Origin of the sequence: Thermanaerovibrio acidaminovorans DSM 6589 (assembly GCF_000024905.1) — a bacterium.
Lineage (GTDB): Bacteria > Synergistota > Synergistia > Synergistales > Synergistaceae > Thermanaerovibrio > Thermanaerovibrio acidaminovorans.
Genome location: NC_013522.1, coordinates 346030 through 460771, shown reverse-complemented (window position 1 = coordinate 460771; position 114742 = coordinate 346030). Strand labels below are relative to the sequence as shown.

The window sequence follows — 114742 nt, the reverse complement described above, 5'->3', positions numbered from 1 at the left end:
CCCCAGCACCTTGTCCTTGGCGTCAACCCGGGGCATGGCCTCACCAACCTTCCAGGCCCTGTCCTCCTCCACCGGCACGTAGTTCTCCCGGAAGGCCCAGGCGGCCTTCTCGATGGCGTCCTCGATCTTAACGTAGCCGGTGCAGCGGCATATGTTGCCCCTTATGGCCTCCTTGATATCCTTCCTGGTGGGGTTCAGGTTCTGATCCAGCAGGGCCTTGGCGCTTATCACCATGCCGGGGATGCAGAAGCCGCACTGGACCGCCCCGGTGCTGGCGAAGGCCCAGGTATAGACCTGCTTCTCCCGCTCGGACAGGCCCTCCACGGTGATTACCTCCTTGCCGTCCAGCTGGGAGAGCTTGAGGAGGCACGCCCGGTGCTTCTTCCCGTCCACCAACACCATGCAGGTTCCGCAGGCCCCCTCGCCGCAGCCCTCCTTGGCGGAGGTTATCTGAAGCTCCTTCCTCAGATACTCCAAGAGGTTCCTGTCCCGCTCCTCCTGATGCTCCACTCCGTTGACCTTGAACACGTACATCTACGCTTCCTCCTTCCGCCCGCGGCGCCTGAGGTAACGGCCCGCGGGTTCCTGACCCAAGATCCGACCATCCCGGAAGACCTCAGCTCCCCTAAGGAAAACCGACTCCACCGATCCGGTCACCTCCCAACCCTCGTAGGGGTTGTAGTCCACGTTCTGAAGCTGCCTTGCGGCCCTCACGGTCCAACGGTACCGGGGGTTGAACACCACCACGTCCCCGTGGCTGCCGGGAACCAGTGTACCCTTCATGGGGTAGAGGCCGAAAATCTTGGCGGGGTTGCAAGCCGTGACCTTCACGAACGTCTCAAGGGATATGCGCCCCTTGGCGACCCCCTCGGAGTAGAGCAACGGCAGCCGGTTCTCCACCCCCGGAAGCCCGTTGGGGATCCTTCTGAAATCGTTCATGCCCCTGTCCTTGTGCCCCATTAGATTGAACGAGCAGTGATCCGTGGCCACCACGTCCACGTTGCCCCTGCGGAGCTCCTCCCAGAGGCGATCCGAATCCGCCTGGGACCTCAGGGGGGGAGAACAAACGTAGGCCATTGCGTCCCCCTGGGGCAGGGAGTAGCGTCCCTCGTTGAGCAACAGATACTGTATGCAGGTCTCCGCGAAGACCGTGGAGCCCCTTTGCCGGAAGAGGTTCACGTGGTCCATGGACTCTCCGGCGCTCAAGTGGACCAGGTAGAGCGGGGCCTGGACCGCCCTGGCCATGGTGAGGGCCCGGAAGACCGCCTCGGACTCCACGAAGCCGGGGCGGCTAGCCGGGTGGTACCGGGCGGAGAGCTTGCCTTCCTGGGCCAGCTGCTGACTGAGCCAGTGAACCAGATCCCCATTCTCGCAGTGCAGGCACAGGAGCCCCCCCAGGTCCCGCAGGATCTCCATCATCCGCATTATGGAGCCGTCGTCCAGCTGCAACAGCCCCTTGTAGGCCATGTACATCTTGAACGAGGGGATGCCCTCCGCCACGATCTGGGGGACCTCCGCCTCTATCCCGTCGTTCCAGTCGGTCACCGCCAGGTGGAAAGCGTAGTCGCAGTGGCACTTGCCAATGGAGAGCCTATGCCACTCCTCCACCCCCTGCCTCAAGCTCTGGCCCCTGAACTGGGTGGCGTAGTCCACTATGGTGGTGGTGCCCCCCGCCAGGGCCGCGGCGGTGCCGGTGGCGAAGTCGTCGGCGGTCCTGAACTCCCCGGCGGGGAGGTCAAAGTGGGTATGGGGATCCACCCCACCGGGCAGGAGGATCCGGTCCTGACAAGGGACGACCATATCCCCGTCCCTTTCCAGGTCCTCCCCTATGGAGTGGACCAGCTCCCCCTCTATCCTTAGGTCGGCCCTCACAGGCCCATCGGGCAGGGCTATGACGCCCCCCTTGAAGACGGTTCCCATCGCTTTCATACCTCCCGGGGCGGGGCCACTAGGGCCCCGCCGGCAGAAAAGAGATCTGGACTAGTGAATTCCGAAGACCCGGGCAACCACGAAGAGCAGCGCCAGGCCTATCATCACCGGGTTAACGTCCTTGGCCTTGCCGGTGATCAGCTTGAGCACCACGTAGGAGACGATGCCCGCCTCGATGCCCACCGAGATGCTGTAGGAAAGGGGCATCATGAAGAAGGCCAGCATTGCAGGTGCAAACTCGGTCCAGTCGTCGGTCTTGAGCTCCTTGAGTCCCATCATCATGTAGATGCCCACCAGGATCAGCGCCGGCGCGGTGGCGCAGGCGGGGACTATGGAGACCAGGGGGCTAAAGAAGGTGGCCAACAGGAAGAGCACCGCCACCACAAGGGCGGTTAACCCCGTGCGCCCCCCCTGCTCCACACCGCTCGCACTCTCCACGTAGGTGGTAACCGTGCTGGTTCCCAGGATGGCCCCTGCGGTGGTACCTATTGCATCCGCGAGAAGAGCCTCTCTGGCCTTAGGCAAACGGCCCTCCGAGTCGAGCATGCCGCCCCGGCTGGCAACACCCACCAGGGTGCCCACCGTGTCGAAAAAGTCCACGAAGAAGAAGGTGAACATGATCACCCAGAAGGTGGAGCTGGTTATCTGGGAGAAGTCCATCTGCATGAATATCGGGGATAGGGAAGGCGGCATGGAGACTATGCCATCGGGCATCTTGGCCACCCCTAGGGGTATGGCGGCTACGGTGACCGCTATTATGCCCCAGAGAACCCCGCCCTTGACGTGGTAGTGCTCCATCACCACCATGAAGATTAGGCCCCCAAGGGCCAGAAGGGCCGGCAAATTGCCCTTGAGTCCCGCCAGCTGGACCAGCACCGCGTCGTTGTTGACGATTATCCCCGCCCCCTGGAGTCCTATGAAGGCGATGAAGAGGCCTATGCCGGCGGCTATGCCCATCTTGAGGGTAACCGGGATGGTGTTCACCACCGCTTCCCGAATGCGGGTCAACGTGAGAAGGATGAAGATGACGCCCTCGACTAGAACCGCCGCCAGGGCCACCTTCCAGCTTATCCCCATGCCCAGCACCACGGAGAAGGTGAAGAAGGCATTGAGACCCATTCCCGGGGCAAGGGCAAAGGGGTAGTTGGCCAGAAAGGCCATTAGCACCGTGGCCAGCGCAGCGGACAGACAGGTGGCAACCAGCAGGGGCCCGAAGGGCATACCGGTCTTGGATAGGATGCCGGGGTTCACGAAGATTATGTAACCCATGGTCATGAAGGTGGTGATGCCCGCCAGTATCTCGGTCTTTACATCGGTGCCTCGTTCCCTTAGCTTGAAGGTCCTCTCTAACCACTCCATAAAGACACCTCCCATTCTAGGCTGCGGCAACGTACCCTAACTATTCTACCATCAAACCAAACGTCAGCACCTGACATGTTCTTTGTTAACTAAACCCATATAGGCACGATACCCCCCCTCGCTAGGTTAATGTAGCCCCTGTCGGTGAGCTTCAGCTCCGGGATGACCGAAAGGGACAGGAAAGACAGGGCCATGCAGGGGTGGGGTCCCGATACCCCAAGGGAAGCCACCGTAAGGTCCACCTCCTCCTGAAGCCGGGCGAGATCCCGGGCTGGCAGGTCCGCCATGAGCCCCCCGAAGGGGAGCGCCAGCTCCGCCAACACCCGATCCCCCTTCGCCACCACCACGCCGCCGCCTAGATGGTTGAGCCGGTCCAGGACGGTCTTTATGGACCGGTCGTCCATGCCGGCCACGATGGCGTTGTGGGCGTCGTGGGACACGGTGCCGCCAAAGGCCCCCTCCTTGAGGCCCAGCCCCTTGACAAAGCCCAGGCCCATTCTACTAGTTCCCCGGTGCCTCTCGCGACAGACCAGCTTGGCCAGATCCGGCTCCCGGGAGGGGACCACCTGCCCATCCAGGACCGGAGGGGCCATCTCCAGCTCCCGGGTCAGCAGGGAGCCGGGAGTGAAGCCGATCACCCGGATCCTATCCCCCTCCGCAGGCACCGAGAGGGAACCCAGGTCCACCTCCCCCAGGTCCGGCCCCCTCTCGGCCAGCCGGGGACTCACCGGATGACCTGACAGGTCCTCCACCATCTCCCCCTCCCGGGCCACCAGGCGCCCGTCCTTGAACACCATGACCACGTTCATGTCCGGTATGGAGTCCACCAGCACCAGGTCCGCCCGGTAGCCGGGGGCCAGGGCCCCGAGCCGGGGGATCCGGAAGTACTCCGCCGGCGAGAGGGTAACCATCCGGACCGCCACCAGCGGATCCACCCCCAGGGCGCACAGCTTGCGCACCTTGTGGTCCATGTGCCCCCTCTCCATCAAGGTCCTGGCATCCAGGTCGTCGCTCACCACCATGCACCGGGAGCATCGGGAGGGCACGTCCTTGACCAACGGGACCAAGGCCTCCAGGTCCGGCGCGGCGGATCCCTCCCTCATCATGACCCACATGCCCCGGCGGAGCTTCTCCAGCCCCTCCTCAAGGGTGGTGGCCTCGTGGTCCCCGTCGCACCCGCTGAGGATGTAGGCACAGAGCTCCCGGCCGCTGAGGCCCGGGGCGTGGGCGGTGAGGGGCATGCCCCGGAAGGCCTCCAGCTTGCCCCACACCTCCAGGTCCCCGGAGAGAACCCCGGGGTAGTTCATCATCTCCCCCAGGTGCTGACAGTAACCTCCGTCCCGAAGCCCCTCCAGCTCCTCCACCCCCATGGGCACCTTGCAGGACTCGAAGGGGGAGGCGGGCACGCAGGAGGGGCAGCCCAGGTAGACGTCCAGCGGCAGCCCCCGGGAAGACTCGTACATGCCTATCACCCCCTGGGGCCCCAGGACGTTGGCTATCTCGTGGGGGTCCGCGAAGACCCCGGTGGTGCCCCGGGGCACCACCGCCTGGGCGAACCGGGAGGGGACCATCCAGGAGCTCTCGATGTGCACGTGCCCGTCCAGCATGCCGGGGATGAGCACCAGCCCCCGGGCATCCACCTGGGAGACCGCCTCGTAGCCGTCCCCCAATCCGACGATCACACCGTCCTTGACCGCCACGTCAACCCGCTCCATCTCCATGGACAGCACGTTGGCCACCAGGGCGCCCCTTATGAGCAGGTCGCAAGGCCGCTCCCCCAGGGCGTGGGGCAGCAGGTGCCTCAAGGACATGGCTAGAGCACCACCGGCAACGCCTTGTACTTGGACTTAAGCGCCTCGATGCGGGCCATGAGGGCCTCCGCATCAGAGGAGAGCTTGGCAGCCTCTTTAACACTGTAAAGATTAAGATAAGAGTTATTACGCCGGATGTCCTGGCTGCCGAAGAGCTCCCTCAGCATGATGAGGTCGTCGGGCATGTTGAAGTCCTTGTCGGTCTCGGTGTAGTCGAAGAGGTACCAGGCCTCCTTGAAGCCGCACCAGGCCAGGGCGGAGAAACACATGCAGCAGGGCTCGTGGGTGGCCAGGAACACCAGGTCCTCCGCCTTGGGGCGGTCCTTGAGCTGGTAGAACCTGAGCAGGGTCTCCACCTCCCCGTGGAAGACCGGGTTGTCGGACCTGCGGTTGCTGCCCACCACGATGGGCTCCAACGTCACAGGATCGAGAACCGCCCCTCCGAACAGGTTGTGCCCCTTGCGGACGAACTCTTCGGTGAGAGGCAGTATCCGGCCCTCCACCACGTCCAGCATCTTGTGGATCTCCTCGGGCTTGATGGTGCTCGGGGTCCTGAACTTCACTGGTATCATCCTCCCCATGGACTTTATGGTGTCACCCGGGGCCCACAGGGGGCCCCGGGGCCTACTCCACCTCTATCACGAACTTCTTGTCCTTTGAATCCTCATCGGGGAACAGTATGTTGGCGACGATTGACACAATGCACACCGACGTGACCGTGTCCCTGAAGAGGTACTGAAGGACCTTGGGCAGGTGCTCCAACAGCTGGGGCACCATGCTGAAGCCCATGCCTATGCCGAAGGTTACGCCCAGGACTAACAGGTTCCTGTCGCTGAAGCCGCTCTTGGAGAGCATCTTCACCCCGTTGATGAGGATCATGGCGAAGACGGTGATGACCGCGCCGCCCAGGACCGAGCTGGGCATGACGGATATCACCGCCCCTATCTTGGGGAACAGGCCCGCCGCTATTAGCACCATGGCGCCGGTGGCGATGCACCACTTGTTGACCACCTTGGTCATGGCCACCAACCCGGCGTTCTGGCCAAAGGCGGTGTTCGGAAGGGCGCTGAAGACCGCCGCCAGAGCGGAACCGAAGCTATCCCCCATTATGGCCCCCGATGTCTCCTCCGCGGTGGCCTCCCGGTTGAAGGCCGCTATGGTTATGCCTGAGGTGTTCCCTATGGTCTCCAGTCCGGAGACTATGTAGACCGCGGCGAAGCTTAGCACCGCATCCAGGTGGAAGCTGAAACCGAAGTGGAATGGCTTGGGCACGCTGAACCAGGCGGCGCTGGCCACGGGGGAGAAGTCTATCCGGCCCATTGCGACCGCTGCCGCGTAGCCCACCAGGATGGCTATGAGGAGGCTGGAAACCTTCAGCATCCCCCTACCAAACCGCTGGAGCAATAGCACCGTAACGAGCACTATGGCGCCCAACATCAGGTTCTGGGGAGAGCCGTAGTCCTTGGAACCAACCCCGCCGGCGAAGTAGTTGACCCCCACCGCCAGGAGCTTTATCCCCAAGGCAAGAAGCACACTGCCAACCACTAGCGGAGGAAAAAACCGCTTCAAGGGCCTTATAAAGATCCCCATGAGGAACTCCACCAAGCTGCCCAGGAGGGCCCCACCCAGGATTCCCTGTATCCCGTACATCTGCCCAACCGTTATGGAGGTGGGGACGAAGGCGAAGGAGGTTCCCATCACTATGGGGAGCTCCCCACCTATTCGGGGCAGGACCCAGTTCCTCTTGCCGATGGGGTAGAGCTGAACCAGGGTGGTCAGGCCGGAGACTATCATGGCCCCCTGGATCATCACGATCATGTCCGGTTTGGAGAGGGACAGTATGCCCGCCACCACGAATATGGGTGCCAGGTTTCCGGTGAACATGGCCAACACGTGCTGAAGACCAAGGGGGAGGGCCACCAGGAGGGACGGGCGGCCGTGAAGCTGATAGACCAGATCCTTGCCTCCCCCGACAACGGCGCTTCCTTTTTTGCTAGGCATGACATACCTTACCTTTCTCTCAACCCTGCACATTGATACCGCAGGCACATGATGGAACTTTTAAAAAGGGGAACGGAGCAGCGATGACTCCGTTCCCCTGACCGGCCTACCTGCCTCCCATGAGGAGGGTCATGACCGCCTTGGCGGTGTGGAGACGGTTCTCCGCCTCATCGTAGACTATGGAGTGGGGACCGTCGATGACCGCGTCCTCCACCTCGTTGTTCCGGTCCGCCGGAAGGGCGTGCATGTAGACCACGTCCTTGTCCGCCAGGGCCATCTTCTCCTCGGTGCACTTCCAGGACTTGTGGGCCATGAGCTTCTCGTCCACCACCTTGACGGCGCCGGCAGCGGTGAGCCCCGTCTGGTCAGTCACCCAGTTGCCCCAGTTCTTGGGGATGACGATGTGGGCGTTCCGGTAGGCGTACTCCTCGTCGTCGGTGACGGTTACGGTGCCGCCGTACTTCTCCGCGTTGGCCTTGGCCTGGGCGATGACCCAGTCGGGAAGCTCCCAGCCCTTGGGATGGGCCAGCACCACATCCATGCCGTACCGGGGGAACAGGAGCACCTGGGAGACCGGCACGGATATGGGCTTCTTGTGGCTCTCCGCGTAGGCCCAGATGATGGAGACCTTGAGCCTCTCCAGCTTGCCGAACTTCTCCTTCATGGTCATCAGGTCCGCCAGGGCTTGGAAGGGGTGGTACAGGTCGCACTGCAGGTTCATCACCGGCACCTTGGCCCACTTGGCCATCTCGGTCAGGTACTTGTTACCGTAGCCCCAGTTGCAGTAGCGGCAGGCGATGGCGTGACCGAAGCTGGAGAGGATGATGGCGGTGTCCTTGGCACTCTCCCCGTGGGAGACCTGCATGGTGCTGGAGTCCAGGTAGCCCGCGTGACCGCCCAGCTGGGCAAGCCCCGCCTCCATGGAGTTCCTGGTCCTGGTGGACTGCTCGAAGAAGATGAGGAACATGGTCTTGTTCACCAGGTAGGGAGTGGGCTCCCCCATGGCGAACTTCTTCTTCAGATCGAAGGAGACCTCCAGCATGGTCTCCACTTCTTCCCTGCTGAAGTCCTCCAGGTTGATGAAGTGCCTGCCCCTGAAAAAGCTCTGCATAACGTACTCCTCCTTCACTTACCTTCTTGTATATCCCTAGGGCCTAGCGGCCATAGCGATCCGCGTATATCCTGGGTAGCGCCGCGTAGACCGCCGCGCAGTTCACCAGCTCGGACTTCCAGGTCACCTCGTCGGGGGCGTGGGCCTGGTCCTCGTGACCGGGGCCGAAGCCGATGCAGGGGATCCCAAGGAGGCCCATGATGGCCACCCCGTTGGTGGAGAAGGTCCACTTGTCCACCACCGGCTCCTTCTGGAGGACCCCCTTGAAGGCGTCCACCATGCTCTTGGTCACCGGGTGGTCCTCCTCAAGCACCCAGGAGGGGAAGTAGCACTCGGTGGGGTACACCAGCCCCGTGTAGGAGGGCCGCTCGTAGGTGTACAGGGAAACCTCCGCCCCGGAGGAGGCCACCGAGGGCAGGTTCCTTATCTGCTGAAGGGCCAGCTCCTTGGTTTCCCCAGCGGTGAGACGCCGGTCGATGGAGATCCAACAGCTGTCCGCCACGGCGCACCGGGACGGGCTGGTGAAGAAGATCTCCGACACCGCCAGGGAGCCCTTGCCCAGGAACGGGTCATCCTTGAGGTTGGCGTGAAGGGCCCTGAGCTCCTGGAGGATGGGGGCCATCTTGTAGATGGCGTTGTCCCCCCGCTCGGGGGCGGAACCGTGGCAGCTGACCCCCTTGGTCTTCACCATGATCTCCATCCGACCCCTCTGCCCCCGGTGGATCCGCCCGTCGGTGGGCTCGGTGCTCACCACGAACTCGGGGCGAACCTTGTCCTCCTTGACTATGTACTGCCAGCAGAGGCCGTCACAGTCCTCCTCCTGGACGGTACCCACCATAACCACCCTAAGCCCCTCCAGGAGGCCCAGGTCCTTCATGATCTTGGCGGCGTACACCATGGAGGCCATGCCGCCCTCCTGGTCGCTGGCCCCCCGGCCACCGATCCTCTCCGCATCCTCGAAGCCCTCGTAGGGGTCGAAGGTCCAGTTGTCCCTGTTGCCGATCCCCACGGTGTCTATGTGGGCGTCGAAGGCGATGAGCCTCTCGCCGGTGCCCATGTACCCCAGGATGTTGCCCATGGGGTCGATGACCACCTCATCGAAGCCCACCTTCTCCATCTCCTGCTTGATCCGCTGGATCAGCTTCTCCTCCTGGCAGCTCTCGCTGGGGATGGCGATCATGTCCCGCAGGAACCTGGTCATGTCCGGCTCATACTTCTTGGCCAGCTCCCTTATCTTCCCGTAGTCCAACTCCACTCGAAACATCTCCTTTCTTGATAGGCCCAAGGGCCTCCTGAAACCCCGTCCCCCCTAGGCCAGGAGGAAGGGGGCGCTCTCCTCCATTCCCTCCAACAGGACCTTCATCTGGAACGCCATCTCCAGGCTCCTCTCCCCCTGGAAGTGGCCCTTGGCCTCAAAGGTCACAGGCCTGAACGAGCCGGTCAGCTCCACCCGGATGAAGGGGTCCTCGTAGATCCAGCCGTAGGCGCTTCGAACCAGGGAGCAGCGGATGCCACCCTGCTTCCACACCACCTCCCCCTCCGCGGCCCAGAGGGCGTTCTCCTCCTCCCGGACCACTCCCTCCTCGCAGAAGAAGAGCCGGGGCTTCTGCTCGAAGGGCTTGCCATCCTGGTGGACGCAGAAGGTCTCGCAATTGCCGCATCGGTTGCACAGGTCCTCCACGTGGACTATCTGCCTGTCCTGCCGGACCTGGACCGGCACCGACCGGACCCAGGCCACCCGGTCACCGTCGCACCGGAAGGCGGGGGCCAGCCCCGCTCCAGGGGTCACCAGCACCGACACGTTGGCCCGGTTGGGGCACACGTCCACGCACTTGTCGCACACCACGTCGCAGGAGAGGCACCGCTTGGCCTCCTCCACCGCCTCCTCCCGGCTCAAGGGCAGCTCGAAGAGGTCGAAATCCCGCTGGGTCCGCCGGGGCTCCCGAGCGGAGGGGACCTTGGCTATGCGGCGGAGCTTTATCTGCCCTATCTCCTCCTCGGTGAGGGACTCGGGCACCTCCTGACAGGGCACCTGGACCCCGAAGGCCCGGGCTATGGACCGGGCGGCGGAGATGCCGTCCGCGCAGGCGGCTATGACCGTCTTGGGTCCCCTCACCAGGTCGCCCCCCGCGTAGACCCCGGGCACCTGGGTGCTGAGGTTGTCGAAGACCCTCACCTTTCCGCCCTCGATCCGCAGGGCGCTGGCGTCGAAGATCACGTTGGCCTGGGCCTGGCCTATGGCGGCTATCACCGAGTCCGCCTCCAGGGTGAAGGTCTCGTCGGTGGGCACCGGCCGGGGACGACCGTCGGGGCCCGGATCTCCCAGGCGGTTGCGCCGGCACACCAGCCCCTTAACGGTCCCGTCGGACACCACCAACCCCTCCGGGGAGGCCAGCTCCAGGATTGTGCCCCCCTCGGACAGGAAGGCCTCCACCTCCTCGGGCTCCGCGGGCATCTGGTCCCTGGTCCTCCGGTAGACCACCTTGACCGAGGCGCCTAGCCTCATGGCGGTCCTGGCGGCATCCATGGCGGTGTTGCCGCCCCCCACCACCAGCACCCGGTCTCCCAGGTCCACCCTCTCGCCCCTGGCCACCGAGTCCAGGAAGCCCAGGGCGCCGAAGACCCCCTTGGCGCCCTCCCCCTCGAGCCCCAGGGGGGAGTCCACCGGGAAGCCGGTGGCCACGTAGACCGCCCCGTACTCCCCCAGCAACGACTCCGGCGACTGGGTCACCGGGTGGTTGAAGAGGAACTGGACCCCCAGGGCCTGGACCCTCTCCACGTCCCCCGCCAGGGCGTCCGCCGGGAGGCGGAAGCTGGGGGCCAGGCTCATCATCCCCCCGGGGCGGTCCTTGGCCTCCATCACGGTCACCTTGAAGCCCACCTGGGCCAGCTCCCGGGCGGCGGCGAGCCCCGAGGGACCGGCGCCTATCACCGCCACCTTGATGTCCCCGGGCTCAACCCGGGTGGGCTCGAAGGACCCGTACCGCTCCGCCGCCCTCTTGAGGGCCCGTATGGCCACCGGCTCGTCTATCTGGCTCCTGGTGCACCGGTCCTGGCAACCGTGGGGGCACACGTGTCCCGTAACTCCCGGCATGGGGTTGCGCCGCAGGACCGCCTCCAGGGCTCCGTCGAAGTCACCCTTGGCTATGCGCCTTGCGTATAGGGGAACCTCCTGGTTCACCGGGCAGGCGGCGCTGCAGGGGGCCTCCACGCAGTCGAACATCCCAAGGGGCGTTGGGGACTTGGGGGGTGTGACCGGCACGTACCGGTACCTGGGGTTGGTGAGGCTGTCCGCCGCCAGGTCCTTGAGAGCCATGGCCCCGTCCTTGGCGAACTCCTCCAGGGAGGAGCAGCCCCGCTCCCTCATGGCCCGCTCAAGGCTGTTGACGCAGGAGAGAAGCCGGCCGTAGCCTCCGGGCTTGAGAAGCTCCGAGGCGATAGTTACGGTCTTTACGCCGCAGGCGAAGAGCCTGGCCACGTTCTCCTGGTCCGCCCCGGCGGAGAAGGAGACCGGCAGGTCCGGGAAATCGGACCGGATCTTGTTGAAGAGGTTGACCGCCAGGGGGAAGAGGGGGCGACCCGACATGTACATCTCGCCGCCGGGCATCCGGCCCTTCCAGTTCTCCATGGCCAGGGTGTTGGTGAGCTTCACCCCGAAGGTGACCCCCTTGCGGCGCGCCAGGTCCGACAGGTTCCGCAGGATCTCCACCGCCTGGGGGTACTTCAGGTCGTGCTCGAAGGCGGAGTCGGGGACGTGAAGCCGTTTGAATCCCAGCTTGTCGTTCAGGATGGACCTGACCGTCTCCGCCCCCAGCAGGGTGGGGTTCAGCTTGACGAACACGTGGAGCCCCCGGTTTATCAGGTAGGAGGCTATCTTCTCTATCTCGTCCGGGGGGCAGCCGTGCATGGTGGACAGGGTGCAACCGGCGGATATCCGGGAGGGCACCGTAAGGTCCTCCATCTCCGGCAGCCGGTCCGCCAGCACCTCCAGGCAGCGGCCTATCTCATCCGATGCGTCCTCCATGGAGGCCATGAACTGCTGCATCCTGGGGGTCAGGATGCCCTCCATGTTGTAGCCCACGCTCATGTTGAATATGGTGCCCTCGGTGACGTCATCCCAGCCCAGAAGCCGGGGCATCGCGTGGACCAGCACCCAGGCCCGGGCGTACTCTGCGGCGGACCTCTCCAGCTTAAGCTCCTGGGACCACTCCACGTTGTAGCCCTCGTCCTCCATGTCTATGCAGGGCCGCTCGATGACCAGCTCGTCCATTATCTGGACCGTCTTGAGCTCCATGTACCTAGCCCCGCAGAGCCAGGCGGAGAGGATGTTCTGAACCAGCTGGGTGTGGGGTCCCGCCGCGGGGCCTATGGGGGTGTGCAACGAGTCGCCGAAGAGGCGGCTCACCATGGGGGAGGAGGGGTCGGGCCGGTAGAACATGGCCTCCGGTATGCCGTATATGGACCTCCTGGTCCCGTACTCCCCCAGTATCCAATCCAGATGCTCCTCGAAGGTCAAGGGCCTCATGTAGTCTCTCATGGCTAACCTCCCGCCTGTTTAGAACCTCTCCCAGACCTTGACCGCCAGCTCCCTGGCCCGGGCCATGATGGCCTTGGGGTCCACGGAGGTGAAGGCCCTGTCCTTGTACAGCACCTTGCCGTCCGCCACGGTATGGACCACGTGCCCGGTGAGGGGGCCGAAGAGCAGGTGCCCGTTCACGTTGGCGTCGCTCAGGGGGGTGGGGGGATCGTAGTCGAACACCACCAGGTCCGCCGCCCAACCCTCCTTGAGCATCCCACGGTTCACCGAGAAGTAGCGGTTGGCGATCTCGTAGTTGCGCTGGAACAGCATGGTGGGGATCTCCCCCCAGCCCACGTTGGGGTGTCCCGCCGAGTGCTTCACCAGGGCGTTGGCCATGGCGTAGGACCTGAGCATGTCGCACACGTAGCCGTCGGTTCCCAGCCCCATGAGGATCCCCATCCGGTTCATCTCCAGCACCTTGGCGGCCCCCACCGCGTTGCCCATGTTGGACTCCGGGTTGTGGACCACCGCGGTCCTGGTGTCCTTGAGGATCTCCATCTCCTCCTGGTCCACGTGGATGCAGTGGATCGCCATGGACTTGGGGCCCAGGAGGCCGAAGCGGCGGAACCGGTCCACGATGGAGAGCCCGTGCCTCTCCCGGCACAAAGGCTCGTCGGTCTGCCCCTCCGCCACGTGGACGTGGAAGCCCTGGTAGTCCCCAGAGGAGGCGCACATGTCAAGGGTCTTGTCCGACAGGGTGAGGGAGGCGTGGAGGCCGAAGGTGCCGGCCATGCGCCGCCCGTCCCCCTTGCTGGCGTGCTGGATGAAGTCCCGGTTCTCCCTTATGCCCTCCAGGGCCTTGTCCTCCCCGTCCCGGTCGGAGACCTCGTAACAGAGGCAGGCGGAGAGTCCCATCTCCTCCACCGCCTCGGCGATGGCGAAGAGGCTGCCGGTTATGGCGTTGGGGCTGGCGTGGTGGTCCAGCATGCAGGTGCACCCGCAACGGATGGCCTCCAGCAGGCACACCTGGGCGGACACCTTCACGTCCTCCAGGGTGAGGGCCTTGTCCAGCCTCCACCAGAGCCGCTCCAGCACCTGGACGAAGTCCGCAGCGGGCTCACCCCCCTTGCCGCCGAAGCCCCTGACCAGGGCGCTATAGTAGTGCATGTGGGCGTTTATGAGCCCCGGGTGGATGAGCCCCCCCTTGGCGTCCAGGAACTGGGCCTCCGGGTACCGGGCCCCGAGGTCCGCCCAGGTCCCCACCTCCCGGATGAGGCCCCCGTCGCAGAGCACCGCCCCGTCCCTTATGAAGGGCCTGGACGGATCCCGGGTGATCACCGCGCCGTTCCCTACCAGAAGCATCTCCCTCACCCCCAGGTTAGGTGACATTTGGTGACCGCCCTAGGGCCTGGACAGGTGGCCCACGGTGGGGAACTCCCCGTCCCACACCACCGAGCGGTAGCGGTCCGGGTCCGTGTCCCCCTCGGTGCTGAAGAGGAGGACCCGGGAGGACTCGTTGAGATCCAGGGCCTCCCTCAGACCCTTGAGCTCCGGCCGGTCCATCAGGTAGGCCAGAAGGCCGGTGGTGACCGCCCCGGACTCGCCGGAGATCACCTTCTGGTCCCCCTCCAGGGGGTTGCCCAGCACCCTCATCCCCCGGGCGGCCACGTAGTCCGGGCAGGAGACGAAGGCGGCGGCGTAGTCCCTAAGGATCTCGTAGCCGATTATGTTGACCTCCCCGCAGGCCAGGCCCGCCATGAGGGTGAACAGGTCACCGCCCACCGCCCGGGGCTTGCCGTCCCCCGCCACGGCGGACTCGTAGTAGCAGGCGGCGGCGCTGGCCTCCACAACCACCACTTTGGGGGCGTCCTGGCCGAACCGAGCCCTCAGGACCCCCTGGACCGCCCCCGCCAGGGAGCCCACCCCCGCCTGGATGAACACGTGGGTGGGGCGCTCCTCGCCCCGGGCCTTCATCTGCTCCAGGGCCTCCACCACCATGGTGCCGTAGCCCTGCATTATCCAGAGGGGGATGTCCGTGTAGCCCTCCCAGGCGGTGTCCTGGACCACCACCCAGCCGTGCTTCTTGGCCTGCTGGTCCGTGTAGCGCACCGCATCGTCGTAGTTCATGTCCAGTATCTCCGCCTGGGCCCCCTCGCCCCTTATCTTCTCCAGCCGGAACACCGCGGAGCCCTTGGGCATGTAGACCACCGCCTTCTGGCGGAGCATCCGGGCGGTCCAGGCCACGCCCCGGCCATGGTTGCCATCCGTGGTGGTGGCGAAGGTCACGTCCCCCAGTTGTTGCTTAACCTGGTCGCTGGTGAGCACCTGGAAGGGGAGCTCCGATATGTCCTTGCCCAGCTTCTGGGCCAGGTGCATGGCGATGGCGTAGCATCCCCCCAGAACCTTGAAGGCCTTGAGCCCAAACCGGTGGGACTCATCCTTCACGTGGATGGAGCCCAGACCAAGCCGCTTGGCCAGGGAGGGGAGGGAAGCCAACGGGGTTGGGCTGTAGCCCGGCATGGTGGAGTGGAACCCGACCACCTTCCTCATCTCATCCTCGGAGAAGCTCTCCACCGAGGCCCTGCCCTGCATTCCCCTCTCGGGGCCATTAACCACGTAGCGGATCTCTTCCAATTTGAACACCTCCAAGGGGTCAGTTGCCCCTGAGATACCTGTATATGGTCTGCTCCGACACCTCAAGGCGCCGGGCGGCCTCCGCCACGGCCCCCTTGAGGAGGAAGATGCCCTTTCGATCCAGCTCCTCCACCACCGACTTCTTCTCCTCCGGGGTCATCCTGGAGGGGGGCATGCCCCGCATGGCCAGCACCTGGTCCATCTGCTGATGCATCAGCTTCTCTATGGACGTGAAGTGGACCGGGTGGGGAGGGGTGGACTCCTCCCCGTTCTTGCCTATGTTGAGGAAAGATCCCATGACCTTGTAGGCGTCCTGGACCCGGGATATGTCCAGGTTTATAGAGAGCATGGCCACCGGTTCGCCCGAGGGGTCCCGGATGAAGAAGGAGGAGAGCCTGATGGGTCGTCCGTCGTCCAGGAGGCCCTTGTAGTTCACCTTGTAGGGGAGATCCTTGGACTCCCTCAGGATCTCCAGCGCGTAGTCGGTGAGGGAGTCTCCCACGTTGCGGCCCGAGATGTGGCCGTTCCTTATGGCCACGATGGAGTGTTCCGGGTCCCTCAGGTCGTGGAGCACCACCTCCGCCAGGTCCCCCAGGACCTCGGCGAGGAAGTCCACCATAGGCTTCACCATCTTGATGAGCTCTTCGGACCCCATGGGATCACCCCGGTGCGAAAAATTTTTATCGTGATGTTTTTTTCTTTTCGTACACCTTATACCCCATTGCGCCCCGAATGTCAATCTCCCCAAGGCCAACTCCGAAGGGATCCCATCCCAAGGGGGCCAAGGGGGACGAAAACCCAGTCAAAGACCCACTGAATCCTAACTTGATTCGCCCCATCACCCCACAGACCATGGTTTCTAAAGACCATCACCCCGGTAAACCATCCGCTGAGCCTCCCCTTGGGACAACCAGGGCTGGATGGTAAACTTCAAACTCAAGAAGGGCCCCCGCCGGGGACCCCACGAAAGGAAGGTAAATAGATGGCTGGATCCGGCACCGTATCGCTGCTGATTCTCTTCATGTTCCTCTTCCTGCTCTCCGCCTTCTTCTCCGCCGCGGAGATGGCCTTCTCCAGCGTCAACCGAATAAGGATGAAGCGCTTCGCCGAGGAGGGACGCCCGGGGGCCAAGCGTGCGCTGGATCTCCTTCAAGATTTCCAACGCACCATCTCCACCATCCTGGTGGGGGGCAACATAGTGGACATCCTGATGACCTCCATAGCCTCCACCATCTTCGCCCTTCTCTTCGGCCCCATCGGGGTCCTCTACGCAACGGTGCTCATGACGGTGCTAATAATCCTCTTCGGGGAGGTGCTCCCCAAGTCCTACGTGAAGGACGTGTCGGAGCCCTTCGCCCTAGCCTCCGCCCCGGTGGTGGCCCTCCTGGTGAGGCTCCTCAAACCCATCGCCTGGGTCATCTCCTCCATATCGTCCATTTTGGACCGGTGGCGCTCCACCGGGAGACGAATGGAGCCCAGCGTCACCCACGACGAGCTTTTGCACATCTTGGAAACCATGCTTGATGAGCGGGTTCTACCTCAACCGGAGAAGGAGCTGATCGAGAACGCGGTAAACTTCAACGAGCTCCAGGTCTGGGAAATCCAGACCCCCCGGGTGGACCTGTTCGCATTGAACGTCCACGAGGACCCCCGCCGGATCCGGGAGATGCTGCTCAAGAACCAGTACTCCCGGGTGCCCATATACGAGGGGAGCCTGGACAACGTGATAGGCATCCTCCACTTCAAGGACTACATGCGGAGGGCCTTCGAGACCGACAACCCGGACGTGAGGGCCATAATGAAGCGGCCGGTCCTCATAGCCGGCAGCGCCAGCCTCATGGACGCCCTGAAGATCATGAGGGCCAACAGGACCCACATGGCCATCGTCCTGGACGAGTACGGGGGAACCTCGGGGATAATCACCGTGGAGGACCTGCTGGAGGAGCTGGTGGGGGAAATCCTGGACGAACACGACGACGTTAAGGACTACTTCACCCAGCTGGAGGACCGGGTCTACCTGGTTAGCGGCGACGTCTACCTTGAGGACCTGTTCTACTCGCACCTGGAGATGGACCGGATGCCCGATAGCGAGTCCTCCACCCTGAGCGGCTGGCTCTACGAGCAGTTCAAGACCCTGCCGGAGCAGGGGGCGTGGGTTGACTGGGAGGGGATCCGGTTCTCGGTGGCCAAGGTGGCGGGACAGAGGATCCTCAAGGTCCGGATAGAGATGCCCCCCGAGCAGCAGGATCGAAACCCCTCCAAAGACATCTAAAAAGGGGCGGGGACCAAGCCCCGCCCCCTTCATTGCCGGATACCTTACTCCATCCGGACCCCTATGCCTCGCTCCTCCGGCGTGCCGGGTATAATGCTGTCGCAAATGGCGGCGCAGATCCCCGCCACCGCCATGGGGGTCTTCAGGATCGCCCAGATCATGCCCCCAAGGGTGGAGATCAGCTGACCGTAGGCGGGATTCATGAAGAGTTCCTGGTTCTTCTCGATCCAGCCGGGGAGACCCAACGCCATCAGGAACGCGAAACCAACGATGACCACGTTCCGCTGGCTCCCCATATCGGCCCTCATGAGGGTCTGGATGCCCAGTGCCCCGATGACGCCGAAGAGGGAGATGTAGGCACCCCCTATTACCGGCGAGGGCATGGTGGCGATAAGCCCTCCCAGCTTGCCAACGAAGCTGAGAAGGATCAGCAACACCGCACCGGTGCGGACCACGTAACGGCTGGCAACCCCGGTGAGGCCGATGAGACCTATGTTCTCCGTGTAGGAAGTGGTTCCCACCGCGCCGAAGACCCCCGCCAGGGCACAGTTGAGACCCTCTGCCCCAATGCCTCGGCTTATCATTTCCGGCGTGGGATCGTCCAACCCAGCCACGTAGGAGCAGGAGTGGTAGTCCCCGATTGACTCGATCATCACCGCGAAGAAACCCGCCAGAAGGGCCCCGAAGGCCAGAAGGCTGAACTTTGGCATCCCCCAGGGGAACACCACGTTGAACCTAAACCAGGGAGCGTTGGCCACCTTGCTCAGGTCGATGTAGGCCGGGTGCCCGGGACCGAATATCCCCGCCAGGGAGGCTCCAAGACATATGAGGTATGCGATGATGATGGACCCAAGGATGGCGAAGATGTTGGCGTAGCGGTTCTTGCTGATCAGGCTGAAGAACATTATCAGGGCCACCACTAGAAGGGATATGGGCCAATAGTTGGCGGCGTTGAACTGGATGGCCACTGGGGCCAGGGAGAACCCGATGGCCATGATGACCGGCCCTATGACCACCGGGGTTATGACCCTCCGGATCACACCCACTATGCGGCTGTAGCCTATGAAGGAGAGCACCAGGCCTCCGGCTATGAGCCCACCCCCCACATACTGCATGACCACGTTGGGCCCCATGGCCTTATAGGCCCCTATTATGGTCATTATGGAGGGGATGAAGCTGAAGCTGGATCCCTGAACTATGGGAAGGCCAGTCCCCATCCGGGGGTCTGTCTGGATTATGGTGGCCACCCCCATGGCGAAGTACACGCAGGAGATGAAGGCCCCTATCTGAAGGGCGTCCATCCCCATTGCGGGCCCGAATATCAAGGGCACCAGCGTGGTGGCTCCGAAAAGGGTCAACACGTGCTGCGCCCCCGCAAGGATCATTATGGGTAGCGGCGGCTTGTCCGTAAGTCCATAGACTATCTTCTTCCTCGCCATTACCTTTTACCCCCTCTCTCGTCCTCTACCACTATCGACCAAAAGCGCATAAAGCCAACGAAGCCGCACCCCGGTTCATCACCACCCTGAACTTTCAGAATAGATAGGCCCTAAACCTGGGGCGGGGAGACCCCGCCCCGGGCGAACGGGTTGGACTAGAGCCACTCCTTTATGGCCTTGCGGTAGTTCTGCTCCTGCACGTAGGGGTACTCCCAGAGGTCCGTCTCCCCCGCCTTGGCCATCTGGACCGCCTTGTAGACCCGCTCCTTGGAGAAGGGGTAGCTGTGGATCCTGACTCCCAGGGCGTTGTACAGGGCGTTGTCTATGGCGGGGGCGGGGGATATCATGGAGTGCTCCCCTATGCCCCGGTTCCCGTAGGGGGACAGCTCCTCCGGGGTCTCCTCCCAGAAGATCTCCATGTTATCCGGCAGGTCCATGGTGGTGCTCATCTTGTAGTCCGTGAAGTCCGGGGTCAGTAGCTTGCCGTGCTCGTCGTAGTACATCCCCTCCAGGAGCCCGGCGGATATGCCCTGGATGGTGCCCCCCTCTATCTGGCCCCGGACGTTGATGGGGCTTATGGCCTTGCCCACGTCGTAGCCCGCCACCACGTTGTTGACGCACACCTCGCCGGTGGCGGGGTCAACCTCGATGTCGATCCCAACGGCACCCACGGTGAAGTGTACCACGCTCTTGGGGGACTGGCCGGTCTCCGGATCCGGGTAGACCACGTCGGGGGGAACGAAGGTGCCGGTGCCGATAACGGGGCCTCCCACGTGCTCCCCGTCGGGCATGTGGAAGCCGTTCTGGATCCTCTCGTCCAGCTTCTCCGCCTTGCCCAGCTTGCGGCACTTGACCACCCCGTGCTCGATGGTTATCTCCTCCGGCACCACCTGCCAGTAGCGGGAGAACAGGGCCAGGATCTTCTCCCGGGCGTCCACCGCCGCCCGCTTGACCGCCATCCCCATGGACCAGCAGGAGCGGCTGGCCACGGTCTGCCAGTCGTAGGGGTGGCTCTGGGTGTCCGGGAAGTAACACTTCACGCTCTCGATGGGGACCCCCAGCTCCTCGCACACCATCTGGGCGTAGGCGGTGTAGGCCCCCTGCCCCATGTCCATGGTGGCCGCCAGGACCTCCACGTTGCCGTCCCCCAGCACCTTAACTATGGCGCTGCTGGCCGCGTCCGCCGGCATGGCGGGGGCCTTTATGGCCAGGGCGAAGCCCTTGCCCCTCTTCCAGCCGGGCCGCTTGGGCTCCTCCTTCTCCCGGAGCCTTATCTTGTCCACCACCTTGGACACTATCTTGTCCAGCGCGTGGTTGTGCATGGGCATGCCGGTGCAGGTGGGAAGCCCGGGCTTCAGCATGTTCTTGAGCCTGAACTCGATGGGGTCCATGCCTATCTTGTTGGCCGCTATGTCGATCACCACCTCCATGGCCCCCATCAGCTCCGGAAGGCCGAAGCCCCTATAGGCGCCACCGAAGGGCTTGTTGGTGTACACCGCGTAGCTGTCGGTCCACACGTTGGGGACGTAGTAACAGCCCGTGGAGGTGTAGCCCGCGCTCCGGACCGGGTTGGCCCCGTACTCCGCCGACACGCCGGTATCGAAGAAGAAGGTGTTCTTTATGGCTTGGATCTTGCCATCCTTGTCTATCCCCAGCTTTATCTTGGCCACGTAGCCCTGGCGCACCCAGGAGGATATGAGCACCTCCTCCCGGGGGATGTGGAGCTTCACCGGACGGCCCTTGATGTCCGGATCCATGGCGGCGGCCAGACACATGGCCTCGATGGTCATTCCCGCCTTGCCCCCGAAGCCGCCACCGATGGGGGGAGCTATGACCCTTATCTTGTGAAGCGGATAGCCCAACCCCTTGGCTATTATCTCCCGCACCGCGAAGGCGGACTGGGCGGAGCTCCATATGGTCAGGTTGCCCGTGGCGGGGTCCTCCTGGCATATGCAACAGTGGGGCTCAAGGAATCCATGGGCTATCTGGGGGCAGGTTACCGCCTCCTCCACGATGTGCTCGCACTCCGCGAAGGCCTTGTCCACGTCGCCCCGGCGAATCCTGAACCAGTTGGCTATGTTGGTCCCCGGCTGGGGGGTAAGGTAGGGCACGTGGGCGTAGCTGCCCAGCTCCGGATGCACCAGGACCGAGTTGTCCGTGGCGGCCTTCACCGGGTCGAACACCGCAGGAAGCTCCCGGTAGGTGGCCTTCACCTTCAGCATGCCCTCCTCCGCCGCCTCCTCGGTCTCCGCCACCACCAGGGCGATGGGCTCCCCCACATAGCGGACCTTGCCCACCGCCAGGGGCGTCCGATCCTGCAGGTAGAGGCCGAAGTGGTGAACGAACATGTCGCCGGTTATGACCTTCACCACCCCGGGGACCTTCATGGCCTCCGAGACGTCTATGGAAACGATCTCCCCGTGGGCTATGGTGGACCGGGCCGCCCGGGCGTGCAGAAGCTCCGGCCCGAACCTAAGGTCATCCGCGTACCTCAAGGTGCCCGCCGCCTTCTCCTCATCGAACTTCCTGGTTACCCACTTTCCAACCCCATGGTTGGTAACGGTCTGCTTCATGGACGCTCACCCCCTTCATGCCCCAGCGGACATAAGCTTCGCTGCCTTCCGAACCGCCCTGAAGATCCCCTCGTAGCCGGTGCAGCGGCACAGGTTCCCCGACAGGGCCACCTTCATCTCCTCGTCGGTGGGGTTAGGATTGCGCTTCAGAAGGTCATATACCGCCAGGACCATGCCGGGGGTGCAGAACCCGCACTGGATGGCCCCCTCCTCTATGAAAGCCTGCTGGACCGGGTGCAGCTTGCCATCCCGGGAGACCAGCCCCTCGGCGGTGAGCACCTCCCGGCCCTCCGCCTCCTGGGCCAGCACCATGCAGGACTTCTGAAGCTTGCCGTCCAGGATGACGGTGCAGGTGCCGCACTCGCCCTCCTCGCAACCCCTCTTGACGCTGGTCACCCCGTAATCCCTCAAGGCCCGAAGGAGAGTGGTCCTGGGCTCCACGTCCATGCTGACGGGACGACCGTTCAAGGTGAAACTTATGGTCTTCTTGGACATCCAAACAGCCCCCCTAAAGCCTCTCGAGACACTCGGCTATGGCCCTCTTGGTGAGCTCCCCCACCATGGAGAGCCGGTACTCCCGGCTGGCCCTGACGTCCGTTATGGGGTTCACCGAGAGCTTCGCCTCCTCCGCCACCCTCTCCAGCAGGGCCCCATCGGGGGACTTGACCCCCTCCAAGAGCGCCTCCGCCTTGGTGGCCCTCACCGGCACCGGGGAGACCGCCCCGTAGGACAGGCGGTACCTCCTGCCGGAGGGACCGTCGGTTACCACGCAGGCCACACCCACCTGGGCCAGGTCAAGGGCGTTCCGGCGGCCAAGCTTTATGTACCTGCCCGCGGAGGGACCATCGGGCACCGGCAGGGTCACCCGGGTGACCACCTCGCCGGGCTTGAGGACGTTGCGCCGGGGACCCACTATGAACTCCATAATGGGCACCGCCCTCTCACCATGGTGGGACGCCAAGTGAAGCACCCCCTGGTACACCACCGTGGGGGGGATCATGTCCCCCGAGGGGACCGAGGAGCAAAGGTTCCCCACGTAGGTTGCCTTGTTCCTTATGATGTGGTCCGAGTGGGACATGGCGGCCTCCACCAGGGCGGGGTACAGCTCCCGGGCCTCCTTGAAGTTCGCCAGGTCGTTCAGGGTCACGCAGGCCCCCACGGTGAGCCCCTCCTTGGGGTCGAAGTGGATCCGGTGGAGCTCCTCTATGAGGCTAAGGTCCACCACCAGCTTGGGCTGTATGGCGTGCTTCTTCATCCAGACCAGGAGGTCCGTGCCCCCGTTCTTGGCCCAGGCCCCCTCCCTCTCTAGGAGCTTCATGGCCTCCGCCAGCGTGGAGGGCCTCTCCAGCTCAAAGGAAAGCATAAGGTCACACCCCCATCTTCAAAAAATGGGGCGCTCCAAATAAGGAACGCCCCAAGTCAACAGCCCTACTCCTCCGCGAAGGCAACGATGCGGCTTATGCAGGACTCGCCGCCCTCAAAGCGCCAGGGGAAGCAGCCGATGGTGACCCTCTTCCCGGAGAGGAGGTCGATGTCCCCCCCAAGGCACTCGGCGTGGATGATGTTGTGGGGGAACAGGTCGATGTGCATCAGCTGATAGTCCTCGGGGGGGAAGAAGTCGTCCAGCCCCTTGCCGTACTTCTCCCTCAGGTGCTTGTCCGCCATCTTGGCGTGATAGGGCATCCACTCCCGGATCTTGGTGTTCATGGGATGATCCGCGGAGCCGCAGTCCACGCCGATCCACTTTATCTTGCGCTTCTTGCACCACTGGGCGAACTCGTTGGTGGGCCCCGGGTGCATCACCATGTAGCGCACCTCGTCAGCCTCGGGCTGATCCCAGCCGTAGCGGTGGTAGCCGGTGTTGATGATCAGTATGTCCCCGTCGTGGATCTCCGCCCGCTCCTCAATGTCCTTGCTGGTGTAGATCCCGTAGTCCTCCGCTATGTCGCTGATGTCCACCACCACGCCGGGGCCCACCAGGAAGTCCTTCAGCTCCAGGCTGGCGATGTCGCAGCCGTGGGTGCAGAAGTGAAGGGGCCCGTCCAGGTGGGTGCCCACGTGGTTGGAGTGGGTCAGAAGCTGTCCGTTGGCGCCGTTGGGGGCCAACCGCTTGAAGAACTTCACCTGAAGTGGCTCGTAGGTGGGCCAAGCGGGGGTCAGGTGGCTGATGGGTATGGTCAGGTCGTAAACCTTGATGTTGCCCCAGTTCTTAAGCTCCCAGTTGCTGCTCATATGGCGTCTCCTCCTTTTATTTAGAGAGATATCTACCGGTCGCTACTCCGCGTAGCGCTCCACGAAGGCCTCCGCCGCCTTTATGAAGGCCTCGGAGGGCATCCGCACTATACCAGCCCCAACCTGGCCCCGGCCGGGCTCCTTGTGGGCCGCCCCGGTGTCCAGCACGGGGGTTATGCCCGTCTCCGCCACCTTTAGGACGTCGATCCCCGTGGGGGTACCCCGGAAGTTGAGGGACGGGATGGAGTAGACGTTGTTCTCCCCCAGGGTTATCTCGTACATCTCCAGGGTGTACTTGGCCGCGTCCGCCGGCGTGCCGCCGATGAACTGGACGATGGCGGGGGCCGCCGCCAGGGCGAAGCCGCCGATGCCCAGGGTCTCCATTATGGCGCTGTCCCCTATGTCCCGGTTCACGTCGTCCTTGGTGAAGCCCGGGAACAGGAGCACGTCGGGCAGCGCCGCCTCACAGGTGAACCACCGCCTGCCCAGTCCCGACACCTGTATGCCCATCTCGGTGCCGTTCCTGGCCATTATGGTCACCAGAGATGAGCCCTCCACGTCGTGGGCCGCCTCGGTGCTGGCCTTGGCAGCCGCCATGGCCAGGTTCAGGAAGAAGTGATCGTTCTTGTCTATGAACCGGACCACCTCCGCCAGGTCCCTACAGTTGGGGGCCGCCTCGATCATGAAGGGGACGATGGCCCGGAGGAACAGGCTGGTGCCCGCCTTGTTGCGGTTGTGCATCTCGTCCCCCATGTGGAGCGCCTGGGCGATGATGTTCTTGATGTCGATGCCCCCCTGGACCTCGTAGGCCCTACGTACCCCCGCATGAAGGTTGGGGTAAAGGGTGTACCTCATCCACTTGAGGCGCTCTATCACCTCGTCATCGTAGGCACCCATCCTCATCACCTTGCCCAGCCCCTCGTTCATGCTGCAGTACGCCCGGTTCCCCCGGTCCTTGTTCTCAATGACGAAGACCGGCATGTTGGGGCTGGTGACCCCCGCCATGGGCCCCACGGCGCTGTGGTGGTGGCAGGGATCAAAGGTTATCTCACCGCTGGCGGCCAGCTCCACCGCCTCCTCCGGGGTGGAGGCCCACCCCTCGTAGAGGCACGCGGCCATCACCGCCCCCCGCATGGGGCCCGACATCCTCTCCCACGTGATGGGAGGCCCCGCGTGAAGCAGGGTCCTCTCCCCCATCCCGGGCACCACGTCCTTGGCCAGCCCCATGTCCACCAGGACCGGCTGGGCGGACAGAAGCCTCGATAGGGCCTCCTGGTTCGCCTTGTCGATGTCTACCATGACAACCTACCCCTCCCTTTCCTAATCTAGATCAGCTCGATCAAACGCCTACTGCCTCTTCAGCTTTCTCAGCTTGGACAGGAGATCCGACCCCGCCTGGGGGGGCCGCCAGTCCATCTGAACCACCTTAACCCCCTGGGCGGCCAGGTCCTGGGCGAACTGCTCCACCCCAATGTTCACCGCCCGGGGCCCCTCCTTGAGAAGGCTCCTCAGCTTCTGGTTCAAACCCCTCACCCCCTACTCCGACAGCGACAGAAGGAAGGACGCAAGCCGCGAGGCCTTGGCGTTGCTGTCCATCACCACCACACCGGCCTCCTCCAGGATCCTCCTCTGCCTGTCCGCGTCCTGGACGTCGTCGGGGGTCCCGCAGACGGAGGCCACAAAGACCACCCGGTCGCCGCATATCTCCTTGGCCTTCCGGATGCCCTCCACCAGCCCGGTGGCGGGATCCGGGTGGCAGCCGTAACCGATCACCACATCGAAGAGCACCACCCCGACCTCCGGGTCCTTGACCTCCTCCTGGAAACGGGAGGCCCGGAGGGACACGTCTATCATGGGGTGCAGGCGTCCCTGGGTGAACTCGTCCTCGCCGAAGTCCACTATGGTGTGCTCCACCGACCTGAGGCTGTCCTCAAGCTTAAGGTGCTCCTCCAGGGGGGTGTTGCTATGGATGGGGCCCAGTATGTCCCGGGCTATGAGCTGGGCCTCGTAGCAGAGGGTTCCGCCCGAGTAGAGCCCCCTGAGGTACCCCTTCCTGGGGCCTATCCTCTTGGCCAGGGCCTTGAGCTCCTCCACCTGGGCATCCATGGCGGCACGGACCTGGGGCACGTCCTCCCCCTTGGCCAGGGCGGCGGCCACCGCAGCGGTCTCCTCCAGCTCCCGGCAGATGTAGACCGGGTGCTGGTCCCCCTTGGCCTTGCCGCCGACGAAGCCCAGCACCACCGGCTTGGAGCTACCCCTGGCCAGATGGAGGATCCGCTCCTCCACCTCCGGTGCGGGGGGCTTGCCCACTATCACCAGCACCTGGACCTCGTGGTCCTCCAGGAGGAGCCGGGAGGCCATCTCCACCATGATCCCCCCCACCTGGGACTTGACGTCCCGGCCGCCGGTGCCTATGCCGTGGAGGGTGCCGACCCCCCGCCTGGCCAGTTGCACGTGGACCTCCTGAAGGCCCGTGCCGGCGGCGGCCACGATGGACACCGGGCCGGTGGGGCACGAGTTGGCCATGCCTATGGCCACCCCACGGATCACCACCGTGCCGCAGTCAGGGCCCATCACCAGGAGCCCCTTCTCCGCCGCGGCCCGCTTGACCTCTATCTCCTTCTCCAGGGGCACGTTGTCCGAGTAGAGCATCACGTTAAGGTCCTTGGCTATGCAGTCCATGGCCACGTCCCCCGCGTAGCGCCCCGCCACGGAGATCACCGCCAGGTTGGCCTCCGGCATGACCGTGAGGGCCCCGTCCAGGCTCCGGGGCTTGTAGGACTCCCCGCCATCCTGCCCCTGCCTCCAGGGGGGGTTGCTCAGGTACTCCTTGGCCTTTGCCACCGCCAGGTCCAGCACGTCCTGCTCCCCCATGACGGCTATTATCAGATCGTTGGGCGTGGCGCTGAGATTCGACACGTCGAAGCCCGCGGCGGCCAGGATCCTCAAGTTGGCGTCGGTGCCCATGGACAGGGATGCGGAGCTGACCCCCTCCATGCCCCCTATCTCCTTGGCGACCCTCATGAGGGTCACGCTGTCGTAGTACGTCCGTTCCACAACCTCCAAACGCTGCAACCCCATCACCTCCAACCGCATCAAACCTCCATGGCCCCCTCCAACCCCAGGGCCAATCCCACAAGGCAGCTCCTCCCCGAGGTGTGCCCCACCGCCTCCAGCTCCCCCAGGGCATCGAGGATCCCCTCCGGATCGGAGCTGGACAGGGCGGAGAGGAGGCCCTTGAGGGGCGCCCAGGCGAAGCCCCTGGCCGCCCAGGTCATCTGGTCCCCCCCCAGCCAGGTGGTGAGCCCAGGATCGAACCCCTCCAGAAACCGGGACGTGGACTCCAGGTCCCCCAGCGTCCACCGGGCCGCCAGCCAACCGGTTATCAGGTCGTCCCCCGCAGGGGTGTGACCCGGGCCGAGCCCCACCAGGCCCATCAACTCCCCGGACCGGACCGGCCCCCTGAGCACCTCCAGGTCCGGGTCATCCATCAGCTCCAGCCACTCTAGCCACAGGGGCCTCCAACGGCCCCGGGGCCTCAACCCCGCCAGGGAGGGATCGTAGGTGGCATCCCAGCCCCCCTCCAATTTCACCATCTCCCCCTCCGGGAGAACCGGCAGCCGGTCCACCAGGGCGCTCCGGGGCCCCATCATGGACGGGCCGGTCACCAGGCTGTACCTCTCCCCCAGGGGGCCCTCCAGGTTCAGGGCCCTTCGGTGGACCTCCCGGACCCTCAAGGTCGACGATTTCAGGTCGGAGCTGGCCCCAAGGATCCTCAAGCTATGGCGCCCTTCTCCTTGAGCTCGTCGATGGCCTCCTGATCCAGCCCCAGCATCTCCTGGAGGACCGACCGGGTGTGCTGCCCCAAGAGCGGGGCGGGGCCCTTGATCTCCCCCGGGGTCTTGGAGAACTTTATGGGCACCCCGGGCACCTTGAGCTCCCCCGCCACCGGGTGAACCAGGGACACGATCATGTCCCGGGCCAGCACGTGGGGGTCCGCCATGACCCGGTCCACGGTGTTTATGGGGCCGCAGGGGACCTGAGCCTCCCTCAGAACCTTGACCCAGTGGTCCGTGGGCTTGGTCCTGGTGTGCTCGTTTATGATGGCCTTGAGCTCCGGCCAGTTGGCCAGCCGGTCCGAGTTGGTGAGGAACCGGCTGTCCTCCGCCAGCTCGCCGATTCCCAGGGCGTCACACAGCTTCCGCCAGAGGGAGTCGTTGCCCGCCGCTATGTTGACGAACCCGTCGGCGCTCTCGAAGGTGGCGAAGGGGGCTATTGAGGGGTGGTCGTTGCCCGCGGGCCTGGGCACCGATCCGGTCACCACGTAGCGGGCTATGGCGTTCTCCAGGGTGGCCACAAGGCAGTCCAGCATGGCCACGTCCACCATCTGCCCCAAGCCGGTAACTTCCCGGGCCCTCAGGGCCGCAAGGATCCCTATGACGGTGAAGATCCCCGCCAGGATATCCGCCATGGAGGAGCCCACCTTGGTGGGGTGCTCCGGGTCCGGGCCGGTTATGCTCTGAAGGCCCCCCATCCCTTGGATTATCAGGTCGTAGGCGGGCAGGTGGCTGTAGGGGCCGTACTGGCCAAAGCCGGAGCTGGCGGCGTAGATGAGCCGGGGGTTCACCTGGGACAGGACCTCATAGCCCAGCCCCAGCTTGTCCATGGTGCCGGGCTTGAAGTTCTCCACCAGCACGTCCACCTTCTTGACCAGCTCCAGCAGGAGCTCCTTCCCCTTTGGGTCCTTCAGGTTTATGGCCACGCTCTCCTTGCCCCGGTTTATGCTCATGAAGTAGGCGCTCTCCCCGTTGAGCATGGGGGCAAAGGCCCGGGAGTCGTCGCCCCCCGCGGGGTTCTCCACCTTTATCACCCGGGCCCCCATGTCGGACAGCATCATGGTGGCGAAGGGCCCCGCCAGCACCCGGGTCAGATCCAGGATAACCAACCCCTCCAGCGGCATCTTCATACTGCTCACCTCCCGTAGGGGATCCGCCTGGCGGGCTCGAAGGGACACCGGCCCTGATCCAGGAGGCCCTTGTAGCTTCGAAGGTTCCGGTCCTCCACGTGGTCGAACCACTGCTCTGCGGAGCTGTTGGGGAAGACGCGTCTTATGGGATCCGGCTCCAGCCGGGCCCACACGTACTCGTCGCTGGCCCTGGCCTGGGCGAGCTTCATGGCGGAGGGGTGAACTATCATGGACCCGCCGAAGAAATAGGCCCCGGAGGCGTCCCTGCCCACCGAGTTGGTGGCGATCCAGTACACGTGGTTGTCGTAGGCCCTGGCCAGGTTGGTGATGTTCCAGTGGTCGAAGGTCCTCATGAAGGCGGAGGGACGGCAGATCACCTCCGCCCCCATCAGGGTGGTGACCCGGGCCAGCTCCGGGAAGTCCCCGTCGTAGCAGATGACGATGCCTATCTTCCCCAGCTCGGTCTCCACGCAGAAGGGCTCATACCCAGGGGTGGTCCAGCCTCCCCCCTCGAGTCGCTCGGTGGGGAACGGATGGGTCTTGCGATAGACCCCCAAGATCCCTGAGGGGCCTATGAGGGCAGCGGAGTTGTACACCACCCCCCGCTGGCTCCCCCTCTCGTAGGTGGGGAAAACTATGTATATCCCCATCTCCCGGGCCCAACGGACCCCCTGGTCGGTCAAGGGACCGGGGATCTCCGACACCGCATCCCACAGGTCCTCCGCACCCCCCACGGGGGTGAAGCCGGTGGTGAAGCTCTCGGGCAGTACCACCAGATGGGCCCCGGACTCCTTGACGCACCGATCTATCCAACCCTCAGCCCGCGATAGGTTCTCCTTCACGTTCATGGGCTCCACGGCGAACTGGACCGCCGCCGCCACGAATGATCTCATCCCCTCATCCCCCCTGTGAGCCCAACACATAGGCCCCTAGCTCCAAAATCCTATATTATGTAATCGCTAACCAACACCGGACGGAAGGATCCAGCCCATTCCGATCGGACGCTCCCAACTATCCTATAATTCGAACGCCTTCTCTGCCCCACTACAATACTTCCTCCCCAGGGTGTATCATATGGCAACGGGTGACAAGATGGAGCGGTCATGGGAGCAACCTTATCCATATTGATATGCGCTTCACAACTGGCCGTAAGGAATGGGGGATTGCATTGATAGCGGCGGACCTTTTACGGCACCACCTCTTCCCGGACTTCGAGCTTCTGGGGGGCAGCGGGGGTCTGAACCGGGCGCTCACCTCCGTGTCGGTGATCGACGCGCCGGACGTGGACCGGTGGATGAGGGGTGGGGAACTGCTGGTGGGCAGCGGCTACATCTTCCGGGAGGATCCGGGGGCCTTCGTGGACTTCCTGACCCGGGTCAACGAGCGGAACGTGGCGGCGGTGGGGATAAAGCTTGACCGGTATCACCACCAGCTACCCCCCGGGATGGTGAACCTGGCGGACCAGCTGGCCCTGCCGCTCCTGTCGATCCCCATGCACTACCGTTGGACCGACATAATCGAGGGGGTTCAGACCTTCATCCTCCAGGAGCGGCACCGGGCCTCCTGCTCCCTGGACGAGGTGGGGAGCTTCCTGGAGGAGGGGCTGGACATAAAGCGGATACTCTCCACCTTCGCCTCCCGGCTTCAGAGGACCCTCACGGTCCAGTGCAGCCAGCTGGGCATATGCAACAACTTCCTTCCTGACGGCTCAGTGGAGGACTCTGAGGAGGCCATGAGGTTCATAAAGACCCCGGTGGTTCAGGAGAGGGGGCTGCCCAAGAGGGGGCAGGTGTTGGTGAACCTGGAGCTTCGGAACAGCGGGACCCTTCAGTGGAGCGCCTCCTACCGGTTCCTGTCGGACACGCCCCTCACGGTGCACCTGTGGCTCAGCGAGGGGGAGACGGTGCCCTCCGCCAGGCAGGACAGGATGGTCCTTCGGGCCATGACGCTGGTGAGGGCCTCGGCCCTGGAGCTGGCGGCCATAAGCAACCGGTCAGCCATGAAGAAGGAGCGGTTCTTCGAGGCCCTGTGTCTTGACATATACAACGACCCCTCCATCGTGGAGGCCAACATGAGGGAGCTTGGGATAGTGCTCCCCAAGAGGGGATGCGTGGTGATGGTGTCCTCCGCGGACGGGTCGTCCCCCCGGTGGACCCCCCAGAACTCGGTGATGAGCTACCGGCTGGCGGACATGTGGACCGGCCTGGTGCCAGTAGGCGACCTGGAGCAAATGAAGCGGGAGTGGGATCAGAAGGGGCAGGACCTAAGGGTCTATGTGGCCGTGGGCGGCCCGGTCAGGAACATGGAGGACGTGACTCGATCGTACCACGAGGCCAAGAGGACCTTCACCTGGCTTCGGGAGTTCGGCCTGGAACCCGGGGCCTACGCCCACGACGACCTGTCCCTCTACGCCCTGCTGGACAACCTGTTCCGCCTGCCGGAGGCCAAGGGGGTATATCAGCGGTTCTTCGAGCCCCTGCTGGAGGACGGTCCCTCCAGCTCCAGGAGGAGCATGCCCCTCAAGGATCTGGTCCGGAGCCTGGTCAGCTCCGACTTCAACGCCAAACAGTGCGCCAAGGGGCTGCACCTGCACTACAACACGGTGCGGAACCACCTGGACGACCTGGAGGAGATCCTGCAGGTGGACTTGAGCAACCCACACCACCGGCTGGGGCTGACCCTGGCGTTCCACATAGGCAACTCCTACCAGAAGCGGGGGATCAAGCCCTGACCCTCGAAAGGAAAGCCATGCCCAACAGGAAGAACCCCGCCAGCAGCGGCCCCCCCACAGCAAAGGAGCCGGTCAGCTGGGATATTACCCCGAAGGCCATGGGCCCCAGGACCCCGGCGAACTTGCTGGACAGGTCGTAGAAACCGAAGAGCTCCGCGCTCCGCTCCTTGGGGACGATCCGGGAGAAGAGGGATCTGGACAGGGCCTGGGCGCCTCCCTGGACGGACCCTATGGACAGGGCCATGGCCCAGAAGTGCCCCGGGGTCCTCACGAAGGGCACCATGAGGCATATGGCCAGGTACACCCCCAGGGTTACCATCAGGGTTGCCTTGTCTCCAAAGGCCTCCGCCACCTTGGCCCAGATCATGGTCAGCGGGATCCCCACGAACTGGGTGGCCACCAGGGAGAATAGCAGGGTCCGCTGGTCTATGCCCAGGGTGGACCCGTAGAGGACCCCCATCCTCATTATGGTCCCTATGCCGTCGTTGTAGAGCCAGAAGGCGAAGAGGAACCACATGACGTTTGGGGTGCGGGGCAGCTCCCGGAGGGTCCTGAGGGGCCTCTCCCAGGGCCCCAAGCCGCCGTGGGGCTCCACCGGCGGCTCCCCCACCCACAGGGCGAAGGGCACCAGGAGGACCGCCCACCAGAGCCCCACGGACACGAAGGAGAGTCGGAACCCCGCCTCCCCCATCCTGGCCGCCATGATGGCGTTGACCAGCAGCAGCACCCCGCCCCCCAGGTAGCCCATGGCGTAGCCGGCGGACGAGAGGTAGGCCCTGTCCTCCTCCCGGGCCAGGTGGGGCAGGAAGGAATCGTAGAAGACATTGTTGAAGGAGAAGCCCAGGGAGCCCATGACGAAGACCCCAAGTCCAAGCATCCACTGCCCCTCCCCAAGGAACCCCATGGCGATGGAGGACGCCACCCCCACCAGGGAGAAGGCGATGAAGAGCCTCTTCCTGAGGCCCCTCAAGTCCGCCCAGGCCCCAAGTGGTGGCGCCATGAGGGCGGTCAGCAACATGCCCACCGCGGTGCCGTAGCCCCACATGGCCAGCACCAGCTCGTTCGGACCTCCCCTGCCGAGCACCTCCCGATAGAAGAGGGGGTACATGACCGCCATCACGGTGGTGGCGAAGGCGGAGTTCCCCACGTCCTGCAGCACCCAGGACAGCCACCGCCGGTCGGAGCAGAATCGAAGAGTTCTCATGATCAGTCCTCCGGTTCGATTTGTAATGGTTCAAGTTTACCATCCCGCCCGGTGATCGTACCCTTTGGACACGGATCCGGGGGGATTGTAAAATCCCCCTTGGCAAACCAACGACTGGAGGGATCGGATCTGATAATCCTTGAGGGGGTCTCCCTTAGGTACCAGGACCGGGTGATCCTGGACGGGGCCGACTGGGTGGTGCCCGGCGGAGAGAAGGTGGCCCTGGTGGGGCCCAACGGTTGCGGTAAGACCTCCCTCATGAGGCTCATCGCCGGGGAGGAGTCCCCCCACGGGGGCAGCGTCAAGGTGAGGGGTGGGCGCATAGGCTACCTTCCCCAGGACATAGCCCAGGTGGGCCCCGGGACGGTGATGGAGTTCCTGACCGCCCGGTGCGGCCTGTCCCAGGCCATGGAGGAGCTGAAGCGTCTGGAGGGTAGGATGGGGGAAGCGGGATTGGACCAGGGGGAGGCCCTGGCGCTGGCCCGGGAGCACGACCGGCTGCACGGCCTGATCCTTCGGCTGGAGGGCTACTCCTTCGAGGCCCGGGCCCGGCGGGTTCTGTGGGGGCTGGGTTTCCGGGAGGGGGATCACGAGAGGGACTGCGGCCGCTTCTCCGGGGGGTGGAAGATGAGGATCCTCTTGGCGTCCATCCTCCTATCCGAGCCGGACGTGATGCTGCTGGACGAGCCCACCAACCACCTGGACACGGAGAGCATCGAGTGGCTGGAGGGGTATCTTAGGCAGTTCGAGGGCACCATGGTGGCGGTCTCCCACGACCGCCGGTTCATAAACGCCGTCACCTCCGCGGTGGCGGAGATAAGGGGCGGAAGGGTTCGCACCTACCGGGGGAGCTACGAGGACTACCTGGCGGCCCGGAGGTCCGAGGAGGAGGCGGCGCGGCGCAGGGCCCGGGAGGTACAGCGGATCCGGGAGGACACCATGGAGTTCGTCCAGCGGTTCCGCTGCAAGGCCTCCAAGGCCTCCCAGGTGCAGAGCCGGCTGAAGCAGCTGGAGAGGCTGGAGGATGTTCAGCTGGAGGCCTCCCGGCGGGAGGTCCGGATAAGGATCCCCAGCTGTCCCCGGGGACCGGAGCTGGTGTTGGAGGCCAAGGGGCTGGGGGTCCTCTACGACCGGTGGATCCTCCGGGATCTGGATTTCGAGCTCCACCGGGGGGACCGGGTGGCCCTGGTGGGCTACAACGGCTCGGGGAAGTCCACCCTGATGAGGCTCATGGCCTCCCAGCAGGTCCCCACCGAGGGGCAGGTCAGGCTCGGGCAGGGGGTGGTGACGGGCTTCTTCTCCCAGGACAGCTCGGAGAACCTGGACTATCGGGGGACGGTGTTCAAGGAGGCCCGTTCCGGCTCGGACCAGCTCACGGACCAGGAGGTAAAGTCGGTGCTGGGGGCCTTCCTGTTCGGCCCGGACCACTGGGACCTGCCGGTGGAGGTTCTCTCCGGGGGGGAGAAGTCCCGGCTGGCGCTGGCCAAGATACTGATGTCCCCGGTGAACCTTCTCCTGCTGGACGAGCCCACCAACCACCTGGACGAGGACACCCTGGAGATCTTCGCCGAGGCGCTGGACGCCTATCAGGGGACGCTGGTGGTGGTGTCCCACCACCGAGACTTCCTGGACCGGATCTGCAACCGGGTATTTGAGGTGCGGGATGGATGCCTCCACCAGTACGTGGGGAACTACTCCCGGTTCATCGAGAGGCGCCGGGAGCAGGAGAGGGAGAGGGAGAGGGAGAGGGAGCGGGAGCTTGGGTCCTCCCAGGCCCCCCAGCGGAGGGAGGGGAGCTCCCTCCGGGAGGAGAGGCGTAGGGAGGCGGAGGAGAGGAACCGGCTTTACAGGCTTCGCAAGGCGGTGGAGGACCGGATGGCCCCGGTGGAGCGGGCCATCGAGGAGGCGGAGGGCAGGAAGTCCCAGGTGGAGAGCATGCTCTGCGATCCGGAGGTGCTCTCCGACTCCGCCCTGGTTCAGGAGCTGATGGTGGAGCTGTCCGGCCTGAGCTCCTCCCTGGAAGGGCTGTACGCCCGGTGGGAGGAGCTGGCCGCCGAGCTGGACTCCATCGGCTAGTCCCTTCGTCGGAGGAGTATCACCGTCCCCTCATCCGGGGAGGACTCCACCGACAGGACCTCAGTGGCGTTGCCTACCACCTCCAGCTCGGTCCCCTTGTGCTCCCCCCCGGCGAGCCCCCAGTAGTACTCCCCTATCTCCCTCTGCTGGGGGTGGATGAGCCTCCGGCGGAGCCTCGAGAGGTCCTCGTCGGAGAGCACCAGGTCCTTGGAGCGGATCTCCACGTGGAGGACCCCATCCAGGAACCGGTAGTGGTTGTCTATGTCCCGGGCGCCGCGACGGATAAGGTAGGCCACCAGCTCCCCGGAGGCGTGGATGGCCTTGGCCCACTGGCCTTTCACTGGGATCAATCCTCCTCCCGCAAGGACTCCAGAACCGGCAGAAGCATGGCGGCCACGATGCCGCCCGATAGACCGTTATTATACAGGCTGAGCCCCCCGTGGATGCCCCCCACGGTCATGACCACGATGAGGTGAAGGAACCCGGCGGCGAAGCCCGCGGCGGGGCCGAAGGCACCCCCCACGGGGGCGAGGCATCCGCTGAAGAGCACCGCCAGGGTGGCGCCCGGGTTGTTGACCGGCCAGACGGAGATGGCCCCCGCAAACCAGGTCCCCAATGCCACGGGGAGCACGTTCCTCAGGTGTTTGCCGAAGCCGCCGAAGCCCGAGAGGGTCATTAGCCCCCCTATGGTGGGGCCGTTGATGTCCCCCCCGGTGAACTTGAGATATAAGAGCCCAACCAGGCCCAGGGTGCCCATGTTAACCAGCGAGGGGCCGAACCCGGCGTACTGGACGAAGTCCGACACGAGACGTCCTGAGGAGGAGTAGAGCTCCGCCAGGCCCCGCCTGAAATCGGGACATATTATGAACCCCGTTATGATCATCCCGGAGAAGAAGAGCAGGAGAGGAACGAAGAACAGGTCGTGTCCCCCGTGGAACCAGTAGAAGCCCCCCTCCAGGGGTATGCCCAGGGCCCTCAGGGTGCCCAGGGCCACCAGCCCCAGGAAGCCGCAGGAGAAGCCCACGTTGTAGAGGTTGTAACCCTGGTGGACCACCAGGAAGTGCTTGGCCAAGGGGGGCAGGAAGAACCCCACCGCCAGGCCGCCTAGCACCGCCATCACCAGCGAGAAGGGACCGTTGCCCATGGGGGACAGGTGGCCGCCGAAGGCCAGCTCGCTCACCAGTGGTGCCAGGGAGGTTCCGAAGAGGGCTATGAGCAGGTGGTCCTTGAATGGGAGCCCCTTGAACCGACTGTGGAGGGCCACGCCGAATATTATGGGCCACACGTTGAACAGGTTCTTGCCGAAGAACCCGAACCCGCAGACGGTGAAGACCGCCGCTATGGCGGGACCGGTGAGCCCCACCCCCGCCACGGCACAGACCCCCAAGGCAGACAGGCCCAGCATCCCCGCGTTGACGAAGGCGGCGCTGGGGCCCCCAAGCAGCACGTAGTCGGTTATAAGGGTAGACGGGGAGGTGATTATCCGGGTCAGACCCGCCAATAGCTCGTCCACCTGGCCGTCGCAGAGGTACATCCCGTAGATGGCCACGGCGAACATGAAGGATGCCACGATCCAGTATCGACGGAACTCCTTGCGCTGCTCCTCCACCATCAGGAGACACCTCCGGACCCGATGGACTTGGGGGGCGAATGGTTCAGGGATTTCCTCAACATGGGGACCACTCCTTTATAATTTTGTTTAATAAAGCACATGGGTTCTCAATTATTATACCAAGCCATCAACCCATCCGTCCCAGCGCCCAGGCGTATATGGCCATGTACTGGGGGTGGAGCACGAAGGCGGGGAAGAGGCCCATGGGGATCACGGACCTCAGGACGTGGTAGATCTCCCCCGCCCCCTGGGATCGGGCCACCATGGCCAGGGGTACCTGACAGGCCAGGAACCCAAGCCCGTAGGCCGTGGGCTTGCCCAGGACCTCCACGAAGGCCATGGACCTGGAGGCGCAGTAGGCCACCCAGAGGCCCTGTATCAGCACCTCCCCCAGGAGGAAGAAGGGGACGAAGAGCCTGCCCCCCGGTATCTCCCGGGCGGACCCCCTGAGGGACCCCAGGAAGGGGACCCCGTACCTTCCGTATACCATCCAGAGTATGGCCCCCCAGGTCAGGAACCCCACCAGGAACTTGATCAGCACCAAGGAACCCCACCTCCTGTTTTTAATTTAAGTTAGACTCCTCATGTTGTATGTGATATATTGGTTGGGCGGTCCATTCGGTCCAAGGGACTTTACAGGAGGAGTTGGTGATGAACAAGGGGATCTCTCGTCGGGCTGTGCTGTTGGCGGACGGGGCCATACTGATGGCCGCCGCCTTCTGGGGGGTTGGGTTCGCGGTTCTGAAGGACACGCTTGACTACCTCCCTCCGTTCACGGTCCTGGTGGTTCGGTTTCTCATCGGTGGTCTTATGCTTGGCCTGGTGTTCCTCCGGCACTTCAGGGGGCTGAGCCGCACCAGCCTGAAGGACGGGCTGATCACCGGGATCCTTCTCTTCTGCGCCTTCTCACTTCAGACCGTGGGTCTCATGTGGACCACCGCGGGCAAGCAGGCGTTCCTCACCGCTACCTACGTGGTCCTGGCCCCCCTGGTCTCCTGGGGCATAAGCCGGGTCTTCCCCGGTCTCAGGGCCATGGTGGCGTCCCTCACTTGTCTTACGGGCATATGGGCCCTCAGCTCCGCCGATGCGGTGGTTCTAAACCGGGGGGACGTGATGACCCTCATGTCCGCCTTCTTCTACGCCTGTCATCTCATCGCGGTGGATCGGTTCACCAAGCGGACCGACCCGGTGGCGCTGGCGGCCATGCAGATGGTGGTCCTGGGGCTCATAAGCCTGCCCTTCGCCGCCTTCGAGGCCCCTTCTTTCCACATGCCCCTCCGGGGGTGGATGTCGCTCCTGTACATGATCCTCTTCTCTACCGTGGGGGCCTTCACCATCCAGAACGTGGCCCAGAAGTACACCTCCCCCACTCACGCGGCGCTGCTGCTATCCACCGAGGCGGTGTTCGGCGCCGTATCGGGGGTCATGATCCTGGGGGAGCGGTTCACCCTCCAGATGGTCCTGGGGGGCTCCCTGGTGATGTTCGCCATCCTGCTGGTGGAGATGCCCTGGCCCAAGGCGCTGTCGTCCCAGGGAGAGGCTACAGATCCCTGAGGACCAGGGTCCTCAGGTCCACCCGCCTCCACATGAGCCCGCTGTCCAGGAGGAAATCCTGGGTCCTTTCGAGCTCATCCAGATCCGATGCCCTTATGGTGGGATCGAAGTCGTAGAGGGGGAGCGCAGACCTCACCTCCTGGGGGGATAGGCCCGTCTCCTTGGCGGTCATCTCCTCCGCCTCCATGGGGTGTGCCCGGATCCAGGCCAGCGCGTCCCTATGGGTTTTGAGGAACAGCCTGGCCAGCTTGGGCTTCTCCCGGACGAAGGATCCGGACATGGCGATCACGGTGGTCCCCTCCACCAGCCCATTCCCGTCGGTGAGGATCCGGGCCCCCTCCTTGACCGCCCTGGTCACCGAGGGGCCGGCGGCCAGGGCCGCATGGGCCCTTCCGGCCATCAGGGCCGCCACTCCATTAGGGATTCCCATGTCCAGGAACTCCACGTCCCTCTGCTCCAAGCGGTGAACCCTCAAGGCCGCCACCAGCAGCTGGTGAAGCACCGTGCCCTTGGGGCCCACCACCGTCCGCCCCTTCAGGTCCTTTACGGTCCGGATGGATGGATCCTTGACCAGGATGACGAAGGCCTTGGGGGACCTGCTGTAGATACCGACTATCTTGAGGTCCACCCCGCCGGCGGCGGCCAGGAGAGCGGAGGTTCCACCGAGGCAGTGGGCCACCTGGACCGATCCGGCCGCCATGGCCTGGGTCTGTTGAGGCCCGGTGGTTAGCTCCGGGAAGTCCACCCGGTATCCCAGGGGGGCGAAGGCCTTTTCGAAGAGCCCCAGGTGCCGCTCCACTATGGACGGCACGTTGAGGGGGGCCTTCACGTAGGTGATGTTGACCCTATCCCCCGCCATCGAACGGCCCACCGGCCCCCCCACAAGGGCCAGCGCGACGCATAGGGCCCAAAAGATCCTGCTCAACTTAACATTCATATCTCTACACCTCCCCTATGGACATCAAAATCTCCCTCTTGATTTGGGACAGCTCCGCGTGGATCGAATCGTCCAGGAGGTGGGGCACATGGAACGTGCCCGCCACCTCCCCATCCCTCAGCACCACCACCGAGTCCCCCATGGCCAGAGCCTCGTCGATGTCGTGGGTGACCAGGATGAAGGTCTTTCCGGTCCTCTGGCGGATTCGCAGGACCTCCCTCTGCATGACCCTTCTGGTGAAGTAATCCAAGGAAGCGAAGGGCTCGTCCATGAGCACCACGTCGGGATCGTAGGCCAACGCCCGTCCCAAGGCCACCCGCTGAGCCATTCCGCCGGATATCTGGTGGGGCATGGCGGAGCGGAAATCGGTCAACCCGGTCATCTCGAGGGCCCCATCGACCCGGCGGGAGATCTCGGCCCGACCGAACCTGCCCACCAGCGGGAAGGCCACGTTCCCCTCCACCGACAGCCAGGGCATCAGCCGGGGCTCCTGGAAGACCATGCCGAAGCGGACATGGTCTCGGTCCAGCTCCCCGCCATGGCGGGAGGCGAACCGGATGGTTCCGGTGGTGGGACTGTCCAGGCCGGCTATCAGCCGAAGTAACGTGGTCTTTCCACACCCGCTCCGACCCACCACCGCCGTCATGGTACCCCAGGGTATCCCCAACCGAACATCCTTCAGGGCGTCCAAGGCCCCACCGGGGGTGGTGAACCGGCGCCCCACCCCCTCTAATATAAGGTCAATGGGCGTCATCCCCCCACCTCCTCCCCACCAGCAGGCTCGATGTTATGACCCTGAATAGCCCATCGGAGGCTATCCCCACCAGACCTATGACGAATATGCCCACCAGGGCCACGTCGGGCCTGGACATGGCCTGGGCATCCTGGATCATGTACCCAAGCCCCGAGGAGGCCGCCAGGAGCTCCGCCCCTATGAGGGACCGCCAGCTGTAGCCCAGGGCAAGCCTCAAGCCCGCCAACACGTAGGGCAGCGAGTACGGAAGGACTATCCGACCGATGATCTCCCTCTCGGACAACCCGAAGGCGTGTCCCACCTCCACCAGGGACCTGTCGCACCCCATAACCCCCTCCATGGCGTTGATGAAGGCGGGGAAGAAGGACGCCAGGGCTATGACCGCCAGCTTGGACCCCTCCCCTATTCCGAACCAAAGTATCAGGAGGGGAAGCAGGGCAAGGGGCGGCACGTGGCGCATGAACTCCAGGAGGGGGGAGATGGCCCGGCGCAACCGGGGCCTCAACCCCATTAGGATCCCCGCCGGGAGGGCCACCGCGGAGGACATGGTGAAGCCCATCCCTATCCTGGTCAGGCTGGACAAAAGGTGCTCCCTCAGCCTGCCGGAGTAGACCAGGTCCAGGAATGCTGCCCCCACCGCCGAAGGGGAGGGCAGTATGTAGGAAGTCCAGAGCCCCATCCTTGATCCGATCCACCATAGGGCCAGGAGCGCCCCGGCGATCACCGCCCCTGGGCCCCAAAGGACCGGCGAACCGGATGTAGCCCTCCGGGGATCCGGATCATAGTTTTCGTAACCAATCTGATCTCCCTTGGCTCGGTTCATGAAGCCATTATACAACCCCCATTGTCCCCCCCTTGGGCCAACGGTAGTCCGGGGACACGCCTTTACGAGCCGACGGAGCTCAATATAATATCTGATAATCGTTTTCAGGATAGCCAACGCGGGTTGGATCATCCGGCGGGATTGGCTGGGATCCTGGGAGGGGAGATAGAGATGGCTAAGGTGATTGCGGTGTGCACCAGCGGAGAGCGGAGGGAGCCAAAGACGGCACGTCAGCGGGCGGTCTTCGTTGAGGGCAAGGGCACCCAGGAGGACTCCCACTTCGGGCTGGTGGAGAGGCAGGTAAGCCTTCTTAGGCTCGAGGACATCCGGGCGGCGGAGGCGGGCTTCGACTTCCCCCCCGGGAGCCTGGCGGAGAACCTGGTGATAGAGGGGCTTCCGGAGGGGCTGTCCCCCGGTCAGGTGCTGGCCGTGGGCCCCTCCGTTCGCCTCCGGGTGGTGGAGAGGGGCAAGAAGCCTGGGGAGCCTCACACCTACGATTACCGGGGATGGTGTCTTCTGCCCACCAAGGGCTACTTCCTCTCGGTGGAGCGGGGTGGACCGGTCTCCCCCGGCGACCGGGTCACCGTGGAGGATGGGGACCTTGGCTGAGGGGGCACGTGGGGACCTCCGCCAGAGGACCGAGCGGTACCTGGAGGCCCTGGCGCGGAAGGGGTGTCGCAGGACCGGCCCAAGGCGACTGATCATCGAAACCCTGCTGGAGAGCCAAGGGGAGCACCTCAGCGCCCGGGAGATCATGGAGCGGGTCCAGTCCAAGGACCCCTCGGTGGGCTTCGCCACCGTCTACAGGACGCTGATGGTGCTCAGCCAGGTGGGGCTGGTACACGCCGTCGACCGGGGGGAGGGCTTCTCCCGGTTCCACCTGGCCGAGGGGGGCACCCACCTGTACGTCCTCTGCAGCCGTTGTGGAAGGATCCAACACCTGGATGACCAGGAGGCCAAGGTGGAGGCCCTAAGGGACTGGGCCGGGAAGGTGGGGTATCGGCTCATGCCCCAGACCATCCAGATACTGGGGATATGCCCCCAGTGCGGGGATGACCCCCCCCCGGAAGGGATCGACCACCGATACGTCTCCTGCTGCGGACGCCGCCGAAGGAGATGCACCCCATAGGGACGCGAAAACCCCCCTTGACTGGACTCAAGGGGGGTTTAAAATACCCGTGGTTATTGATAATGATAATCTATAGCTATAGGGGGTGCGCGTGATGATAGCCGTAGCAGCGGAGGGGCGGGAGCCAAGCGCAAGGCCCGCGGAACGATTCGCCAGGGCCCCGTGGTTCCTGATCTTCGACCCCAGTGGGTCGTTCGTCCAGGCGATGGACCTGGCGGTTGGGGAGCACGGGGCGGCCGCGGCGGCGGTGGGTTTGCTATCCGCTAAAGGCGTGTCGGTGGTCCTGGCCCCGAGGCTTGGTCCCAACGCCGCATCTGCACTGAAGGCGGCCAATATGAGGGCCTACCTCGCCGAGGGGGCCACCGCAGCGGATTGTGTGGCCCGGTACCTCTCAGGAGAGGCGATCCCCCTGGACTGACTAAGGGGATACGGCGATGCGAAGAGATCGATATTGGGGGGTAATGAACGGTGTCTGAGAACGCCTGTGGCAACTGCGCCCAGAGGGGGGCGTGCGATTCGACCCCCGAGGCATGCGGTGTGAGCAAGGGCCCCAAGAGGTCCATCGGTCGGATAGTGGCAATCGGCAGCGGCAAGGGTGGGGTGGGCAAGAGCTCCGTCTCGGCCCTGATGGCGGTGGCCCTGGCTAGGAAGGGCTTAAAGGTGGGGATCCTGGACGCGGACATCACCGGCCCATCCATCCCAAAGCTTATGGGGATAAGCTCCATGCCCATGGGATCCCCACTGGGGATCATCCCGCCCAAATCTCCCACCCTGGGCATATCGGTCATGTCCATCAACCTTCTGTTGGAGGACGCCACCAAGCCGGTGATATGGAGGGGGCCCATAATAGCCAACACCATCAAGCAGTTCTACGAAGAGGTCCTCTGGGGGGACCTGGACGCCCTGCTGATAGACCTTCCGCCGGGGACCTCGGACGCGCCGCTGACGGTCATGCAGAGCATACCCCTGGACGGGATGGTGGTGGTCACCTCCCCCCAGGAGCTGGCCAACATGGTGGTTGAGAAGGCAATGCACATGGCTACCATGATGAACACCGAGATACTGGGCCTGGTGGAGAACATGGCCTACGCCATATGCCCCCACTGCGGCCAGCGATGGGACGTGTTCGGCCCCAGCAGCCTGGATCAGCTGGCCTCCAAGTGGTCGGTGGAGAGGGTGGCGACCCTTCCGATGGACACCTCCATATCCAAGCTGGGGGACATGGGACGCATCGAGGAGTACCACAACCTGGAGCTGCTGGATCCGATTATCCAGGCCTTCATCGGCCCCCAGGAGACTTAGGGCTTGACTTGCAAGGGGGTAACCGGGGGACACCCGTCATGGGGGCTCGGTTACCCCTCTTTTTTACCCTACCGGTGGACATCTCAAGCCCGATCCCTTGACTTCCAGGGGGACGACAATATAATGATAATCAATATCAATAGTGGAGGTGGGCGACGTGTACGGTCTCAATCGCGTGGCTAGGCGCAACGTAACTCCCCGCCGGGGTTGCGGCATGGGCCCCTGCGGCGGTGGCATGGGGTTCCGCCGGGGACGAAGGTTATCGTGGCATTCCCGCCCTGACCGGGGATGGGTCTGCGCGTCGGAGCTGATCTCCCGGGTAGCCGCCCTGGAGGATCAGGTGAGGCGCCTTGGGGCCCAAGGCGACGAGGCCAAGGGATGACAGCCTAAGGAGGGATGATGAGTTGAAGATAGCGGTTCCGATGGAGGGGGGGCTGGTCTGCCCCCACTTCGGTCACGCCCCTGAGTTCCTGGTGGTTGCCACCGACGAGGACAAACCGGTGGCGCGGGAGGTCTACGAGAACCCGGGACATGAGCCGGGCAGGCTTCCCCGGTGGCTGGCGGACCTGGGGGTCAAGACCATCCTGGCGGGGGGCATGGGAGATAGGGCGGTATCCCTCTTCAAGGCCAACGGCATAAGGGTCTGTCTAGGGGTATCGGGCCCCGCGGAGGAGGTGGTGGACGCGTTCCTCTCCGGCCGGCTAGAGGAGGGGGAGAGCCTCTGCGACCACCAGCCGGGGAGCGTCTGCGGCCACGGAGACGGAGGATGCCATCACTAGGCGATAGGCCCATGGCCATTGCGGTGGTGAGCGGCAAGGGCGGGGCGGGGAAGACGTCTTTCTCCGCCTCCCTCGTCCTGTCCAGGCGGGGGGTTACGGCCGTCGACGCGGACGTGGAGGAACCCAACCTGGCCCTGCTCCTGGGCAACCCGCCCATGGCCACCATGAACGCCACCATCCCTACCCCCCAGGTGGTGGATGACCTTTGCGCCCGTTGCGGCACCTGTTCCAGGACATGCCGTTTCGGCGCCGTGTTCTCCTTTGGACAGGCCCCCCCGGTCTTCAATTCCCTCTGCCACGGATGCGGGGCCTGCGTGCTGGCTTGTCCCCGTGGGGCGCTATACCAGGTGGATAGGCCGGTGGGGGTGATTGGCCGGGGCGTGGCGGGGGACGCGATCCTGGTGGAGGGGCGCCTCCTGGTAGGTAACCCCAATCCGGTCCCGGTGATCCACCGGGCCATTGAGGTTGGGTTAGCGGAGGGAAGGGATGCGGTGATCGACTCCCCCCCGGGGGCCGCCTGTCCAATGATGGCGGCGGTGCGAGAGGCGGACGCGGTCATCCTGGTGACCGAGCCCACCCCCTTCGGGAGGGCGGACGCGGAGGTGGCCGCCCAGGTTTTGGTGGAGCTGGGGAAGCCCACCGCCCTGGTGGTGAACCGCTCCGGGATCCTGGAGGAGGACCCTCCACTTGGGGGGATCCTGGGCACCCTGCCGGAGCTTGCAAGGATATCCTTTTCCAGGAGGGTGGCGGAGGGATACGCGGTGGGGGTACCGCCCTCTGCGGTGGACCCCTCGTGGGCGATGGCGGCCGAGTCCGCCTGGAGATGGGTAATGGAGGTGACCGGATGAACCCCCTGGAGATCGCGGTGGTGAGCGGCAAGGGAGGAACCGGCAAGACCACCGTGTCCTCCGCCCTGGCGGCGGCGCTCAAGGGGGACTGCGTCCTGTGCGATGCGGACGTGAACGTGCCGGACCTTTGGATCCTATTGAGGCCCCGGATCCTGGAGAGGGAGGACTTCATGGGGCAGGAGAAGGCGGAGATGCGCCGCCACCTATGCGAAGGTTGCGGAAGGTGCGCCGCCGCTTGCCGGTTCGACGCCATATGGCTGGAGGATGGAGAGGTTCGGCTGGATCGGCGTCGATGCGAGGGGTGCGGGGCCTGCGCCGTGGTTTGCCCCACGGGGGCCATCTCCCTCTCCCCGTCGATCCAAGGGGACGTCTTTCGTAGCGAGACGGACCTGGGCCCCTTCTGGCACGCCCGGCTGCACCCCGGGGGGGAGAACTCCGGCCGGCTGGTTCAGCTCCTCAGGGATAGGGCCCGGAAGACCGGACGGGAGCTCGGTAAGCGCTGGGTCCTGGTGGACGGGCCCCCGGGGGTCGCCTGCCCCGCCGCCTCGGCCATAACCGGTTGCCAACTGGCCCTGGCGGTCACCGAGCCCTCCAGGAGCGGGCTTCACGACCTGAGGCGTCTTGGGGAGCTGGCAAGCCGCCTCAGGGTCCCCATGGCGGTGGTCCTGAACCGCTCGGACCTCTCGGAGGAGGGGGCCCAGGCGGTGAGACGGACCTGCGATGAGATGGGATGGCCCCTCTTGGCGGAGATACCGTTCGACCAGGAGATCGCAAGGGACTTGGCCATGGCCAGGATACCCAGCGCCCCCTTGGCGAAGGCCATCCAGGCCATCAAAGAGGGCATGGAGGATCTCCTGGGCGAGGATGCCGTCGAGGAGGGAGAATGAAAGGGGGCCCCGCGGGGCCCCCTTCGCTCTGCGGTGTGGGCGGATGGATCAATCCCACTTGGATCCGTCCAGCTCCCCCTCGCCCTTGGCCACCACCACGGTGCCCACCATGTCGCCCGTCACGTTGAGCAGGGTGCGCCCCATGTCCATTATGGAGTCGATACCCAGGATCATGGCGTAGGCGGCGGCAGCGGCGGTCCCCTCCGACACCGATATGCCCACCGAGTTGAGCACCATGAGCAGCATTATGGCCCCCGCTCCCGGCACCCCTGCGGTGCCTATGGAGGCCAGGGTGGCGGTCAGTATCACCGTAAGCTGCTGGCTAAGGGAGAGGGCCTGCCCCATGCAGTTGGCCACGAACATGACGCACACCCCCTGGTATATGGCGGTGCCGTCCATGTTTATGGTTGCCCCCAGCGGCAAGGTGAAGGAAAATATGCCCTTAGAGACCCCGAGCATCTCCTCCGACACCTCCATGGTGACCGGCAGGGTGGCGCTGCTGCTGCGGGTCACGAAGGCGGTTATCATGGCCTCCCTGGCGCGGCGGAAGAAGCCAAGGGGACTCAGGCCGAAGGCCTTGAGGGCCGCCCCGTAGATCACCACCATGTGGGCCCCGAAAGCCAGGTAAACGGTCCCCAACGCCATGGCCAGAGGCCCGGCAACCTTGCTTCCCTGCTGGGAGAATACGGTGGCGATCAGGGCGAAGACCCCGATGGGGGCGTACTCCATGATCCACTTGGTGATCTTGTACATGGCCTCCGCCCCGCCCTCGCAGACCTTGAAGACCGCCTGCCCGGCGGAGCTGAGCCGCGGGTCCTGGGACTCGGAGAGGGTGCTTATGCCTATGCCCAGCAGCAGGGCGAAGAATATTATCTGGAGCATGTTCCCCCCCGCCAGGGCCTCCACCGGGTTGGTGGGCACCACGTTGAGGAGGGTTTCAACCAGGCTCGGCGGGGTGGCCGACAGGGTGGCCCCGCCGGTGCCCTCCAGGACCAGCCCAAGCCCGGGCTTGAGCAGGTTCGCGAAGAGGAGCCCCACCGTCACCGCCAGGGCGGTGGTTATGGTGTAGTAGGCGATGAGCTTGATCCCAACGGAGCCCAGCCTGGAGGGGGAAACGCTGGAGGCCCCAACCACCAGGGAGAAGAAGACCACGGGAACCACTATCATCCTCAGAAGACGAAGCAACAGGTCGCCCAGGGGCTTGACCGCCGCCGCCTGGGGTCCCAGGGCGAGCCCCACCGCCGCCCCCAGCGCGGTGGCGACAAGGATCCTAGCCACCAGGCTGGTGCCGAAGTAAAAACCCAATAAGCCCTTGGAACCGTTGGAACCGCTCAAACACAACACCTCCGATGAATGAAAATTAAGGAATCGGTCGAATTCCCTTAAAGTAATTATACAAAAACCCGACCGCCATGCAATTAAAATCCACTGGAGATATGAAGCGGAGGGACAAATATATTTGACCCTCCGCGCGCCGGGGCCTCAGCGGCTTCTGCGGTCAGCTCTTCCCTGGCGGCCTTCCACGAGGCGGAGCTTGGATCTCCGTTGTCAACATCCGTCATCGGCAGGTCGATCCCCCGGGCCAAGAGCTCCCGGCGGAGCACCTGGATGAAGACCCCGGCACTGCCATAGCGGACAGCGAAGTCCACAACCTTGCGGGTATCGGGGGACATGCGGCCGGTGCAGGTGGCGGTTACGCCGCAGCTGGGGCTCCCCTTAACGCCCACTACCCCCAGGACCTGGACACCGTTCTGTAGGGCATCCTGGATCTGGTCCATGAAGGGCTCCAGTATCCTGGAACAGTGCCGGCGAAAGGCCGGGCTGTCGTACTGCTCCACCCCCATGGGGCATCTCCTCAAGCCAAGGAAGGTGCTCTCCGGACATGGCAGCTGGATGATCCCCGTTCCCTCCGCCACGAGCGGCGCCAGGAACTCCCCCATGGCCCCCGGGTACCGGGCCTCCCCATCAACGATGGCGTTGGCGTTCAGTATGCAGTGGCACAGCACGACCAATCTATAGCTTCGTTCCATCCCAGCCTACTCCCCCTTACCCCTGAAGAAGGGGGTGCCGCTCATGGCGTGGATCCTGGCGGGGAGCTTTGGCAATATGAGGGCCACCAGGACACAGCAGGCAACCTTGTCGACCAGGTTGCCGGTTATCCGGGGGATGAACGCGGCGGTGAAGATGGAGCTCCCACATGGCAAAGGCGGCTTTGGCGATGAGACGAGATGGATGCCGCCTGGTGCGAAGGCGGAGAGCGCAGAGGGAGATCCTTCGGTGAGTCCGATCATCCGCAAGGGAACCGTACCGGGGGATGGGCTCAACCCAAGGGAGGTCCGGCCCGCCACCCGGTCCTCACGCCCAGGCGCTCTCCAACAACGGCAACAACGGCGCAGACCGTGCCGTAGACTCCGGGGCGTCACCTGTGAGCCGGCCGAATCATCCCCATCCCCCCTTCACATGCCATCGCCCAAACACAGGACAACTATACCACCCGATCTAACGTACCTATCCCATGCCCTGCTATGCCGCCATGACTCAAGCCCCTCCCCCACAGCCCAGATCCGGTGAGGCGATCCGCCGGAGGGTGAACGCCGCCACCTCAAGGGGGGAGAAGTTCCCCAAGGGGCCAGGCCCGGGGGCATAAAAATCAAGGGAGGGGCGACATTGCGTCGCCCCTCCCACCTAGGCCTATAAAGACTTAGAGCTTAACCACGTTGGCAGCCTGCTCGCCCTTGGGACCCATCTCCACGTCCAGGGAGACCCGCTGCCCCTCCTCGAGGGTCCTGTAGCCATCCATCTTGATGGCGCTGAAGTGACAGAACACGTCCCTGCCCTCGTCGGTGGTGATGAAGCCATAACCCTTCGTCGCGTTGAACCACTTAACCGTTCCCTGAGTAGCCACTTGTTGCCTCCTGAATTTAGTCCTTTCTAGAGAAGGACGGTTGCGCTGCCGAAACCCGACAACGAGGCCATTATAGATCTTCTAAAAATTTTGTCAACCCAGGGGATCTCGTTAAGTTTTTTTAACTAAACCCCCAGCTCCGCCACCAGGTCCCCTATGGCATGGACGCACTCGTCGGGCAGGCTATCGTAGCCCCCGGTGCACTCCTCCCTCTCTCCCAGGAACCTGATCCGGGCCTCCAGAGACCGCCGGAGAACCTCCCGGTACCCCGGATCGTCCACAGGGGGCTCGAAACCATCGATGGGCAGGTAGTCCATCCCACCCACCAGCCCCTGGAAGCCGCAGCGCCCCTCCACCACGTCCAGTAGGACCTGCAGCGTGAGATCCTTTGGCACCTTCCGACCCATGAAGTGACCGGTGTTGAGCACGAAACACCTGACACCCCTCCCAAAGATCCCCTTGAACTTCTCGTAGTCCTCCCGAAGGGGGTAGGCCCTGAAGGGGTTAGCGAAGGGCTCGAAGACCAAAGCCTCCGGGTCCACCCCGGAGGCCAGCCTCTCGGCGCTGCTCCTCTTGGTGGCCAACGTGGCCCCCATGGCGGCCCCCAGGACCGGGTCCTTCATGATCCAGAAGACCGCGTCCAGCGGGTCGTCGATCCTGTCCACCCGGTCGGGGGACCAGAGCCTGGACTTGATGGCCCTGCCATTGCCGTTGCGCACGTCCTCCATCACCGGCACCCGGCGTCCCGTGGAGTCCAACGTAACACCGCAGTTCTGGATGGACAGGAGGTAGCGGTTGTCCGGGGATCCGCAGGGGTAGTCGGATGTCTTGTCGAAGTAGGAGGGCTCCAATGCCACGCCTGACAAAGCCCCATGAAACAACATCACAAAGGGATTGACAGGTCCAGCCCCTTAAGCCGTTCCCTCCCTTCGGCGTGTGTGACGGCACCAACCGAGGCCGCCGCCAAAGGACACGATAACACCCGGCTCGCCCGGATTAAAAGCCGGAGGGGCCGGGAAAGACATTTAAGATTTGGGCTTCAAAATTAAAAATGTAAACCTATTTGGGGGACGGGACACCCTCCCCCGGGCCCCTGCCGGGGAGGACCAGGAGGGATATGAGCCCCCTTGCGATCCCCATGGCCCTCCTGGGGCCCAGGAAACCGACTCCAGCCCCCAGGGCCAGGGCGCTCAGCCATATGCCCAGCCGGTGCTCCCGGACCCATCGGTCCGCCCCCCGGGAGGACTCGAGCAGCGCCTCCCGGGCACGGGTCAGCTCCCTCTCCTCCGAGACCCCGAAGCCCACAGGCAACACCCCCATCCGCAGAGAGCCAGCGCCAATCCCACCAGGCCGAAGGCCAGGGGCCCCCCAACCCGGGGCCTCAGCCAAAGCGATGCCCCGTAGGCCCCGAAGGCGATGCCCAGCACCAGAAACGAAATGGACAGGAACATCCCCAGGGCCCATCGGGCGGAGAGGGCCAGAAGGAGCCGCATCTCCGCCTCGATGGCATCCAGGACGCCCAGAACGAACTTGGCTATGGGCTCCATCCGCCTAGGATCAGTCCCGGTGGTGCCTCACCAGGGCCCCCAGCAGGAGCCCGGCGCCGAACGCCAGGGCCGCCACCGCCAGGGGAGACTCCCCAACCACCGACGTGGCCCGGTGGATCGCCGCCGAGGCGGGCTCCGATATGGCCCCCGCCCCCTTGGCTATCCGGTCCAGCACCCGCTCCCGCATCTCGTCCACGTAGGCCTTGAACTCCCCCAGGTACTGGCGGATCCGGTCCTCCTGCCTCTCCTCCTCCTCAACCGCCGGCAGCCGGGCCTCCAGCGCCTCCAGACGACGCAGAACCTCCTTCAGATCCTCCTCCATGACGGTCACCCCCTGTCCAATGCTGTGGCTATCGTGATATATAATTTAAATGAAGAATCGGCGGAAGGCAACACCGGGCCGAAGGAAGGGAGTGATCCTAGTGGACGTGCGGGAGGCGATAAGGTCCAGGCGATCGATAAACTTCTTCGATCCTGGAAGGAGGATACCCGAAGGGGTCCTGGAGGAGGTCATAGAGGAGGCCAACCTGGCCCCGTCATCCTTCAACCTCCAGCCCTGGGAGGTGGTGGTGGTCAAGGACCCGGAGGACAAGAGGCGCCTTCGGGAGTGCGCCTTCAACCAGCCCAAGGTGGAAGAGGCCTCGGCGGTCCTGATCGTGGCGTCGGACCCCATGGCGGTGGAGCGGCACATCGACCGGGTGCTCAAGAGCATGGTGGAGCTGGGCTACATGAAGGCGGAGGACGTGGAGCGCACCCGCCCCATGCCCTTCAACCTCTACGGGGAGATGGACTCGGAGAGGCGGCGCCTCTTCGCGGTCAAGAACGCGTCCCTCTTCGCCATGAGCCTAATGATCGCCGCCATGGGACACGGGCTGTCCACCCACCCCATGGACGGGTTCAACGAATCGAAGGTCAAGGAGGCCTTCGGCATACCTGGCAGGTTCGTGATCCCCATGCTGATAGCGGTGGGATACCTGAGGGACGGGGTTACCCTGTTGCCGAGGGGCCTGAGGCGCCCCCTGGAGGAGTTCGTCCACCTCGGCAGGTTCTCCCCCAAGGACTAACCCCCGCCGAGACTGAAACCCGGTTAACCACCTGGCCGCCGGAGGGCACCGAAGCCCACCGGCGGCTATTACTTTTCTTAAAGTTGGCAATCGATTTCTGCCGGTTGACTCAACGACAAATGGGAGCAAATATACAGCGATCCCATTTTGTGGCCATTGGCCGTTAAAATTCGAAGGAGGTTGGTTTCTTTGTCCGACGGAAAGAAGCGGGAGGGTTTCTCATCCGGGCTGGCGGTCTTCTTCGCCACCCTTGGGTCCGCGGTGGGGCTTGGCAACATATGGAAGTTCCCCTACCTCACTGGAGTCAACGGAGGGGGCGCCTTCCTCCTGGTCTACTTCATATGCATAGCCCTGGTGGGGATCCCGGTCATGACCGGAGAGTTCATAATAGGCCGCAGGGGAAGGGGCAACGCGGTGGGCTCCTTCAGGAACGTGACCGGCAACCCCGCAACCCCCTGGAGGTTCGTGGGGGTCCTGGGGGTCCTGTCCGCCTACCTCATCATGTTCTTCTACACCGACGTGGCGGGCTGGGTCTACTTCTACTTCTTCAAGGCCGCCACCGGACAGCTGGCGGGGATAACCAAGGAGCAGGTGGGTCCCCTCTTCAAGGCGGTGGTGGGCGCCGGCGCCACGTCGCTCCGGGGGGCCATGTCCCCGGTCCTGTGGCAGTGGATCGTGCTGGCCCTGGTTGGTAGCGCCATATCTCTGGGGGTCCGCAGCGGCATAGAGCGGATCACCAAGACCCTCATGCCCCTCCTGTTCGTCCTCATCATCCTATGCGACATAAGGGCCCTCACCCTGCCAGGAGCCAAGGATGGCATCCGCTTCCTGTTCAACGTGGACTTCTCAAAGCTGACCCCTTCGGTCATCCTGGCCGCCCTGGGACTGGCGTTCTTCAAGCTCTCCCTTGGGATGAGCACCATGATCACCTACGGATCCTACTTCACCGACGACAACCGGCTGATCAACACCGCCGTCCGGGTTGCCGCCTCGGACACCCTGGTCTCCCTGCTGGCGGGGCTGGCCATCTTCCCCACGGTCTTCAGCTTCGGCATGGAGCCCTCCGCCGGGCCAGGACTCCTGTTCATGACCATCCCCCTGGTCTTCAGCCAGATACCCCTGGGCAACCTGCTCCTGGCCGCCTTCTTCCTCCTCACCTGCTTCGCCGCCACCACCGCCATGCTCTCCATAATGGAGGTCCCCATCGCCTTCATGGTGGAGGAGCTCAAGCTGAAGCGCCCCCTGGCGGCGCTACTCAACTGCATCATCATCGGCTCCATCGGCGCCACCGCCACCCTATCGGCGGACGGGTCCTCCTACCTCGGGGGCATCCATATTCTGGGCAGGACCTTCTTCGACCTCTACGACCACCTGTCCAGCAACATCATGATGCCCATAGGCGGGCTCCTCACCGCGGTCTTCGTGGGCTACGTGCTCAAGAGCGGGATCGTGGAGGAACAGCTCTCCAACGGAGGCACCCTGAACAACCGGGGGCTCATCGCCGCCTACCGGTTCGTCCTCCGGTACATAACCCCGGCGCTGCTACTGCTGGTCTTCCTGAGCACCGCGGGGGTGATAAGGCTCTAGGGAGAAATGATCCCCAGGTCCCGAATGGACCCACCCCCCAGGTCCGATAACTTAGTAGGACTAGGGGGGTGATCCGATTGGACAGGAGGGTGGAAGCCGTAAACGGGGTCAACCCGGTGGAGCCCGTGCGCCCCAAGAGGGGACCCAAGGGGGAACCGGGCAGGGTGCGCCGCCGCTGGGAGGACTTCCTGGAGGAGGAGTCCCGCCAGGGGGGCGGGAACCAGCCCCACCAAGAGGCGAGGGACCGGGAACCCCTCCACCAGGACGAGCCCCCGGAGGACCCAAGGGAGGCCCTGAGGCGCGTAAAGGAACGCCCCACCTCCCTGCTGGAGGCCCACAGCCCGAAGGACACCCGGGGGGTCATAATAGACTCCAAGGGGTAGGGGTGGTTGACACTCATGATAACTGTGAGTTATCATGACCCTGGACAAGATGACCAGGAGGTGTTGATCATGACCAAGTTCATGAGGCTCATAGGCAGAATATACGTTCTCAAGGGAGGCTCCGTGGAGAGGCTCTTCGACGCCGACAGGGCCTCCGCCTTTCACCGCCGGTGCGTGACGCTGGAGGACCTGATGAGCTGCGGAGATCCGTCCAGGGCGGCCTGACCCGGAACATACACCTATCAGAGCAGGGTAAGGAGGGGGGACCCAGGTCCCCCCTCCGGCTTGCGCTATCCCCTCAGGCCCCTAAAGCTCCATCCCCGCCTTCAGGGCCTTCACGTTCAGCTCCAGGAACCTGGGGGGCACCACGTCCGCCAGCACCTGGGACCAGTCTATGGTGTCCAGCCCCATGGACCTTATGAGGGCCCCCAGTAGCACCACGTTCTGAGCCTTCACGTTCCCCAGCTCCTGGGCCACCTTCCCGGCGTCGAAGATCTTCAAGTCCCTCACCTTCCGGCGGAACATCTCGTCCAGCCCCTCCGGGTAGGAGTCCTTGCCCAGGAGAACCGGCACCGGGTAGATCTCGTAGTCGTTCACCACCAGGGTGCCCCCCTCCTTGAGGTAGCTGAGCCACCGGGCGGCCTCCAGCTTCTCGAAGGCCACCAGGATGTCCGCCTCCCCCTCGGAGATGACCGGCGAGTAGACCTTCTCCCCGTACCTCACGTGGGTGGTAACGCTGCCCCCCCTCTGGGACATGCCGTGGATCTCCGACATCTTCACGTCGTAGCCCATCTTCATGAGGCCCTCGGAGAGGACCTTGGAGGCCAGTATGGTGCCCTGCCCCCCGACGCCTACCAGGAGAATGCTATTGGTGGAGTTCCTACTCATTTACCTCGCCCTCCCTAGAGATGGCCCCCTTGGGGCAGAGCTGGAGACACAGGCCGCAACCGTTGCACTGGGCGGTGTCTATCACGATTACCCCATCCTTCATGGCTATAGCGGGACACCCGGGCCTTATGCAGGACTTGCACTTGACGCACTTGGAGTGATCCACCACGCAGTGCACCCCAGCCCTGGCTCGCTGGACCTCCTTTATGAGGGCGCAGGGCCGGCGGGTTATTATCACGAAGGGCTCCTCCGAGGCCTCCGCCGCCTTCACCGCCGCCTCACAGGCCTTGTAATCGTAGGGATCCACCACCACCAGGTTCTCCCTCTTGACCCCGCAGGCCACGCACAGGGCCTCGATGTCCAGGCTCACGGTCTCCTCCCCCATCAGGGTCCGGCCGGTCCCGGGGTTCTCCTGATGTCCCGTCATGGCGGTTATCCGGTTGTCCACGATCACCAGCGCCAGGGGGACCTTGTTGTACACCGAGTCGATGAGCCCCGTTATCCCCGAGTGGAAGAAGGTGGAGTCCCCGATGACCCCGAACACCTTCCCCTTGCGGCCCGCCAGCTGCTGGACCTTCTGGAAGCCCACCCCGGCGGAGACCGACGCCCCCATGCAGATCACCGTGTCCCCCACGTTCAGGGGCTCCATGGCCCCCAAGGTGTAGCAGCCGATGTCGCTGGTCACCACCTTGTCCTTGATCCGGCTCATGGCGTAGAAGATGCCCCTATGGGGACAGCCGGCGCACAGCACTGGCGGACGGCCCGGCACCGGACAGTCGGGCCTGGCCACCTTGGGCTCCTCGGAGGACACGAAGGCCCGCCTCACCACCGCGGGGGACAGCTCGTCCACCGCAGGCAGCAGCTCCCGGCCCACGCAGTCTATCCCCAGCTGCCTCACGAAGTTCTCGATGTAGGGCTCGTTCTCCTCCACCACCACCACCCGGTCCACGCTCCGGGCGAAGACGGATATGAGCCGATCCGGCAGGGGATGGGAGAAGCCTATCTTGAGGTAGCTGGCCTGATCGCCGAAGGCCTCCCGGGCGTGCTGGTAGCCGATGCCGCTGGCTATGACCCCTATCCGCCGGTCAGGCCCCCACTCGATCCGGTTGAAGGGACAGTCGTTGGAGTAGTCCCTCAGGGCCGCCAGCCGCTCCTCCACCACGTAGTGCCTGGCCTTGGCGGAGGAGGGGGCCATGAGGGTCTTACGGATGTCCCGGTGGTACTCCCTGATGGGCACCTCCTGCCGCTCTCCGAGCTCCACCACCCCCTTGCTGTGACAGACCCGGGTGGTGACCCGGAAGAGGACCGGGGTGTCGAACCTCTCGGATATCTCGAAGGCGGCCTTCATGAAGTCCTTGCACTCCTGGCTGTCCGAGGGCTCCAGCATGGGTATCTTGGCGTGCGGGGCGTACCAGCGGTTGTCCTGCTCGTTCTGGGAGCTGAAGAGCCCCGGGTCGTCGGCGGAGACCAGGACCAGGCCCCCGTTGACCCCTATGTAGGCCATGGTGAAGAGCGGGTCCGCCGCCACGTTCACCCCCACGTGCTTCATGGCCGCCAGGGCCCTAGCGCCGCCGATGGAGGCCCCGCTGGCCACCTCCAGAGCCACCTTCTCGTTGGTGGACCACTCGGAGTAGATCTCCCGATACTGGGACATGTTCTCCAATATCTCCGTGCTGGGAGTGCCGGGATATGCGGCCGCCACGTGAAGCCCCGCCTCCCAGGCACCCCTGGCTATCGCCTCGTTGCCCGTAAGTATCGCCTTACCTGCCAAGGCATTCCCCTCCTTCGTCTCCTAGCAACTCGAACGGGACCCCGGTCCCGCAGAAACCTTAACGGGCCCCCTGGGACACCAGGCAGGCCATGGCTATGGAGTACAGCTTGCCCCGGGCGGTCTCCGCCCGGGAGGTGAGCACTATGGGGGCCTTGGCCCCAAGGACCAGGCCCGCCATCTGGGCCTTGGCGTAGTAGATGAGGCTCTTGCCCGCCACGTTGCCGGTCTCTATGTTGGGCATGAGGAACAGGTCCACCTGGCCGGATATGCGGCTCTCTATCCCCTTGTGATGCGCCGCCTCGGGGGATATGGCCACGTCCAGGGCTATGGGCCCCTCCATCACGCAGGATCCGAACTCACCCCGGCCCCACTCCTCCACCAGGGCCGCCGCGTCCACGGTGGCCTGCATCTTGGGGTTCACCTGCTCGTTGGCGCAGAGCACCGCCACGTTGGGCCTCTCGTAGCCCAGGGCCCACAGGGCCGAAAGGGCGTTCCTAAGGATACCCCGCTTGGCCTCCAGGTCCGGGGCTATGTTTATCCCCCCGTCGGTGTGGAAGACCAGCCGATCCTCTCCGGGGATCTGAAACACCGACAGGTGGCTTATGAGGCTGCCGGTCCTCAGCCCCTTGTCGGGGTTGAGCACTCCCCGCATGAAGTCGCTGGTGTTCACCAGCCCCTTCATCAGCACCTGGGCCCTCCCCTCTCGGACCTCGTTGGCGGCGGTCACCGCCGCGGACGCAGGGTCCGGATCCGCTATGACCGGCAGGTCCGATAGACCCAGCTCCTTCGCCATGGGACCTATCTTGGACGGATCCCCCACCAGGAGGGCGTCGCATATGCCCTCCTCCCGGGCCATGGCCACGCACCGCAAGACCTCCATGTCCTCCGCGGATGCCACCGCCAGGGTCACCCGGCCACCGGAACGAACCCTATCCAATACCTGGTCGTAACTCCGCAGCATGCAAACCATACCCCCCAAAGATCGAGTTGAAAACGACGAAATCACCTAAATAACCCGAAAGTTTCCCCCTACGGGTCAAGGTTAATACCCCAGTGGCGGATTGTCCAGAGATAAACCGGCGATATCTCTAAAAAACTAAAGCTGTCTATGTGTTCTGTTAGCCCTTTTATGTTTTTACCCTTTTTGGAGCTATATATCCGCAGAACCCGGTCCCCCGGGCCCGGTTGTAGCCGGGCCCCTTAGAGGGTAAAATTGGGCAGGCTTCATGGAAGCCCATCCCATTCGAAGAGGAGGAACCGAGAATGGCCAAGGCTGTAGTGGACAAGGATACCTGCGTGGGTTGCGAGGCTTGCGTGGGGGTTTGCCCCACCTCCGCCATCTCCATGGTGGACGGCAAGGCGGAGGTTAACCCCGACGCCTGCGTAGAGTGCGGCGCCTGCGTCGCCACCTGCCCGGTGAGCGCCATCTCCCAGTAGTCCCGGGGGAGACCAGGGGGGGCCTTTGGCCCCCCTGTTTTTTACCCCCAGGATGCCACATGGGTGATCAAGTGATATAATTTCGGGATAAAATTAAGAAGGGAGTGATCGTTAATGAGAACGAGAACCTTGACGGCCCTGCTGGCCCTGGGACTGATCCTGGCCATGGGCTCCCCTTCCCTGGCCAAGGCCAGGATAGCGGTGCTCAGCTTCCAGGACAGCTCCGGCGCCGGGGCCCCCGCGGCGGCCATCGCGGACATGATGACCACCGAGCTCTTCAACACCGGCCTCTTCTCCGTGGTGGAGCGCTCCAGGATAGACCAGATCGCCATGGAGCAGAGGATGTCCGCCCAGGGGCTAACCTCCCCCTCCTCGGCGGTCCAGATGGGCCAGTTGCTGGGAGCGGAGTACCTGATGACCGGGTCCATAACCCAGTACCGCTACGAGGCCTCCGGGGGGGTCATACCCCTGCCGTTCGGGGGCCTCAGCGGAGTAGCGGTCGGATCCGAGACCGCCTACGTGACCCTGGACGTGAGGCTCATCAACGCCGCCACCGGAGAGGTTATAACCACCGCCAGGGCGGAGGGGGCGGCCAATCAGACCCAGGGGGGCCTGGCCTACGACTCCGCGGTCTTCGGCACCGGCAAGGCGGGGGGGCTCCTGGGACAGGCCACCTACAAGGCGGTAACCAAGATAGTCGAGCAGGTGAAGGGCAAGGTGGGGTCCTCCATCGGCGTCAAGCCCTTCAACGTGCTCTCCGAGATGGCCAAGGTGGTCACCATAGACGGGGGGTCCAACCACGGGGTCCAGGCGGGACAGCTCTTCATGGTCTACGGTGAGGGGGCCCCGGTGCTGGGCCTCAAGGGGGAGATCCTGGACGTGGAGAAGGTCAACCTGGGGCTCGTAAGGATCACCGAGGTGAACCCCAACTACTCCAAGGGGACCCTGATCAAGGGCATCGACGTGAGACGGGGTGACAAGGTGATACCCTACACCGGGGACGTGGAGTCCTTCCGGGTGGGCATAAGGTAGAGGGGGTGATGGGCTTGAGACGCTTGCTAACCCTGGCGCTCCTCCTGGGGGTGCTGATACCCTGCTCCGCCCAGGGGGCCATGCTCCCACCCCACAAGAGGATCGCGGTGATGATCTTCGAGTCCGCCAGCGGGCTCTTCAGGGACAACCTGGCGGTGGACACCGCCTCCACGGTGATCACCCAGGCGCTTATAGAGAACGGCTACCCGGTGGTCAACGACGCCCAGGTGAAGAAGATCAAGGCGGACAAGCGGTCCGAGCTCCTCAGGTCCGGGGACGCAAAGGCCATAAAGGCCCTGGGCAAGACCTACGACGTGCGGATATTCCTGGTGGGCAAGGCAACCCTGGCGGAGGCGGTGAGAAACGACTTCGGCACCTACACCGCCACCGCCACGGTCACCATCCAGGGCTACTCCACCCAGGACGGGAAGTACCTGCTGAGCCAGATGGCCAGCTCAAAGCAGCTGGGGGGCACCCCCGACGAGGCGTCCCAGAAGGCCCTGGAGGCCGCCTCCCGGGAGCTGGCCCAGCGGCTCATATCGGGCCAGGGGCAGACCATCCACGGCTCCTACCCCACCTCGTACCGCTACAGGGACGTGACGGTCACCATCACCGGCGCCCAGGACTTCCAGCAGGTGAACGCCATCCTCCAAAAGGTCCAGTCCCACCCGGCCACCCGCCAGGCCATGGTGACCTCCTACTCCTCCGGGAACGCCACCATCGGGGCCAGCTTCGGCGGGGACGTGAAGGAGATCCTGTCCCTGATAAGGGACACGGTCCAGCCCCGCAACGTCAGGACCGGACCGAACTCCATCTGGGTGGACCTTTAACGGGCACCTAAAGCGGAGGGGCCCCAGGAGGCCCCTCCGGTCACGCCGGGACGGTCCGCCGGCGGCTCATGATCAGGTGGAGGGCAAAGGCCCCCAGGAAGGCCCCCAGCGACAGGGCCAAGCCAGCCCCCTTGGGGTACACCAGCACCACCCCAGCCACAAGGAAGGCTAGCCTCTCCACCCAGCCCATGTCGGTCAGCCCGGTGCCTATGAAGGCTCCGGACAGGCAGAGGATCCCCAGGGCGGTGAGGCCGAAGACTCCGAGGAAGCTCACCCAAGAGAAGTCGATCAGGAGGAGCACCGGGTTGTAGACGAAGAAGAAGGGCAGTATGAGCCCCGAGGAGGTGAGGAAGAGCCCCGTAAGGGCCACCTTGGTGGGACGCCCCCCCGATAGCCCCGCGGCGGTGAAGCTGGTGAGCGCCACCGGGGGCACCACCCCCGACAGGGTCCCGTAGTAGAAGGCGAAGAAGTGGGCCGCCAGGGAGGGGACCCCCATGCCCTGAAGGGCCGGGGCCGCTATGGTGGCCACCACGATGTAGCAGGCGGTGGATGGGAGCCCCATTCCCAGGACGATTGAAGCCACCATGCAGAGAAGCAGCGACGCCCACAGCATGCCACCGGAGAGGTGCATTATGTTGAGGGCTATCACCTGTCCTAGCCCGGTCATCCCCACGGACCCCACTATGAAGCCCACGATGGCACAGGAGACCGCCACCGGGGCGGAGCTCACCGCCCCATCCTCCAGTGCCCTGAGGGCGTCCTTTAGGCTCATCCGGGTGCTGGGCCTGAGGGAGGAGACCACGATTATGGCCACCAGCCCCGCCATGGCGGAGAACAGCGGGGTGTAGCCCGCCACCAGCATGTAGATGATGAACGCCAGGGGTATCAGCATGTGCCCCCGCTCCGCCATGGTCTTCGAAAGGCTGGGCACCTCCTCGGGGGGCAGCCCCCTCATCCCCTGTCGCTTGGCCTGAAGGTCCACCATGAACATGATCCCCAGGAAGTAGAGGATCGCCGGGGCGAAGCCCGCCAGCATTATCTTCACGTAGGGGATCCCAAGGAAGGAGCTCATGATGAAGGCGGTGGCCCCCATTATGGGGGGCATGAGTATCCCGCCGGTGCTGGCGGAGGCCTCGACAGCCCCGGCGAAGTAGTCCGGGTAGCCTATCTTCTTCATCAGCGGGATGGTGAAGGCCCCGGTGGTGGCCACGTTGGCCTGGGCGCTGCCGGAGATGGTGCCCATCAGGGCGGAGGCTATGACCGACACCTTGGCGGGCCCCCCCCGGTAACGGCCCGCCAGCGCCAGCGCCAGGTCGTTGAAGAACTCGCTGGTCCTGGTGGCGGCCAGGAAGGCACCGAAGAGGATGAACATGAAAACGTAGGTGGCGGACACGGTCAGGGTGGTGCCGTAGATCCCCTCGTCGGTGAAGATCATCCGCACCAGGATCCTCTCCCAGTTGAACCCCCGGTGGGCGAAGAGGCCCGGGAAGTAGGGGCCGAACCGGGTGTAGCCCAGGAAGGCCAGGCTAAGCAACGTAAGGGGGATCCCAACGGACCGGCGGCTTGCCTCCGCCAGGACCGCCACCATCAGGGCCCCAAGCCACAGGTCCATAGCTGAGGGCTCCATGTTGAGGGCCAAGAGCTGATCGTACCGGACGATCATGTAGGCGGCGGAGAAGAGGGAGAACCCCGCCAGGATCAGGTCCAGGACCGACGGCCGGTCCTTGGGGGACCAGGGCATGGCGGGGCACAGGATGAACGTGAGCCCCATGAGGGTCCCCAGGTGAAGGGCGTTCATCTTTATGGTCATCATGACCCCCATGGTGTTCATCCAACAGTGGATCAGCGACACCGCCACCGCGTAGAGGCCCACCGCCAGCTTGAGCCTGCCGGAGAAGGACCGGTTCGGCAGGCTCTCGAAGGGGGATAGGAGCTTAAGGATCTGGTTCAAGGGACAAACCTCCGTTCAAGGCTAAAGTCGAAGGGGGGCCTGGGCCCCCCTTCGAGAGCGGATCCCTAGGGCAGGAGCCTCGGCGGGATCTTGATGCCCCGATCCATGAAGAACTTTATCGCCCCGGGGTGCAGGGGGGCGCCGAAGAGGCCGTCCAGGGGCTTCTCGTAGTCTATCTTGGCGAAGGCCCCGTGCTCCTTGGCCATCCTGTCCTTGTTGTCGTAGATCACCTTGAGCATGTCGTACACCACCTGGTCCGGCACGCTCTTGTCCACGATCAGGGCGGACTTTATCCCCGCCAGGTTGAGGGGCTTGTCCTGCTTAGGGTAGGTCCCCGCGGGCACCACCACCCGGTAGTAGTAGGGGCCCTCCTTCCTAAGGCGCTGCAGGTCCTCGTCGGAGAACTCGAGGAACTTGACCTTGGTCCTGCCCGCCAGGAGCTCCGATACGGCCCCCACGGGAACCCCTGCCTCGGCGTTGAAGGCGTGGATCTGGCCGTTCTGGAGCGCCTGGGAGGCCTCGGTGTAGCCCACCCGCTCGGGGACTATGTCGTCGAAGGTGAGCCCCGCCACCGCCTTGAGGATCACCCGGCTGGAGAACTCGGTCCCCGACGCGGCGGGGCCAACCGCCACCTTCTTGCCCTTAAGGTCCTTCCAGGTGGATATTTTGGCGTCCTCCCGGACCACGAACTGGGTCACGTCGGGCCAAAGGCCCATCACGTAGCGCAGGTTCTCTATCCTCTTGCCCTCGTAGCGGACCGTCCCGGTGTAGGCGAAACCGGTCAGGTTCGCCATGGCGATGGCCATCTCCGCCTCCTTCTTGCGCATCATCTCCAGGTTCTCCGCGGTGCCGCCGCTGCTCTGGGCGGACCACTTGTAGCCCTTGGAGCCCAAGACCGAGTTGAAGTGGTTGGCCAGGATGGTCCCCACCGGATAGTAGGTGCCCCCGGTGGTGCCGGTCACTATGGTAATGAACTTCCCCGCCGCCAGGGCGGACGTGGCCCCCAACAGGCAGACCATGAGCGCCACGGCTACCGCAATGCGTCCTCGCTTCATCGACAACATCCCTCCTCTTCCCTCATCGAGATCGGAACTGCCATGCAAATATATTGCATTATACATCCCTCTGAAGTCAACGAGGGATCGGGAGGGGGCGTACAAATTGAATCGGGCGGAGGCAAGCCTCCGCCCGTCCAGGGGATCCGGTGTGGTGTATATGGGGGTCAGCGGTTGGTAACCTGGCCTATGGAGATGCTCCTGGTGTGTTCGGTCTTCACCCAGACTCCCTGGTCCTTGGCCAGGAAGGCGGCCTTGAAGAGGATGGGGATCCATGATAGGCCGAAGAGGAAGTAGCCGAACACGTCCTTCACGTAGCCCAGGCAGAGGCGGCGGCGGTGCATGGAGGGTCCCACCAGGGCCACGAAGAGGCAGTGGGCCAATATCATGGCCACCGGGAGCCCCACGAAGGCCATCCACTCCAGCGGGGTGGTGGGGGCCTTGCTCTCCAGGGTGGGGAAGAGGATGGCGTTGTTTATCACCGTGTAGGCCATGCCGGCGAACATGGCCAACAGGGATATGCAGGCCTTGGCGGGGGCCAACAGGTACAGGAACAGGTCCAGGTACTGAAGCCGCCGGGTCCGGAAGAACATCTTGAGGGCCTCCATTCCGTACCGCCAGCAGACCCAGTAGTGGCCCTGCATCCACCGGGTCCGCTGCCGGACCGATATGCGGTAGTCCAGGGGCTTCTCGTCGTACACCACCGCGTGCTCGTTCCAGTGGACCCGGCTGCCGGAAAGGATGAGCCGGGTGGACATCTCCAGGTCCTCGGTGAGGCTCTCCAGGTTCCAGCCGATGCGGCGGAGGGTGGAGGACCTTATGACCAGCCCGGTGCCCCCCAGGGTACAGGACAGGCCCCAGTTGGACCTGGCCAGCTGCCAGAACCGGTTGGTGTACCAGTAGGCCAGGGCGTAGGCCTTGGTGAGCCAGTTGTCGTCCGGGTTCTTGACATCAAGAACCCCCTGGACCGCCTCCGCCTCCGGGTGGGCCTCCATGTAGTCGTTCATCCGGGAGAGGAAGTCCCGGGATGCCAGGTTGTCCGCGTCGAACATGACCAGCGCGTCCACCTCGTCCATGGGTATCTGGGTCAGGGCCCAGCGGACGTTCCAGGTCTTGCCGCTCTTGGTGGTGTCGGTCCTTATGAGGGGAACCGCCCCGTGCAGGGCCGCCACCTGGGCGGTGTGGTCGGTGCAGTTGTCGCAGGACACGAAGACCCGGTAGCAATCCTTGGGATAGTCCTGCTCCTTGAGGCTCTCCAGAAGGGGTCCTATGACCCGGGCCTCGTTGTGGGCGGGGATCAGCACCGCGAAGCGCCGGTACCTGGAGGCCTTGGGGGGCGCCTTGGGGGTCCACCAGCCCCGGAAGCTCACCACGAACTGATATATGCCGTCGGCGATCAGCAACCCGAAGAGCAGGTACAGACAGCACTGAACCAGCCACCAGCCCCACCATACGGAAAAGTAGAACATCTCCTCACCACTCATGACTCTATCCCCCGATCAAGGTTTTCAGTTTCAGAAAGCTTATCGGCTTTACCTCCGATCCGGCGGGTCTCTAAATCCAGATCCCGGAGCGGACAAGGTATTTTACACTCAAGGCAGCCTCTCGCAAACCCTCTGGGCCATGTCCTTCTCCAGTAGCAGGTCCGACAGGCGCAGCGCCTCCGACGCCCCCTCCGCCAGGTCCCGGTAGGCGTCGAAGGGCACCTCCGACAAGGTCCCCATGCTCCAGGCCATCCGGGCGGTGGGGTCCACGAAGACCCCGCCCCTTATGAAGGTCCCGTTTCGGAAGACCACGGTGCCCACCCGGGCGGTTAGAAGGTCCTGGCCGAACGCCAGGGGCATGTTCACCCCCATGATGGACGCCACGGTGGGGCCTATGTCCACGTGCCCCCCGGTGGTCTCCACCACCCTGGCACCCCTGCCCTTGGGGAGCCGTATCATCAGCGGCACCTTCTGCAGGGCCCTCCACCTCAACGGGTCCTTTAGATCCTGCTCCAGGAGGACCTCCAGCTCCGACCCGTTGGCGTTGGGTATGGCGGTGTGGTCCCCGTAGACCACCAGCACCGACCTGTCCAGGATCCCCCTCCTCCTGAGATCCTGCAGAAACCTGCCTATCTGAGCATCCGCATAGTGAATGGCGTTGAGGTAATCCCCCAGAAAGGTCCCCTCCAGGGACCCGTCCAGCTTGAGCGTCCTGGGTATCCCCTGGAACGAGAAGGGGTGGTGGCTGCTCAAGGTCACCATGAAGGCGTAGAAGGGCCCCTTCCGCTCCGATAGGATCCGGGCTCCCTGCTCGAAGAAGCTCCGGTCCGACAGGCCCAGGCCTATCTCCTCATCGCTCCTCAGCCTCTCCTTGCTGAAGAACTCCTGGAAACCCAGGGCGGGGTGCATCCGGTGCCTGTTCCAGAAGGAGGCCCTGTTGCCGTGCATGGATAGGGTCTCGTAGCCGTTCCTCTGGAGGATCCGGGGGAGGGACTCGAAGTAGTTGCCCGAGAACCTCACGTAGGCCACCCCGGTGGCGGAGGGGAAGAGGGAGGTCTGGACCATGAACTCCGCGTCGCAGGTGTTGCCCGCACCGGTCTGGTTGTAGACGTTGGGGAAGTAGAGGCTCCGCCGGGCCAGGCGGTTAAGGTTGGGGGTCACCTCCTGGCCCCCCACCTTCAGGTTCATGACGAACCCCTGGAGGGCCTCCACCTGGACCACTATCAGGTTGAGCCCCTTGCCGGCCCCGTGGAGGGAGTCCCGCTGGGAGACCGGCACCTGCTGGCGGCGCTTGACCGCCCAATCCAGGAGGGCCTCCTCGTCCTGGGCGGCCACCGCCCGGGAGGCGAAGAGGTCCGACGAGGCGTTAATGAGGTCCGCCAGGTGGTACCCCACGGGCCCCAGCGTGAACATCACCGCCGGCCGGTCCCACATGGCCCTCACGTAGCCGGGCACCCTGAGCCTGACGATCCCGGTCTGGAAGCCGAAGGGCAAAAGGCCCAACAGGCACAGGCAGGTCCCCGCGGCCCGGAAGCGGAACCTGAGGTCCCTCTCCCTGGATCTCAAGTCCAAGAGGGCCACCGCCAGGAGGACCGGCAGGTCCATGAGGAACAGCAGGTCCCCCATGGAGAAGAGGGACCGGACCGAGTCCCACACGTCCCCCAGCTGTCCCGCCAGGGAGAGGCTGCGAACGGTGAAGAGGTCCGTGTAGTACCTATAGTAGAGCAGGTCCGCCAGACAGAGGGCGGACACCAGGGCGCTCACCGCCACGAACCCCAGGGGCCTCACCCTCCTGGGGAGCAGAAGGGGCAGCCCCGAAAGGGCCAGGGCACCCAGGATGGTGGACCAGAGAACCTGGGGCCACCACTGGGATCCCCCCCTCATGGAGTCGCAGAGGGCCAGGAACTTGAAGGAGCTGACGGTCCAGACCGCCAGGGGCCATATGAGGTGCCCCGCCAACCCCCGGATCCCACCCGGATTACCCCTGAACTTCATGTCTCATATCCTCCCAATTAAACCGCCTTCGAAGATCCGATAGATTATACACCCACCCCCCCGGAAGGCAAGCCGAAACGGAGACCCACCGGGCCGGAATATTCCGCCCCGGTCGCAACTGTGGGCCATCAGCGGGTCACTAAACTAAAATTCGGTAAATAGTTTTGATATTTTTGGCAAATAGACAAATATATCCAATAAACTTAGAATATCCCCTCAAAAAAGGGGGGATATCGATGGTGGCCATGGACAAGCTCTGACCAGGGGCCCGCGTCCCGTGGGGGCAGCGCGACCTCCTGCCTCCCTAGCCGGTCCCTGGCAAAGGCAAAGCGAACCCGCTTGGAGACCGGAAGGGAGGAGATTGAGGATGGATCTACTGCGTTTCGTCCAGGAAGTTAACCGGGTGTTGTGGGGCTATCTGCTCATCTTCCTGCTCTGCGGCACCGGCCTGTTTCTCACCTTCAAGCTTCGCTTCGTCCAGATCCGGCTCTTCGGGAGGGCCTTCAGGAAGGCCTTCGGGGAGCTGAACCTCTTCGGCCAGAGGGCTGGCAGGGAGGGCATGTCCTCCTTCCAGGCCCTGGCCACCGCCATCGCCGCCCAGGTGGGAACCGGCAACCTGGCGGGGGCCGCCACCGCCATCGCCATGGGGGGCCCGGGGGCCATCTTCTGGATGTACCTGGCGGCCTTCTTCGGCATGGCCACCAACCTGGCGGAGGCCACCCTGGGACAGCTCTACAAGACCCAGGACGACAGGGGCAACGTGACCGGGGGCCCCGCATACTACATAAGCCAGGGGCTCCACATGCCCCGCATGGCGGCCTTCTTCTCCATCGCCATAATCGCCGCCCTGGGCTTCATGGGCAACATGGTCCAGTCCAACTCCATCGCCGACGCGTTCAAGACCGCCTTCAACGTACCCCCCCTGGTGACCGGCCTGGCCCTGGGAGCAGTGGGGGCCTTCGTGTTCATCGGCGGCATAGGCCGAATAGCGGCGGTGACCGAGAAGATGGTGCCACTGATGGCGGGGATCTACATCCTGGGCAGCCTCTACATAATAGTCACCTACATACCCCAGCTGCCCCACGTGATCTGGTCCATCCTGCTGGGGGCCTTCGACCCCATGGCGGCCACCGGAGGGGTCGTGGGGGCCACCATCCGGGAGGCGGCCCGGTACGGCATCGCCCGGGGGCTCTTCTCCAACGAGGCGGGGATGGGGTCCACCCCCCACGCCCACGCGGTGGCCAAGGTAAGCCACCCGGCGGAACAGGGCCTCATGGGCATCGTTGGGGTATTCATCGACACCTTCGTGGTGCTCAACATGACCGCCTTTGCAATCCTCTGCACCGGCGTCCTGGACGGCAAGACCACCGGCATAGCCCTCACCCAGCGGGCCTTCACCGCCGCCATGGGCCCCATGGGCAACGCCTTCGTGGCCACCTGCCTCCTCTTCTTCGCCTTCTCCACCATCGTGGGCTGGTACTTCTTCGGGGAGGCCAACGTGAAGTACCTGCTGGGAACCCGGGGGCTCACCCCCTACAAGCTGGCGGTGGTGGGCTTCATCATCTTGGGGTCCACCCTCAAGGTGGACCTGGCGTGGGAGCTGGCGGACACCTTCAACGGCCTCATGGTGCTTCCAAACCTGCTGGCGCTGATCATGCTGGCCCCCCAGGTGATCAAGGCCCTCAAGGACTTCGAGACCCAAGATCCCAACCACAGGGGCTGAAAAAGGGGGGCCGCAGGCCCCCCTCCACTACCTCTCCACCGGGTCCTTCCGGCCCGAGAAGTCCCAGAAGAAGGCCTCAAAGTCCACCAGGCGGAACACCTCGAACCGGGGATTGTCCGGGGTTCCGTACATCTCCCTCAAGGTCTCGTTCCCGTCCAATATCCGCTTCTTCTGCTCAAGGCCCGGGAAGAACTCCGCCTTACCCCGAATCCTTAGCGTAACGGACCAGTCTGGGGTGCAGAAGGCCACTTCGCAGCGGGGATCCGCCTTCAACTGTCCGTAAACCTCCTTGTCGTTGGAAAGACAGAAAAGGGGACAACCCCGATCCTCGAACTGGAACATGAAGGGCCTAACCCGGGGCCCCCCCTCCGACCAGGTGGCCAGGAACCCGAAGGGGTTCTTGGCCAGGAAGTCGTACATGTCCTTCAGCTTGGCCAAAACGATCACTCCTTTCTCGGATTTTAACCTTTATATCCTACACCAACTTCCCCCTGGAGTTTCAAGAGAGGGGTATAATCGTGGCGAGGGGTGATAACGATCTTGTTCAAACCGTACAAGCTCGCGCTCACGATCATGCTGGCCGTAATCCTGCTCGGAGGCCAGGCCTGGGGGGAGGAGGTGCCCTTCGGGGCCTTTAGGGGCTACAACCTGATCTACATCCAGATGGAGTCCATCCAGCAGTTCCTCATAGGCTCCCGGGTGGACGGCCGGGAGGTTACGCCGAACCTGAACAGGCTCCACTCCTCCGGGGTCTCCTTCTCCCGGTGCTACGCCCAGACCGGCATGGGGAACACCTCCGACGCGGAGCTGCTGGCCATGTGCTCCATCCTGCCCCTTCCGGACGGGGCGGCCTTCAAGGACATATCCAAGCCGATGCGATCCCTTCCGAGGGCCCTCAAGGAGGCGGGCTACCACACCTACGCCTTCCACGGCAACTCCCCATCGGTTTGGAACCGGAAGAAGGTCTATCCCCTAATAGGCATCGACCGCTACTACCACCAGGGGGCCCTGGTGAACGACCAGCTGGTGGGGCTGGGCATATCGGACCTGAGCCTCTCAAGGCAGTTGATCCACACCCTCTCCCGGGGTCTCCTAAGGGAGCCCTTCTTCGCCTTGGTGATGACCCTCTCCAGCCACCACCCCTACAAGGTGGACAAGGTGTGGGACTTCGACTCCGGGAAGTTCCAGGGCACCACCCTGGGGGACTACCTCCAGAGCGCCAATTACACGGATCACGCGGTGGGGCTCCTGGTGGACTGGGTGACCCGATCCCCCCTGGGAAGGCGGACCATCATCGCCCTCTACGGGGACCACCGGGCACCGGGGATCGGGGATACGGAGGAGCTGAACCGGTTCCTGGAGATGAACTCCATGGAGAGACTCACCCGGGAGCCGCACCGGCAGAGGGACTTCGGCCGGGTCCCCATGATCCTGCTGATCCCCTCCAGGGAGGGGTACCTCAGGCTCCAGGTGGACCGGCCGGTAGGGCAGCTTGACCTGGCCCCCACGGTGGCCCACCTATTGGGGATCCCCTTCGAGGGGGCGGGGCAAAACGTCCTTGGAGAGGGGACCGATCTGGTCCCCTTCCCCCAGGACGAGATCATATACCGGGATTACTGGAGCGCCTTCGGCGGCAAGCGGGTGGTGGACCTTACCCTCAACGCGAGCGCCCCACCGGTCCTCAACCCCCAGTGGCGGGAGGCGGAGCGGGTGAAGGCCCTCTCCAGACGGATGCTGGGCCTGCCCTGAGCTAGATCTCCAGCTCCTCCCCAAGCCCCATCTTGAGAGCCAGGTCGAGGGCCCGCCGGGCGCACACCACGTCCAGGGCACCGAAGCCCACGCTCTTCATTACGGTTATCTGGGCGCTGGAGCTCCTCCCCTGCTTCAGCCCCAGCAGGATCTCCCCCAGCTCGCCGGTTATCCGCTCGGGACCGAAGGCCCCCTCGGATATGGGGATCAGCAGGTCCCCCGCCTCCTCCATGACCGCCTTCAGGTTGTCCACGAAGACCAGGTCCGCCCGGGTGAGGGTCTCGGTGTCCAGCTCCCGGGCGGAGGGGGTGTAGGCCCCTATGGCGTTCACGTGGGCCCCCATGGGGAGCATGGCCCCGGGAAAGACCGGGGTGCTGGAGGTGGTGACGGTGGTTACCACCATGGCGTTGGCCACCGCTTCCTCCGGATCCTCCGCGGGGACCAGACGGCAACCCCGGGCCTCCGCCATGGGACGGGCGGCCTCGATGAAGGCCATTATCCTCTCCCTGAACTGGTCATAGACCTTCACCTCCTCCAGGGACCGGGCGTGAAGCATCCCCTCCAGCTGGGTCATGGCCTGACCACCGGTGCCGAAGAGGGCGCCGATCCTGGCGTCCTCCCGAGCCAGCAGCTCCGTGCCACAGGCGGTAACCGCCCCGGTCCGGATCCGGGTGAGCTCCGTCCCGTCCAGCAGCGCCTCCACCTCGCCGGTCTCGGAGGAGATGAGCACCATCAGGGACGTTATGGAGGGCTTCCCCTGGGCCAGGTTTCCGGGGAAGACGGATATAACCTTGACCCCCGCGGTCTCCACCACGTGGTCTACCGACGCGGGCATGAAGAGCACGTCCCCGAGCTTCAGCGACAGCCTCTCCCTGACCGGCACCTGACAGCTCCCGGAAGACCAGGCGGACAGGGCCCTCTTTACCCCCTTCACCGCCTCGGACATGGGGAGCACCCGCTTCAGAACACCGCCCCTTATCAGCCTCAAGGGATCCACCTCCCGCTCTGATGTATAAAACACAGCCAGAATATCAGACCCCCATACCCCCATCAACCCCCAAGGAGCCCGTCAAGCTCCACCCTCATGGCCCGGAAGACCCAGTTGCCCTCCCGGGACGAGGGGGTGTTCATCCGGTGTCTGGACCCCAATAGCATCAGGTCCTGCAGGGGCACGATCCTCCACCGGCTGGGGGAGTTCAGCGCCAGGCGCACCATCTCCCTCACCGCCTCCTCCGCCGTGAGGGGCCTCCCCACGTACCGGAAGAGCCCCCTCCTCTCCTCCGCCGAGGCGGATAGCCACCAGCCCAGGGTGGTGTCGTTGTCGTGGGTGCCGGTGTACGCCAATCCCAGCCCCTCGTGGTTGAAAGGCAGGTGGGGATTGTCATCACCCCCGGAGAAAGCGAACTGGAGGACCCGCATCCCCGGTAGCCGGTACCTTAGCCTGAGGCGGGTAACGTCCTGGGTTATCACCCCCAGGTCCTCCGCCACGATGGGCAGGGAGGGTCCCTCCCCGGATGGATCTCCCCCCAGGTCCTCCACCAGGGCATCGAAAAGGGCCTCCCCTGGCCCCGGCCTCCAACGGCCCCTCACCGCGGTCATCTCCTCCGCCGGTATGGCCCAGTACCCCGCAAAACCCCGGAAGTGATCCAGCCGGACCGCGTGGAACCACTCCAGGGCCTTGCGGAGCCTCACCCGCCACCATAGGTACCGGTCCTCCCCCATGGCCTCCCACCGGTACAGGGGGTTGCCCCACCGCTGGCCGGTCTCGCTGAAGTAGTCCGGCGGCACCCCAGCCACCTCTACCGGGTTCCCCTCCCCGTCCAGCTCGAACAGGTACGGGCAGGCCCAGGGGTCCATGCCGTCGTGGGCCACGTAGATGGGCATGTCCCCCAGGAGCCTCACCCCCAGGGCCTCGCAGTGGGCCCTGAACCGGTCCAGCTGTCGCCTGGCCAGGAACTGCTCGAACCGGTACAGCTCCGCCCCCTCCTCCAGCCCTTCGTCCCAGTGGGCCAGGGCCCTCTCAAGGGACCTGAAGCGCTCGGGCCAGTGGACCCAGTGGCTGCCCCCCAGGGAGTCCTTCAGGGCCATGAAGACCCCCCAGCCCTCAAGCCACTCCCACTCCCGCTGGCGAAACTCCAGGTACCGGTCCCTCATGTGCCCCCTCTTGAGGGCCTGGAAGGCCAGGGCAACCCCCGCCCTTCGGGCCCGGAAGGCCCCCTGCAAGTCCGCCCTCCAGGGATCCGGCAGCCGTACTTGGAGGTTGCGGAGCTCCTCCCCGGGTATCCAGCCCTCCTCCGCCAGGTCATCCAGGGATATCACCGTGGGGTTCAGGGGCAGGGCCCCGTAGGAGGCGTAGGGGCTGAAGCCCATGGCGGGGTTAGGGTAGTTGAGGGGCAGCATCTGCCAGATGGTCCACCCCTGAGCGGCCATCCCCTCCGCCACGGACCTGGCCACGGGCCCCAGGTCCCCTGCCCCGTAGGGACCTGGCAGGGACGTGAAGTGAAGCAGCACTCCCCTCCTGCGCTCCAGAAACATGGACATCCCTCCCATCAAGCGGGCTCCAGGAAGATGAACGAGTGGCCCGGCAGGGTCAGCTCCAGGGAGAAGGGCCTGCCGTGGGATCCCTGGTCCCGGGCCCACACCCCACCCAGGTTGCCCTCCCCGGAGCCCCCGTAGCAGGCCCCGTCGGAGTTGAGGGCCTCCCGCCAGAAGCCTCCCCTGGGGACCCCCACCACGTAACCCCGGCGGGTAACCGGGGTGAAGTTGCCTATGCCCAGCACCATTCCCCCGTCCCGGGAGAATCTGATGCACGACAGGACCACGTTGTCCCGGTCGTCGCAGTCAACCCACTGGAACCCCTCCCTCTGGAAGTCCAGCTGGTAGAGGCACGGCCGCTCCCGGAGGAAACGGTTCAGGTCCTTGACCCACTGGAAGACCCCCCGGTGCAGGTCCGACTGGGCTATCAGGTGCCAGTCCAGGCTCCTATCGTGATCCCACTCCGCCTCCTGGCCGAATTCGCCCCCCATGAAGAGCAACTTCTTGCCCGGATGGCAGTACATCCAGCCGTAGAGGAGCCTTAGCGCCGCCGCCCTCTGCCACGGATCCCCCCACATCTTCCCCCACAGGGAGCCCTTTCCGTGGACCACCTCGTCATGGGAGAGGGGTAGGACGAAGTTCTCCGAGTAGTTGTACCAGAGGCCGAAGGTGAGCTCCTCCAGGTGCCACCTCCGGTGGATCGGATCCCGGGACATGTGGCGCAACACGTCGTGCATCCAGCCCATGTTCCACTTCATGCCGAAGCCTAGCCCCCCCAGGAACGCGGGTCGGCTCACCATGGGCCAGGAGGTGGACTCCTCCGCTATGGTCTCCACCCCCGGGAAGCTCCGGTATAGCTCCGCGTTCATGGCCCGGAGGAACTCGATGGCCCCCAGGTTCTCCCTCCCTCCGTACCGGTTGGGGACCCACTCCCCCGGGGGCCGGGAGTAGTCCAGGTAGAGCATGGAAGCCACCGCGTCCACCCGCAGGGCGTCCGCGTGGTACACGTCGCACCAGAAGGCGGCGGAGCTCCCCAGGAAGCTGACCACCTCGGGCCGGTCGTAGTTGAAGATCCCGGACTTCCAGTCCGGGTGGTAACCCTTTCGGGGGTCCTGGTGCTCGAAAAGGCAGGTGCCGTCGAAGAAGCCCAGCCCGTGGCCGTCCTTGGGAAAGTGGGAGGGAACCCAATCCAGGATGACCCCTATCCCCAGCCGGTGTAGGTGGTCCACCAGGCACATGAAGTCCTGGGGGGAGCCGTAGCGGGAGGTGGGGGCGAAGTAGCCCAGGGTCTGGTAGCCCCAGGATCCGTAGAATGGATGCTCCATCACCGGCAACAGCTCCAGGTGGGTGAAGCCCGTCTCCCTCAGGTAGTTGCCAAGCCTCTCCGCCGCCTCCCGGTAGTACAGCGGACGGTTCCCCTCCTCTGGCACCCTCTGCCAGGAACCCAGGTGGGCCTCATATATGGTCCAGGGGGACTCCAGCCAGTTCTTGGCCCCCCGCCCCTCCATCCATTCCCCATCCCCCCAGGAGTACGACAGGTCCCACACCACCGAACCGCTCCTGGGAGGACACTCGAAGAGGAAGCCGAAGGGATCCGTCTTCTCGTAGGTCTCGCCGGTCACCCGGGACCTTATCACGTACTTGTAGACGTCCCCCGCCTTGGCGAAGGGGACGAAACCCTCGAAGATCCCGGACCCGTCCCACCGGGGGTAGAGCCGGTGGGAGTCCGGGTCCCATCCGTTGAAGTCCCCCGCCACCGACACCCATTCCGCGTTGGGGGCCCAAAGGGCGAAGAGGGCCCCGGGCTGGCCGTCCACCTCCATGGGGTGACAACCGAGACACCGGTAGAGTCGGAAGTGCCGCCCCTCCTTGAAAAGGTAAACGTCGTAGTCGCTCATGAGGCTGATCCCCGGTACTGCGCGGGACAACACCACATCCCCCCTCCATCTCTCAAACTTCTCCCTGGCCCATGAGGCCGTCAAGATGTATATTACAATCAACTTATAAAACAGGAAAGCGAGGGATCGAAATGGGGTTGAAGGCCTTGGCATCCGCCCTGGAGGGGGCCCGTAGGATCGTGGTGCTCACCGGGGCCGGGATATCCACCGCGTCGGGCATACCGGACTTCCGGGGGCCCAACGGCATATACCGTCAGCTGGGGGCGGAGGCGGAGAGGATCTTCGACATAGACCACTTCATGGTGAACCCCTCCACCTTCTACGGGTTCCACCGCAGGTTCCTGGAGATGGTGGAGGCCGTACGGCCCTCCTTCGCCCACCGGTTCATCGCCAAGCTGGAGGAGACGAAGGACCTCGCGGTGATAACCCAGAACGTGGACGGGCTACACCAGCGGGCGGGCTCCAGGAACGTGATCGAGATCCACGGCGGCATCGGGGAGAACTCGTGCCTCACCTGCGGACGCACCTACTCGTTGGGGGACCTTAAGGCCATGATGGAGGAGCGGGAGGTGCCCCTCTGCTCCTGCGGAGGGCTCATAAAGCCCCACGTGGTCTTCTTCGGCGAGGGGGTAAGGGACCTTGATCGGTGCATGGAGCTCTCCAGGGACTGCCAGGTCATGCTGGTGGTGGGCTCCTCCCTCACCGTGACCCCCGCGGCGTCGCTCCCAAGCCTGTGCAAGGGCACCCTGGCGGTGGTGAGCCGGGGGGAAATATACACCGGACACGTGAGAAGGCCGATAGATATAATGATAGAGGAGGACATAGACCCCTTCTTCATGAGACTGGCGGCGGAGATGGGGCTGAAACCCTAGACCCATGGGGGTGGTTGATTGACCAGGTACATGGTCCTGGCGGTGGGGGCCAGGAGGCTGGCGGTGCCGTTGGACATGGTCATCCGGGCCCTGCCGGCGGCGGCGCTGAGCCCCGAGGGGCGGTGCGGCACCGTGGCGGGGACCCTGAAGGTGGGCTCCCAGGTGATCCCCGTGGCGGACCCCCGAGGCCCCATGGAACAGGACGCAAAGGAGATGAAGACCTCGGACGCCATAGTGCTGGTCACCACGGACCGGGGAACGGTTGGCCTGTGGGTGGACCAGGTGGAGGGGATATTCGAGCCCCTGTCCCAGGCCCAGTCCCCAGGGGGCCTGGTGATCCAGTACGGCCACGAGAGGGACCAGATGGCCACGGTGCTGAACCCGGGGGACCTCCTGGGATGAACCAAGGATCCGACGGACTGGAGCAACTGGCCCGGCGCCTCTCCCGGTCCATATCCCTCGCGTTCGGGATCCAGATGGAGGGACGGGAGGGGGATCTGACCAAGGCCCTGGAGGACTGGTGCCGGGAGAAGGGGATCCTCCCAGGCCAGCTGGAGCGGCTTGGGATGGACAGGCTGGTGGCCATCGGCGGGGAGCTCATGCGGGTGGGGGAGACGTTCTTCATGAGGCAGAGGGCCTCCACGGAGGACTTCCTGGTGGCCCTCTCGAACCGGCGGAACCTCAAGATCTGGTGCCCCGCCTGCAGCTCCGGGGAGGAACCCTACTCCATGGCGATCCTGCTGATGAACATGGGCAAGGAGGACTTCCACATAATCGGCACCGACATAAGCCCCTCCGCCATAGCCAAGGCCATGAGGGGGGTCTACTCCCGCTGGTCCCTCCGGGGAATGGACGGCACGTCCCCCGTGAGGACCTACTTCGACGAGACCCCTGACGGGCTCTTCCAGCTCAAGGAACGCTACCGGCGGAACGTCACCTTTCACGTGGGCAACGTCTTTCAGCCCCCGGAGGGTGCGTTCCACGGCGTCTCCTGCAGGAACCTGTTCATATACTTCACCGAGGAGGCCATAAGGAGGGCCCTGGAGGTGTTCCACAGAATCCTCCTGGAGGGAGGCCTCCTTACCGTGGGCTACGCGGAGGCCCCATCGGTGGCCTCCCTGGGCAGGGACCTATTCGCCCCGGCGGGACACTCCACCTTTCAGGCAGTCTTGCATTGGCACCCCCAAGCCCCCGGGGGGCACAACCCCAAGGACAGGACAGGTCCCACCCCGGCCAGGCCACCCGCCCCCAGCCCACGGGCCTCGGCCCCCAAGGGAAAGCCGCCGGTGGAAGGCCCCCAAGGGGCTCAGGGGACCCCATCCCCACACCGGACGGTGGAGGAGATAACCAGGATGGCCGACGGGGGGGACCTGGAGGGGGCCCTCGCCGCCTGCCGGGCCGCCCAGGAGACCCACGTCAAGGACCCCAGGTTCCCATTCCTGGAGGGGGTGGTGCTGATGGACATGGGGCTGGACCAGGAGGCCATGAGGGCCCTCTCGAGGGCGGTCTTCATCGACCCCCTCTTCCCCGAGGCCCACTACTGCATCATGATGCTCGCCGCCTCCCGGGGGGACCTATCGCTGGCCAATAGGCACGCCAGGCTACTGCTGAGCTCCATCCAGGGGATGGATGACGATGGCCATACCCTCCTGGGGGAGTCGGTCAGGGTGAGGGACATGAGGCGGGCCGCCCAGGGGGTTATCACCTGATGCCCAAGGGTTTAAAATCCAGTGGGGGAGGTGATGTCCATTGGTATCCCAAGGATCCGGAGTCAACGCCAGGCTGCTGGAGAGGGCCCGAAGGCTGGCGGCGGAGTCACATGAGAGGTCGGACTGGGAGGAGCTCATGGTGTTCAGGAGGGGGTCGTCCCTGCTGGCCTTCCGGCCCGACTCCTGGGGCGAGGTGGTGCGCCTCAAGGGTTACACCCCCATTCCCACCCTTCCCCCCCACGTGGCGGGGGTCTTCAACCTGAGGGGGTCCATAGTGCCCCTCCTGGACCTGTCCTACCCCCTCAAGATCGAGGCCCCGGGCCCCCTAAGGGTAGCCATGGTAACCTTAAACCGGCACGGCCAGTTCGGGATCGGCTTCGACTCCCTGGAGGGCACCATGAGGGTCCCCCGGGAGGACGTGACGGAGACCCCCCCGGACCACCCCCTGGAGGGGATGGCGGGAGACGTGATGATAGTCCGGATGGAGGCCCTGGCCTTGTGACCGGAAACCGGTGTTATCATCAGCTCAACATAATCGTGAAGAATAGGGGGTTGCGCCGTGTCGTTCAGACCTAGCATAAGATCCCGCTTGACCGTCTTCGTCCTGGCCCTTTTGCTGATGCTGGGGGGCCTTGGGGCCTTCGTCTTCCTCCTGAAGGAGCGGATATCCTACTCCATAAGGCACGCCCAGGACCTGGCAAGCATGTCGGTCCTGGCGGACGAGATCAACTACAGGCGGCTCCAGGTGAGGGTCAATTTCCTCAACAGCATGGCGACCCTCTCCACCTCCAGGATGGGGGAGGATGAGGCCCGGCGGCTGGTGTCCGACAAGTCCTCCGCCATAGACCAGGTGGGGCGCCAGGTGGCCCAGCTCTCCCGGATGGCGGGGGCCAAGGGAGGTGACCTGGCCCAGGTGGGGACCCAGCTAGAGGAGTCCTACTCCGTCTGGAGGGAGGGGCACGCCCAGCTGGACCGGGCGTTCCTGGAGGCGGCCCGGGCGCTGGCCACCCGGAGGGGCAGGGAGGAGCTGGCCAGGCTGGATCAGCACATCTCCAGGATGGTGGCGGTCTCGGACGCCTTCGGGGTCCTGTCGGAGAGGACCGCGGACCGGTTCGGACAGGAGGAGACCTCCGCCCTGGAGTCGGTGGACCGGATGTACAACGAGTTCGCCCACAGGTCCCTCCTGGTGATAGGCCTGATAATCCTGCTGACCCTGCTGACCGGCTACTGGGTGACCTCCTCCATCTCCCGGATCGTAGGCCTGGCGTCGGAGGCCATGGCCCGGCTTGAGGCGGGGGAGTTGGACGTCCAGCTGGATCCGGGGCTGCTCCAGGGGGATGACGAGATGGGCGTCATGGCCAGGAGCATAAGGTCCACTGCGGACCGGATAAGGGGGCAGGTGCTGGAGACCCGGGCGGTGGCGAAGGGCATAGAGTCCCTCTCGGTGACCGCCTCGGCGGTGGCGTCCCAGCTGGCGGCCAGTGCGGAGGAGAACTACGCGTCCCTGGCGGAGAGCTCCACGTCCATGGAGGAGATAAAGGCCACCGCCAAGACCACCGCCAAGAAGATGGAGGACGCCAGCGAGCTGACCAAGCGGGGTCTGGAGCTGGTGATCGCCACCCACGAGGCCGCCACGGCCCTGCTGGACGCCATCGAGCGCATCCGGGAGAGGATGGGCTTCCTCTCGGACACCATAGTCACCCTGAACGATAAGACCCGGGAGATCATGGACGTGGCGGACACGGTGGAGGACCTGGCGGAGCAATCGAACCTGCTGGCGGTGAACGCCGCGGTGGAGGCCGCCAAGGCTCAGGAGGCGGGCAGGGGCTTCGCAGTGGTGGCCTCGGAGATAAAGTCCATGGCGGAGCAGTCCAAGGCCCAGGCCAAGGAGGTTAAGCGCAAGCTGGGGGAGGTGCAACGGGCCACATCCGCGGCGGTGATGGCCACCGAGCAGGGGGTGAAGGCCACCAACGAGGCCTCCAGGCACACGGAGCCGGTCAGGTCCGCCATGGACCAGATGGCCCGGCACCTGGGGGAGATAGCCCAGATGTCCACCCAGACCCTCAGGGCCAACCAGGACCTCTTCCTGGGGGTGGATCAGGTGAACCAGGCCATGGAGCAGATCCGCTCCACCAGCAGGGACAACACGGAGGCCATCAAGGAGCTGGAGTCCGCCACCCTGGACCTCAAGGCGGCCAGCTACAACCTGACCAAGGTGCTGGAAGTCTACAGGATCTGAGGTGGCACCATGACCCAGGACTTCATGGAGGAGCTCTGGCAGGACTTCATCCTGGAGGCGGGGGAGTACGTGTCAATGGTCCGGGACGTCCTTGGGGACCCGGCGGCGGTCCGGGATCCCAAGAGGCTTGAGGAGGCCTACCGGGCCCTTCACAACATGAAGGGGGCCTCCCAGGCGGTGGGCTACCTTAAGGTCAGCACCCTGTGCCAGGCCATGGAGTCGGTGGTGTCCGCCGCCAAGAGGGGGGGCCTGTCCTTGGAGACCCCCCACATCCTCACCCTGGGATCCGCCCTGGACTCCCTGTCTCGGCTCATCCAGGGGGAGGAGCTCAATGTGGGAGACCTGCTGAAGGCCCTTAAGGACCTGGCGGAGGGAAGGCAAGTGGACGTGCCCTCCCCCTCCGCCCCAAGGGCTCCCCAGGGGGAGACACCGCCCCCCGGGGAGCCGGTGGCCCCGGCGGACCAGCCGGATCGCCAACCAAGCCCTCCGGCGCCCCAGGGATCCGACACGGTGAGGGTCCGGTTCTCCCAGGTGGAGGAGTTGTCCATGCTCCTGGAGGACCTGATCCCCCTGGTGCTCTACGCGGCCAGGAAGGCGGAGGACCTGAACCAGGCGGCCAAGGGGCAAGCGGGGAACTTGAGGCACCTTCGGGAACTCACCAAGGGCCTCCTGGAGGACGTGGGATCCATAGACCGGTCGGTCAAGAACCTGCTGGACAAGGTGAGGCAACTTAGCATGCTCAGCGCTTCCGGGCTTCTTCGGTACCTCAAGGAGGCCGCGTCATCCCTGGCGATCAAGACCCAGAAGGAGTTATGGGTCTCCGTCAGCGGAGGGGACGTGAGGCTGGACAGGAACGTGATGGAGTCTCTCAAGGAGCCCTTGGTGCATCTGGTCCGGAACTCGGTGGACCACGGCATCGAGCCCCCCCAGGATAGGGAGGCCTCCGGCAAGCCAAGGGTGGGGAACCTGGAGATAGAGATCTCCGCCAGCGGCAGCGTGGGGATCCTGACCGTCCGGGACGACGGCCGGGGCATTGATCCCAGGAGGCTCAAGCAGAGGGCCCTTAAGGACCGGCTGATAACCCCCGAGGAGGCGGAGGCCATGTCGGACCAGGAGGCCACGGAGCTGATCTTCCGCTCCGGGTTCTCCACCGCGGACAGGGTCACCGACGTCTCCGGCCGGGGCATAGGCATGTCCATAGTGAAGGAGACGGTGGAGCGCCTGGGGGGATCCATCCGGGTTGAGAGCCAAGTTGGGCACGGTACCTGCTTCACATTGGAGTTCCCGGTCACCATGCGGACCTACCAGGGGGTCCTGGTGGCCGCGGGGGGGCACCTCTTCTCCCTCCCCTCATCATCCGTGGAGTGCTCCATCAGGATCGAGCGCTCCCCTCACCCAGGAATGATCAGGGTAAAGGATCGCCACCTCCCCCTGGTCCCCCTGGGGGATCTGCTGTCCCTCAAGGACGGCACCTCCTCCAAGGGATCAAGGCCCGTGGCGGTGGTGATCTCCTCCTCCGGGTCCTCGGTGGCCATCCAGGTGGACCAGGTCCTGGGGGTCCACGAGGGGATCCTGAAGCCCCTGGGTGAGTTCCTGGGCAAGGTCAGGTTCTTTCAAGGTGGCGTCCTGCTGGGCAACGGCAGTGTGGTGCCGGTGCTCAACCCGTCGGACCTGGCGGACTCCTCCCCCCACGGCTCATCGGCCGGCCAAGGGGCCCAGGCGGACCAGGGGCCCAAGAGGATCCTGGTGGTGGAGGACTCGGTCACATCCAGGGCCCTCCTGAGGAACCTGATGACCTCCCTGGGCTACCAGGTCACCACCGCGGCGGACGGCCAGGAGGCCTGGGAGGTGATATCCCGGGATCCCCACCACCTGGTGATAACCGACGTGGAGATGCCCCGGATGGACGGGTTCGAGCTCACCCGGCGGATCAAGGGCTCCCCCGCGTTGAGGTCCATCCCGGTCATCCTGGTCACCTCCCTTGAGTCCCCGGAGGACGTCCAGCGGGGCATCGAAGCAGGTGCGGACGCCCACGTACCCAAGGGGAGCTTCGACCAAGGGAGGCTGACTTCCCTGGTATCAGACATGCTGGGATGATTGGAGGTGACCCATGGGCTTGAACGTGCTGGTGGTGGACGACTCCCCCACTTTCCAGAGGTACCTGAAGAGGGGGCTCTCCGCCATGGGGGAGGTCTCGTCGGTGACCCTGGCCTTCTCCGGGGAGGAGGCGGAGGAGATAATCCGCATATCGGGGGATCACTTCCACTTGGTGACCATGGACATAGAGATGCCCGGCATGGGAGGCATCCAGGCCTGCCAGCGGATAAAGGCCCTTCGGCAGCTGGCCATAATCGTCATATCCTCCGTATGGTCCCCATCGGAGCTGGCGCTCACGTTCCGGGCTCTGGAGATGGGGGCGGATGACATCATGGCCAAGCCTGGGCCGGGGACCACCCCTGAGGCCTTTGCAAAGGAGGTCCTCTGGAGGGCCCTCCCGATAATCAACCGCATCCCACACGCGGCCCCACCTAAACCTTCACCTGAGGTACCGCCGCCTTCCATGGTTGAGAGGACGCCACATCCCATTGAGGCGGTGGCCATAGGGGCATCCACCGGGGGGCCCAAGTCCACCCTTGAGCTTCTCAAGTCCATTCCCTCTCCCTGTCCGGTGCCCATCCTGCTGGTACAACACATGTTCAAGGGCTTTGAGGAGGGCTACGCTAGGTGGTTGGGGGACGGATCTGGACATGTGATTTCCATAGCTTCCCGGGGGGAACGCCTCAGTGGAGGCAAGGTTTTTCTGTGCCCATCCGGTTTGCACATGAAGGTGAGGAACGGGTCGGTGGATCTGTCGGAGGAGCCCCCGGAGCACGGGGTGAGGCCCGCCGTATCGGTCCTGTTCAGGTCCATGCTCAAGGAGTACGGCCCACGTTGGGCCGCAGTGCTCCTCTCCGGCATGGGGACCGACGGGTCGCTGGAGATGGCGGAAGCCAGAGGGGCCGGAGCTTTCACCATGGCCCAGGATCAGGCCTCTTCGGTGGTTTGGGGGATGCCCGGTGAGGCTTACATGCTTGGCGGAGTTACCCTGCTGGCTCCTCCGGCGGAGCTTGGATCCCGTCTTGCAAGTTTGGTAACTAGAACTGAAAGAGATGTTAGGGAATAACCATGGGCGTGGCTAACATGTTGGACCCGAACAATCACACCATACTGCTGGCGGAGGACAGCCAAACTCAGGGCAGAGGACTCAAATCCCTCCTCGAGGCGGAGGGCTTCAAAGTCTACTGGTTCAAGAACGGTGAGGACACCCTCAGATGGGCTCTATCGTCGGATGAGATGCCGTCTATCATCATCTCTGATGTGATGATGCCCCGGATGGACGGTTTCGAACTGTGCAGGAGGATCAAGGAGGATCAGAGAACTCATAACATCCCGGTGATCCTGCTCACCGCCCTAACGGACCCTGTGGAGGTGATCAACGGCCTAAAGGCCGGGGCAGACAATTTCATCGTCAAGCCCTCAACGCCGGATAACATAATCAAGCAGGTCCTATCTCTCATAAACTATTACCTTACCAGGCCGTCTGGCAACGAGGCCCAGGTGGTGCTGGAGATAAACGTGGGGGACCAGGTACACAAGATAACCGCCCAGAAGATGCAGATAGTTAACCTCATCTTCTCCCTGGTGGATTCTTCATCCCAGTCCGCCAGGCAATTGAACGATCTGCTGACCCGCCAGGAGGAGCTGGAGAGGGACGCCAGGAACCTACGGGATAACCTTTACAACACCATGGCGATGGTGGACGATGGCATCCTAGTGGCATCAACCTCTGGGGAGGTCCTCTACGTGAACCCGGCCGGGGAGATGATCCTCCGATCCGCCGGATGGACCGGTGGAATGATCCCCTTCGCCACAAACGAGGAGGAGAAGACGGAGTTACACGTTACCCTGCCATCGGGGGATGCCATGGTGTTGGACGTCAAGATCGGAATCACCTCCTGGGGATCGCAGGAGGCCCGCGTGATCACCATGAGAGACGTTACGGAGCTGTGCCTCCTGAGGGATCAGTTGAAGCTACAGGCTATCACCGACCCATTAACCGGGCTGCTAAACCGCCGAGGTTTCATCGGCCAGGCCCGGGAGGTCCTATCCGAGACCCGGAAGTCCGGGGAGACGTGCTTCATGGCCTACATGGATCTGGACGGGCTCAAGAGGATAAACGACACCCATGGCCATTTCGAGGGGGACCGGATCCTGAAGCTGATGGGCAAGATCATGATGCACTCCTTCCGTGGAGCGGACCTCATGTGCCGATGGGGAGGAGACGAGTTCGTCATAATGGTCCACGGCTACGAGGGAATATCCGGCTTTGAGCTATTCGATAACTTCGTAATGAGGTTCCAGTCCACTATGGCCTTCACAGAGGAATACGGCACCCCGGTTGGGTTGAGCTTTGGCTTCGAGGAGCTGAGTCCTACGGACACGAGGGACCTGGAGGAGATAATAGATGAACTGGATCGGAAGATGTACGCCCACAAGCAGGGGAAGGAGGCCCAGAGGTAGGACCCACTGCCCGCTCAAATGTACCTCTTCCTGATCCTATTTCTGCGTCTCCGCCTGGTATCCCATGACCGGGTCAGCCAAAGGGCCAAGACCCCCAGAAGGACCGCCGCCCCTCCCAGTACGCAGATGGTAAGCCTTCCGTCCAGGGGCCATTGAAACGGAAGGCGCACCTTTGGGTCGAGCCTCCTGAGCCAACCACAGAGACCCGCCAGGAGGCTCCGCCTCTGGGGCTCCTCCAGGTCCCAGATCTTGACCCCACCCCCGTCGGAGTAGAAGAACACGTCCCCCGCCAGGTCCCGCTGCGGAGTGTCCATTAGGGCCACCGCGGCCCTTGGAAGCGCCTCCACCGCGGAGGTTACCAGCACCGCCATACCCCCGTCACCGTCCAGGGCCTGCCCCATGAGGCTGAAGGACCGGTCCGACAGGTTCGCCTCCACCCGGGGTGCCTTGACCTTGACCCCCCCGTCGGAGACCAGCACCCGGAGACGGTCCGACATGGTCTCCGGAATCCGGCTGCTCACCGAGATCATGATCCCCTTTGGGGGGGAGAAGGTGGACTCGTAGGTGGTCACCCTGGGGAAGGCGGGATACCCATCCGGCAGGTACGACGCCAGCCAGGCGAAGATCGACCCCGCCCCCTTGACGCCGGTCCACCGCAGGTCCCGGTCCACCAACAGGGAGGCCCCCTCCAGGTAGGCGGGCAGGTCCGCCAGGTCGAAGGGGGACTCCCGCAGGTCCCCTATGGCCACCGAATCGACCCCGACGCTCGGAGGCCCCCCGGCCCCCCTGAAGACCATGGCCACCTTATTCCTGGGGTATATCCTAACCCACTCGGGAACGCTCAGGTCCTTAGAGAAACCCCCTGAGCCCAGCTTGACGGAGCCAACCAGGTCACCGTTGATGTATAGGTCCAGCGCCACCTCCGGATCCCTCACCGAGGCGGGCACAACCCCCCGGAGGGACACCCTGACCCGGCGGGGCACGGCACCCACGAAGCTCAGAATCCCCCGCTCCACCCCCCAGGAGGAGGACCAGCTCCTGGAGATGGGCTCGTAGCGCCAGCTGGGCGCCCCTCCGGTTCCGCCCCCCTGCAGGTTGGTGGCCTCCGCCCCCTGGAGGACCCCCTGGAACTTGGGGTCGAAGAGCCTGGAACAGAGCATCACCAGCGACTCCCTGGAGGAACCGTTTATGAGGATCCACCGGCCCCCACCCCCAACCAGGGCCCCCTCAGCCCTGCCGGGATCCATCTGGATCCGGATCCTGAGGCTGTCCACCGCCGACACCTCCTCGGAGGACCGGATCAGGGACACGTTGCGGTGAGGAAGACGCCGAACCAGCATCCCCAGAACCCCGAACGCGGCGGACAGCTCCTCGTCCTTGGGCTTGTCGGGCACCACCACCGCCACGGAACCGCTGAGGGAGCCGATCCACTGGGAGATCCCCTTGGGGGGCGTCACCGGCCCATCCAGCACCATCTCGGAATCGGCCCCCAGCTTCAACCCCAGGTTCTCGGCGGTGGGATCGTCCCAGAGGGCCCCAGGACCCGCCAGGGATGCCCGGAGCCTCACCAGGATCCGCCCCTTGGCGGAGGCCCCGGGGAGGCGGAACGAGGCCCGGCCGGATCCGGGACCTATGGGGATGGTGCCCCCATCCACCCCATCCACGGCGATGCCCAGAGCACCGCCGCTCACCCCCGGGGGACAGACGTAGGACAGCTCGATACGCCCCCCTGGGGACGAACCCGGCACGGGCAGGAGGAGGCTCACTTCCCCCCTAGGTCCGGGGATCATCACCCCCGACGGGTACCCCATATCACCCAGGCTGACCCTTACCTCCCCCGCCCAGCCATGGGAACACCAGAGGATTAGGCACATGAACAACGCGGCCCCAAGGGCCCTCGAGCATCTGGCCGACAACTGATCTACCCCTCCACCGCGCCCCATGGGGGCACAAATATGAGCAATCCTGTTAAACTCAAGTTATTATAAACCCAACAAAGGTGGTGACAACAGCCATGGTTAGGAAGGGCCCGGTTGGCCCCTTCGAGGGGGCGGCGGAGCTTCAGCGCCGGTTGGCCCAAGAGGTGCGCCTCTGCCCCCTGGCGGGGGAGCCCAGGTTGGTGGCGGGGGTGGACTGCTCCGAGAGGGACCGCACTATCCGGGCGGCGGCGGTCCTCCTGTCCTGGCCGGAGCTCACACCGGCGGCGGAGGCCCTCTTCGAGGGGCCCTGCCGAGTGCCCTACGTGCCGGGCTTCCTTTCCTTCAGGGAGCTGGACTCCATGGTACGGGCCCTGGAGGGCTTGGGGATGCCCTTCGATCTGGTGATGGTGGACGGATGCGGCATCGCCCACCCCCGGGGGCTAGGGATAGCCAGCCACCTGGGGGTGGCACTAAATGTCCCCTCCCTGGGGATATCCAAATCGTTGCTGGTGGGGTCCTTCGAGGAGCCCGGCCCGGACCCGCTGTCCATAGGCCCCATCTGGCTCAACCGATCCCAGGTGGGCTGGGCGTTGAGGAGCCGGCGGGGGGCGAGGCCCATATTCGTCACCCCGGGGCACATGATAGACCTTGACGGGGCCCTGGACGTGACCCTAAGGGCCCTCAGGGGCTACAGGCTACCGGAGCCCACCCGGCTGGCGGACCTGCTGTCCAAGGGACCCTGTCAGCGGAAGAAGAGGTAGAAGGCCACCCCCGCCGCCAGGGCCAAGGCCACCCCTACCCCTATCATCACCATGGGCGATGGGGGTGGCGCCGCCCCAATGGGCTCCTTCTCCTGGACCTCCGCCACGGACCGCTTGACTCTGACGTTGCCCGACAGCCTGAGGACCCCCACAAGCCCCTCGGATAGGAACAGGTCCACCTGGGTGCTCCCCGTCTCTGTCTTCTTAACCGACATGACCCGGGCGGATACCACCCCGTCGAAGTCCGGGATCTTGGACTTGAATATGTCGAAGAAGAAGGAGTCCTGGGGCAGAGCGGCCAGGATCTCGTCCCCCTCGGAGAGGGCCTGGAGGGGTATGCCCCCCACCGGATCCAGCACGGGCTGACAGGTGAGCATCACCAGGTGGGGCACCTGAGGCTTGTAGGGAGCCCCCTCACCACCGGAGAGGGCCTCCTCCTGGGCCTCCGCCTGGGAGCGCCTCTCCACCGCCTCGAACTCCGACCGGGCCTCGTCCTCGGAGATCTCGTCCATCCGGGCCACCGTCACCGCCTTGAGGGCCAGCCTGTCCATGGCGAACCTCACCAGGTCGTACTCCAGAGGCTTCACGTTCCCCTGCAGGATGGCCCGCTGGACCGCCTGGTTATCCTGGATGAAGAGCCGGACCTGGAGGGCCCCGTAGGAGGCCAGGGACTGGTCGTCCCTCTGGAGGGAGTCGATCAGCGCCGCCCGCTCCCTCCAGCCCTCGGGCACCGGAACCTCATCGCTGACCCCTGCGGTCTTCACCCAGGCCAGCTTCTTGGAGTCCCCCAGGGCGCAGAAGAGGATCTGAACCCTCTGCCCCCGGTCGTTCTTGCCGTCCACAACCCCGCTCAACACCGCGTAATCGGGCACCCAAAGCACCCCCTAATGTTCGTTATCGGAGCTTCATTTTAACAGATAACCCCTTATGCTAACCCACCCTTGGCCCTAAAATATGCTAAAGACGCAACCAGGGGGTGATGGTTTTGGCCAAGAGACGGGTTCTCATAGTGGGGGCCGACGCGGCGGGGATGAGCGCCGCGAGCCAGCTCCGGCGCCTGGATCGAGATGTGGAGATCCTAGCATTCGAGAGGGGGAGCTACACTTCCTACTCCGCCTGCGGGATCCCCTACCTGGTGGCGGGGCTCATAAAGGACCCCCGGAGGCTCATCTCCAGGACCCCGGAGGAGTTCGCCTCATCGGGCATAGAGGTTAGGACCCTGTCCGAGGTGGTTCAGGTGGATCCGGAGGCCAGACGGGTTACGGTGCAGCACCGGGGAGGCACCTACCAGGAGGATTACGACCAGCTCCTCATAGCCACCGGGGCCAAGCCCTTGAGGCCCCAGGTGGAGGGGATAGACTCCCCCGGGGTCTTCGGGGTTAACACCCTGGACAGCGGAATAGAGCTCATGAGGGCGGTGGAGGACCGGCGCCCCAGGAGGGCGGTGATCATAGGGGGCGGCTACATAGGCCTCGAGGTGGCGGAGGCGCTCAATTGCCACCGGGGGATCCAGGTGACTGTCGTTGAGAGGGCCAGGACCGTGATGGGCACCCTGGACCCGGACATGGGGGAGCTGGTGGGGAAGGCCCTGGAGGACGTGGGGATCCAGCTAAGGGCCCAGGAGGCCCTGTCCTCCGTGGAGTCCAGCGGCGGCTGGGTCAAGGGGGTCTGGACCGACCGGGGCTTCATCGAGGCGGACCTGGTGGTGCTGGGACTTGGGGTGGTGCCCAACTCAGACCTGGCGGAGAGGAGCCGCATCCCCCTGGGGGTGAGGAACTCCATCCAGGTGGACCTGACCATGAGGACAGCGGTTGACGGGGTGTGGGCCGCGGGGGACTGCGCCCAGAACTATCACATGCTCACCAAGAGGCCCTTCTACGTGGCCATGGGCACATCGGCCAACAAGATGGGCCGGGTGGCGGGGATGAACCTGGCGGGACGGCATCAGGAGTTCCAGGGGGTCCTGGGCACCGCGGTGTGCAAGATATGCAAGTACGAGGTGGGGCGCACCGGCCTGTCGGAGCGTGAGGCCGCCGAGCTGGGGCTGGACTTCGTGGCCGCCTCCGCGGCGGACGAGACCCGGGCGGGGTACTACCCGGGATCTGGGGACATCACGGTGAAGCTCCTGGCCCTCAGGGGTTCCGGGGCCATAGTAGGGGGCCAGATAGTGGGGATCGAGGGGGCCGCCAAGCGGATCGACGTGATCGCCACCGCCATAAGGGGTGGGCTCACCGCCGAGGACCTGGTGGCCATGGACCTGAGCTACGCTCCACCATTCTCCCCCGTGTGGGACCCGGTCCAGGTGGCGGCCCGAGTCTTGCTCAAACACCTCTAGCCTGGATACATGGGCCATTTCGTGGTAGGATCTCCCCCGTCATGAGGAGATCCTACCTTCTAACCGCCGTTCTGGCCCTGTTGGCCCTGGCGGGGTTGGCCATTTCAGGAGCTCGAAGAGACCTCCCCTGGGAAGAGAGGGAGGTTTTCGCCATGGACACCCTCATGCGCCTCAAGGTCCAATCCGATGACCCCAAGGTGCTTGACCGGATGGAGGAGGAGATACGGCGCCTGGAGGGGCTCCTGTCGGCCCACGTGCCCACCTCAGAGGTGTCCATCCTGTCCTCCACCGGGGCCCTTAAGGCCTCCCCGGAGACGGAGCAGGTGCTCCGGCTCTCCATCCAGGTGGCCCAGGGGACCCACGGGGCCTTCGACCCCACCATAGGTGCCCTGAGCCGCCTATGGGGGATAGGCACCGAGGAGGCCAGGGTCCCCTCCCGGGAGGAGATCCTAAGGGCCCTGGAGACGGTGGACTACCGGACCCTTCGATACCTGGGGGATCACCGGTTCTCCCTATCGGCGGGCCGCCTGGACCTGGGGGGGATAGCCAAGGGATTCGCCGGGGACCGGCTAGTGGAGCTACTAGCCTCCATGGGTATCCGCCGGGCGGTGATGGATCTGGGGGGCAACGTGGTGGTATTTGGTCCCCCACCCAAGGCTGTCTGGCGCATAGGGATTCAGCACCCGGATCGTCCCAGGGGTGAGGTGCTTGGGGTGCTGGAGCTGCCGGAACGGAGGGCCGCAGTGGTCACCTCCGGGGTCTACGAGAGGTACTTCGAGAGGGACGGGGTCAGGTACCACCACATCCTGGACCCCTCCACCGGAGAGCCCGCCCGGAGTGGGCTCATGGCTGTATCGGTGGCGTGTAGCTCCTCCGCCCTGGCGGACGGGCTCAGCACCGCCCTTTTCGTGGCGGGCCCAGAGAGGGGGATGGAGATCCTGTCGAGGCACCGCTGCCAGGCCATCTTCGTCACCGAGGACCGCAGGGTCCTGATCACCCCGCAGCTGGCCCCCCGCTTCAGCCTAAGGGACCGGTCCTTCCGGGTGGAGGTGCTTCGTTGAAGGTCCTGGACGCGGCGGTGGTGCTCACCATAGCGGCCCTGGGACTCTCTCCCCTGGTCATGGGGGTGAGCCCGTCCGTTTCGGGCCCCCTGGTGGTGCGGATATCCTCCCCCACTTTGAACCGCACCATCCGCCTTGACCCATCCACCCATCTCACCATCAGGGTCCAGTCCCGAGACGGGGGGTTCAACCTGGTGGAGGTCCAGGGGCTCAAGGTTCGGGTCTCCGACGCGAACTGCCCGGACAGGGAGTGCGTCAAGAGGGGGTGGCTCACCTCCCCGGGGGACCAGGCGGTGTGCCTACCCCATCGGCTGGTGGTCAGGATCGAGGGTGACGGGGATGAACTGGACGGGCTATCCCAGTAGGCGGCTGGCGGTTAACGGGCTCCTGACCGCCCTGGCCATATGCGTGAACCAGCTGGAGGGGATGTTCCCCCACCCCCTTCCGGGGGTGAAGCTGGGGCTGGCCAACGCCCTGGGGCTCGCCGCCTTCGGCCTCTTCGACTTCAAGGACGCGGTCATGGTCTCCACCCTCCGGGTGATAACCGTGGGGCTCACCTTCTCCGGCCTGGGTCTGTCCTTCGGGTGCTCCCTGGCGGGGGTTGGGTGCTCCATGGTGGTGCTCCTCCTGCTGGGTCGCCTGTGGCCAGAGCGGCTCTCCCTGTGGGCCCTGGGACAGGCCATGGCCATGGGGTTCAACCTGGGTCAGCTGGCGGTGGTGGCCTGGGCGGTGAGCTCCCCTTCCCTGTTCCTGTCCTACCTCCCGATAATGGCCGGGTCCTCGCTGGTCACCGGCTTCGCCACCGGCACCATGGCGGGATGGCTCATGAGAAAGGCCGGGGCGTCGAAGAGCCCCGGCCGAGGTCCGATCTAGCTAGTAGCTGGATTCCAGGCGGATGATGGACTTGGTGGGGCACTTCTCCACGCACTTGCCGCACTGGGTGCACTTGGACTGGTCTATCACCGGCAGGTTGTCCTCCATGGTTATGGCCCCCTCGGGGCAGACCTTGGAGCACAGGCCGCAACCGATGCATCCCAGCTGGCAGACGTTCTTGACGTCCAACCCCCTGTGGTGGGAGTTGCAGGCCACCCGGACCCGCTTATCCTGGACCACCAGCTCGATGACCCCCTTGGGGCAGGAGGCCACGCAGAGGCCGCAGCCCACGCACCGGTTCTCGTCGATCCTGGCCAGGGAGTTCTCTATGTGGATGGCGTCGAAGGGGCACACCGCCACGCAGGTGCCCAGCCCCAGGCACCCGAAGACGCAGGCCTTGGGGCCGCTGCCTGGCAACACCACCGCCTCCCGGCAGTCCATGACCCCATCGTATATGTATCGGGTCTTGGCCACATCGGGGGAGCCCTTGCACTTGACGAAGGCCACCCGCTTCACCACGTCCTCGGCGGAGAGGCCCATTATGGCCGCCACGGCGGTGGCCACCGAAGCGCCCCCGGGGGCGCACATGTTGGGCTTCGCCTCCCCGGATACCACTGCCTCCGCGTAGCCGTCGCAACCGGGGTAGCCGCAGGCGCCGCAGTTGGCCCCCGGGAGGGCATCCCGGACCATCTCCACCCTGGGGTCCACCTGGACCCGGAACTTCTCCGCCGCCACCGCCAGCAACAGCCCGAAGGCCAACCCAAGGCCTCCCAGCACCGCCGCGGGGAACAAGGTTCCTTCCATGCCCATGGATCCCACCCCCTATATGAGTCCCGCGAAGCCCATGAAGGCCACCGCCATGAGGCTGGCGGTCACCAGGGCGATGGGGAGCCCCCTCATGCAGCGGGGCATGGTATCGCTGGCGTCTATCCTCTCCCGGAGCCCCGCCATGAGGATCAGGGCCAGCAGGAAGCCCACCGAGGCGCCCACCGCGTTCACCATGCTGGAGATGAGGCCGTAGCCCTTGTTCATGTTTATGACCGCCACCCCGAGGACCGCACAGTTGGTGGTGATGAGGGGCAGGAAGATCCCCAGGGACTTGTACAGGGCGGGGTTCAGCTTCTTGAGGGCCATCTCCACCAGCTGGACCAGGGAGGCTATCACCAGGATGAACGACAGGGTGTAGAGGTACTGAAGCCCCATGGGGACCAGCACGAAGTGGTAGAGCAGCCAGGTTATCAGGGAGGCCATGAACACCACGAATATGACCGCCATGCCCATGCCCTTGGCGGTCTCCAGCCGGGAGGAGACCCCCAGGAACGGACAGCAACCGAGGAACTGGGAGAGGATTATGTTGTGAACGAACACCGCCCCCAGGAATATGGCTATGAGGCTCATCTTCCGTCATCCTCCGTCCTTAGAACGCTGCAGATCTGACATCCGGCGCAGGCGGTCTGCTTCTCGAGCCTGTCCGCGTCGGAGTCCGCGTCTATCAGGTCCGTGCCACCCGGGCGACGGCGCCTGGCCAGGTCCCTGCGATAGTTGAGAAAGCCCATGATGAGCCCCATGGTGAGGAACCCACCGGGGGCAAGGATCATCACCAAGGCGGGCTGAACGTAGCCGGGGAGCACGTGGAAGCCGAACAAGGTTCCCGCCCCTATGATCTCCCGGATGGACCCAAGGATCATCAAGGCCACGGTGAAGCCAAGGCCCATTCCGATCCCGTCGAACAGGGAGGGGATCACCCCGTTCTTGAACGCAAAGGCCTCCGCCCGGGCCAGGATTATGCAGTTGACCACGATCAGGGGGATGAAGATCCCCAGGGACTTGTCCAGCACCGGGGCGTAGGCGGACACCAGAAACTGGATTATGGTGACGAACCCAGCTATCACCACGATGAATGCGGGGATCCGTATCTGGTTGGGGATGAACCTGCGGAGCATCGATATGACCACGTTGGAACCCATGAGCACCGCGGTGGCGGCGACCCCCATCCCCAGGCCATTAACGGCACTGGTGGTGACCGCCAGGGTGGGACAGAGCCCTATGGCCTGGACGAACACCGGGTTCTCCTTCGCCAGCCCTCCCCTTATCCTCTCGATGAAGCTAGCCATGCCTACTTGGCACCTCCCATCTGCTGAAAGGCCTTGATCGCCAGGTTGACCCCCTCGGTGACCGCCCTGGAGGTGATGGTTGCCCCCGATATGGCCAGGATCTCGTCATCCTTGGAGGGAGTGGACTTGACCACCTTGAACTCCTGGGCCTTGCGGCCCGCAAACTGTCCCGCGAAGGACGGATCCCCCGCCTTGGCCCCCAGACCCGGGGTCTCCGACTGGCTAAGGATGCTTATCCCCTTGACCACCCCGCCGGAGGATACGCCGGTGACGAACACCACGGGCCCCGCATAACCCTTTACGGACACGGTTATGGCGTAGCCCACCGGGCTACCCCCCTTGCGGGCCTCCTGCACGTCCACCACCCCCTGGATCGACGGGGCCTTGGCGGGAACGAAGGAGTCCGCCTCGGGCAACGTCCTCCGGAAGGCCTCCTGCCGCTGAGCCTCCTTGGTCTTGCTTATGGGGCCAGCGGTTATCTGCTGGACCCCACCCAGGACCAGACCGGTCACCGCGGTGATCACGAACAGGATCGCCCCCAGCCTGACCTTCTCGTTCATTAGGATTTCACCTCCCGCTTGGCGCCGAATATCCTGGGCGTGAAGTAACGGTCGATCAGGGGCACCGTCAGGTTCATTATGAGGATCGAGTAGGAGACCCCCTCGGGGTAGCCGCCGTAGAAGCGGATCAGGGTGGTTATGAGGCCGCAACCGAAGGCGAAGACCATCTGGCCCGAGTGGTCCATGGGGCTGGTGGCGTAGTCGGTGGCCATGAAGAAGGCCCCCAGGAAGAGCCCGCCGGCCAGGATCTCGTAGAGGGGTCCCATGGATATGCCCGAGGGCCTGTGGAGGATCGCGGTCAGCACCGCCACGGTGCCTATGTAGACCACCGGGATGTGCCAGGTTATGACCCGCTTCCACATGAGGAAGAGCCCTCCAAGGAGCAGTAGCGCCGCGGAGGTCTCCCCTATGCACCCCCCCACGTTCCCCACTAGCAGGTCAATCAGGGGGGGAAGGCTGCCGGTCCCCTCCACGCCCTTTAGGAGCGCCAGCGGGGTTGGTCCCGTTACCCCGTGCAAGCTCCAGGTGGTCATGGGCACCGGCCAACTGGTCAGCATCACTGCCCTGGCTGCCAGAGCTGGGTTTACGATGTTCTTTCCAAGCCCTCCGTAGAGCTGTTTGACCACGATTATGGCGAAGGCGCTGCCCGCCGCCGCCATGAAAAGGGAAATGTCCGGGGGCAGATTGTAGGCCAGGAGGAGCCCGGTAACCGCCGCAGACAGATCCGACACGGTCACCTTCCTACCGTTCAACCTCTGCCAAAGGGCCTCGGCCCCCACGGCGGATGCCACGCAGACTGCGATGACCCAGAAGGCGTGGAGACCGAAGAAGTAGACTCCAGCCACGCCGGCGGGAAGCAACGCAATGAGCACCAGCCCCATTATCTTCCTTACGGTGAGCTCATCCCTGGCATGGGGAGAGCTGGAAACCACAAGAAGCCTGTTCAACCTATGCCCCTCCTTTGCGACGTCTGGCCAGTATGGTCCTCTTGCCGTCCCTGCAGGATTGGGTGAGGTGCCTCCTAGCGGGGCAAGCGTAGGCGCAGCACCCGCACTCTATGCAGTTCATTCCCCCGAGGCGCTCGAACTCATCGTAATTTCGGCGTAGCACCTCTGCGTTGAGCTGATACGGAAGCAACCCCATGGGGCAGGTGGAGACGCACTTGCCACACCTTATGCAATTCTCCTCCTCCCCCAATCGGGCCAGAGCCTCCGAGAAGGCCAGGATCCCCGAGGTCCCCTTCACCACCGGAACGTTCAGGTCGCTCAGGGCCACGCCCATCATGGGTCCCCCCATGATCACCTTCAGGGGCTCCACCGAAAATCCGCCGCAGGCCTCGATGAGCTCCCGGACGGACATGCCGAGCCTCACCCCCAGGTTCTTGGGCTCCTTGATGGCATCGCCGGATACGGTGACTATCCGGTCGATGACCGGCATGCGGTTGACCACCGCATCCCATATGGCGTATGCGGTCCTCACGTTGAGGATGATGCACCCCACGTCGGCGGGGAGCCCGCCCGCGGGCACCTCCCGGCCGGTGACCGCGTAGATGAGCATCTTCTCCGCCCCCTGGGGGTACTTGGTCCTCACCGGCTGTACCGTCACGTTCTGGATGGCCAGCCGGTCCAGGTAGCCCCGCATGGCCTCGATGGCCTTGGGCTTGTTGTCCTCCAGGGCCACCACCCCCTTGACTCCCTGGGGGAAGAGTTTGAGGGCGATCTGAAGCCCCAAAAGGACCCGGTCTCCCCGCTCCCTCATGAGCCGGTCGTCGCAGGTGAGGTACGGCTCGCACTCCGCCCCGTTGATTATCACGTGGTCCACCTTCTTGTCCGGCGGGGGGGTGAGCTTGACCGCGGTTGGGAAGCACGCGCCCCCCATGCCAACGATCCCCGCCTCCCGGATGATCCGGCGTATCTCATCCGCAGGCAGGTCCTCCCAATCGGGCCTGGGGGAGATGGACGGGTCCAGCTCGTACTGGCCGTCGTTCTCCACCACAACGCAAGTGTCCATGGCCCCGGAGGCCACAAGCCTCTGGGATACCTCCTTGACGATGCCGGAGACCGACGAGTGGATGGGAGCCGAGACGTAGGCATCGTTGTCCCCTATCTTCTGCCCCACCAGCACCCGATCCCCCTTCTTGACCAGGGGCTTGCACGGGGCGCCGATGTGCTGGGCCATGGGGAAAACCAGCTCGCTTCCCGGGTCTATCCACTGCACCGGGCACTCCTCCGTGTGACCCTTGCCGTGCGGTGGATGGACCCCCTTCCTGAAAGTGGGTAACGCCATCTCCCCTACCTCCATGATATAAAAATTCGAAATCTTGGGATCTTTCGGCCATCGTTTCAGCTTCGGGTTCCCGGACAGCAGACTAAAGGATACACCCAATAGACCCCTTTGGGGTAGGGGGTAAAACAAGAGCCGGCGGCCCCATTTACGGGGCCGCCGCGCCACATCCAACTCGACGATCACACCCGGCTCAGCAATCCACCCGGAAAACGGTGTCTATCACGCTCCCGTCCCGGTACTCCACCAGCGCCACCACCCGGCTCCTGTCCTCCTCAACCTCCCGGGGAACTCCGGTCAGCCTCTCCACCTCCTCCTTCAGCTCCCTTATGTCCTTCACGCAAAGGCCCATCCGCCTGGCGGACTCCGCAAGTTCCCCACAACGGGGGTTCACGCACACTCCCCGCTCGGTCACTATGGCGTCCACCGTCTCCCCCGGGGTCACCACACATCCCACCCGCTCCCGGATCGACGGCACTCCACCCCGGAACGACGGAAGCACCACCACCGACAGCTTCGACCCCGCCGCGGTGTCGCAGTGGCCTCCAGACGCCCCACGCAACACACCATCATGGCCGGTCAGCACGTTCACGTTGAAGTCCACGTCCACCTCCAGCGCCGCAAGAACCACCACGTCCAAATGGTTCACCACGCAGCCCCGGTTCAGCGGGTTCGCGTACCACGACTGGTCTATCTCCACGTGGTTCCGGTTCCTCAACATGGATCCCGTCACCGACGCGTCGAAGCTCTGAACGTCGTACAGGACCCGGAAGAGACCCTCCTCCAGCATCTGCGCCATGTAACCCGTCACACCGCCACACCCGAAGCTGCCCCGGATACCCTTGGCGCTCATGTGCTCCCTCACGTAGCGGGCCACCGCAAGGCTCGCCCCTCCGGCTCCCACCTGAAACGACACCCCGTCCTCCATCAGTCCCGACGCCAGGATCAGCCGAAACGCGTCCCGGGCAATCTTCAGGTCCACCGGGTTGCGGGTTATCCGGGCCGCACCGGTGGCTATCTTCCGGGGATCACCAAGGCTGTCCACCACCAGCACCTGGTCCACCAGATACTGGGGTACCGACACCACACCAAGCGGATCCTCCGAAAGGTCGTCCGTCACCGCCACCACGTGACGGGCGTAGCGGGCGTCCTGCTGGGCGTAACCCAGCGACCCGCACGCGGACCTGCCCAGCATGCCGGTAAAGTTCCCCATCCGGTCGCACTTGGGGGCCCCAAGGAACGCCACGTCTATCCTTATGCTTCCCTCCTCTATCGCCCGGGCCCGGCCGCCGTGGCTGTGGATCACCACCGGAACCTCCAGCTCTCCCCGGCTTATGGCCTTACCAACCTCACCCCTAACGCCGGAGGTGTGGATCATCCTCACCACACCGCGCCGGACGAAACCCGACACCTCCTCGTGGGCGTCGGTCAGCGAGCTGGGCGCCAGCGTAAGATCCCTTATCCCAAGCCTCTCGCAGGCCTCCAGCACACGGCACAGCACCTCGTCACCGTTCCTCAGATGATGGTGGAACGACACGGTCATGCCGCTCTCCAGCCCGGACCTCCTTATGGCCTCCTCCACGTCATGGGTCACCTTGTCCCTCCGGGCCGGATAGCCCCTCATTGGGGGGCTCACCCGGGGAACCTCCTCTCCCAGGCGGCAGAACGGACCACCGTAGGGGATCACGGCACCGAAACCGGGAACCTCAAGGGGCACCGGACGTCCTATGGCGTTCTCCACAAACCTCACAGACCTTCCACCTCCCCCATCTCCCAGAGACGAAGGGTGTTCTCCGCCCGCCTAACCACCGGCGCGTCCACCATCCGGCCGTCCACGGACACAACCCCCTTGCCCTCCGCATGGGCCCTACGGGCGGCATCCACTATCCGGCGGGCCCGCTCCACCTCCGACAACTCCGGCACGAAGGCCCGGTGGATCCACTCTATCTGGCTCGGGTGGATGGCCGCCTTGCCAGTGAAGCCAAGCCCCACCACCCGGCGGGCCTCCTCGTAAAGCCCCTGGTGGTCATCCACGTCAGCCCAAACCGTGTCCAGCGCCTGAAGGCCAAGGCTCCGGGCCGCCAGCGCCACCTGGCTACGGGCCACGAAGAGCTCCCAGCCCTCCCGGGTCTTGCTCACCCCCATGTCCGCCGTCAGGTCCTGACCTCCCAGAGTCAGCGCCTCCACCCGGGGGCTACTGCGACCTATCTCAAGGGCGTTCACCACCCCGCGGGCGGTCTCCAGCATGGCGTGGATCCTCACGCTGCCCACCGGCAACCCATGCTCCTCCTCTATCCGGCCCATGAGGCGGTCCGCCAGGATCACGTCCTCCGGGGAGGAGCACTTGGGGATCCTCACCGCATGGGGCCTCAAGGGAACCACCGCCCTAAGGTCCTCCTGGAAGAACTCCGTGTCCGCCCCGTTCACCCGAACGGTGACCACCACGGACCCGAAGTCCAGCACCTTGAGCATCTCGCACACCAGGTCCCGGGCCGCGTCCTTCTCCGACAGGGCCACCGCGTCCTCCAGGTCCAGAAGCACGCTGTCCGCCCCGAAGGTGGCGCAGTGCTGCAGCATCCCCGGGCTGTTCCCCGGCACGTAAAGCATGGACCTCACGGGCCTCATCCCTCTACACCCCCAACGGCCCTGCTCAGGGCGGTCTTAAGCCGGGCCCTGAGGGTGGGAAGGATGGCCCCCTGGTCATGAATCTCCACCAGCGCACCGGTTATCCCCATCCGGCATAGCGCCTCCTCCACCAGCGCCCGGGTCCGCTCCGGATACATCCTGGCGCAGACCCCCTTGAGGCGAACCTCCACTCGGTCCGACGGGTACACGCACACCAGACAGTCCGAGGACTCCAGCGTGCCCGCTCGAGACTCCACAATCAACTCTAACACCCCCCCCAAACAAACGGCGGGGGATCCATCCCCCGCCATCATCTGGGTTCTCTACGGAGAACCCCACATCAATCCACGGGAACGTCAACCGCCTCACCCTGGTTCCTCTTGGAGCGCCAGTCGGAGATGAAGGGCCATGCAACGGAAACCGCCGCCGCAAGCAGCAGAACCAGGCATATCCAGGACCTGAAGAAGACCGCCAGGGACCCGTTGGAGAGCATTAGGGACTGCCTGAAGGAGGACTCCATGGATGCTCCGACCACCGAGGCCAGGATCAGCGGCGCTGTCGGGACCTTGAATTTCTTCATGAGGTATCCCACCAGCCCCAGTATGGTCAGCAGGTAGAAGTCCATGACGCTGAAGTTGATGGTGTAGACCCCAAGGAAGGCCAAGACCACCACGAGGGGATATAGCAACTTCGGGGGTACCGAGAGGACCCTTACGAGGGCTCCCGCCAGTGGTATGTTTATCAGCGCGCAAACCACGTTCCCCAGGAACATGCTGGCGATTATCCCCCAGGCCACATCCGGGTGCTGTTCGAAGAGCAGTGGCCCGGGTTGGAGACCCAGTATGAGGAGTGCCCCCAACATGACCGCGGTGGTCCCGGATCCGGGGACGCCCAGGGTCATCATCGGGATGAGGGCCCCTACGGAGCAGGCGTTGTTGGCCGCCTCCGGTGCAGCCAGTCCCTCTATGGCCCCCTTGCCGAACTCCTCCGGGTGCTTGGATATCTGCTTCTCGTTGTTGTAGGCCATGAGGGCCGCTATTGTTCCACCGGCTCCAGGCAAGACTCCTATGAGGAACCCTACGGGGGTCTGCCGGAGGATGGGGCCGATGCTCTTCTTCCACTGTTCCATGGTGATCCATATGCGTCCAAACTTGCTCTGGACGGGCTTCGCCACGTTATCCGCTATGTGCTCTAGGTTAACGAAGACCTCGCTTATGCCGTAGATCCCTATGATGACCACCACGAAGTCGATCCCCATCTGTAGCTCCTGGGACCCGAAGGTGAACCTGGGGACCCCGGACTGAAAGTCCAGGCCTACGGTGGATAGCATCAGTCCGAAGACCAGCGAGATCATCCCCTTGAGCAGGGCCTCCTTCGATATGGCGGCGGTGGCGGCCAAGGCGAAGATCATGAGGCAGAAGTATTCTGGGGGACCGAACCTAAGAGCGAACCTTGCCACTGGAAGGGCCACTAATACGAAAGCGATGGTTGATAAGAGCCCGCCTATGAAGGAGGCTATGGCGGATATGGCCAGGGCCGCCTCCGCCTGTCCCTTGCAGGCCATGGGGTAGCCGTCGAAAGCGGAGGCCACCGCGGCTCCGTCACCGGGGACGTTGAGGAGGATCGAGCTCCTGGAGCCGCCGAACATGGCCCCGTAGTAGATGGCGCACATGGCGATTAGGGCCGTCTCCGGCCTCATGCCGAACGTCAGGGGAAGGAGCAGAGCTATACCGGTGGAAGGGCCGAGCCCGGGGAGCATCCCTAAAACCGTTCCAAGGGCGGAGCCCGCCACCATCCAGACCAGGTTCACCGGTGTCATGGCGACAAGGAACCCTTGCGCAAGGTAGCCTAGAACTTCCATCTTCAACTCCCCTTCTGACTAAGGCAGGTTTATCTGGAATATCTTCACGAACGTAAACCAGGCACCGAAAGTGAACCCGAGGGTTATCACCCCATTAATCTTCCAGGCCTTGAGGCCGTTTATCATGGATAGCAGGGATCCAAGGAAGAGGAAGGAGGAGGGGATGAACCCTAAATCCTCAAAGATCAGTGCGTAGGTGACACACGCCGCCGAAGTTCCAGCGATCAGCTTAATGCTCGAGGCGGTGAACTTGGGCCTCTTGTAATCATCGACGCCCTTGACCGCCTTCCGGACCTCAAGGACGATCAGCAACGTCCCCAATGCGATCATAAGAAGGCCCAGACCTATGGGAAAGTAGAGCGGGGCCCAGGGGTTTCCCACCATGGCCTTGGGCAACATGAAGGCCTGGGCGGTGTACGTCGCACCGATTAGGACCGACACGACTCCTACTAAAAGGTTGGGACGCATTGTATCACTCCTTCGGGGGGTATGCCGGGACGCGGATCAGGCACTACGCCCCGGCGGAAAACGATTAAGCTCTCACGCTACTTGAGGATCCCCACCTCGGCCAGCAGCGACTTGTACTCCTCATTGGTCTTGTCCAAGAACTTTGCGAAGTCGGTGGCCCCCATGAAGGAGGGGGTCCAGCCGTTGCGAATGGTGATCTCCTTCCACTCGGAGGTGTTAACCATCTTCCTCAGCGCGTCCTCCAGGTACTTGACCGCGTAATCCGGCATGTTCTTGGGCCCGAAGATACCCCGCCAGTTGACGAACTCTGCGTTTATCCCCGCCTCCCTTAGGGTAGGGATCGTCATCAGCGGACCAGACTTCACCCTCTTGGGGGCGGTTATGGCCAGCACCCTTATGTCCCCGGACTGCATGGGCCCCACGGTCTCCGCCATTCCGGTGGAGAGGAGGTCGATGTGTCCTCCCATGAGGGCCGCCAGTCCCTCGCCTCCCTGGAAGGCTATGTACTGGATAGAGCGCAGGTCCTTTACGCCTGCGGCCTTGGCGGCGGCCAGAAACTGGATGTGGTCCATGCTACCCATGGCGGAGGTGCCACCCACTTTGACGCTCTTGGGATCCTTCTTGAGGGCCTCCATGATCTCCTTTATGTTCTTGTACTTAGAGTTCTTGGGGACCGCGAAGGCGCCGAAGTCGTTGATCAACATGGCTATGGGGGTCACGTCCTTGTATCCGAATGGTGACGCACCGGTCAGATGGATGAGAAGAAGCGGAGGAGAGTAGACCGCTATGGTATCATCTTTTCCGGCCTTCTTTTGCAGATAGGCAAGGGCAACGCCGCCGCCACCACCAGGCTTGTTCACCACAGGCATGGGGACCGGCACAATCTTCTTCTCGGTTAGGACTTTGGTGACCATCCGCATGGTGGTATCCCACCCACCGCCGGGACCCGCAGGGGCTATACATTCAAAGGGCCTTGTGGGATAGGCGGCAAGGGCCGTTCCAGCCACGGAAAGGGACGCTACGGCCAACGTCAACGCCACAAAAAGAAACCTGCGAAGAACCTTGCTCATGAATATAACCCCCTATTTAAAATGATATCAGGGATCTCAAGGCAATCACCTCAGCGCCGACTACAGTTCCCGATTTACTCCCTTCCATCACCCCCCGAGCATCTACCTAGAGGACCTGCCTCGTCCCCTGAAGCTCCTCAGGTAAGCCTCCAATCCACCCCGCACGTGTTCCCGGGTAAGTGCCTCCGCCCTGGCCTCATCTCCATCTTTTATGGCCTGAAATATCATCCGGTGCTCCCGTATCACCACCTCCCTGCGAGAAGGGTCCCCCATGGTCACCCGACGGAACCTCTCCAGGTATCCCATGTAGGTGCTGACGATCTGGATGAGCCTTGGCATGTGGCAGGCCTCAATGATCAGCTGGGAGAAGCGGTGGTTAGCCTCAAACACTTCCCTGGGGTCCGCCTGATCCCCCATGGAGGCCAGACGCTCCACCTCCATCATGGCAACCTCTATCTGGCGGATGTCCTCCCGTGTGGCCCTGCGCACCGCCTGGACCGCCGCCAGCGCCTCCAGCGCCTCCCTTAGGGTGTATATCTCTATGATGTCCTCTTCGGAGAAACCCTTGACCACCACACCCCTTCGGGGTATGTGCTCCACCAACCCCTCAGCCTCGAGCTTTCTTATGGCTTCCCGGATGGGCATCCGGCTAACGTTGAGCTTCTCGCTAAGCTCCCCCTCCACAAGCCTCTCCCCAGGCTGCATGGCCCCATCCAGTATGGCCTGCCGTAGGTTCTCGTAGACCACATCTCGTATGGGGACCATCAGGCTCGGGTCTATGGACTTCAATCCGGTCTCCAAAGACAACCCTCCTATGTATCCGGGATCCAGCATCCAAGATCCTAACATTAATCTAGCCTCTGCGCTCACCGCTGTCAACCTGAAATGGGCGAAAATTTCCCCAGACATACCATGTCATCATGAGACCCCACCTCTACTAGATTCCGAATTCACCCCTCCACCCCGCCCAGCAGGGGCACGAACCGGCACAGGTCCTGCCAGCTCTCCCTGACCTCACCCCCCTCCATCTCCAGCACTAACACCCGTTGAAGACCCCCTCCCACGTTAACCGGGGCCACCATCCGGCACCCATCCCCACCGAAGGCCCCAAATATGCCCTCCGCATCCTCCCTGGAACAACCGGCGGACACCACTATGCCGTCAAAGGGCCCCAGATCCCCCCCGAGGGCCCTGCCGTCCCCGTGGATTATGGATACCTCCATGCCCAACCCACCCAGCACCTCCCTTGACCAGTCCGCCAGATCCCGGATCCTCTCCACCCCCACCACGGAACAGCCCATCCGGGCCAACACGGCGCACTGATAGCCGCAACCGCTCCCCACCTCCAACACCCTAACCGGGGGCTCGGGGGAGAGAAGCTCCGTCATCCGACCCACCATGGTGGGCTGGGATATGGTCTGACCGAAGCCTATGGGCAACGGGTGATCCCCATAGGCGGTCCTCAACGCCCCTTGATCCCCCGCCTCACAGGGCCCCCTCAGGGAGGGTATGAACAGGTGCCTCGGCACCTCACCCAGGACCCTTAGCACCTCCCCGTCCCTCACCCCGTTCATCCGGACCACCTCCACCATCCTGCGGGCGAAGTCCCGCCACACGATCACCACCCCCTGCTTTTTTGATATATTATCCGGCAAAAGGGACAGGGGGGTGACCGGGTTGTTGGAGAAGGTTGATCTGGACAGGAAGCTGTCGAAGGAGGAGTTCAAGTCCCTGTGGCCACCGCTGAGGGAGAAGCTGGGGGAGGCCCAGCGGATGACCAAGGAGCTGGGGATACCGGTGATGATCGTCTTCGAGGGGTGGGACGGGGCAGGCAAGGGCACCCTCATGAACGAGCTGATCCAGGCGCTGGACCCCAGGGGGTTCGAGGTCCACAACGTGAAGCCTGACCAGGAGAGGCTCTGGCCCCCCATGAGGCGGTTCTTCCAGACCACGCCCCCCAGGGGAAAGATAGGGATCTACAACCGGAGCTGGTACCGGCGCATCCTAGACGGGGAGGAGTCCGACCGGGTCTTCGACGAGATAACATCCTTCGAGCGACAGCTAGCCCAGGACGGCTACTGCATAATAAAGCTCTTCCTCCACATATCGAAGAAGGAGCAGCGTAAGCGCCTCAAGGCCCTGGAGGAGAACCACGCCACCTCATGGCGGGTGACCCAGGAGGACTGGGAGAACCACCGGCGCTACGATGAGATCGCCCAGCGGGTGGAGAGGATGATCCACCGGACCGACAAGGGGCACGCCCCCTGGACCCTGGTGGAGTCCCACCAACGGGAGTACGCCACCATAAAGATAGCCCAGACGGTCCTGGAGGGGCTGGAGCGGGCGGTGAAGGAGGCCCAGGGGAGGGCCCAGTCGCCCCGGGTGGTCTCCTCCGGCCTAGGGGTGGAGAGGGCCCTGAAGACCTCCATATTCAAGTCCCTGGACATGGACCAGAGCCTCTCGGAGGAGACCTACAAGAAGGAGTTGAAGGAGTGCCAGCGGCGCCTTAGGGACGTCCAATACTCCCTGTACAAGGTCCGCCGTCCCCTGGTGATCGTCTTCGAGGGGATGGACGCGGCGGGCAAGGGGGGGTGCATAAAGAGGCTCACCCAGAACCTGGATCCCAGGGGCTACCAGGTGGTCCCCACCTCGGCCCCCAACGACTGGGAGAGGGCCCACCACTACCTGTGGCGGTTCTGGGAGTCCTTCCCGAAGGGGGGACACGTGGGCATATACGACCGGAGCTGGTACGGCCGGGTCCTGGTGGAGAGGATAGAGGGCTTCTGCTCCGAGGAGGAGTGGCGGAGGGCCTTCGGGGAGATAAACGAGATGGAGCGCCAGTGGGCGGACTTCGGGGCCATAATCGTCAAGTTCTGGCTCCACGTCACCCCCGACGAGCAGCTCAAGCGATTTAAGGAACGGCAGGAGGACCCGCTCAAGCGGTGGAAGATCACCGACGAGGACTGGCGAAACCGGGAAAAATGGGGACTCTACGAGGAGGCGGCGGAGGAGATGTTCATGAGGACCAGCACCCCCGAGGCCCCCTGGGTCCTGGTGGAGGGCAACTGCAAGCGGTTAGCCCGGGTCAAGGTGTTGAAGGAGGTCCTGAAACGGGCGGAGACGCTCCTTAACATCTGAACGCAATCCCGCTGGGGGGGGTGCCCCTCCCCAGCGTCACGTTTAAGCCCCCAGGGACATGGCCAGGTCCAGCACCCCCGCTCCGCCCATGGCGCCATAGAGCTTGGAGTCTATGACCTCCACCGGAACTGCCCCATCCACCGCCTCCCGGACCTCACCCAGCATGTACCTGGCCTGGGGCCCCAGGAGGACCACCTGGGCCCCTTCCAGCGACTCCCGCATGTCAGCGGTGGACACCGCCTCTATCTGGACTTGGAGGCCCCTTTCCTCCGCGGCCTTTTTCATCTTGGTGACCAGAAGGCTGGTGGACATCCCAGCGAAGCATACCAGAACGATCTTCACCTCTATACCCCCTTTACCAGCTCCACCATCCGCCTCAAGAGCTGGGAGTCTATGGGCTCCGTGGGGCTGTTGTCCCTCCTGACCGATCGGCCCAGGTGGACCGCCGGGACCCCACCATGGAGGATCACCCGAGGGGCGTTCTCCCCGGTGATGCCCCCGCCGGCCATGACCCTCACGGACCCCGCGGCCTCCACCATCCGCCGTAGCCTATCCAGGTTTCCCTCTATGGGCCCCGGGCCGCCGGAGGTCAACAGGTCCGTCACCCCCGCGCCGCAGGCCACCCTGGCGGCCTCCACCGGGTCCGACGCCTCGTCGATGGCCCGATGGAAGGTGAAGTCAATCCCGGGGCACCAGGTGAGGGCGGACTTGAGGGCATCCAGGTCCACTGCCCCGTCCTTGAGGAATCCCATTACCAGCCCCCGGGCCCCCACCTCCGCCATTGCCTGGGCGGACCTGCGCATCTGGTCCATCTCCCCCGGGGAGTACTGGAAGCCTCCCGGCCTTGGACGGATCATCACGTTGACCGGGATGGATACCCCCCGCACGGCGGCGGCCACCTCCGGGACCGATGGGGTGAGCCCCCCGCACGACAGGTCCAGCACGAACTCCACCCGATCCCCACCGCAGGCCTCCACCAGCTCCGCCTCCCATGGGGAGACGGCTATCACCTCAACAAACAAACTATCAGCTCCCCTCCTCGATCACCATCCTGGCCAGGTCCACCGCCCCCCTCAAGAGCTCCACCAGGGCCCGTTCCAGGTCCATAAGCCTGAAAAGCTCCTGGGCCCCCTCCCCGGCGGATAGCCCAAGGCCCCGGTGGGAGATGGGCTCATACCGCCCGAGGGCCCTCACGGCGAAGTAGCGGTCCCCCAGCACCCAGGCCCCCACCGAGGCGCTGAAGATCTCCTCCACCTCCCCCATTGCCCGGCCGAGCCCGGGCACTGGAACGCCCTTGAGGCGCAGGATCGCCGGGTGGAGATCCCGGGTCATCACCTGGGCCATGGACCTCAGACACAGGGCCACCTTGGCGAGCCACTTCTTCCTCTCCACCCCCTCCGGCGTGGGGTCCTCTATGGCCTCCAGGTAGCGGACGCAGGAGTCCGCCAGGTCCACCAGCCCATCCATGGCGGGGCCATCCACCGCCCCATCCCGGCTCTCCGCCAGCTGGGCCAGCTGGCCCAGCAACCGGTCCTCCAGGTCCGCCAGCCGGGCCAGCTCCTTCTCCAGGAGCTTGAAGGCCACCTCCGGGAACCCAACCAGGGCGTCGTCAATGTAAGCGGTCTCACCGGGGGCAAGCCCCCCGGACACCAGCCGGGCGGACAGATCCGCCAGAAGACCGGTGAGGGGTAGCATGACCACCCCGTTGACCACCGTCAGAAACCCCATGAAGACCGGTATCCCCCGCTGGGGAGGCATGGCCCCAAGACGTTGGGTGAACAGCCCCACCAAGAACACCCCCATCAGGGCACCTATGACCTTGTAGATCCCGGTGGCCACCGCAAGGCGCCGGGCGGATAGCTTCTTGCCCAGACTGGCCAGCACCACCGGGGCGAAGGAGCCCCCGTGGGCCCCCACCACCAGCCAGGCGGCCCCATCCAGCCCCAGGGCGCCGGTGGAAGCCATGGCTATCCCAAGGGCCACCACGGCGGAGCTACTCTGGAAGGCGGCGGTGGCCAAGAAGGCCAAAAGGGCAAGGGACCAGGGCCTGCCGGCCAGGTGCCCCACCAGATCCATCACACCTCCCATCTCCATCAGGGGGGATACCCCGGCCTTTATCATGTACATGCCCACCAGGACGATCCCCATGCCCCTTATGAGGGGTCCGTAGCGGGAGAGGGGGTTGCTCACCGCCCCCCACAGGGTGCCCAGCGTCACGAAACCGGGACCGAGCAACGAGACGTCCATGCTTAGGACGAAGGTCATGAGGGAGGCCCCGATGCTGGAGCCCATCATGGTGACTATGGAGGAGCCGAAGCTCAACGCCCCTATGTCCACCAGCCCCATGGCGAAGCTGGTGGCCACCGAGCTGCTCTGGGACACGAAGGACAGCAACGCCCCAAGCGACAGGGCCCCCACACTGCCAGAGGCAAAGCGGGCCATGAGGGCCCTCTCCCTCTCCCCCAGAGCCCTTCGGCTGGCCTTGGAGCTCTCCTCAACCCCGAACAGGAACAGGCAGATGCCCCCCAGGAGGGTGAGCCCCGGACCTATCAAAGCCCCCTATCCCCCATCAGGCGAAGCATGAGGGCATGCCTGAGCCCCCTGGCGCTGATGGTAACCCCTTGGGCCCCCAGCTCCCGGATGACCGCCAGGGCCGCCACGGCGCCCCCAAGGGCCACGTGGGCCCTCTTGGGGTGCATCCCCCTTATGGTCTTCCTCTCCTCACCGGTCATGGACGCGTACAGCCATAGCTGCCGCTCCACCTCCTGGACAGGGATACTGAGGCGGTGAACCCGGTCCTGGTCGTACCTTTCGAGCCCCAGCGCCACGGAGGCCAGGGTGGTGAAGGTGCCCCCAACCCCCCAGAGGTCCGGCGGCAATGGCCCCGGGAGCTTCGCCACCCCCTCTCGGACCGAGCGCCGGGCCTCTAAGAGGGCCATATCCAGCTGGTCTTTGGACGGGATCCGGGACGGGTCCAGGAACCGGTCGGTCAGGAACAGGGCCCCCACCTCAACACTCACCGCTCCCCGGATCCCATCATCCCCGAATACAAGCTCGGTGCTCCCGCCCCCCACGTCCGCCACCACCCGGGGGCCCTCCCCTCCGCAGGCCTGAAAGGACAGCTCCGCCTCCTCTTCCCCGGAGATTATTCGCACCTGGAGGCCGAACCTGTCCCGGATGGCCGCAAGGAGCTCCTCCCCGTTGGATGCCCGGCGAAAGCCCATGGTCCCCACCGCCATCACCACGTCCACCTGCATGTCCTCGCAACGTTCCAGGAAATCCCCCAGGGTCTCAAGGGCCCTCTCCATGGAGGCGTCGGAGAACCGGCCGGTGAGCGCCAGGCCATCCCCCAGGCGCACCACCTCCTGGACGTCCTGGATGAAGAGGACCCCCCCTTCTCCCCCCTGAGCCACCAGTAGCTTGAAAGAGTTGGTGCCCAGGTCCATAACCGCAGCCCTCATGCGTAAAGCCCCCCGGCGTCTCAGATTTCGTTGAGTGGTAGTATATTACAATCCCAAGCAGGTTCGGGAAGGGGGCCCAAAGTGAGAGGGATAGGACCGGGTAGCAGTATAGTCAACACCGCCAAGAGGGGGGTGCGGGAGGCCCTGGTGGCCATGGGCTTCCTTCCCCCGGAGATGGACGGCGGGGGCTGCATCCTCCACGTGTCGGACACCCCCTCATCCACCTACGGCTACCTGGTGAGGGCGGTAAGGTCCATGGGGCCCTCCGTCCTGGTTCACACCGGGGACGTGGCGGACGAGGTGAAGCTGGGCCTCTGGCCCCAGCTGATCGACGAGTACCGCCGGAAGGTGGGCAAGCTGGCGCGGCTCCTGGATGGGTGCGGATGCAGGCTCATCGTCACCTGCGGCAACCACGACGACCCGGAGGTCTTGAAGGAGGCCCTGCCCTGGGGGGAGATCTACCCCCGATGGGCCAACCTCGATGCCCGAGGGCGTTCGATATCCGCCGCCCACCGGTTCAAGGACCTGGAGCGGCTTGGGGACGTTAACCTGTTCGGCCACGATCTGGAGGTGACCACCTCCACCGAGGGGGACCGGCTAATCCTGAACGGCATCGAACGGATGAACCTGGTGGACCCGGCGGCCATGCGGGTTAGGTTCGTCCGGTATCCCCCGGGCACCGACGACGAGAGGACGCTCAAGCGCCGCAGGGGCCTTTAACCCCCTGGGGGACAGGATCAAAGGAGGGATAGGGTGCTTTCGCTGGTGAGAGGAGGACCCAAGGTACTAATGCTGGAGACCACCAGATCCGGAGAGGATTTGGCGGAGCTGGAGGCCTTTCTTGCGGCCCTGTGTCCGTCATCGTCGGCGGACCCCATGGGGGCGGTGGAGACCGCCAGCGAGGAGGCCACCCTGGTGATATTCATGGCCTCCGGGGAGGAGCCCGCCATGCGGGTCTACTCCACCCACCTGCCGCCGGAGGACCTGCTCTGCCAGTTGATAAACCGCAGGCTCTGCGAGAAGGTGGACAACCTCTGCCCATCCCCCGGGACGGCGGTCATGAGGCTGGTGGGAACCCCCGAGGGGTTGAACCTGGCCATGGAGAGGATCGCATCGGACCTGAACGGCACCGTGGGGGAGAGGCCCCATAACTTCGTGTGCCCCGCGGGTAGCAGGACGGTGATCTACTTCACCCAGAACCCGCTGAACAGGCCCCTCAGGATGGAGGACCTGAGCCCAAGGGCGGTGCTGGTGGACAGGCCCTGCGGAGAGGTGCTAAGCCACCTGAGGGAGAACGCCATGGACTACCTGAGCCTGGCCATGGGGGGCCCCGACTGGAACCAGGTGGACATAAGGATATACGACGCGGAGGGCAGGTACGACCTGCACTACCGGCGGCTCATGGGGGCCATAGAGGGGATTGACGCGGGGCTGGTGCTCTCCGAGGCGTGGGGGCGGGACCAGGCCTTCATCCTCATGAGCGTCCCGGTCTACGTGGTACGGCTCTTCACCCCCCTGGATCCCTCCGAGATAAAGAGGATGTGCATGGGACTGGAGTACTCCCCCAAGGGGGAGCGGTGGGTGGACCTGGACGTGATCTGCAGCGGCAAGAAGGTAAGCTGGACCGGTTTGGAGCACCCGGGAACCCGGGACTCCCTGGGGGAGGCCATGAGGAGGGAGCTCCTTGGCCGCATGAACCAGGGAGGGCTCAAGCGCCTCTTGGAGGCGGAGGGGGAGCTCATGGGGGGCTAGACGCTGGGCACCGACGAGGGCAGGGCCCCCTCCAGGACCCTAATGGGGTTGTCCATGAGAAGACGCCCCATGGAACGGGCCCCCAGTCGGCCCCCCAGGACCTGGAGAGCCTGGGACGCCTCCCGGTGGCTCATGAAGAGATCCCGCCTCTCCCCATGGAAGAATGCGTCGAACCGGTCACACAGGTCGAGCCCCAGGGCGCAGGCGGCCTCCCCGGCCACCAGGGCCAGGTGGGATATGTGCCGATACATGCCCTCCACCGGGTCATCGGATCCGACGAAGGCTCCGTGGGCGTTGAAACCCACCACCCCTCCCCTGCGGCCTATGGCCTCCAGGTGCGGGTCGGCAAGGTTGCGAGGGTGGTCACAGAGGGACCTGCAGTTTGAGTGGGTGGCCAGGATGGGGACCCCACTTCTGATCACGTCCTCCGTGCCCGGGTCGTTCAGGTGGCTGAGGTCCAGCGCCAGGCCGAGGGATCTAGCGGTCTCCAGGGCGGACACCCCCTGGGCGGAGAGGCCTCCGGGGGATCGGACCGTGCGGGTAAGGTCAACCCCATCCGCCAGGCGGTTGCGCCGGCTCCAGGTGAGGGCCAGGAACGAGAGCCCCATGGACCGGAAGAAGCGCAGAAGCTCCGGATCGTCCTGGACGGGCTCCGCCCCCTCCATGGAGAGCACCAGGCCTATCCGCCGGGAGGAGAGGCAGCGCCTCAGATCGTCCCGGTCCCGGATGACCATCAGGTCCTCCCGGGCCTCCCTCTCCTCCTCCAGGAGACACCACACCTGGTGAAGGGCCTCCTGGAGGGCCCGGTGGACCCCCTGGTCGTCCACGAACAGGGAGCAGACCAGCACCTTAACGCCGCTGGACCTCAGGTCCTGCAACATGATGCGGCGGATCACGTCCCTCTCCCCCATCCGCCTGCGCCTCGACACCTCGTACAGAACGTCGCAGTGAAGATCCACCCACTCCAAGCCAAGCCCCCCAATCGCAGGTTTTCAACCAAATCCTGGACTCAACCGATAATACATCATGAAGGGGGTGAGAAGGTTGGAGGGTCTCAAGGGTCTAGGCGCACCCAGTGACCTCCGTGGGGATGGGGTCCCGGAGGAGATGCCCCCCAGCGCCCGGGAGGCGCTGATGGAGGCGGAGAAGGCGAGGGACCGGGCACTGGACCGGGTGGTGCTGACCCACCAGCGGACCGTGGCCCGGTCCATGGAGGACTACAAGGTGAAGATGAAGAAAAAGCTCCTGGAGCTGGAGAGGCGCAAGCGCCGGGAACAGGACCTGGAGCTTCTAAGCCGGGCCGTGGCCCAGACTATAAACCACCGGAACTACCTGGAGAGTAGGCGCCGAAGTCCGCTAAGGCCCGTCTGAACTCCTCCTCCGACAGGGTGGCGGGGTTGCCGACACAGCGAACCCGCCAGTATACCTCGCACAGGAACTCCAGGTTCACCGCCAGGTCCATGGCCTCCTGGGGGGACGATCCCGCCACCACCGCCCCGTGGTTGGCCAGGATGGCCCCCTTGAGGGGCTCCCGCAGGGTCTCCGCCACCAGGTCCGCCAGCTCCTGGGACCCGAAGGGCCGGTAGGGGACCACCGGTATGATCTGATCCCCGAAGGCGGCCATGTAGTAGTGTATGGGGGGCACCTCCCACTTGAGGCACCCCATGGTGACCGCGAAGCGGGAGTGGGTGTGAAAGACCGCCCCCACGTCCGACCTGGCCCGCAAGACCCCAAGGTGCATCCTCCACTCGCTGGATGGCTTAAGGCCCTCAAGGACCCGGCCCTCCATGTCCAGCACCGTCACGTCCTGCTCCCTCAGGGCCCCGCAAGGACGTCCCGAGGGCTTCAGGGCCCATAGCCCACCCTCGGCCCGAACCGACAGGTTCCCGCCGGAACCGAACACCAGCCCCCGCTCCTCCAAGAGGGCCCCGTACCTCACCACCGCCCGCTTAGCCTGGATCACGTCCAAAACTACAACACCTCCCAGGGGAGCAAAGCACAAAAACCTGATGGGATCAAGGCGACTTGACAACACGTGGCGTGAAGGGGCGTACGGGGTTGCCCCGGGGCCTTACATATATTTGTGTAATTTTTATCTATTGCTACGACCGAGGTGACAACAAAAATTTGTCGGCATATAATCGTCGCTCGTGGATGAAATCCAATATCTTCACGCGAGGAAGGGATATCGTCAGATCCCGCCGGATGCCACGTCCCACAGGATGCAACATTATGTGCCTTTTGTAGTTAATCATACCCTACATGACCACAAAATCGATCGGGCATATAATCGGAACGGTGATAATCATCATTATGCGGGGAGGCGTGGATATGAGGGACTTGTCGATAGCCAAGAAGCTGACGTTGCTTGGGATTGGGGTCACAGTCCTGTTGGGGCTCATGGTGGCCATGGTGGCCCTCCAGAGCCACTCCATCCTGAACGACCAGGTTAACACCCTGGGGATGGAGATGATCGCCAACAACGCCAACCAGGTGGACCAGTACTTCAGCGAGCTCAAGACGCTGACGCTGGGCATCGCCAGCGGCACCGCGGAGCTGTTGGAGACCGGACAGGCGGTCACCGACGACGACCTGGAGTCCGTCATGGCCCGGTACTTCAACGCCACCGCCAAGGACCTCAACATCCTGGATATGTACGTGGGGCTGGAGTCCACCGGCAAGGTGGGCACCGGCGGCGACTGGGTGGAGAAACCGGACTACGACGCAAGGAAGCGCCCCTGGTACATCCAGGCGGTGCAGGAGGATAAGGTCATACTTACCGCCCCATACGTGGACGCCAACACCGGCGGGCTAGTCATCACCGTGGCCACCCCGGTGAAGTCCACCTCGGGCAAGCTCCTGGGCGTGGCGGGGATCGACGTGGACCTCAAGACCCTATCCGACATGATCACCTCCTACAAGGTCTTCGGCAAGGGCTACGGCTTCCTCCTGGACCGGGAGGGCAACACGATATGTCATCCAAAGTCGGAGATGATCATGAAGGAGAACATCACCAAGCCCAGCGGCCTAATCACCCCCGAGCTGGCGGAGGCGGGGCGGAAGATGATCTCCGGCTCCCCGGGCTTCGTGGACTACTCCTTCCAGGGTGAGCTCAGGAGGACCTTCTTCTCCCCCACCAGGTCCGGCTTCGTCCTGGGCGTGGTCTTCCCCGCCTCGGACCTCAACGCCATGGTAAGGAGCCTGGCCATCCGACAGCTGCTCCTGGGGCTCGTGACCCTCATCCTGGTGGGCGCCATGCTCTACGGCCTCTCCAGGAGCGTGGTGGCCCCCGTCAAGAGGATCACCGACTCCCTCAAGAAGCTGGGACAGCTGGACCTCACCCAGGACCAGAACGACCAGTGGCTGAGGGAGGTGGGGCACCACCGCACCGAGATCGGCCTCATGGCCCAGAGCGCCCTGGTCCTCAAGGAGACCCTGAGACAGGCCATATCCGACATAGCCTCCCAGTCGGACAGGACCGCCGCCGCGGCGGAGAACCTGGCGGCCCTCTCGGAGGAGTCCGTGGCCTCCGTGGAGGAGATAAAGGCCTCGGTGGACCAGGTGGCGTCCCTCATGGAGTCCAACTCCGCCTCCCTGCAGGAGACCAACGCGGGGATCGAGGAGGTCTCCAGCGGAGCCCAGCAGGCGGCCAACTCCGCCACCGACGGGGCCGAGGCGGCCTCCAAGATGTCCCACCTGTCGGAGCAGACGGTCCGCCAGGTGGAGGAGGTGGTGAAGGCCATAACCCACGTGGGGGACGAGTCCAAGCGGACCTTCGAGAGGATCCAGAAGGTGGCGGACTCGGTGGCGTCCATATCGGGCTTCGTGGCCACCATAAGGTCCATAGCGGACCAGACGAACCTGCTGGCGCTGAACGCCGCCATCGAGGCCGCCCGGGCGGGCGAGGCGGGCCGGGGCTTCGCGGTTGTTGCGGAGGAGGTCCGGAAGCTGGCGGAGGAGTCCGCCCAGGCGGCCAAGGAGGTGGAGGACCTGATAGCCCCCCTGCAGGCCAACACGGAGGAGTCCTTGAGGGCCACGGAGCAGTCCCAGAGGTCCATGGACGACACGGTGCGCCGGGCCCACGAGGCCCAGGGGAAGCTGGCGGAGGTGCTGGGCCAGATCCGGGTCATAAACGACGCCATGCAGAACATAGCCGCCACGTCGGAGGAGCAGGCGGCGGCGGCGCAGGAGATAGCCCAGGGGATAGACAACGCCACCCAGGGTACCATAAACGTGGTGAACTCGGTGGAGATGATCCGTCACTCCAGCGAGGAGACCGCCAAGGCCAGCGAGGCGGTGGCCCAGGAGGCCCAGGCGCTGAGCCACACGGCGGAGCAGCTCAAGGCCCTGATCGCCAAGTTCAGGTACCAGTCCTCCTCCCTCAGCCTGGGGGACGGCAGGTAAGATCTAGGGACGCAAGACCAAGAAGATGACCCCGGGGGCCCGCCCCGGGGTCATCTTCTGTGGAAGGTCAGATCCCGCCGGATGCCACGTCCCTTCCCTTCAGGGCGAACCACAGGGTTCCAAGAACGCCGAAGGCGAAGGCGGTGAGGAAGTTGACCTGCGGGGATATGTAGAAGAGGGCGGGGGAGGCGAAGGCCGCCAGGGACACCACCACGTCCCGGAGGAGGTAGTAGGCGCCGAAGGCGGCCCCCTTGGCCCCCTCCGGCGCCAGGTCCATTATCAGGGCCTTCCGGGTTGGCTCCCCGAACTCCTTGAGCCCCCTCACCACGAAGGCGGCGGCGAAGGGCCAGAAGCCCCGGCAGAAGGGCAACATGAGCGGGAAGGCGGTGAAGAAGCAGAAGGTCATGAGCACGAAGGGCTTCTTGCCGTGGCGGTCCGCCATGGCGGCCACGGGGATGTAGACCAGCATGGCCACCGCCATCTCCAGGGCGGTGAGCAGCCCGAACTGGGCGGGGGTCACCCCCCTATCCAGGGCCCATAGGACCACGAAGGGGTACGGGATCTGCTCCGCGAACCGGATCAGCACGTCGGACACGAGGAGCATCCGGAGGTCCCCCCGAATAAGCCCCAGGGAGGACCGGACGCTAACCCCCTCCAGTTCGCCTATGGCGTCCCCGGGGACCATCCGCCACATGAGCCAAACGGAGATCCCCCCAACCGCCGCCGCCACCACCAGGGCGGCCCTTATGCCCTCCACGTTCCCCATGCGGGTCATCAAGTAGCCGCCGATCACCGGGCCCAGCGCCATGGGTATCCGGCGGACCAGGGAGTGCATGGAGACCCCCATGACCCGCTTGGTCTTGGGCACCGACCGGCCGATGAGGTCCATCATGGCGGGGAGGCTCACCGCCGACCAGGAGATGAAGAGCGCCGCTCCCGGCAGAACGGACCACCAGGTGCCCAGGGTCAGCACCAGCAGGTACCCCAGCACCGCCACCAGGGAGAAGAGGATCAGGGACTTCTTGGGACCCAGGGCGTGGCTTGCCATGCCCCCCGGAAGGGAGTACAGGGCGGAGAGGAGGTTATCCATGCCGTTCAGGAACCCAACTGACCAGTAGGATCCACCCAGGGCCATCAGGTAGACCGGCAGGAACCGCTCGGACATCTTCTCCCCAAGGCCCATGAAGATCACCATGATCAGGGCCGCGCCGGTGGATCTGTTTATGGCCAGGAACCGCAGGATCCGCTCCAATTCATCACCCTCCAACCTGGGACGTCCAAAAGGGGGGCACCATGGCCCCCCGTGGACGATCAGAAGATAGGTATCTTACGCTCCTTGATGAGGATACGCGCCTTAGGAG

At 64.4% G+C, this 114742-nt stretch carries 112 protein-coding genes (2 of these 112 running past the window's edge); 39 read left to right on the top strand and 73 right to left on the bottom strand.

The features are described 5' to 3' along the window. The 12 genes from xdh to TACI_RS02100 all read right to left on the bottom strand — a co-directional run. Positions 1–534: the 5' portion of a selenium-dependent xanthine dehydrogenase gene (gene xdh, locus TACI_RS02155; protein ID WP_012869184.1), read on the bottom strand. The gene continues 2034 nt to the left of window position 1, outside the view; the window shows 534 of its 2568 coding nt (coding positions 1–534); the start codon lies at positions 532–534; the stop codon falls past the left edge of the window. Further along, positions 535–1920, bottom strand: a complete 1386-nt coding sequence (gene hydA / locus TACI_RS02150) for a dihydropyrimidinase (RefSeq protein ID WP_012869183.1) — start codon at positions 1918–1920, stop codon at positions 535–537. Between the two features lie 60 nt (positions 1921–1980). Continuing rightward, the gene (locus tag TACI_RS02145; RefSeq protein WP_012869182.1) at positions 1981–3288 is read right to left on the bottom strand and encodes an NCS2 family permease; all 1308 of its coding nucleotides are present in this window, start codon (positions 3286–3288) and stop codon (positions 1981–1983) included. A gap of 89 nt (positions 3289–3377) precedes the next feature. Continuing rightward, the gene (gene ade, locus TACI_RS02140; RefSeq protein ID WP_012869181.1) at positions 3378–5099 is read right to left on the bottom strand and encodes an adenine deaminase; all 1722 of its coding nucleotides are present in this window, start codon (positions 5097–5099) and stop codon (positions 3378–3380) included. 2 nt (positions 5100–5101) lie between these two features. Then, the gene (locus TACI_RS02135; RefSeq protein WP_242601138.1) at positions 5102–5671 is read right to left on the bottom strand and encodes a deaminase; all 570 of its coding nucleotides are present in this window, start codon (positions 5669–5671) and stop codon (positions 5102–5104) included. 52 nt (positions 5672–5723) lie between these two features. Further along, on the bottom strand, positions 5724–7100 hold the full coding sequence (locus TACI_RS02130) for a uracil-xanthine permease family protein (RefSeq protein WP_012869179.1): 1377 nt from the start codon (positions 7098–7100) through the stop codon (positions 5724–5726). 106 nt (positions 7101–7206) lie between these two features. Further along, positions 7207–8211, bottom strand: coding sequence for an ornithine carbamoyltransferase (locus tag TACI_RS02125; RefSeq protein WP_012869178.1), 1005 nt, complete (start codon positions 8209–8211; stop codon positions 7207–7209). 43 nt (positions 8212–8254) lie between these two features. Next, entirely contained in the window at positions 8255–9475 is a 1221-nt protein-coding gene (locus tag TACI_RS02120; RefSeq protein WP_207280517.1) for a YgeY family selenium metabolism-linked hydrolase, read from the bottom strand. Between the two features lie 45 nt (positions 9476–9520). Then, entirely contained in the window at positions 9521–12748 is a 3228-nt protein-coding gene (gene ygfK / locus TACI_RS02115; RefSeq protein WP_012869176.1) for a putative selenate reductase subunit YgfK, read from the bottom strand. An 18-nt stretch (positions 12749–12766) separates the two neighbouring features. Next, positions 12767–14092, bottom strand: a complete 1326-nt coding sequence (gene ssnA / locus TACI_RS02110; RefSeq protein WP_164925105.1) for a putative aminohydrolase SsnA — start codon at positions 14090–14092, stop codon at positions 12767–12769. Positions 14093–14131: 39 nt separating this feature from the next. After that, positions 14132–15373, bottom strand: coding sequence for a diaminopropionate ammonia-lyase (gene dpaL / locus TACI_RS02105; protein ID WP_242601175.1), 1242 nt, complete (start codon positions 15371–15373; stop codon positions 14132–14134). Between the two features lie 10 nt (positions 15374–15383). Beyond that, complete coding sequence (locus tag TACI_RS02100; protein WP_012869173.1) at positions 15384–16019, bottom strand: helix-turn-helix transcriptional regulator; 636 nt, start codon at positions 16017–16019, stop codon at positions 15384–15386. Positions 16020–16346: 327 nt separating this feature from the next. Here TACI_RS02100 and TACI_RS02095 point away from each other — a divergent pair, with 327 nt between their 5' ends. Continuing rightward, the gene (locus tag TACI_RS02095; protein ID WP_012869172.1) at positions 16347–17636 is read left to right on the top strand and encodes a hemolysin family protein; all 1290 of its coding nucleotides are present in this window, start codon (positions 16347–16349) and stop codon (positions 17634–17636) included. Positions 17637–17680: 44 nt separating this feature from the next. Here the strand turns inward: TACI_RS02095 and TACI_RS02090 are convergent, their stop codons facing one another. The 11 genes from TACI_RS02090 to TACI_RS02040 all read right to left on the bottom strand — a co-directional run bounded on the left by TACI_RS02090 (position 17681) and on the right by TACI_RS02040 (position 29739). Continuing rightward, entirely contained in the window at positions 17681–19075 is a 1395-nt protein-coding gene (locus TACI_RS02090) for a uracil-xanthine permease family protein (RefSeq protein WP_012869171.1), read from the bottom strand. A gap of 155 nt (positions 19076–19230) precedes the next feature. Beyond that, on the bottom strand, positions 19231–21648 hold the full coding sequence (locus TACI_RS02085) for a xanthine dehydrogenase family protein molybdopterin-binding subunit (protein ID WP_012869170.1): 2418 nt from the start codon (positions 21646–21648) through the stop codon (positions 19231–19233). Positions 21649–21663: 15 nt separating this feature from the next. Beyond that, the gene (locus TACI_RS02080; protein ID WP_012869169.1) at positions 21664–22143 is read right to left on the bottom strand and encodes a (2Fe-2S)-binding protein; all 480 of its coding nucleotides are present in this window, start codon (positions 22141–22143) and stop codon (positions 21664–21666) included. Between the two features lie 13 nt (positions 22144–22156). Further along, positions 22157–23011 (bottom strand): FAD binding domain-containing protein, encoded by an 855-nt coding sequence (locus tag TACI_RS02075; RefSeq protein ID WP_012869168.1) that lies wholly within the window; start codon positions 23009–23011, stop codon positions 22157–22159. 65 nt (positions 23012–23076) lie between these two features. After that, positions 23077–23880, bottom strand: coding sequence for a cyclase family protein (locus TACI_RS02070; protein WP_012869167.1), 804 nt, complete (start codon positions 23878–23880; stop codon positions 23077–23079). A gap of 42 nt (positions 23881–23922) precedes the next feature. Continuing rightward, positions 23923–25179 (bottom strand): YlbE family protein, encoded by a 1257-nt coding sequence (locus TACI_RS02065; RefSeq protein ID WP_012869166.1) that lies wholly within the window; start codon positions 25177–25179, stop codon positions 23923–23925. 48 nt (positions 25180–25227) lie between these two features. Further along, the gene (locus TACI_RS02060) at positions 25228–25413 is read right to left on the bottom strand and encodes a hypothetical protein (protein ID WP_164925104.1); all 186 of its coding nucleotides are present in this window, start codon (positions 25411–25413) and stop codon (positions 25228–25230) included. 3 nt (positions 25414–25416) lie between these two features. Further along, the gene (fdrA, locus tag TACI_RS02055) at positions 25417–26976 is read right to left on the bottom strand and encodes an acyl-CoA synthetase FdrA (protein WP_242601174.1); all 1560 of its coding nucleotides are present in this window, start codon (positions 26974–26976) and stop codon (positions 25417–25419) included. Beyond that, on the bottom strand, positions 26976–27659 hold the full coding sequence (locus TACI_RS02050; protein WP_012869163.1) for an oxamate carbamoyltransferase subunit AllH family protein: 684 nt from the start codon (positions 27657–27659) through the stop codon (positions 26976–26978). The genes fdrA and TACI_RS02050 overlap by 1 nt, the downstream gene beginning before the upstream one ends. Next, complete coding sequence (locus tag TACI_RS02045; RefSeq protein ID WP_012869162.1) at positions 27656–28846, bottom strand: CaiB/BaiF CoA transferase family protein; 1191 nt, start codon at positions 28844–28846, stop codon at positions 27656–27658. Before TACI_RS02045 ends, TACI_RS02050 begins: the two co-directional genes overlap by 4 nt. A gap of 5 nt (positions 28847–28851) precedes the next feature. Then, complete coding sequence (locus TACI_RS02040) at positions 28852–29739, bottom strand: carbon-nitrogen hydrolase family protein (RefSeq protein ID WP_012869161.1); 888 nt, start codon at positions 29737–29739, stop codon at positions 28852–28854. Positions 29740–29975: 236 nt separating this feature from the next. Here TACI_RS02040 and TACI_RS02035 point away from each other — a divergent pair, with 236 nt between their 5' ends. After that, positions 29976–31577, top strand: coding sequence for a PucR family transcriptional regulator (locus TACI_RS02035; RefSeq protein WP_242601137.1), 1602 nt, complete (start codon positions 29976–29978; stop codon positions 31575–31577). Here the strand turns inward: TACI_RS02035 and TACI_RS02030 are convergent. Continuing rightward, complete coding sequence (locus TACI_RS02030; RefSeq protein WP_012869159.1) at positions 31567–32781, bottom strand: MFS transporter; 1215 nt, start codon at positions 32779–32781, stop codon at positions 31567–31569. The two genes, TACI_RS02035 and TACI_RS02030, sit on opposite strands and share 11 nt — an antisense overlap. A 99-nt stretch (positions 32782–32880) precedes the next feature. On the opposite strand from TACI_RS02030, the gene TACI_RS09390 reads away from it, so the two are divergent. After that, positions 32881–34857 carry an ABC-F family ATP-binding cassette domain-containing protein gene (locus TACI_RS09390; RefSeq protein ID WP_012869158.1) on the top strand — a complete coding sequence of 659 codons (1977 nt, stop codon included), beginning with the start codon at positions 32881–32883 and terminating at the stop codon, positions 34855–34857. Here the strand turns inward: TACI_RS09390 and TACI_RS02020 are convergent. The 3 genes from TACI_RS02020 to TACI_RS02010 form a co-directional block, all read right to left on the bottom strand. Then, positions 34854–35198, bottom strand: coding sequence for a hypothetical protein (locus TACI_RS02020; protein ID WP_012869157.1), 345 nt, complete (start codon positions 35196–35198; stop codon positions 34854–34856). The two genes, TACI_RS09390 and TACI_RS02020, sit on opposite strands and share 4 nt — an antisense overlap. Positions 35199–35203: 5 nt before the next feature. Then, complete coding sequence (locus TACI_RS02015; protein WP_012869156.1) at positions 35204–36469, bottom strand: DUF1576 domain-containing protein; 1266 nt, start codon at positions 36467–36469, stop codon at positions 35204–35206. Positions 36470–36596: 127 nt separating this feature from the next. Further along, positions 36597–37010: a hypothetical protein gene (locus tag TACI_RS02010; protein ID WP_242601172.1), complete on the bottom strand. Its 414-nt coding sequence runs from the start codon at positions 37008–37010 to the stop codon at positions 36597–36599. 110 nt (positions 37011–37120) lie between these two features. On the opposite strand from TACI_RS02010, the gene TACI_RS02005 reads away from it, so the two are divergent. Beyond that, a complete protein-coding gene (locus TACI_RS02005; protein WP_012869154.1) occupies positions 37121–38023 on the top strand; it encodes a DMT family transporter in 903 nt (300 codons plus the stop codon). On the opposite strand, the gene TACI_RS02000 is transcribed toward TACI_RS02005, so the two are convergent. The 3 genes from TACI_RS02000 to TACI_RS01990 are packed head-to-tail and all read right to left on the bottom strand — an operon-like array spanning position 38010 to position 40537. Next, entirely contained in the window at positions 38010–38960 is a 951-nt protein-coding gene (locus TACI_RS02000) for an ABC transporter substrate-binding protein (protein ID WP_012869153.1), read from the bottom strand. The two genes, TACI_RS02005 and TACI_RS02000, sit on opposite strands and share 14 nt — an antisense overlap. Before the next feature lie 4 nt (positions 38961–38964). Next, entirely contained in the window at positions 38965–39714 is a 750-nt protein-coding gene (locus TACI_RS01995; protein WP_012869152.1) for an ABC transporter ATP-binding protein, read from the bottom strand. Then, a complete protein-coding gene (locus tag TACI_RS01990) occupies positions 39701–40537 on the bottom strand; it encodes an ABC transporter permease (RefSeq protein ID WP_012869151.1) in 837 nt (278 codons plus the stop codon). Before TACI_RS01990 ends, TACI_RS01995 begins: the two co-directional genes overlap by 14 nt. Before the next feature lie 171 nt (positions 40538–40708). Here TACI_RS01990 and TACI_RS01985 point away from each other — a divergent pair, with 171 nt between their 5' ends. The 8 genes from TACI_RS01985 to TACI_RS01950 all read left to right on the top strand — a co-directional run bounded on the left by TACI_RS01985 (position 40709) and on the right by TACI_RS01950 (position 45482). Next, positions 40709–41146, top strand: a complete 438-nt coding sequence (locus TACI_RS01985) for an MOSC domain-containing protein (RefSeq protein ID WP_012869150.1) — start codon at positions 40709–40711, stop codon at positions 41144–41146. After that, on the top strand, positions 41139–41666 hold the full coding sequence (locus TACI_RS01980; RefSeq protein ID WP_012869149.1) for a Fur family transcriptional regulator: 528 nt from the start codon (positions 41139–41141) through the stop codon (positions 41664–41666). The genes TACI_RS01985 and TACI_RS01980 overlap by 8 nt, the downstream gene beginning before the upstream one ends. 94 nt (positions 41667–41760) lie before the next feature. Then, positions 41761–42084: a NifB/NifX family molybdenum-iron cluster-binding protein gene (locus TACI_RS01975; protein WP_012869148.1), complete on the top strand. Its 324-nt coding sequence runs from the start codon at positions 41761–41763 to the stop codon at positions 42082–42084. A 50-nt stretch (positions 42085–42134) separates the two neighbouring features. Further along, a complete protein-coding gene (locus TACI_RS01970) occupies positions 42135–42968 on the top strand; it encodes a P-loop NTPase (RefSeq protein ID WP_012869147.1) in 834 nt (277 codons plus the stop codon). Between the two features lie 157 nt (positions 42969–43125). Continuing rightward, positions 43126–43350 carry a hypothetical protein gene (locus TACI_RS01965; protein WP_164925101.1) on the top strand — a complete coding sequence of 75 codons (225 nt, stop codon included), beginning with the start codon at positions 43126–43128 and terminating at the stop codon, positions 43348–43350. A gap of 22 nt (positions 43351–43372) precedes the next feature. After that, on the top strand, positions 43373–43747 hold the full coding sequence (locus TACI_RS01960) for a NifB/NifX family molybdenum-iron cluster-binding protein (protein ID WP_012869146.1): 375 nt from the start codon (positions 43373–43375) through the stop codon (positions 43745–43747). Beyond that, entirely contained in the window at positions 43735–44595 is an 861-nt protein-coding gene (locus TACI_RS01955) for an ATP-binding protein (RefSeq protein ID WP_012869145.1), read from the top strand. The genes TACI_RS01960 and TACI_RS01955 overlap by 13 nt, the downstream gene beginning before the upstream one ends. Further along, positions 44592–45482 (top strand): ATP-binding protein, encoded by an 891-nt coding sequence (locus tag TACI_RS01950; protein WP_012869144.1) that lies wholly within the window; start codon positions 44592–44594, stop codon positions 45480–45482. The genes TACI_RS01955 and TACI_RS01950 overlap by 4 nt, the downstream gene beginning before the upstream one ends. Before the next feature lie 48 nt (positions 45483–45530). On the opposite strand, the gene TACI_RS01945 is transcribed toward TACI_RS01950, so the two are convergent. The 8 genes from TACI_RS01945 to TACI_RS01910 all read right to left on the bottom strand — a co-directional run bounded on the left by TACI_RS01945 (position 45531) and on the right by TACI_RS01910 (position 50256). Beyond that, complete coding sequence (locus TACI_RS01945; RefSeq protein WP_242601136.1) at positions 45531–46826, bottom strand: dicarboxylate/amino acid:cation symporter; 1296 nt, start codon at positions 46824–46826, stop codon at positions 45531–45533. Between the two features lie 74 nt (positions 46827–46900). After that, positions 46901–47488: a CD3072 family TudS-related putative desulfidase gene (locus TACI_RS01940; RefSeq protein ID WP_242601170.1), complete on the bottom strand. Its 588-nt coding sequence runs from the start codon at positions 47486–47488 to the stop codon at positions 46901–46903. 30 nt (positions 47489–47518) lie between these two features. Next, positions 47519–47686: a hypothetical protein gene (locus tag TACI_RS01935; protein WP_012869141.1), complete on the bottom strand. Its 168-nt coding sequence runs from the start codon at positions 47684–47686 to the stop codon at positions 47519–47521. A gap of 497 nt (positions 47687–48183) precedes the next feature. Next, positions 48184–48387: a cold-shock protein gene (locus tag TACI_RS01930; protein ID WP_012869140.1), complete on the bottom strand. Its 204-nt coding sequence runs from the start codon at positions 48385–48387 to the stop codon at positions 48184–48186. 125 nt (positions 48388–48512) lie between these two features. Beyond that, positions 48513–49244, bottom strand: a complete 732-nt coding sequence (locus TACI_RS01925; RefSeq protein WP_164925099.1) for a hypothetical protein — start codon at positions 49242–49244, stop codon at positions 48513–48515. A gap of 202 nt (positions 49245–49446) precedes the next feature. Then, positions 49447–49692, bottom strand: a complete 246-nt coding sequence (locus TACI_RS01920) for a hypothetical protein (protein ID WP_012869138.1) — start codon at positions 49690–49692, stop codon at positions 49447–49449. Beyond that, positions 49659–49934 (bottom strand): hypothetical protein, encoded by a 276-nt coding sequence (locus tag TACI_RS01915; protein ID WP_012869137.1) that lies wholly within the window; start codon positions 49932–49934, stop codon positions 49659–49661. Before TACI_RS01915 ends, TACI_RS01920 begins: the two co-directional genes overlap by 34 nt. A 10-nt stretch (positions 49935–49944) precedes the next feature. After that, the gene (locus TACI_RS01910; RefSeq protein ID WP_012869136.1) at positions 49945–50256 is read right to left on the bottom strand and encodes a hypothetical protein; all 312 of its coding nucleotides are present in this window, start codon (positions 50254–50256) and stop codon (positions 49945–49947) included. Positions 50257–50356: 100 nt separating this feature from the next. Here TACI_RS01910 and TACI_RS01905 point away from each other — a divergent pair, with 100 nt between their 5' ends. The 4 genes from TACI_RS01905 to TACI_RS01890 all read left to right on the top strand — a co-directional run bounded on the left by TACI_RS01905 (position 50357) and on the right by TACI_RS01890 (position 53193). After that, the gene (locus TACI_RS01905) at positions 50357–50998 is read left to right on the top strand and encodes a nitroreductase family protein (protein ID WP_012869135.1); all 642 of its coding nucleotides are present in this window, start codon (positions 50357–50359) and stop codon (positions 50996–50998) included. A 189-nt stretch (positions 50999–51187) separates the two neighbouring features. Then, positions 51188–52585, top strand: coding sequence for a sodium-dependent transporter (locus TACI_RS01900; RefSeq protein WP_012869134.1), 1398 nt, complete (start codon positions 51188–51190; stop codon positions 52583–52585). Between the two features lie 77 nt (positions 52586–52662). Further along, the gene (locus TACI_RS01895; RefSeq protein ID WP_012869133.1) at positions 52663–52968 is read left to right on the top strand and encodes a hypothetical protein; all 306 of its coding nucleotides are present in this window, start codon (positions 52663–52665) and stop codon (positions 52966–52968) included. Positions 52969–53037: 69 nt separating this feature from the next. Continuing rightward, entirely contained in the window at positions 53038–53193 is a 156-nt protein-coding gene (locus tag TACI_RS01890) for a hypothetical protein (RefSeq protein WP_012869132.1), read from the top strand. Between the two features lie 81 nt (positions 53194–53274). Here the strand turns inward: TACI_RS01890 and TACI_RS01885 are convergent, their stop codons facing one another. From TACI_RS01885 to TACI_RS01875, 3 genes are read right to left on the bottom strand one after another with little or no spacing between them, the layout of a single operon-like run. Beyond that, positions 53275–53856, bottom strand: coding sequence for an indolepyruvate oxidoreductase subunit beta (locus TACI_RS01885; RefSeq protein ID WP_012869131.1), 582 nt, complete (start codon positions 53854–53856; stop codon positions 53275–53277). After that, on the bottom strand, positions 53849–55627 hold the full coding sequence (iorA, locus tag TACI_RS01880) for an indolepyruvate ferredoxin oxidoreductase subunit alpha (protein WP_012869130.1): 1779 nt from the start codon (positions 55625–55627) through the stop codon (positions 53849–53851). Before iorA ends, TACI_RS01885 begins: the two co-directional genes overlap by 8 nt. A 58-nt stretch (positions 55628–55685) precedes the next feature. Continuing rightward, on the bottom strand, positions 55686–56588 hold the full coding sequence (locus TACI_RS01875) for a bifunctional enoyl-CoA hydratase/phosphate acetyltransferase (protein WP_012869129.1): 903 nt from the start codon (positions 56586–56588) through the stop codon (positions 55686–55688). A 275-nt stretch (positions 56589–56863) separates the two neighbouring features. Here TACI_RS01875 and TACI_RS01870 point away from each other — a divergent pair, with 275 nt between their 5' ends. The 3 genes from TACI_RS01870 (at position 56864) to TACI_RS01860 (ending at position 58926) form a co-directional block, all read left to right on the top strand. Beyond that, on the top strand, positions 56864–57064 hold the full coding sequence (locus tag TACI_RS01870; protein ID WP_278007114.1) for a 4Fe-4S binding protein: 201 nt from the start codon (positions 56864–56866) through the stop codon (positions 57062–57064). Between the two features lie 114 nt (positions 57065–57178). Further along, entirely contained in the window at positions 57179–58096 is a 918-nt protein-coding gene (locus tag TACI_RS01865) for a curli production assembly/transport component CsgG (RefSeq protein ID WP_012869127.1), read from the top strand. Positions 58097–58104: 8 nt separating this feature from the next. Further along, positions 58105–58926, top strand: a complete 822-nt coding sequence (locus TACI_RS01860; protein WP_242601135.1) for a hypothetical protein — start codon at positions 58105–58107, stop codon at positions 58924–58926. A 40-nt stretch (positions 58927–58966) separates the two neighbouring features. Here TACI_RS01860 and TACI_RS01855 read toward each other — a convergent pair whose 3' ends face one another. The 4 genes from TACI_RS01855 to TACI_RS01840 form a co-directional block, all read right to left on the bottom strand. Beyond that, on the bottom strand, positions 58967–60877 hold the full coding sequence (locus TACI_RS01855; protein ID WP_012869125.1) for a TRAP transporter permease: 1911 nt from the start codon (positions 60875–60877) through the stop codon (positions 58967–58969). A gap of 65 nt (positions 60878–60942) precedes the next feature. Continuing rightward, positions 60943–61932, bottom strand: coding sequence for a TAXI family TRAP transporter solute-binding subunit (locus TACI_RS01850; RefSeq protein WP_012869124.1), 990 nt, complete (start codon positions 61930–61932; stop codon positions 60943–60945). A 167-nt stretch (positions 61933–62099) separates the two neighbouring features. Beyond that, positions 62100–63416 (bottom strand): glycosyltransferase family 2 protein, encoded by a 1317-nt coding sequence (locus TACI_RS01845; RefSeq protein WP_012869123.1) that lies wholly within the window; start codon positions 63414–63416, stop codon positions 62100–62102. 108 nt (positions 63417–63524) lie between these two features. Beyond that, a complete protein-coding gene (locus TACI_RS01840) occupies positions 63525–65411 on the bottom strand; it encodes an LTA synthase family protein (RefSeq protein ID WP_012869122.1) in 1887 nt (628 codons plus the stop codon). 367 nt (positions 65412–65778) lie between these two features. Between TACI_RS01840 and TACI_RS01835 the strand changes: the two genes are divergently transcribed. After that, positions 65779–67134 (top strand): alanine/glycine:cation symporter family protein, encoded by a 1356-nt coding sequence (locus TACI_RS01835; RefSeq protein ID WP_012869121.1) that lies wholly within the window; start codon positions 65779–65781, stop codon positions 67132–67134. Between the two features lie 27 nt (positions 67135–67161). Here TACI_RS01835 and TACI_RS01830 read toward each other — a convergent pair whose 3' ends face one another. Further along, the gene (locus TACI_RS01830; protein WP_242601134.1) at positions 67162–67581 is read right to left on the bottom strand and encodes a pyridoxamine 5'-phosphate oxidase family protein; all 420 of its coding nucleotides are present in this window, start codon (positions 67579–67581) and stop codon (positions 67162–67164) included. A 126-nt stretch (positions 67582–67707) separates the two neighbouring features. Here TACI_RS01830 and TACI_RS01825 point away from each other — a divergent pair, with 126 nt between their 5' ends. Beyond that, on the top strand, positions 67708–68883 hold the full coding sequence (locus tag TACI_RS01825; RefSeq protein WP_164925097.1) for an LTA synthase family protein: 1176 nt from the start codon (positions 67708–67710) through the stop codon (positions 68881–68883). Position 68884: 1 nt separating this feature from the next. Here TACI_RS01825 and TACI_RS01820 read toward each other — a convergent pair whose 3' ends face one another. From TACI_RS01820 to glgB, 3 genes are read right to left on the bottom strand one after another with little or no spacing between them, the layout of a single operon-like run. Continuing rightward, complete coding sequence (locus TACI_RS01820) at positions 68885–69880, bottom strand: ornithine cyclodeaminase family protein (RefSeq protein ID WP_242601133.1); 996 nt, start codon at positions 69878–69880, stop codon at positions 68885–68887. Between the two features lie 53 nt (positions 69881–69933). Continuing rightward, entirely contained in the window at positions 69934–71424 is a 1491-nt protein-coding gene (malQ, locus tag TACI_RS01815; RefSeq protein ID WP_242601132.1) for a 4-alpha-glucanotransferase, read from the bottom strand. 8 nt (positions 71425–71432) lie between these two features. Beyond that, complete coding sequence (glgB, locus tag TACI_RS01810; protein ID WP_164925307.1) at positions 71433–73316, bottom strand: 1,4-alpha-glucan branching protein GlgB; 1884 nt, start codon at positions 73314–73316, stop codon at positions 71433–71435. A 146-nt stretch (positions 73317–73462) separates the two neighbouring features. Here glgB and TACI_RS01805 point away from each other — a divergent pair, with 146 nt between their 5' ends. The 8 genes from TACI_RS01805 to TACI_RS01770 are packed head-to-tail and all read left to right on the top strand — an operon-like array spanning position 73463 to position 82696. Continuing rightward, positions 73463–74188: an SIR2 family NAD-dependent protein deacylase gene (locus tag TACI_RS01805; RefSeq protein WP_242601131.1), complete on the top strand. Its 726-nt coding sequence runs from the start codon at positions 73463–73465 to the stop codon at positions 74186–74188. A gap of 18 nt (positions 74189–74206) precedes the next feature. Next, entirely contained in the window at positions 74207–74590 is a 384-nt protein-coding gene (locus TACI_RS01800; protein ID WP_012869114.1) for a chemotaxis protein CheW, read from the top strand. Next, positions 74587–75897, top strand: a complete 1311-nt coding sequence (locus tag TACI_RS01795; RefSeq protein ID WP_012869113.1) for a CheR family methyltransferase — start codon at positions 74587–74589, stop codon at positions 75895–75897. Before TACI_RS01800 ends, TACI_RS01795 begins: the two co-directional genes overlap by 4 nt. A 40-nt stretch (positions 75898–75937) precedes the next feature. Beyond that, a complete protein-coding gene (locus TACI_RS01790; RefSeq protein WP_012869112.1) occupies positions 75938–76399 on the top strand; it encodes a chemotaxis protein CheW in 462 nt (153 codons plus the stop codon). 57 nt (positions 76400–76456) lie between these two features. After that, positions 76457–78136, top strand: coding sequence for a methyl-accepting chemotaxis protein (locus tag TACI_RS01785; RefSeq protein WP_012869111.1), 1680 nt, complete (start codon positions 76457–76459; stop codon positions 78134–78136). Positions 78137–78145: 9 nt separating this feature from the next. Next, positions 78146–80233: a hybrid sensor histidine kinase/response regulator gene (locus TACI_RS01780; protein WP_012869110.1), complete on the top strand. Its 2088-nt coding sequence runs from the start codon at positions 78146–78148 to the stop codon at positions 80231–80233. 13 nt (positions 80234–80246) lie between these two features. Beyond that, entirely contained in the window at positions 80247–81299 is a 1053-nt protein-coding gene (locus TACI_RS01775) for a chemotaxis protein CheB (protein WP_012869109.1), read from the top strand. A gap of 2 nt (positions 81300–81301) precedes the next feature. After that, complete coding sequence (locus tag TACI_RS01770; RefSeq protein WP_012869108.1) at positions 81302–82696, top strand: diguanylate cyclase; 1395 nt, start codon at positions 81302–81304, stop codon at positions 82694–82696. Positions 82697–82710: 14 nt separating this feature from the next. Here TACI_RS01770 and TACI_RS01765 read toward each other — a convergent pair whose 3' ends face one another. After that, positions 82711–84612 carry a hypothetical protein gene (locus tag TACI_RS01765; protein WP_012869107.1) on the bottom strand — a complete coding sequence of 634 codons (1902 nt, stop codon included), beginning with the start codon at positions 84610–84612 and terminating at the stop codon, positions 82711–82713. Positions 84613–84710: 98 nt separating this feature from the next. Between TACI_RS01765 and TACI_RS01760 the strand changes: the two genes are divergently transcribed. After that, positions 84711–85376, top strand: coding sequence for an endonuclease V (locus TACI_RS01760; protein WP_012869106.1), 666 nt, complete (start codon positions 84711–84713; stop codon positions 85374–85376). Here the strand turns inward: TACI_RS01760 and TACI_RS01755 are convergent. After that, on the bottom strand, positions 85358–86248 hold the full coding sequence (locus tag TACI_RS01755) for a hypothetical protein (protein WP_012869105.1): 891 nt from the start codon (positions 86246–86248) through the stop codon (positions 85358–85360). The genes TACI_RS01760 and TACI_RS01755 overlap by 19 nt on opposite strands. Before the next feature lie 107 nt (positions 86249–86355). Between TACI_RS01755 and TACI_RS01750 the strand changes: the two genes are divergently transcribed. From TACI_RS01750 to TACI_RS01735, 4 genes are read left to right on the top strand one after another with little or no spacing between them, the layout of a single operon-like run. Further along, positions 86356–87711 (top strand): FAD-dependent oxidoreductase, encoded by a 1356-nt coding sequence (locus TACI_RS01750; RefSeq protein ID WP_164925096.1) that lies wholly within the window; start codon positions 86356–86358, stop codon positions 87709–87711. 41 nt (positions 87712–87752) lie between these two features. Further along, the gene (locus TACI_RS01745) at positions 87753–88772 is read left to right on the top strand and encodes an FAD:protein FMN transferase (RefSeq protein ID WP_012869103.1); all 1020 of its coding nucleotides are present in this window, start codon (positions 87753–87755) and stop codon (positions 88770–88772) included. Continuing rightward, a complete protein-coding gene (locus TACI_RS01740) occupies positions 88769–89137 on the top strand; it encodes a NusG domain II-containing protein (protein WP_012869102.1) in 369 nt (122 codons plus the stop codon). The genes TACI_RS01745 and TACI_RS01740 overlap by 4 nt, the downstream gene beginning before the upstream one ends. Next, positions 89112–89645 (top strand): Gx transporter family protein, encoded by a 534-nt coding sequence (locus TACI_RS01735; RefSeq protein ID WP_012869101.1) that lies wholly within the window; start codon positions 89112–89114, stop codon positions 89643–89645. Before TACI_RS01740 ends, TACI_RS01735 begins: the two co-directional genes overlap by 26 nt. Here TACI_RS01735 and rnfB read toward each other — a convergent pair whose 3' ends face one another. The 14 genes from rnfB to TACI_RS01665 form a co-directional block, all read right to left on the bottom strand. Beyond that, positions 89646–90455 carry an RnfABCDGE type electron transport complex subunit B gene (gene rnfB, locus TACI_RS01730; protein ID WP_012869100.1) on the bottom strand — a complete coding sequence of 270 codons (810 nt, stop codon included), beginning with the start codon at positions 90453–90455 and terminating at the stop codon, positions 89646–89648. It abuts the gene before it with no gap. A gap of 12 nt (positions 90456–90467) precedes the next feature. Then, entirely contained in the window at positions 90468–91043 is a 576-nt protein-coding gene (locus TACI_RS01725; protein WP_012869099.1) for an electron transport complex protein RnfA, read from the bottom strand. Continuing rightward, a complete protein-coding gene (rsxE, locus tag TACI_RS01720; RefSeq protein ID WP_012869098.1) occupies positions 91040–91759 on the bottom strand; it encodes an electron transport complex subunit RsxE in 720 nt (239 codons plus the stop codon). The genes TACI_RS01725 and rsxE overlap by 4 nt, the downstream gene beginning before the upstream one ends. A gap of 2 nt (positions 91760–91761) precedes the next feature. Further along, on the bottom strand, positions 91762–92319 hold the full coding sequence (locus TACI_RS01715) for an RnfABCDGE type electron transport complex subunit G (RefSeq protein WP_012869097.1): 558 nt from the start codon (positions 92317–92319) through the stop codon (positions 91762–91764). Next, entirely contained in the window at positions 92319–93266 is a 948-nt protein-coding gene (locus TACI_RS01710) for an RnfABCDGE type electron transport complex subunit D (protein WP_012869096.1), read from the bottom strand. Before TACI_RS01710 ends, TACI_RS01715 begins: the two co-directional genes overlap by 1 nt. A gap of 1 nt (position 93267) precedes the next feature. Further along, positions 93268–94605 carry an electron transport complex subunit RsxC gene (rsxC, locus tag TACI_RS01705; RefSeq protein ID WP_012869095.1) on the bottom strand — a complete coding sequence of 446 codons (1338 nt, stop codon included), beginning with the start codon at positions 94603–94605 and terminating at the stop codon, positions 93268–93270. Between the two features lie 190 nt (positions 94606–94795). Then, a complete protein-coding gene (gene citF / locus TACI_RS01700; RefSeq protein WP_012869094.1) occupies positions 94796–96352 on the bottom strand; it encodes a citrate lyase subunit alpha in 1557 nt (518 codons plus the stop codon). Next, positions 96349–97227, bottom strand: coding sequence for an HpcH/HpaI aldolase/citrate lyase family protein (locus TACI_RS01695; RefSeq protein ID WP_012869093.1), 879 nt, complete (start codon positions 97225–97227; stop codon positions 96349–96351). Before TACI_RS01695 ends, citF begins: the two co-directional genes overlap by 4 nt. Further along, positions 97224–97484, bottom strand: a complete 261-nt coding sequence (locus tag TACI_RS01690; protein WP_242601169.1) for a citrate lyase ACP — start codon at positions 97482–97484, stop codon at positions 97224–97226. The genes TACI_RS01695 and TACI_RS01690 overlap by 4 nt, the downstream gene beginning before the upstream one ends. 83 nt (positions 97485–97567) lie before the next feature. Then, the gene (locus TACI_RS01685) at positions 97568–99088 is read right to left on the bottom strand and encodes a tripartite tricarboxylate transporter permease (protein ID WP_012869091.1); all 1521 of its coding nucleotides are present in this window, start codon (positions 99086–99088) and stop codon (positions 97568–97570) included. Positions 99089–99106: 18 nt separating this feature from the next. Next, entirely contained in the window at positions 99107–99529 is a 423-nt protein-coding gene (locus TACI_RS01680; protein ID WP_164925094.1) for a tripartite tricarboxylate transporter TctB family protein, read from the bottom strand. A 104-nt stretch (positions 99530–99633) separates the two neighbouring features. Then, positions 99634–100626, bottom strand: a complete 993-nt coding sequence (locus tag TACI_RS01675) for a Bug family tripartite tricarboxylate transporter substrate binding protein (RefSeq protein ID WP_012869089.1) — start codon at positions 100624–100626, stop codon at positions 99634–99636. Positions 100627–100728: 102 nt separating this feature from the next. Beyond that, positions 100729–101427 carry a GntR family transcriptional regulator gene (locus TACI_RS01670; protein ID WP_012869088.1) on the bottom strand — a complete coding sequence of 233 codons (699 nt, stop codon included), beginning with the start codon at positions 101425–101427 and terminating at the stop codon, positions 100729–100731. A gap of 149 nt (positions 101428–101576) precedes the next feature. Continuing rightward, on the bottom strand, positions 101577–102353 hold the full coding sequence (locus TACI_RS01665) for a protein-L-isoaspartate O-methyltransferase family protein (protein ID WP_242601130.1): 777 nt from the start codon (positions 102351–102353) through the stop codon (positions 101577–101579). Between TACI_RS01665 and pap the strand changes: the two genes are divergently transcribed. Continuing rightward, entirely contained in the window at positions 102307–103764 is a 1458-nt protein-coding gene (pap, locus tag TACI_RS01660) for a polyphosphate:AMP phosphotransferase (protein WP_242601129.1), read from the top strand. The genes TACI_RS01665 and pap overlap by 47 nt on opposite strands. A 42-nt stretch (positions 103765–103806) precedes the next feature. On the opposite strand, the gene TACI_RS01655 is transcribed toward pap, so the two are convergent. Genes TACI_RS01655 through TACI_RS01640 form a run of 4 tightly spaced genes read right to left on the bottom strand, consistent with a single transcriptional unit; the run spans position 103807 to position 107225 of the window. Then, positions 103807–104106 (bottom strand): PTS sugar transporter subunit IIB, encoded by a 300-nt coding sequence (locus TACI_RS01655; RefSeq protein WP_012869085.1) that lies wholly within the window; start codon positions 104104–104106, stop codon positions 103807–103809. Positions 104107–104108: 2 nt separating this feature from the next. Further along, positions 104109–104786 carry a copper homeostasis protein CutC gene (locus tag TACI_RS01650; protein WP_012869084.1) on the bottom strand — a complete coding sequence of 226 codons (678 nt, stop codon included), beginning with the start codon at positions 104784–104786 and terminating at the stop codon, positions 104109–104111. Positions 104787–104790: 4 nt separating this feature from the next. Continuing rightward, a complete protein-coding gene (locus tag TACI_RS01645; RefSeq protein ID WP_012869083.1) occupies positions 104791–106317 on the bottom strand; it encodes a Na/Pi cotransporter family protein in 1527 nt (508 codons plus the stop codon). Further along, positions 106314–107225 carry a Ppx/GppA phosphatase family protein gene (locus TACI_RS01640; RefSeq protein WP_012869082.1) on the bottom strand — a complete coding sequence of 304 codons (912 nt, stop codon included), beginning with the start codon at positions 107223–107225 and terminating at the stop codon, positions 106314–106316. Before TACI_RS01640 ends, TACI_RS01645 begins: the two co-directional genes overlap by 4 nt. Positions 107226–107306: 81 nt before the next feature. Here TACI_RS01640 and TACI_RS01635 point away from each other — a divergent pair, with 81 nt between their 5' ends. Next, positions 107307–107945 carry a metallophosphoesterase gene (locus TACI_RS01635; RefSeq protein WP_012869081.1) on the top strand — a complete coding sequence of 213 codons (639 nt, stop codon included), beginning with the start codon at positions 107307–107309 and terminating at the stop codon, positions 107943–107945. A 33-nt stretch (positions 107946–107978) separates the two neighbouring features. Then, the gene (locus TACI_RS01630; protein WP_012869080.1) at positions 107979–108977 is read left to right on the top strand and encodes a hypothetical protein; all 999 of its coding nucleotides are present in this window, start codon (positions 107979–107981) and stop codon (positions 108975–108977) included. Here the strand turns inward: TACI_RS01630 and TACI_RS01625 are convergent. After that, the gene (locus TACI_RS01625; protein ID WP_242601168.1) at positions 108974–109936 is read right to left on the bottom strand and encodes a dipeptidase; all 963 of its coding nucleotides are present in this window, start codon (positions 109934–109936) and stop codon (positions 108974–108976) included. The genes TACI_RS01630 and TACI_RS01625 overlap by 4 nt on opposite strands. An 85-nt stretch (positions 109937–110021) precedes the next feature. Here TACI_RS01625 and TACI_RS01620 point away from each other — a divergent pair, with 85 nt between their 5' ends. Beyond that, positions 110022–110348, top strand: a complete 327-nt coding sequence (locus tag TACI_RS01620) for a hypothetical protein (protein WP_012869078.1) — start codon at positions 110022–110024, stop codon at positions 110346–110348. Here TACI_RS01620 and TACI_RS01615 read toward each other — a convergent pair. Continuing rightward, positions 110290–110940 carry a class II aldolase/adducin family protein gene (locus TACI_RS01615; RefSeq protein WP_242601167.1) on the bottom strand — a complete coding sequence of 217 codons (651 nt, stop codon included), beginning with the start codon at positions 110938–110940 and terminating at the stop codon, positions 110290–110292. The two genes, TACI_RS01620 and TACI_RS01615, sit on opposite strands and share 59 nt — an antisense overlap. Before the next feature lie 368 nt (positions 110941–111308). Here TACI_RS01615 and TACI_RS01610 point away from each other — a divergent pair, with 368 nt between their 5' ends. After that, the gene (locus TACI_RS01610; protein ID WP_012869076.1) at positions 111309–113381 is read left to right on the top strand and encodes a methyl-accepting chemotaxis protein; all 2073 of its coding nucleotides are present in this window, start codon (positions 111309–111311) and stop codon (positions 113379–113381) included. A gap of 67 nt (positions 113382–113448) precedes the next feature. Here the strand turns inward: TACI_RS01610 and TACI_RS01605 are convergent, their stop codons facing one another. Then, the gene (locus TACI_RS01605; RefSeq protein ID WP_012869075.1) at positions 113449–114633 is read right to left on the bottom strand and encodes an MFS transporter; all 1185 of its coding nucleotides are present in this window, start codon (positions 114631–114633) and stop codon (positions 113449–113451) included. Between the two features lie 102 nt (positions 114634–114735). Further along, positions 114736–114742: the 3' end of a phosphopyruvate hydratase gene (gene eno / locus TACI_RS01600; RefSeq protein WP_012869074.1), read on the bottom strand. It continues 1265 nt past the right edge of the window; 7 of the gene's 1272 nt are visible here — the last part of the coding sequence; its start codon lies off the right edge, out of view; it ends in the stop codon at positions 114736–114738.

What these genes read in the sequence shown, in the direction of transcription:
- TACI_RS01840 (WP_012869122.1), bottom strand. Translation starts at nt 65,411, where the DNA reads ATGAAGTTCAGGGGTAATCCGGGTGGGATCCGGGGGTTGGCGGGGCAC.
- TACI_RS02145 (WP_012869182.1), bottom strand. Translation starts at nt 3,288, where the DNA reads ATGGAGTGGTTAGAGAGGACCTTCAAGCTAAGGGAACGAGGCACCGAT.
- TACI_RS01795 (WP_012869113.1), top strand. Translation starts at nt 74,587, where the DNA reads ATGAACCAAGGATCCGACGGACTGGAGCAACTGGCCCGGCGCCTCTCC.
- TACI_RS02085 (WP_012869170.1), bottom strand. Translation starts at nt 21,648, where the DNA reads ATGAAGCAGACCGTTACCAACCATGGGGTTGGAAAGTGGGTAACCAGG.
- TACI_RS02130 (WP_012869179.1), bottom strand. Translation starts at nt 7,100, where the DNA reads ATGCCTAGCAAAAAAGGAAGCGCCGTTGTCGGGGGAGGCAAGGATCTG.
- TACI_RS01845 (WP_012869123.1), bottom strand. Translation starts at nt 63,416, where the DNA reads ATGAGTGGTGAGGAGATGTTCTACTTTTCCGTATGGTGGGGCTGGTGG.
- TACI_RS01860 (WP_242601135.1), top strand. Translation starts at nt 58,105, where the DNA reads ATGGGCTTGAGACGCTTGCTAACCCTGGCGCTCCTCCTGGGGGTGCTG.
- TACI_RS01835 (WP_012869121.1), top strand. Translation starts at nt 65,779, where the DNA reads ATGGATCTACTGCGTTTCGTCCAGGAAGTTAACCGGGTGTTGTGGGGC.
- TACI_RS02065 (WP_012869166.1), bottom strand. Translation starts at nt 25,179, where the DNA reads ATGGTAGACATCGACAAGGCGAACCAGGAGGCCCTATCGAGGCTTCTG.
- TACI_RS01775 (WP_012869109.1), top strand. Translation starts at nt 80,247, where the DNA reads ATGGGCTTGAACGTGCTGGTGGTGGACGACTCCCCCACTTTCCAGAGG.
- TACI_RS01865 (WP_012869127.1), top strand. Translation starts at nt 57,179, where the DNA reads ATGAGAACGAGAACCTTGACGGCCCTGCTGGCCCTGGGACTGATCCTG.
- TACI_RS01825 (WP_164925097.1), top strand. Translation starts at nt 67,708, where the DNA reads ATGCTGGCCGTAATCCTGCTCGGAGGCCAGGCCTGGGGGGAGGAGGTG.
- TACI_RS01760 (WP_012869106.1), top strand. Translation starts at nt 84,711, where the DNA reads ATGGTTAGGAAGGGCCCGGTTGGCCCCTTCGAGGGGGCGGCGGAGCTT.
- TACI_RS01875 (WP_012869129.1), bottom strand. Translation starts at nt 56,588, where the DNA reads ATGCTGCGGAGTTACGACCAGGTATTGGATAGGGTTCGTTCCGGTGGC.
- TACI_RS01950 (WP_012869144.1), top strand. Translation starts at nt 44,592, where the DNA reads ATGAACCCCCTGGAGATCGCGGTGGTGAGCGGCAAGGGAGGAACCGGC.
- TACI_RS01735 (WP_012869101.1), top strand. Translation starts at nt 89,112, where the DNA reads ATGAACTGGACGGGCTATCCCAGTAGGCGGCTGGCGGTTAACGGGCTC.
- TACI_RS02095 (WP_012869172.1), top strand. Translation starts at nt 16,347, where the DNA reads ATGGCTGGATCCGGCACCGTATCGCTGCTGATTCTCTTCATGTTCCTC.
- TACI_RS01915 (WP_012869137.1), bottom strand. Translation starts at nt 49,934, where the DNA reads ATGGAGCCCATAGCCAAGTTCGTTCTGGGCGTCCTGGATGCCATCGAG.
- TACI_RS02135 (WP_242601138.1), bottom strand. Translation starts at nt 5,671, where the DNA reads ATGATACCAGTGAAGTTCAGGACCCCGAGCACCATCAAGCCCGAGGAG.
- glgB (WP_164925307.1), bottom strand. Translation starts at nt 73,316, where the DNA reads ATGAGCGACTACGACGTTTACCTTTTCAAGGAGGGGCGGCACTTCCGA.
- TACI_RS01975 (WP_012869148.1), top strand. Translation starts at nt 41,761, where the DNA reads ATGATAGCCGTAGCAGCGGAGGGGCGGGAGCCAAGCGCAAGGCCCGCG.
- TACI_RS01685 (WP_012869091.1), bottom strand. Translation starts at nt 99,088, where the DNA reads ATGGAAGTTCTAGGCTACCTTGCGCAAGGGTTCCTTGTCGCCATGACA.
- rnfB (WP_012869100.1), bottom strand. Translation starts at nt 90,455, where the DNA reads ATGGGCATGGAAGGAACCTTGTTCCCCGCGGCGGTGCTGGGAGGCCTT.
- TACI_RS01885 (WP_012869131.1), bottom strand. Translation starts at nt 53,856, where the DNA reads ATGAGTAGGAACTCCACCAATAGCATTCTCCTGGTAGGCGTCGGGGGG.
- TACI_RS02005 (WP_012869154.1), top strand. Translation starts at nt 37,121, where the DNA reads ATGAACAAGGGGATCTCTCGTCGGGCTGTGCTGTTGGCGGACGGGGCC.
- TACI_RS02070 (WP_012869167.1), bottom strand. Translation starts at nt 23,880, where the DNA reads ATGAGCAGCAACTGGGAGCTTAAGAACTGGGGCAACATCAAGGTTTAC.
- TACI_RS01610 (WP_012869076.1), top strand. Translation starts at nt 111,309, where the DNA reads ATGAGGGACTTGTCGATAGCCAAGAAGCTGACGTTGCTTGGGATTGGG.
- TACI_RS02040 (WP_012869161.1), bottom strand. Translation starts at nt 29,739, where the DNA reads ATGAGATCATTCGTGGCGGCGGCGGTCCAGTTCGCCGTGGAGCCCATG.
- TACI_RS02125 (WP_012869178.1), bottom strand. Translation starts at nt 8,211, where the DNA reads ATGCAGAGCTTTTTCAGGGGCAGGCACTTCATCAACCTGGAGGACTTC.
- TACI_RS01890 (WP_012869132.1), top strand. Translation starts at nt 53,038, where the DNA reads ATGACCAAGTTCATGAGGCTCATAGGCAGAATATACGTTCTCAAGGGA.
- TACI_RS01985 (WP_012869150.1), top strand. Translation starts at nt 40,709, where the DNA reads ATGGCTAAGGTGATTGCGGTGTGCACCAGCGGAGAGCGGAGGGAGCCA.
- fdrA (WP_242601174.1), bottom strand. Translation starts at nt 26,976, where the DNA reads ATGCGGTTGGAGGTGATGGGGTTGCAGCGTTTGGAGGTTGTGGAACGG.
- ssnA (WP_164925105.1), bottom strand. Translation starts at nt 14,092, where the DNA reads ATGCTTCTGGTAGGGAACGGCGCGGTGATCACCCGGGATCCGTCCAGG.
- TACI_RS01990 (WP_012869151.1), bottom strand. Translation starts at nt 40,537, where the DNA reads ATGAACCGAGCCAAGGGAGATCAGATTGGTTACGAAAACTATGATCCG.
- TACI_RS01640 (WP_012869082.1), bottom strand. Translation starts at nt 107,225, where the DNA reads ATGAGGGCTGCGGTTATGGACCTGGGCACCAACTCTTTCAAGCTACTG.
- TACI_RS01910 (WP_012869136.1), bottom strand. Translation starts at nt 50,256, where the DNA reads ATGGAGGAGGATCTGAAGGAGGTTCTGCGTCGTCTGGAGGCGCTGGAG.
- TACI_RS01725 (WP_012869099.1), bottom strand. Translation starts at nt 91,043, where the DNA reads ATGAGCCTCATAGCCATATTCCTGGGGGCGGTGTTCGTTCACAACATA.
- TACI_RS02120 (WP_207280517.1), bottom strand. Translation starts at nt 9,475, where the DNA reads ATGTTTCGAGTGGAGTTGGACTACGGGAAGATAAGGGAGCTGGCCAAG.
- TACI_RS02030 (WP_012869159.1), bottom strand. Translation starts at nt 32,781, where the DNA reads ATGAGAACTCTTCGATTCTGCTCCGACCGGCGGTGGCTGTCCTGGGTG.
- ygfK (WP_012869176.1), bottom strand. Translation starts at nt 12,748, where the DNA reads ATGAGAGACTACATGAGGCCCTTGACCTTCGAGGAGCATCTGGATTGG.
- rsxE (WP_012869098.1), bottom strand. Translation starts at nt 91,759, where the DNA reads ATGGCTAGCTTCATCGAGAGGATAAGGGGAGGGCTGGCGAAGGAGAAC.
- TACI_RS02075 (WP_012869168.1), bottom strand. Translation starts at nt 23,011, where the DNA reads ATGCTTTCCTTTGAGCTGGAGAGGCCCTCCACGCTGGCGGAGGCCATG.
- TACI_RS01955 (WP_012869145.1), top strand. Translation starts at nt 43,735, where the DNA reads ATGCCATCACTAGGCGATAGGCCCATGGCCATTGCGGTGGTGAGCGGC.
- TACI_RS01675 (WP_012869089.1), bottom strand. Translation starts at nt 100,626, where the DNA reads ATGAGCAAGGTTCTTCGCAGGTTTCTTTTTGTGGCGTTGACGTTGGCC.
- TACI_RS01695 (WP_012869093.1), bottom strand. Translation starts at nt 97,227, where the DNA reads ATGAGGCCCGTGAGGTCCATGCTTTACGTGCCGGGGAACAGCCCGGGG.
- rsxC (WP_012869095.1), bottom strand. Translation starts at nt 94,605, where the DNA reads ATGGCGTTACCCACTTTCAGGAAGGGGGTCCATCCACCGCACGGCAAG.
- TACI_RS02045 (WP_012869162.1), bottom strand. Translation starts at nt 28,846, where the DNA reads ATGAAGATGCCGCTGGAGGGGTTGGTTATCCTGGATCTGACCCGGGTG.
- TACI_RS01780 (WP_012869110.1), top strand. Translation starts at nt 78,146, where the DNA reads ATGACCCAGGACTTCATGGAGGAGCTCTGGCAGGACTTCATCCTGGAG.
- TACI_RS02100 (WP_012869173.1), bottom strand. Translation starts at nt 16,019, where the DNA reads ATGGGGTCCGAAGAGCTCATCAAGATGGTGAAGCCTATGGTGGACTTC.
- TACI_RS01770 (WP_012869108.1), top strand. Translation starts at nt 81,302, where the DNA reads ATGGGCGTGGCTAACATGTTGGACCCGAACAATCACACCATACTGCTG.
- TACI_RS01745 (WP_012869103.1), top strand. Translation starts at nt 87,753, where the DNA reads ATGAGGAGATCCTACCTTCTAACCGCCGTTCTGGCCCTGTTGGCCCTG.
- TACI_RS02015 (WP_012869156.1), bottom strand. Translation starts at nt 36,469, where the DNA reads ATGGTGGAGGAGCAGCGCAAGGAGTTCCGTCGATACTGGATCGTGGCA.
- hydA (WP_012869183.1), bottom strand. Translation starts at nt 1,920, where the DNA reads ATGGGAACCGTCTTCAAGGGGGGCGTCATAGCCCTGCCCGATGGGCCT.
- TACI_RS02000 (WP_012869153.1), bottom strand. Translation starts at nt 38,960, where the DNA reads ATGAATGTTAAGTTGAGCAGGATCTTTTGGGCCCTATGCGTCGCGCTG.
- TACI_RS01715 (WP_012869097.1), bottom strand. Translation starts at nt 92,319, where the DNA reads ATGAACGAGAAGGTCAGGCTGGGGGCGATCCTGTTCGTGATCACCGCG.
- TACI_RS01750 (WP_164925096.1), top strand. Translation starts at nt 86,356, where the DNA reads ATGGTTTTGGCCAAGAGACGGGTTCTCATAGTGGGGGCCGACGCGGCG.
- TACI_RS02090 (WP_012869171.1), bottom strand. Translation starts at nt 19,075, where the DNA reads ATGGCGAGGAAGAAGATAGTCTATGGACTTACGGACAAGCCGCCGCTA.
- TACI_RS01850 (WP_012869124.1), bottom strand. Translation starts at nt 61,932, where the DNA reads ATGAAGCGAGGACGCATTGCGGTAGCCGTGGCGCTCATGGTCTGCCTG.
- malQ (WP_242601132.1), bottom strand. Translation starts at nt 71,424, where the DNA reads ATGTCCATGTTTCTGGAGCGCAGGAGGGGAGTGCTGCTTCACTTCACG.
- TACI_RS02035 (WP_242601137.1), top strand. Translation starts at nt 29,976, where the DNA reads ATGCGCTTCACAACTGGCCGTAAGGAATGGGGGATTGCATTGATAGCG.
- TACI_RS01995 (WP_012869152.1), bottom strand. Translation starts at nt 39,714, where the DNA reads ATGACGCCCATTGACCTTATATTAGAGGGGGTGGGGCGCCGGTTCACC.
- TACI_RS02080 (WP_012869169.1), bottom strand. Translation starts at nt 22,143, where the DNA reads ATGTCCAAGAAGACCATAAGTTTCACCTTGAACGGTCGTCCCGTCAGC.
- ade (WP_012869181.1), bottom strand. Translation starts at nt 5,099, where the DNA reads ATGTCCTTGAGGCACCTGCTGCCCCACGCCCTGGGGGAGCGGCCTTGC.